The following is a 110,525-nucleotide window of genomic DNA, read 5'->3' as shown; positions in this document are numbered from 1 at the left end:
TCCGAAGAAAGCCATAGCAACGAGCTACTGCACGCCCATGCGTCATTCATCAACAACACCGACCTCATCTTCAACAGCGATCGATCAGGCAACGGCGACGTCTACCTGCTTCGAAAGAAATAGCGCTCACTGCGGACCGACTACATCAGCCAGCCACCGACGGCTCGGTCGGGGTTGGACGACTGTGAGCCCGTAGGGGCGGAACCGGCTGATCGGCGTACTGGCTGGCGCGGTAGGTTCGATGGAGTCATACTGCGGGGGCCTCAAGGTCCTCAACCTCACCCGCACCTCCGCAAAAAGGTGTGTGTGCCCGAACGGCAGTATCCATCCGGGCACACCCTGGCCCGGCCGGCCGAAATGCATAAGAGATGCCTCCGCATCATCAGGCCCGCCACCGCAGCAACACTCCGCCGATCGGCTAGTCGGGGAGCTGGCCGTGGGCGATGACGTGCTGGGCGATGTCGTGCAGGCGCTGGTTGCGGTCTTGGGAGTAGCGCTGCAGCGTCGCGAACGCCTGGATGGCATCCAGTTTGTAGCGCTCCATCAGCCGCCCGACGGCCTGGCCGACGTTTTTGCGGGAGTCGATGGCCAGATTCAGGGAGGCCTCGGAGCGAGCCGAAGCGACCGCGATCGAGGCGTGCAGCGCGAGGAGTTGGGCGGCCTCGAGGTCTCCCTCGCCGAACACGTAGGGCTTGGTCGAGACGAGATTGAGAACTCCGCTGGTGGAATGCGCGGTAAACAGCCGGATCGCGAGCGCGCTGCGGATCCCGCTCGCGGCCGCGGTCGGTGCCCATTTGGGCCACCGGTCGTCAATGACGGTGTCTTTGACGAGCACGTCGTCGTGGTCGGCGATGGCCAGCAGGCTGGGGCCTTCGCCAAGGTCGATCTGGAGCTGGTCCGCGGTGGTGACGAGCGGATCGGTCGCGGCGATGGTCTCGGCGCGGCGGCGGTTCATCAGCATCACCGACGCGGAGTCGTAGTGGAGCGCTTCGACCGCGAACTCCAGCACCGCTTCAACAGTGGCCAGTACTCCGACCTGGTCGTGCAGGTTCATCGCCATGTCACCGAACTCGCCGGCTTGGTCAGTCATCGATCTCCTACGCACCGGGCGCGCCAAAGAGACCCCCGGCGCGGTCTGCTTGGCGTTAACGAGTGCCTCGAGCATAGATCGTGCCTAAGTTTGCGGCGAGTAACCAGGCACCTTCGGGCCGATTCGTAGGTCAGTTCTGAGGGGTGCGGATTCTGGGGATGTTCGCGGTATCGAGGGCGTCGGTGATGGCGGGGTGGGAGGCGATCACCCGCAGTTCGCCGCGGGCCCGGGTCGGTCGGCGCCAGACTTCCTGCAGCGCGCGGACGGCGTCGTTGTTCAGGTAGGTGCAGGCCGACAGATCGACTGTCAGGGTCCCGGCGCACACCGGCCATACTTCGAACAGTTCCTCGCGAAACGTTGCCGCGATCAACCGGTCGACGTGACCGATCACGGTAAGCGTGACCACCCCGTCGGTCACTTCGGTCATGACCTGCCGCGCTCCTGCCTCCGGAATGGGCGGGTGGAGAGTCGTGGTCGGGTTTGGCGTGGTGCTCATGCGATCCCGATCGTGGTCAGGCAGCTGCGGAGCCGGCGCAGGCCGTCGCGGATCCGGGCTTTGACCGCGGGTAGTTTCGCGTCGAGCAGGCCGGCGACCTCGAGGTAGGTGTAGCCGTCGTAGAAGGCCAGTACCACCGCCTGGAGCTGAAGGTCGGTCAGCGATTTCAGGCAGCCGCGGACGGAGGTCATCTCGGACAGCCGGGTGCCTTCTTCGGCGGTCAGGTCGAAGCTGATCAGTGCCGCAGCTCTGGCGCTGTGGTCGAGATCGCGGTCCTTGGCGGCGCGTTCTCTACGGACCCGGTCGACAGCGCGGCGGTGCGCGATCGTGGTGACCCAGGTTTCCACCGACCCCCGGCCCGGGTGGTAGCGGGTAGCGGTGCGCCACACCTCGATCATGACGTCTTGGGCGACCTCTTCGGCCAGCGCCTCGTTGCGCAGGACACGACGCGCGATCCCGAAAGCCCGCGGCGCTGTCGCGTCGTACAGGATCGCGAACGCTTCGCGGTCACCTTCGGCGACCTGGCTCATCACCGCGGCCAGCGGCGGGGGCGGCCCGGTGGTGGTCTGAATGAAGATCGGTGTCAAAGACATACGCAAGCCAACTTCCCCAAGGGCAGGTACACACGAAGGTGTGCCGCCTAGGTCTGGGGCAGCGTCGCCTGGCCCGCTCGGACAAGAGGGCCTGTCAGTGACAGTACCTGCGTTCTGCGTAACGGACACCCCGTCGTGCCCGGCACCGGAAAAGAAGGGTGACCAGGCATCGACCACGCTCTGGTCAGGGCAGACCGAACAGCGACCTCAGAGGTGTTGGGGTTAGTGCTGGGTGGGTCCGATGGCGGGATCAGTGGGGCGGGGCGTGATGAGGTCGCCGGCGCTGGTGTCGTGGCCGGCGGTGAGCAGGTTGTTGACGCGGTCGGCGGCGGTGGCGAGATGGTCGGCGGCTTGGCGAAGGTTGCTGGTGGAGCCTGCGGTATGGGGGTCGTCGGGGCTGCGGGTGGTACAGGCTTCGAGGAGCAGGGCCAGGCCGGCGGCGGCCTCGGTGGCCGCCGCGATGACGCCGGGGTCGGTGAAAAGTTCGGCGTCGAGCTGGCGCAGGTCGGTCGACAGCCGGGACGCGGTGTAAACCACGAGCTCGAGAGCGACGCCGCCGTCAGGATCCGGGCTGGTGGCGTTCCTGGTTGTGCTGCGAGGTGCTGGTGCGCCGCTCCCGGCAGCCTCGACGGTCATCAGATGAACCAGAGCTGTCTTGTACAGGGCGTTGGCCAAGCGCGCGGTGACGACTTCGACGCCGACCGGTGTCCTGTTCGGCGCGACGATCCGGTGACGGTACTGCTGAATAGACGTGGCGATAGGCAGGGATCCGGATGGTCGTCAGCCGTTGACGGACGGCAGGATCCACCTGCCTACCAATCGATAGTGGACCTGGCCGCCCGGCGACGTCAACTAACCGCCCAGCCTGTCCGGGAGTTCTTCGTTCGGCGCGTACGCACAACCTCAGGACGTGGCGAAAACCATGACCAGCACGACAGCAATGGCGACGGCCGGCCAATGCCGGCCCGGTCTCGTCAGCGTCGCCTTGGTGGTCGCGGCAGCAATCGCGATCCCGATGGTGTCGAGCAGCCAAAGCGCCCCGCTGCGGGCCGGCAGTGCCCAGGTCACTTCGTGGCCGGTCCACACCAGCACGACGGCGGTGATGCCCAGCAGCAACACCCGTAGCCCCGGGCGCTGCCTTTCGGGTTGAGCTGACCTGGCGGTTTTTCGCGCCGATGATGCCGACGAGCGTGATTGTCCCCTGTGACGTGCCATCAATGACCCCACATCAACGCCCTGTAAGGCGGGGTCTTGGCCTGCTTACTTCAACCATCCCACCCGTATCCAAAGACGACGTCCGCGGCTGAACGGTCAGGCCCCCTTTAAGGGCCGGCGGCTATCGGCTGCAGAGGTCTGTCGCGGCGCGCGGTGTGGATCGGTGCACGGCGGGGTACCGACGCCACTCGCGCCAGGCGAGCTGCGGATGACGAGGAACCCTGCAGCTGACGCCGGGGCGAATCGAAGAAGGCGGAGACGTCACCAGTTCGGGCGGGGACCGTGAACAGGTGACGTCTCCGTTGACGATCAGCCGCTCGCGCCGGGACTAGAGCAGGCCGGGGCAGTTTCGCACCGATCGGGCAGGTTATCGGGTCAGCTACAGCGTCAGTGCTGCCCCAGACCCCGGCCGCTTTCCACGCAATGCCTAGCTGGGGGTTTCATGTCTCGCACCGCCGTTTCCACGCCGCATTCCTCCATGCCCTACCTCTTCGCGCCGGTGACGCGCGGGGTCGAGTGGGCCGTCGATCGCCGCGAGCTGCTGGAAGCCGCCGGTGCCGGTGATCACTGGGCTGTCGATCAGTTGTGTGACCGTCACGGTGCCGCCGCTGTTCGGCCTGGCCCGCGCGATCCTCGGTGGCCCGGGCGAGGCCGAGACCGTCGTGGTCGAGGTCATCACCCGCGCCTGCACCGATCCCGGCGCCACCACGACCTCGAGTGGAAGTGGCAGTTTGCGCCGCGAGCTGCCCGGCTCACCTACCTGTACGCCACCCGCTGCCTGGACACCACCTCCTCACGTTCAGGCAGCGGGTCGGCCATGACCACCATCACCGCAGTAGCCGAGCTCGCACGCCAGCAGCGTTCGGCGGTCGCCCTGGTGCAATGCGGCGACCACACCATGAGTGGCGTCGCCGACCTGCTAGACCTGCCCATCCCGGTCGTGGCGATGCTGTTGTGCTCCGGCCTGGAGGACGCGCAGGCCAACGGCTAGCGCGCTGCCGGCAGAAGTCTCCACCGGGCAGCAGCCCAGCCGGTATGACCGCCGACTACGGCCGCGAGGCACCCCGATGCCCGCAATCGCGGCAGCTCGGGAGCCGGTTGAAGATCGAGGCAGCGGGCACCGTGAGCAGGCGACGTCCCAACCGTGCGATCACGGCCTCCCGATCACAGCGCGCGAGTACCGGCCCGGAACTGGTGTGACACGGTGGCGTCTCTTCGCGTACGGCAGATCCTGCTCGAGGTGCTGGTCCTCGACCAGCCAAACCCGCCCGGCCTCGACGGCGACACCGTCTGGCACCGACTGTGCGCATCTGCGACCAGATCAATACCAGTCAGCGGCGCCAGCGTCGCTGACTGATGACCACCGCCGGGCACAGCGGCACCCTCGCCGCAACCAACGGGCCAGCCCAGGTGATGGAGAACCTCCAGCAGTCTCTCGGGGAAGGCCCGTGGCTGACCGCGTTCCACGACCAGCGTCCGGTCCTCGAGCACGACCGGGCCGGTGCTGGTGCGCACTGGCCGGGGTTCGCGCCCGCAGCAACCGAATCCGGAATCGCGGCGGTTTTCGCGTTCCCGCTCCAGGCGGGCGCAGTTCGGCTCGGGGTGCTCGACCTCTACCGCAACACCCCCGGCCCGCTGGACAGCCTGCAGCTCGGCGAAGCGCTCGACTACGCCGCCGCCGCGACGACCATCCTGCTCGACCTGCAACACGACACCACCCCCGACAAGCTGCATTCCCAGTTCGTCCATGCCGTCGACAGCCACCGCGATATCCACCAGGCCACCGGCATCATCGCCGTCCAGGCCGGCGTCAGCATGAACGAAGCGCTGCTGATAACCCCACCACCCCGTGCAGCGGGGCCAGCCAGGCCTGGAAAGGCGGCAGCAAATGAGCCGGGAGAGATGTTTAACGAACTCGCCGACACCACGCTGAACAGCCGCGTCCTGCTCGAGCAAGCCAAAGGCGTCATCTCCGAACGCGCCGGCATCACCGTCGAACACGCCTTTACCCTGCTCCGGGCCTACGCTCGTCGCAATCGCCGACAGCTCACAGCCGTCGCCAGCGCCGTCATCGACGGCACCCTCGCGCCGTCGGAATTCACCTCCGGCAGTGACTGATCGCGCTCTGCGAGGAACCCGGCCAAGCAGCAGTTCAGCCGGAAAACTCCAGCACACTCGGGAACGAGCAACACCCCGCCCAGTAAACGCGAGCAGAATTCCACGCTGACCTCGGCACCGGCAACGCCGTAGTCACGCTCGCCAAAGCAGGCGATCGGCTCACCACCGGAGTACCAACTGATCAACCGGGCTGCCTCGCGACAAAACCATCCTCTACGTGAGTGCCGTACCCACGACACGAGAACTCTTCTGGGAGCACATCCGCGACGTCCCGCACTGACATGATCGAGTTCCAGCTCGGTACCACGCTGCCCTCGAAGTCCGACCTTGCTCGCGAGATCCGCGGCAGCTCAGCCGACTCCGCGACGCGACCGGTGCGGCGCCGCGACACGTCGTCCTCGTTTTCTGGATGGTGGCCGTTGCAGCGTTCGTGGTGAGACCTTGCTTAGTACTCCGACCTGATTGTGTAGGTTCATCGCCATGTCACCGAACCTGCCTGCTTGATCGGTCATCCGTCCTCTTCCACGCTGGCGTCCAGTGCTGCGGTGACGTCCGGAAGGCCGGCGATCACGCGCAGCTCGCCGCGGGCCCGGGTCGGCCAACGCCAGACCTCCTGCAGTGCACGGACGGCATCGACACTGAGGTACGTGCAGCCCGACAGGTCGACTGTCAGGATCCCCACGCACACCGGCCACACCTCCAACAGGTCCTCGCGCGACGTCGCCGAGGTCAGCCGGTCAACCTGACCGGTGGCGGTGAGCGTGACAAGACCGTCGCTGACCTCGATCGTGACCTGCCGCGACACCGCGGACGTGGACTGGGCGTACGAGTGGGTCGTGGTGATCGCCGGTGCTGTGATGCGCGCGGTCATGCGATGCCCGCCGTGGTGAGGCTGTCGCGGAGTCGGAGCAGGCCGTCGCGGATCCGGGCTTTGACGGTGGGCAGCTTGACGCTGAGCAGGTCGGCGACTTCGGGGTACGTGTAGCCCTCGTAGAAGGCCAGCACAATGGCCTGGCGCTGGAGGTCGGTGAGGGCATTCAGGCAGCCGCGGACGTGCTCGATATCGGAACTCCTGGCGCGGCTTCGGCGGTGAGGTCGAGGCTGGTCCCGGCCGCCTCACGAGCAACGTGGTTGCGATCGCGGTCCTCAGCCCAGGCTCAATTGCACGGTACCTGCAGCGCGATCCTGAAAGCCCGGGACGCGGTCGCGTCAGAGACGGCGACGAACGCGTCACGGTCACCGTGGGCGACTTGATCCATCACCGCATCCAGCGATCGTGGTGGCCCAAGGTCTGGGGGAGCGTCGTTAGGCGCATCCGTCTGTGGCCTGCGCGTGGTACCTGCGTTCTGCGTGATGGCATCCGGGCAGCCGGCTGCCGACAAGATGGTGTTCGTAGCAAATAGTCCGCTGGATCGGCCGGAACTGGCCCCGTCTTGCTTGTCCTAGTCGTACGTACGAACTCTGAGGCTGTTTCATCGCGACACGGACGGGTACGTTTTGCTCACAGCATCAGTGCTGCCCAAGACCTCGGCGGCTCTCCATCGGAGCGCCCATCTGGGGGTCTTGCATGTCACACACAGTTCTTTCCACGCGCCGCTCGCCACGGCTGGCGAGCCCCGGGGTCGAATGGGCAGCCGATCGGCGCGATCACCGTCATGGTCAGCTCGTTGGCTTGTCGCGACTGCTGGAGGCTGCAGGCTCTGGTGACGCCTGGGCGGTCGGTGAGCTGTGTGACCGTCACGGCGCCGCGCTGTTCGGTCTTGCCCGCGCGATCCTGGGCTACCCGGCCCGGGCCGAGACTGTCGTGGTCGAGGTCATCGCCCGCGCCTGCATCGACCCCGGCGCCACCGCGACCGCGAGCGGCGGTGGCAGTTTGCGCCGCGAGCTGGCCCGGCTGACCTACCTGTACGCGACCCGCTGCCTGGACACCACTTCCTCCTCACGTCCAGGCAGCGGGTCGGCCATGATGGCCGGTCTGGCCGAACTCGCCCGACAGCAGCGTTCGGCGGTGGCGCTGGTGCAGTGCGGCGACCACACGATCGGTGACGTCGCCGGCCTGCTCGACGTGACGGAACCGGTCGTGGCGATGTTGCTGTGTTCCGGCCTGAAAGACCTGCAGACAGCCGACCGGCCGGCCGCCGGCGACGGATCTCGCCGGGCGGGCCGGCCGGTATGACCATCACCGTGCCGCAGCCGGGTGCCGCCACGGCGCCCGTTCCGTCGGTGTCCGATCTGGCTCCTGGCCTTGACCAGGTACTGCGGACGGTGCTGGAGTTGGCGGTCGTCGGCGGACACTGCGAGTGGGCAACGATCAGGCTCCGGGCGACCAAGCGGTACGCCGCGATCACCGTCTCCTCCGATCCGCGACCCCAACCCGCGCCGCGGCCGGTCGGCGAGCTCGCGGCGCCGACGTCGCGCGAGTGCAGCGTCTTCGGCGTCGAACTGGCTGCGGGCCGGGACTCGTTCGGTGTGATCGGCTTCTACGCGGCGCATTCCAGAGGGTTCAGCGCCACCGAGCAAGCAGCCGCGCAGCTGATCGCGGTCCAGGCTGCGTTGACGATCGGCGCGGTCCGGGCCGCGGCTGAGCTGTCGGAGGCGATCGGCACCTGCACCGTGGTCGCGCAGGCCCAGGGCATCGTGATGGAGCGCTACCGTCTGGACGGCGCCCGCGCGTTCGAGGTGCTGCGCCGCTACTCCCAAGACCACAACATCAAGCTGCGCGACATCGCGCACGACGTCGTGGTCTCCGGGCTCCTCCCAGCCGGCCGGCCGCGACGGAGATCCCGCCCGTGACGTCATCGGCCTGGTCGCGAGCCACAACAGCGGCACCCGGATGGTCCGCCTCCCACGCGCTCGGCTGCTTGGCCCAGCGCCCGGCAGGCCTCGTTTCGACGACCGTGGCCGGGGGCACCATGGGCAGGCGACGTCACGGCCGTGTGATCACGGTCCATCGTTCACGGCGCGCGAGTACCGGCCCGGAACTGGTGTGACAGTGGCATCGCTACGCGTTCGGCAGATCCTGCTCGAGGTACTGGCCATGGACCAGCCCGATCCACCCGGCCTCGACGGCGACACCGTCTGGGCCCGCCTGTGCGCCTCGGCGACCAGGTCGGTGCCGGTCAGCGGCGCCGGAGTGGCGCTGATGACGCAGGCCGGCCACGGCCGTACCCTGGCCGCCACCGACGGCCCGGCAGCGGCGATGGAGAACCTTCAGCAGACCCTCGGCGAAGGCCCGTGCCTGACCGCGTTCCACGACCGGCGACCAGTCCTGGAACACGATCTCGCCGAGGCCGGTGCGCGCTGGCCCGGGTTCGTGCCGGCCGCGACCGAGTCCGGGATCGCGGCGGTCTTCGCGTTCCCGCTCCAGGTCGGCGCGATCCGGCTCGGTGTCCTCGATCTCTACCGCGACACCCCCGGGCCACTGGACGGCCTGCAGCTGGGCGAAGCGCTCGACTACGCGGCCGCCGCGGCAACCATCTTGCTCGACCTTCAGTACGACGAAGCACCCGGCGGGCTGCACCCCCAGTTGGCCGACGCCGCCGACAGCCACCGCGCCATCCACCAGGCCACCGGCATCATCACCGTCCAAGCCTCGGTCGGCATGAACGAGGCGCTGCTGCTGCTACGGGTCCGCGCCTATGCCGAAGAACGGCCGCTGCTCGAGCTCGCCGAAAACGTGGTCGCCCGGACAGTGACCTTTCACCCCGAGGAAGACCATCATGAATAACAACCCCACGCCGAGCACGCAGGCGGTACCGGCCTGGAAAGGCGGCAAGCAAATGAGCAGGGAGCAGCGTCTCGCCGAGGTGTTCATCGAACTCGCCGACACCCTCGTCGACGACTACGACGTCCTCGACCTCCTCCACGTCCTGTGTGATCGCGGTGTCGAGCTGCTGCAGGCTGACGCGGCCGGCCTGATCCTGGCCGACCAGCGCGGACTGCTGCACGTGATGGCCTCAACCACCGAGGAAGCCAGACTGCTGGAACTGTTCGTACTACAGAATGACGAAGGCCCCTGTCTGGACTGCTACTCGACCGGCGAAAAAATCGTCAACATCGACCTGGACGAAGTCGAGGAACGCTGGCCGAGATTCCGCGCAGCGACCATTGCCGCCGGCTACCGCTCCACCCACGCCATCCCGCTACGCCTGAGGGGGCAGGTGATCGGGGTGCTGAACCTGTTCTGCACCGACCGCACGACCCTCAGCGACGCCGATATCGCGCTCGGCCAGGCACTGTGCGACATCGCCACCGTGGGGCTGCTGCAGGAACGCACGGTTCGGCGAGGCGAAGTGCTGGCCGAACAGCTGCAGGCCGCGCTGAACAGCCGCGTCCTGCTCGAACAGGCCAAAGGCGTCATCTCTGAACGTGTCGGCGTCACTGTTGACGAAGCCTTCGTTCTGATCCGGGCTCACGCCCGCCGCAACCACCTACAGCTCGGCGCGGTGGCCAGCGCAGTCATTGATGGCACCATCGCCGCATCCGAGCTGACGCCCAGGTAGCCAGCCGTAAGGGCCATGGCAGCGGCAGTTGAGGATCCAGCCCGTCGCCGCCACCTGACGCCGCCGGTTGAAGTCTCGCGCCCACTGAGCCATCAGGTGTTGGCCCGAGACCGCGCGAGCGAGTCCGCACCGGGGACGGCTGGCGCGGACCGGGGCTACCGCCCACGGCACCGGCCGTCCCGGGCAACTGATACGGGCCGGCCGAAGCATGCGGAACACTCCGAGCAACAACTATTCGGAACCAACGCCCCAACGGCTACCTTCATCACACCGATTGCAGACCACTTCGGACATCGTGCAGCCGACTTCGAACATTGACACAGCCGGCCGGGGCGAGCCGCGCCGACCCGTTCGGGAGATCCGCGTCGCGGCGTGGTAGGTGAACTACCTCGACTCGGCAACGATCGCGCAGTACCCGGCCGATCAGTTCGACATAGCCTCTGGTGCTTCGACTACTTTCAGCAGTGCCCGAATGCAGTTCCTGATCGGCACCTCACCGATGCTGTGTCCAGGGGTCCCTGCTCAGCCCGAGTTGGCGATGGCGAACAGGCCGGCCACGCCGACGGTATACAGGATCAGGACGATCAGTGAGTCGATGCCCATGCGGGCGATGCGGCGGCGCGGGCGGAACAGAAGCCCGGTGGCGTAGACGAGGGTGAGCAGGATGGCGAGGGCGGTGAGGTATATGTCGGTGGACTGTGCTTGCGGCAGCACGGCTTTGCCGGAGAGCAGGGTGGCCATCAAGAACAGTACGGGCAGGAACGCGTTGCCGCCGAAGATGTCGCTGATGGCGAGCTGGTAGTCGCCTTGCTTGATCGATGTGAGGCCGGAGGACAGCTCAGGCAGGGAGGTTGCGGCGGCCAGGACGGTGGCGCCGAACAGCACCCCGGACAGGCCGATCTGGTCGGCGATCGCGTCGCCGCTGCGTTCCAGCACAACGCCGGCTATCAAGGTGACCAGAGCGGCGGCGCCGAAGATGGTGGCGGACTTGGTGGTGCTGGTGCCTTTGCCGGTGGCCTGCTGCTCGTTGTGTTGCTGGCTGTGCCCGCGGGGCTTGTCCTGGTTGTCGGGAGCTTGGCCGGACTCGTGCCAGGGCAGCGCCTTGCCGGCGCGTTGCAGCAGTAGCAGCCCGGCTACCCACAAGATGACGATCAGCACCGGAGCAGGGGTCAGGCGCCATGCGATGAGGTTGTCCGGGAGTTGGCTGCCGGCGATCACGACCGCAAGCACCGCGACCACGAGCGCGGCTTCCAGGACCAACACCAGCGAGGCGGCGCGGTAGGTCAGCGGGCGATTGCCGCGGACGCCGAACGCGTCGAGCGCCACCAGGACGACGGTCTGGATCGCGATGCCGCCCAGGATGTTGCCGACCGCGACATCGATGTTGCCCGATACCGCGGCGCTGGCCACGATGGCGATCTCGGGCAGGTTCGTGGCGATGGCCAGCAAGATGAGCCCACCCAGCGCGGAGCCCAGGTGCAGGCGCACCGACAGTACGTCGGTCTGTTTGGACAGCTGGGTGCCAGCCACCCAGATCGCCGCCGCAGCGCCCACGAAGACCAGCAACAGCAGCGGCAACGACAGACCCGACATGGCCGACCTCAATTCTTCCAGCCGGCTGGAAGAACTTGCCGGTCGCGGGGTGCTGCCGCTGCAACTATTGCCGGTGACGCTGTCAGCGAGAAAGCGCACTAGTGGTTCGACATGCTCCCGGTACGTCGGTGAGCGACACGGTGCGCGCAGTGCAGCGCATCCAGTACACGCCACCGCCCGACCACGCTCGTCTGATGAAGGGCAACCAGAGTCACGGCGCCACGATAAGTGCTTGCGGCGCTGCGGCTTTCATGCGGGTGTTGAGCCAGGACAGCTGACGGGAGGTCTCAGCACTTGCCCCCTGCGCGATGTACAGGAGCTCCTCGTCGCGCAGGCCCTGGGCGGCTTGGATGATCACGGTCCAGCTGGTGAGTACCAGGGTGCCGAGGACGTGCAGGTCTTGCAGGTCGCGCAGAAGGCCTACCGGGCCGGAGCGGACCTCCGCCAGGCCGGCAGGGTGTAGCCGCTCTGGCTCTTGCACGTCGCTGTGGCCTTGTTTGCCATAACGGGCCATCACGGGCTCAAGCTGGGCTACGTGGTTATCGCTGAACTGTGCCAGCGCCTGGCAGACGAACAGCACGTCCGGGTGTTTCGCGTGGCCGTCGCCGATGATCCGGAAAGCCCCGGCCAGGGTCTGCTCACTGTGATGAGCCAGCGCGAGATAAGTGGTGAGGTGCATCACCGGTCCCCCGCCGCTGGTGCCAGCTCGGCAGTGCCATGATCGTCGGCCGGGTCATTGGGATAGCGAGGCGTCTTAACCTGCCGGGTGATCGTGGGTGAGCCGCCCATGGTCGGTGGAACTCCGTCGCCGGCGGGTGCGGAAGCTGCGGTGGTCGGAGCAGGTGACGGGTTGTCGCTGTCGCGTACTTTGGTGACTCGGCATGCGGCGGTCTTGAAGTAGGGCTGCTTTGAGACCGGGTCCCACACCGTCATGGTCAGTTCGTTGGCTTGTCGCGACTGATGGCCGGGCTTGGGATCGTCGAGGTCCCAGGAGCCGTAGTGGAACGGCGCGAACACCGCTCCCTTCATCACCTGCCCGACCCGGGCCTGCACCTCGATCGCGCCACGAGGCGACTCGACCTGTACGACGTCACCTTCGGTAATTCCCAGACGGGCTGCGTCCGCTACCGACAACTCGACCCAGGCCTCAGGTGCGGCATCATGCAGCGAACGGGAGCGGCCGGTCTTGGTGCGGGTGTGGAACTGGTACACGGTACGGCCGGTGGTGAACAGCAGCGGATAGTCATCGCTGGGCACTTCGTGGGCCGGAGTGTACGCGGCGCCTTTGAGAAACGCGCGGCCGTCGGGACGCAGGGCGCGGTGTTCTTGTTCGGTGACTGCCGCTCCGGTGAGCAGGTCGTGACCATAGGTCTCGCAGTAGTCGGTGTCAGTAGGGAAGATCGCGTCGGTGTAGAGCCGGTCGGTTCCTTCGGGGGCCTGGTCGTTGACCGGCCACGGGATTCCGGTGGGCCCGCGGAGCTTGTCGTAGGAAAGACCGGTGTAGTCGACCGGTCGGCCGCGGGTGGCCTGACGCCAGGCGTCGAAGACTTCCTCGGGTGTCTGCCAGGTCATCAGTGGTGCGCCGTCCTTGTCGCGGAAGTCCATCGCGGCGGCGTACATGAGGAAGATGTCCAGATCACTTTTTGCGTCGCCGGGAGGCTCGACGGCCTTGTCGGACAGGTGCACGGTGCGGTTGACGTTGGTGAATGTGCCTGTCTTTTCGCCCCAGCCTGCGGCAGGCAGGACGACGTCGGCCAGTTGTGCGGTTTCGGTGAGGAACAGGTCTTGGACGATCACGAAGCACTGGTCGCCGTCGAGGATGCGGCGGATGCGGGCCGATTCGGGCATCGAGACGGCCGGGTTGGTCGCGGCGATCCACAGCAGTTCGATGGTGCCTTCTTCGGCGTAGCTGAAGATCTGCATCGCGTGCGTCGGTGGGGACCAGTGCGGGATTTTCAGCGCGTCGACGTTCCAGAGATCGGCCAGTTCCTGCACATGAGCGGAGTTGTCCCAGTTGCGAAACGCCGGGAGGTCTCCGTCCGCGCCGCACTCACGGTTGTTCTGTGCGGTCGGCTGACCGTTCATCTGCAAGACGCCGGATCCGTCCTTGCCGATCAGGCCGCGCAGCAAGTGCAAGTTGTGGACGGCTACTGACGAGGCGGTCGCCTGATGTGATTGATAGAAACCCTGCAGCACCGTGGACAACACGCTGCGGCTCTCACCGAAAATCCGGGCTGCCCGCCGCAGGTCTCCGGCATCGATCCCGCAGATGCGAGCCACTTCTTCTGGGGTGTACGGGTCGACCATCTCCCGCAAGTCGTCAACGCCCACAGTGTGTTCGAAGATCCATTGCTCGTCGATCCAGCCGTTGACGAAAAGCTCACGGGTCAGTCCGTTCATCAAGGCCAGGTTGGTACCGACCCGCGGCGCGAGATGAACCCCTCCCGTCCGCTCGGCTTCTGCTGCCACCGGCGTCCGCCGCGGATCCACGCACACAATCACCGGCGGATCATCCGAACGGGTCCGGTCCAGGATCCGCATCCACAGCACGGTCTGGGTCTCGGCCATGTTGTGGCCGTAGAGGAAGATCGCGTCGCAATGTTCGATGTCGGTATAGGAACCTGGTTGACCGTCGGCACCGAACGACTCCTTGAACGCCGCCGCACTGGTCGCCGTACACAGACGGGTGTTGCCATCCATATGAGGCGTGCCCAGCCCCGCTTTGCCGATCACCCCCAGCGCGTAGTACTCCTCTATGAACAGCTGGCCGCTGGAGTAGAACCCGTGCGTCAACGGCCCTTTGTCGGCCAGCAGTCGTTGCGAGACCTCGACGATCCGGCCCATCGCGGTTTCCCAGTCCGAGTCCACCAACCGGCCCGCCTCACGCACCAGAGGCCGCGTCAGCCGGTCCGGCGACGAAGCCCACGGTGTACTGCCGTACAGGCCTTTGGGTCCCATCCGGCCATGGTTGACCACGTCACTCGCCCGGCCCCGAACACCGACCATGCGCCCGTCCTTCACGGCGATATCGCATCCGCAGCCGTTACTGCACAACAGACAAGCACTTTGCACCCAGCGGTCGACGTCGTCCTCGGCCACGCCATCGGCGAGATGAAGATCAACCCTGGCCGGCCACACCGTGCCCTTGGCGTGCGGGGTACGAGGCCCCCAGATATCAGCTATCCGGTCCGTCATCAGCCGCGCTCCTCTTCCACCGACATGAGCCGGCTGTACCCCTCGCATGCGTCTCACCGAATGGCCGACAACTTGCGGTGCCCAGGAACTGTTCGGCCTACACATTCCGTCAAGATGCCGGCGCGCCCTTCAAGTGCCGTGATCGATCAAGCAGTCGCGTTCGCTGGTTTCATACCGGTGCGCCGGGAAGCGTCCTGCACCAGGTCGACTCCCGCCGACACAGCCCACCTGGCCCGCCTCTTCAAGGACAGCAGTAAATCCGCCGAGTTGATCCGTCATCGAGCGGTAACCCGGCTGTCCACCCATCTCCGCGTCGTGGCCACGACGGCGGGTACCGGACAGCTTTAACACTGATCGCAACACTTCATGGGGAGTGCTATGACGAACATCAAGGTCAACTCGCGGCTGCTCGGTCTGAAAGACGTGAAGGTTCATGTCGACGACTACGGCGGCGACGGCCGGCCAGTCGTACTGATTCACGGCTGGCCGTTGTCGGGTGAGTCGTGGAGTGAGCAGATCGCGGCGTTCAGCGGTGCCGGGTTCCGGGTGATCACCTACGACCGTCGCGGATTCGGGCGCAGCGACAAACCCAAGACCGGCTACAGCTACGACACCCTCGCCGACGACCTGGCCGGTCTGCTGGAAGAACTCGACCTGCAAGACGTTTCCCTGGTGGGTTTTTCGATGGGCGGCGGCGAAGTGGCCCGCTACATCGCCAAGCACGGCCAGAAGCGGCTCCACAGCGTCGTGTTCGCCGCAGCGGTGACTCCGATGATGATGAACGAACCAGGCAACCCAGAAGGCCCGCTGGAGAAGTCGAAGGCCGCCGAGATGACGGCACAACTGACCGCCGACCAGGACAAGTTCTACGACGGGTTCACAACCGACTTCTTCTCGGCCAATGCCGACGGCAACCTTCTGGTCACCGAACAGCAGCACCAAGACGCCATCCGGTTGTGCCGGCAAGCTGACAAGGCCGCGGCATTGGAGGCGATGCAGTCCTTCGGGATCAGCGACTTCCGCGAAGACCTGACCAAAGTCACCGTCCCGACCCTGGTCATCCATGGCGACGCGGATGGCGTCGTACCGTTCGAAGGCTCGGGCCGGCGTACACACAAAGCAATTTCGCACAGCGAACTCGTCGTCATCGAAGGGGCCCCGCACGGGTTCAACGTGTCGCATGCCGACGAGTTCAACGGCGCCGTCACCGGCTTCTTGGCCCGGTCCGCCTGATGACCGACCTGGCCGCGAGAGCCGGCGAGCTGCTGCGGCTGCACCACACCGGAGAAACCCTCGTACTGCCGACCGTCTGGGACGCCTGGTCGGCCGTCGCCGTCGCCAACGTCGGCTTCCCGGCGCTGAGCATCGGGAGTCACCCATTGGCCGAGTCCCGGGGTCAGGAGGACAACGAGGGTATGACGCTGGACGACGCTCTCGACGGGATCCGCCGGATCACCGCGGCTGTCGACGTACCGGTGACCGCCGATGTGGAGTCGGGCTACGACACCCCAGCAGCCGAACTGGTGGAACGGGTGCTCGAGGCGGGTGCGGTGGGCATCAATGTCGAGGACACCGTGCACAGCGAAGGCCGGTTGCGTGACGTGCGGGAACACGCCGACTACATCGGAGCCCTACGAGCGGCGGCGGACCAGGCAGGCGTCGAGCTGGTGATCAATGCTCGCACCGACGCGTTCATGGGCAAGGTGCAGAAGTTCGACGATCCGCTGGCCGAGGCAGTACGCAGGTCACAGGCCTGCGAGGCCGCGGGCGCACGGTGCGTCTACCCAGTGAAGATCCCTGATGCCAAAAGCCTCGACGTTCTGCTGGCAGAGCTGTCCGGCCCGGTGAACGTCACCGCACATCCCATCGACGGCGCACCGTCGGGCTCCTTCGAGGATCTGCGCGAGGCAGGGGTCCAGCGGGTCACCTTTGGGCCCCTTCTGCAGATGGCGCTGACCAAGAAGATCACCGAGCTGGTCAAACCCTGGCGCTGACCTTCGGCCTTGTCGGCTCGGTGGCCGGGATGCACACAAGAAGGGAGCCGACCGGCACTTGCCGAGCGGCTCCCTTCCTGTTGTCGCGGGTCAGGTACCGGGGTGGAGAAGCACTTTGGTGTAACCGTCGATGCGCTTGTCGAACTTGTCATAGGCATCGACCGCGTCGTCCAGCGGGACTTCGTGGGAAACGATCACCGACGGTGTCGCGCGGCCGTGGATGATGAGGTCGCGAAGTTCCCGGTTGTACTTCTTGACCGGACATTGCCCGGATCCGATGCTGATGCCTTTCTCGAACGCGGCGCCGTAGTTGAACGCGATCCGGCCTTCCTTGGCCCGATCATTGGCGGCCTTGGGGTCTTCGGGGACGTAGACGCCGACGACACCGATGTGCCCGGTGGCCCGGACCGCCTTCACGAGGTTGTCCAAGACCATCTCGGGGTGCTCGTCACCGGCCGGGTCGTGTGCCTGATAGCCGACCGCTTCGACGCCACAGTCGGCTCCGAACCCGTCAGTCGCGTCCAGGACAGCCTCGGCCGGATCGGTCTTCGAAAAATCGATCGCAGTAGCGCCCATCTGCTCGGCCAACATCAACCGATCCGGCTCTTTGTCCACGACGAAGACCTGCGCTGCTCCGCGCAGCAGCGAACTGTGCGCCGCCATCAGACCAACCGGGCCGGCACCGAAGACCACGACCGACTTACCAGGACCGACCATCGCCAACTCGGTGCCGTGGTATCCGGTCGGGAAGATGTCGGACAGCATGGTGAAATCATTCTCGAAATCGCTGCCGGGAGGGAGTTCGAGCAGGTTGAAGTCGGCCCAGGGCACCCGCAGGTACTCCGCCTGCCCACCCCAGTACGGTCCCATCTGCGGATAGCCGTACCCGGCACCCGGGTTGCCCGACGGGTTCGCGCGCAGACAGGCCGAGGTGTAACCGTTGTTGCAATTACGACAGGTCCCGCAGGCCAGATTGAACGGCACCGAGACTCGGTCGCCGACCTTGATCCGCTCGACCCCGGCACCGACGGCTTCGACGATGCCCATGTTCTCGTGACCCAGGACCATCCCGGCGTCCAGCTCGGCGCGACCCTCGTACGGGTGCAGGTCGGATCCGCAGATGTTCGCGGTCGTGACCCGAATGACCGCGTCCAACGGCGTCTCGACCTTGGGGTCCTCGACCTCTTCAACGGCAAGTTCGTACGGCGCTTTGAAAACGACAGCCTTCACGGCTCTCCCTTCGAGCAAACCCCAAAGAGTTCGCTGCAGTGGATGGCAGCCGATGGCCGCCAACCAGCGACCAGCTCTCACGGCTGGTGCCCGAGCAGGCCGCTCTGTTCCGAACAACCCGGCACGCGCAACTGCCCTGTACCCCACCAGCAGACTTCCGAGTCCTCGCCTTCCTCGCCTCGCTCGAGCATGTCTGGTCCGGATGACAGCGCGAAAAGTGCTGACGCTCAGTTGATGGCAAGCCTTCCCAGCTGCTGCGGGAACGGATCGACAACGACGACGACCCAACGCTGGCGGCCGGGTCGTCGAAGCGACAGGCCCGCCACTCCCAGGAACACAACCAACGACCCCACGGCGTCGCCGATGCCGTCGAATAGCGGACCATGAAGGGGCCGCGCGGTCGGCGCCGTGGTGGCCCGGTGGGGCCGCGCATAGGTCTCTGGGAAACTTTTGCATCGAATCAGCGGATCAGGGCACTACAGCAAAGTGTGTATTGACCGTCGTCCAGCCTCGTGGCCGTGCCGTGACGAACGTCGCGAGGTCACCTCATGGATTGGTTCTGAACATCCTCGACACAGTCCCGGCTCAATGTTCCACCCCTGAGCAACGAGCCCAGCGCGAAGCTGCGACGCAGGTCCTGCTGCGGCAACGAGCAGCCTCTGCTGAACCCGGTGAACGTCAACGGCTGCTGGAGGCGATCGTACTGAGATGGACGATCTGGCACAGGTCGCGTGCTTGGCGCTGGTCAAGGTGACGAACAACTACAGTCCGGAGTCCGGTACGCCGTTCATCGGCTATGCCACTCCCTCGATCCGGGGCGAGATCAAACGCTACTTCCGTGACTCGGCCTGGGTGGTACGGATCCCGTGCCCGCTGCAAGAACTCCAAGGGGCCATCACCGCAAAGGTGCCGATGCTCGAACACGAGCTGAATCGTCCGGCGACCACCGCCGAGATCGCCGATTACCTTGATGTGAGCACGAGCGAGGTCGATGAGGCGCGAGCCGCGCGAGGTTGCTTCAGGGTGCTGTCGCTGGACGATCCCAGCAGCAGCGACGGGAACGGCTCTGCTCTGGATCTGGCAAGTTCACTGGCCGCCGAGACCGATCGCGACGTGGCCCAGTTCGAGACCCTCGATCAAATGGCTCCGTTCCTGGACGGCCTCGACGCCCGAACGCGGCGCATCCTGCAAGCGACCTTCGATCGTTTCCAGATCCAACTGAAAGCTGCCGCAGTCCACTGCCTGACCTCGTTGCCCGCTTTCTCACTTCTCTTGAGCAGAGGGTCGTTCCGTGGTCTGAAAGGCTGCGGGGCCGGGTACCAGCTGTCCATGCCAACGCGACCTCTTGCCCTCGTCACCGGCGCATCGAGTGGGATCGGCCCGGAGCTGGCGCGCAGGTTCGCCTTGCACGGCTACGACCTTGTGATCGCCGCAGAGGACTCAAAGATCGAAGCCGCCGCGACCGAGCTCCGTGTCGCCGGACCCGAGACCGTCCAGGTCGAGGCTCTGAAGCTCGACTTGTCGCAAACCAAAGGCGTCCAGCTCCTGTACAGCGCGCTGAACGGCCGGGTCCCCGACGCGATCGCACTGAACGCCGGATTCGGGCTCGGCGGCTCTTTCGCCGAGAACGACCTGTCGGTCGAACTCACGATGATCGACCTCAACGTACGCTCCACTCTCTCGCCACCTCGACATGCCGCTCGACATCGGGGCCGCACGCGAGCTGCTCCGCCATGTGGTCGGCCGTGACGAGCTTGGTAGCCGCGTCGGAGTTCACCGGGTTCGGCAGTTCCGACTGGACCTTCGATCCGGTGACACCGAACCGGAAGAGCCGTCTGGCTGACTCCGCGGCCTCCCCGACCGACGGTGCCCACGCGAGCGGGACTTCGGCGTACCGGGGTCCTTGCCCGCCGGCCTTCTCGTACTCCGCGATGAGGTCGGCGCGTGGTTCGGTGACGAACAAGGCATCGCCCAACTCGCCGGCGATACGCGCCGCGGCAGGTCCTCCGGCAGCGACCGCGATGCGGGGCAGCGGGTCGGGCAGGTCGAAGACCCGCGCATCCTCCAGCCGAAGATGCTTACCCTCGTACGACTGGTAGCCGCCGCTCCACAGCAGCCGGATGATCTCCAGCGACTCGCGGAGCATCTCGTGGCGCTGGGCAACGGCCGGCCAGCCCTTACCGACGATGTGTTCGTTGAGCCGCTCCCCGGAACCGATCTCGAGCGTGAACCGGCCGTCCGAGAGCAGCGCCGTGGTGGCAGCCGCCTGCGCGACAATCGTTGGTGGTACCGGATGAAAGGGCAGGTCACCCCGGTCGCCAGCTTGATTCGCGACGTCCGCGCCGCTGCGACCGCGAGCATCGAGAAGGCGAATCCGGAATGCTCGTGCTCCGACACCCAGGGATGGAAGTGATCGCTCAACTCGACGAAGTCGAACCCGGCCTCTTCCGCCCGGACGGCCTGGTCGACGATGTCGGTTGGCGAGTACGCCAACGCGATCAGTTTGTACCCGAGTCGCATCGAGCCTCCTTCAGTCTCGCGGGAGTTGCTCGTTGGGATCATCGTCCGGATCCGGCTCCAGAGCCGGATCGACCAAATCCGGGTTCTCGTCCGGGTCGCTGCCCGGGCCACTCGGCACGATCGGGGGAATCGGGGTGGTGGTCATCGCAGTACCTTCTGGTGGAAGATCTTCCAGTACCCCTGGGGTGCCGAAGGCAATCAGCCTGGGTACCAGGGGCGGAACCGACCGCAGGAGGAGCATGCCCAAGGTGCCGGCACTCGCGGAGTTGCAGCGGCGGCGGAGTGAGAAGTGGTACGGCCATGGCGACGGCGTGATCGCCGCGACAGTCGCGGAGATGGATTTCGAGCTGGCCGAGCCGATCGCGGCCGTGCTGCACGATGCCGTCTCCCGCAGCGACCTCGGCTACACCTCCGGCGTTCCGTCGTCCCTCGGTACGGCCTTCGCCGGTTTCGCCCGGCGCCGACTGGACTGGACGGTCGACCCCGATCGGCTGACGCTCGTCCCCGACGTGATGATCGGACTGATCGAGCTGTGCAGGCTGATCGCACCGGGCGGCTCGATCGGCTTCGCCAGTGCCGCCTATCCGCCGTTCCTCACCCAACTCCCGGCGGCCGGCTTCTCGCTGGTTCCGATGCCGCTGGTCGCCGACGGCGCCTTCGACCTCGACCGGCTGACCACCCAGTTGCAGGACGGGCTGGACGTCCTGATTCTCGCCAACCCGCACAACCCCACCGGTCGCGCCGTGCCGCGAGACGAACTCGTCCGCATCGCGGAGCTCTGCGCGCAGCACGACGCCTGGGTGCTCGCCGACGAGATCCACGCACCGCTCGTCCTGCCCGGCGCCAGGCACGTGCCGTGGCTCGAAGTCTCCGAGGCCGCCCGGTACTGCGGCATTTCGTTGACCTCGGCATCCAAAGCGTTCAATCTCGCCGGACTCAAAGCCGCGCTGCTGGTGACCGCCTCGGACCGCGCGCAGGACATCGTCAGCCGCCTCCCGCTCACCAACGACCAAGTCGGTCTCCTCGGCCTGCTGGCAGCTGAAGCAGCCTTCACCTCGGGCGACGACTGGCTGGACGACGTACTGCGTCAACTCGACCGCAACCGCACGGTCCTCGGCGACCAACTCCCAGGCGGCATCGTCTGGACTCCCCCGCAGGCCACCTACGTCGCCTGGCTCGACTGCACCGGCGCCAACGTCGGTGAAGACCCGGCCGCCTATTTCCTGGAGCACTCACGCGTCGCACTCAGCCCTGGGCGAACCTACGACCCCGCCGCAACCAACTTCGTCCGCCTGAACTTCGGCACAAGCGAAGAGCTCCTCACAGAGATGCTGACCCGGCTGTCTGACCGCGGTCAGTAGCGGGCCAGTTGCTCGAGCGGCTCGAGGTCCGCACGCCCGGTCTTCGACCCGACCGCGTCGTCCGTGATCCGGGCGATATCGGCCAGCGGCAGGTACCGGACCTCGTCCAGCCTGCTGTGGACAAGCGCGCGGAGCAAAGCGGGCCCAAACGTGTCACTCGTAGCCGAAGAGCTGGGTGGCGTGACGCTCGACGACGATCAGACCGTTCACCCGGTACACCGCCTGACCGCCACCCGAAGGCAACGGACCGTCCTGGACCAGCCGGACGTCGGCGACCCCCATCGACCCGCTGATGATGACGATCGACCAGCTGGCGTCCGAGGGGCTCATTCAGGCGCATGGCCGGCTCCAGGGATCTTGTCGATGACGTGCCGTGCGACCCAGTCGCCACCCTCGGTGAGGTTCAGGGTTGCCGGGCACGATCTTGACGGCGTTGTCGATCTCCATCACCTGGACGGCCGGGATCCGCTCGCGCCCGGAGATCAGCGCGGTCACCACCGGCGGATCGGCGTCAAGATCCACCTCGACATTGTCGACCTTGCCCAGCAACTGGTCGATCAGCTGCCGATCCAGCAGATGCAGCTGGGCATGCAGAACCGTCCCGCCATCGTCATCGCCCCGCTTTCGTCAGGATCATCAGCGGAATCGCCACAATCGATGCCACCAGCAACAAGTCGAGATAGATCAGCCCGAAGAAGTTCAGCATCCTGCCGTTCACGTGCTTGCCCATGTAGTCGGGATCGTTGGCGACGATCAGGATCGGCAGATAGGTCAACGGCAACGCCACCGCGGCGAACACCACCGAGTACTCCGTCACCTTCACCGGGTCGACCACCGTCATCAGAGTCAGGATCGCCAGCAGCAGGCAGATGATCATCACCAGCTGGATGCGCGCGGCCTGCCCCGGCCGGACGAACTTGCCCCACTGCCACCCGAAGTGCTGCGCGATCGTGTAGCCGCTCGACAGCGCCGTCTCGAGTGCCGCACCGAAGGTCGCCGCGAACACCGATCAGCACGATCGCCAGCCCGAGTTTGCCGAAGGCAACAGCCGCCGGGAGAGTCACCTGCCCGAGCGTCTCCACCTGGGCCCGTCCGGCAAATAGAGCACAGCGGCGAACCCAGCGGGAAGCCGATCAGCATATTCGACCGCTCGGTCGACAGATCCCGCCTGCTCCACCTCACCTCGACCCCACCACAGGAGAAGAAGAACACTTCGCACGGCGTCATCGCGGCGCCGAACAGCGCGATCGCATAGTACGCGTACGTCGCCCAGATCTCGTGACCGATGGGCTGCGGGTTGGTTGCCCGGTGCAGCAGCTCACCCCAGTCCGGCCCCAGCTTCCACAACGCGACGGCGAAGATGATCAGCAGCAGGCCCATCAGACCGAACATCGTCTCCAGCTGGGAGAACTTGACCCGCCAGGTCACAAGCCACACCGCTAGCGCGGCCAACGGCACCCAGAGCAGGTAGTTGACCCCGGTCGCCAACTCGAAGGCCAGCGCGACACCACCGGTCTCGGCGATCAGGGTCAGCAGGGTGACCGGGAAGGAGGCGACCAGCGCCACCAGTCCAGTACGACGCCCGAGGCGCTCGCGGATCGGGTCGAGCACAGGTCGACCCGACACAGCGACGACGCGACCGGACATCTCGGCGTACCGGCAGATGCCGATCACGCCAACGACCACCACCCAGCTCAGTCTCATCCCGAAGCGGGCACCGACCAGGGCGTTGGTGACCAGATCCCCGATGTCGACGAAGCCGCCGATCGCGGTCAGGATGCCTGAGCGCGACGGCAAAAACCTTCTTCACTTCTCCGTCTCCCCAGCTTCCGCAACTAGGACGTGACGTGCTCACGTGAAAACTCATCTGATTCAGCGGCAGACAACAAGCGGTATCACCAGGCGATGGCATGCCTGCCACGGCATATGCGCAGGTCACGAGAGTTATCGCATGCTGACGAGTGGTATTGACAAGCCTGGCTCCAGAAAGCGGTGGTTAGGGGTTCGAGTCCCCTCGTCGGCCCTGTGACCAGGGCATATGCCTGCGAGCGAATGCTCCTAGCACGGCCAACTGACCGCTTACTGACCGCATTGGGGTTTCTTCTATCCACGGGTGCTCCGCAGCCGCTCCTTCGTCGCGTCAGCTACGCCCGCTCCCGCCCACCCGACCTCCTGCGGGCTACGTCCGCTCTTGCGCGCTCCGCGCGCCGTCAACCGCCGCCAACCGGGACGAGGACCGTCGAGCGAGGTCGACTACACGCGACCACTCCTCCTCGGCTACATCCTCAAACATCTCCTCATGACCGATGGCGAGCTGGCCGACATCAAAGACCAGCTGGAGCAGTACGCCAAGGTCGAAGGCTTCGCGATGGGCACCATCTACACCGAGGAAACCGACACGACACCAGCCGCGTTCGAAGCCCTGATCGCAGCAGTCAACCGCTACGAGGTGACGACGGTGGTAATCCCGAGTCGGCTGCACTTCGCTGCCCTGGCAATCACGCACAACGTAAAGGACACCTTCGAGCGTGCGACCGGCGCCCGGGTCGTCATTGCGAACTCCATCCCATGATCTGGCGGAACCGGTGGGGCGTCGTCCTCATCTCCTCGGCGCAGTTGTGATCGCTGCGCACTCACCGGTTCCGTCATCACAACGTCCCTGTCTGAGTTCCCCGACCCTGTATCCCCTGATGACTCAGGCAGGGACTTCAGACCGGCTGGCGCGGATCAGGGAACGAGGCTGCTCTGCGCCAGCCGCTCCAACCTCCCGGCGTCGGACCCGTTGGGAGTGGCCGCGCCAACAACCCGAGTGCCCGGATGGCGGCAACGCAGCTGGGGGGAGGCCTCGAGGCGCTTTGAAGAAGCCGCCCACTATCTGTCCCTAGCCCCACCCAAAGCGCGCAGCTGGGTCCAGGAGATGGTCAGCGGTCAGAGAACAGCTCCTGCCCGGGAAGACCGCACTCACCCGAGCCCGGTCACCTGGCGCGATCCCGACAGACGAGCATCGGAGCCCGAGCCGGAAGATCCGTTTGATCCGACCGCCAGCCGGGTCATGCGCGATCTCCCTGTCCGCAAGCCTAAGGACAAGACACGCGGTGTCTCGGTCGACGAGGCAGGGGCGGCGGCAGGAGTGGGTCAGCGGATTCGACGAATATCGCAAGCAGGCCGACGATCTCGCGGACGAACTCGGGCTCGGCCGTCTGTGGACGACCTCGCACGTGGAGATAAAGTTCGCGATGTTCATGCGAGAGCGTGGACTAACTAACGCACGACTGATCCTGAACAACATCCCCTGCGACGACGAAGAGTTCTCCTGCGAGAACCTGCTTATAAGGTTCCTCCCACCCGGCGCGAAGCTGACGATCTACGCACCCGAAAACTTCAAACGCACCTACTCCACATCAGATGACGGGAGCAGTCGATGAGCTACACAGCACGCGCCAACCACAAGCGAGGCCAGTCCAGCGGCCCAGTCCAGATCACCGGCCCACAAGACATCGACGCACTGATCCTGGATCTGTCCATCGACGACGGCGACAACACGATCGCCGGCATCTACATCAGCGAACGCCCTGTCACAGCCCAGGGCCTCCCGGACCACGAACTCCGGATCGCCATCGACGGCGAACGCAAAGTCGGAGCCATCCGCTACATGTCCGGCAACAACGCCTGGTACGCCGTCGGCCAAACTCCAACCTCGCCGAAGTCCTCTACTTCTACATGGGCCATGACGAGCAGTACCCCCAAAGCTCCGAGATCACCATCGACGAGATCCGCACAGCCACCAACGAGTTCCTCGCCTCAGGAAGCAACCGACCTACCTTCCCAACCTGGTCCGAGTGGCCAGCAAACCTCTGACCTTACTTCGGTCGGTCCAATCCGAGCTGGCGTGTCTGCTCTGCAGCCCCAACACCTGCAATAGCAGCTAATAGTTCTCGCGTACATATTCGTAGGTCTTGTCGAAGAGTTGCCCTTTGATCGGGAGACCGTACTCCTTCAACACGGACCGCAGTTCCCTGCGAACATGTTTGTCGCCCGAGTCACTCTCGGTCCAACCGGTGTAAATGACCTCGATGACAATGGAGTCGATTCGAAAGACGAGGTCTGGCACGATCTTGTGCAGCCCGGAAGGCGTATTCTCCTCAACGATCTGAGTGAGTGCGCCGCTCCTGGGATCCAGTAGCTTCTCCAGGGCGTCCTCGTCTCCCGCCGCAGCAGCTCGGTCAGCGGCCACCACGTCCTGAGCGATCCGCAGAGCCTCTTCGAGAAACGCAAGCGAGTCTTCGACGTTCTCGATCGCCTTCGCCCGCAGCTTCTCGATACGCTCTGCCAACGACTTGTACACGGGGCTGTCATTGTCGTTGATTCGCCGCTTGAGGCGGGCTTCGATAGAGTCCAGCACCTCTTGATAGACGCTGCCCTCCTTCGTCTCCGGCGAGTCGGGTTCCGGGAGTCTCAGCTGCTCTGCGATCCTCTTCACCAACGCCAGGCCGGCGGCATCGAGCGTGACCGTCTTCGATCGCATCGACTTCACTTTGACATCGGACATATGGCCGTAGATCAGCTCGGTGGTCTTCGCGCCGAGACGGATCCACAGGAAAGCCTTGGAGATGTCCTTGGGCCGGATCGACTCGTACACCTTCGCGAGCCAGAAGTACTGCTGCTTGAACGGCTGAAGCATCGGGTTGGGGTCGAGGAACTCCCACACCGTCTGCAGCGCGACATAGGACTCGACGAACTCGGTGCGCTCGGTGCTGCCCTCCGGGATCCGCTCGTGGGCCTCAGCGAGCGACTCGAACGACGAATCAGTCGTGTCGATGCCGTTGAACAGATACAGGACACGCGTGAGGTCAGTGACGAATTTGCCTGCCAGCTTGGAAGCGTCCGTGACGTTCAGCTCGTCCTCTTCGTCTGCCTTCGCCCTAGGACCCGCGATCGCATTGCCGATGGCCTTCGCGAGCCCGATGTAGTCGACAACGCGACCGTAGTCCTTGCGCTGGCCGGTGACAGGGTTCTTCCACGGCCGGTTCGGTCGCGTGATCGTCTGGAAGAGGTTCGCATCCTTAGCGGGCTTGTCGAGGTACAACACGCCTTCGATAGGTGCGTTGAAGCCTGTCATCCACTTCGCGGTAACGACGATGAACGACAGCGGATCGTCGACCTTCTTGAAGCGACGCTTGAGCGATTCCTCCTGCGTCGGCGTCAGCAGGAACTTCTTGTACTCCTTCGGTGTGTCCTTGGAGTCGGCCACGTGCATCACGGCCCCGACCTCACGCATCCGGCCATCGAGCATCATCGCGGATCGGCGCTCCAGCTCAACCTCGATGGCGCCGACGTAGGCGACCACAAGACTCTGGTTGTAAGCCACGACTTGGGCCTTCTGCCCCAGGGGCGCGACGAAAGTCAGGAAGTGGTCGACGATGTCGGCGCACACAGCCGCGACGCGCTCCGGGTTGGAGAGGATCGTCTCAATGTGCGAGGCCTTGCCGGACAGATAGACCTTCTCCTCCTCGTCCAGCTCCTCCTCGGCCGCCAATTCGTCGAACGCCTCGTCCAAAGCCTCCTTATCGAGGCTGAACCCCACCGATCGGCCCTCGACGATGATGGGCTTCGTGAACCCGTCGGCGATGGACTGCTCCGGCGTGTAGCGAGACATGACGAAATCAGGGTCGTCCGGGTCGCCGAACAGCTTGAACGTCGAGCGATCCTTATCTTCGATCGCGGTTCCCGTCGCACCGAAGAACTTGGCGTTCGGCACCGCCGCGCGCCACGCGTCGCCGAACTTGCCCTGCTGCGAGCGATGGGCCTCGTCGACAAGGACGACGATGTTCGACCGGTCGTTAAGGTGGCCGGCTTCGGCGAACTTGTGCACCGTCGTGATGACCACACCCGGCTCGCCACTGCGGAGCAAAGCGTGCAGCTCACGCCTGTTGCCAGGCACAATCATGCGCGGCATACCGGCCGTCTCGAACATTTCCGCTGTCTGCCGGACCAGATCCTTCCGGTCGGCGATCACGATCACCGTCGGCGCGCCACCGAACTTCGCCGTCACCGCGTCGTCGCGCAGCAGACGAGCCGCCGCGAACGCCATCAGTTCGGTTTTCCCCGACCCCTGGTGGTGCCAGATCAACCCACCTGGCCGGCCCGCGAGCACCTTGGCATGGATCGCGAGAGCCGCCTCGAACTGCGGGTAGCGCGGCAGAAACTTGACGTCGACCTCGGACGCGTCCCGCGCATGGCGGAACATCACCAGATCCTTGAGGATCGGCAGCACCGTCTCCGGCCGAAGCAGCAGACGCGCCGCGCGCTCGACACGAGCCGGGCCGGTGACCTTCTTCGGATCGTCCTCGGTTGACCCCCACGGTGCCCAGATCTCGGAGTCAGGATCCGGGACGGCGCGGATGGGAGCCATCCGGAACTCAAGGCCCTCGGTGGCAAGGTTGAAGACGTTCGTCGCGAAGAAGTTCGGGTACTCCTCCTCGTAGACGTCGTAGATGTCCTTGGCGGCGTTCACCCACGACACCGTGTGCTTCACTGGCGTCTTCGTCTCGGCAACGACGAGCGGGAACCCGTTGACGTAGTAGACGACGTCGAATCGGCGCAGTTTGACGGCCCCTCCAACGGTGACCTCGTCCGCGACGGTGAACCGGTTGTTATCGAGGTCGTCGAAGTCGATGAGCCTACGGGGCACGTGTTTGCCATCGATGGTCGGGAACGAGTGGTCACCGCGCAACATCACGGTCAGCCGCTCATTGGCCGCAACGAGCCCGTTTTGTGCGTCCAAGATCACCTGGTTGACCTCGTGCACAACCAGGTCGGCAGACTCGGGATCGTCGACCAGCTCCGGGTTCAGCGCGAGCAGTGCCTCTCGTGCCCACTCCTCGATGATGACGTCATGCTCGTCACGGGGGAGCTCGTCGCCCATGACTCGATCCCAGCCAGCCTCCTCAGCCCACTCGAGGAGGGACCGCTGGATAGTGCTGGCTTCCGTCCAACCCACCTCAGAACACCCCTTCTAATTGTGCATCGTACGACTCTGAGATCTCGACCTCTCGATTGAGGAGCGCAGCGATGAGCGATGAGCGAAAGGTTCGAACGCGGATAAGTTCATCAGTAAGTGCATCCACACTCGACTCAATGGAATCCAAAATCTTAACAATTTCAAACTGCTCTCTGATCGGAGGTAGCGGAAAATCGAATCTCTCAACATCCCGCTTACTGATGTTTGGGTCCTTGCGGGAACTTGCAGCAACAAGACGCCATTTGGGGCAACCCGCCTTCAATACATGATGCAGGTACGCAGGATCCACATCACCTCTGAGACTTGTTACAGCACTGATCGCCTGGTTAGTAGTGGACTCAATACCTAGACGCGCAGTTCTACCGATCTGAGCAAATCCTCCATACATTGCGATCAAGATAGTACCGGCCGGAAAGAGTCGCACTGAGGACTCTGCATACCCCGCTTCTGTGATGCACTCGTCCGTCGCGGCCAGAACACGCTCATTTAGGTCACCTGTCTTGACCCACGGAATATTACCGCCATCAAAGTAGCGCTCCTGCTCCGAACGGCGTGGAGTGGCTCCAGACCGAACAGTTGCAACCGTTCCGATTCGATCCTTACTCCAACCCGAAGGCAAATTTTCAGTCCAGGTATCAGGAGTAGTCAGATCGGTCATTTCACTTTGCCAGTCACCCTCAAGACCTACTGAGAGCAGCGCCACTCTCAGCTTCGTTAACATATGAACAGCGCAATCTTTTTCGAGAACCGCAGCCGATATCTGTGTATCTATCGCAGCCATGGCATCAACGATGCGGTGCTGCTCGGCCAGAGATGGGATGTCCAGGTGCGCGCCAAAGAACTCGGGGAGCCGGACATTCAGCAGCCCATGTGCGCGTGCACCTTCCCTCAACGTCCCTTTAAGGGAGTCGAAGAAGAAGCCGCCGTTGCAGGCATGAAGCAGGTAGTCCGGCTCGATACCGGGGCGGGCTCGAAAGACGATGTAGAGCGTGGTGACAACGGCGGGTTCATCACCATTCCATCGAGCTACGACGCCCCAAGGTGCCTTCTTGGAAGTGCTCTTGTTGTATACGAAATCACCTGGTTCAACGACCCAGTAGCCACTGAGATCGGCACTCGCGACGCGCTTGTTGAAGTAGGTTTCCTGATCAACAAGGCCGCGCCCAGCGGACACAGTCAGAACCCGCTGATGCCCGGCAGAGTTCCTGACTGCAACTCGATCGGCCACATCGTCTAGCCGTTTCACCTCCCAATCACTCATCAGACGCCTCGAACATGCTCAAGTCGATACCCGCCGCCGTGAGGCGCTCGAACATGGCCACCTCCGTGGCGATGCGATGTTGTCGAGCATCCGCGTAAGCAACCATTGCCGTGCCGAGATCAGCGGTCGCCTCGGCGGCGACCTTGATGTAGCGGCCGATGTTGAGGTCGAAGCCGTTTTCCTCGATCTCCTCGAACGGCACGAGCCGAGCCACTGCGCCGCCCTGACCGTCGGGATTTGCCCCGGCTCTGTAGGCATCGACGAGCGTTTTGATGTCGCGCTCAGACATGACGTTCTGGTTCTTGCCTTTGTCGAACCGGGCCGAGCCGTCTATGAAGAGCACGTGGTCCTTGCGTTCGGCGCTCTTCTGGTCGCGGAAAATCAGCAGGCACGCCGGGATCGAAGTTGAGTAGAAGAGGTTGGGCGGCAGCCCGATCACGGCCTCAAGGAGGTCTTTCTCGAGGAGACACTGCCGGATCCGCCCCTCGGCGGCGCCACGGAACAGCACACCGCGGGGCATGACGACACCCACACGGCCGGTGCCAGGATTCATCGACGAAACCATGTGCTGAACGAAGGCGAAGTCGCCGTTCTTAGCCGGCGGCACCCCGCAGATCGCCCGCGGATCGGAAGCCCAGCGATCGGCTCCCCAGTTCGACAGGGAGAACGGCGGATTGGCGATGACCGTATCGAAGGTGCGGACCGCACCGGTCGTGTCTTTGAACGCCGGCGCACGAAGGGTGTCTCCGCGCTTGATGTCGAAGTCTTCGATCTCGTGCAGGAACAGGTTCATCCGGGCGATCGAGGCGGTGGTCAGGTTGATCTCCTGGCCGTACACCCTCAACGTGCGGTGGTCTTTGCCGGCCTCACGGAACTGGTTGATCGTCGCGACCAGCATGCCGCCCGAGCCACAGGTCGGGTCGTAGACCGACTCCCCCGGCTCGGGCTGGAGGATCCCGACCAGCAGGTTGACGACCTGACGGGGCGTGAAGAACTCCCCCGCCTTCTTTCCTGATTCGTCCGCGAAATTCTTCAGCAAGTACTCGTAGCCAGCGCCCAGCAGGTCGTGGGACACCGTCGATGGGTCCAGCCGAATCTGGTTGAACGCTGTGATGAGTCCCAGCAGCGCGGACTCGGGGATGCGCTCCTTGTTACCCCAGGAAGCGTCCCCGAACACGCCTGCCAGCGACCGTGGGTTCGCCTTCTCGATCCGCTGGAACGTCTTCGCGATCTCAGCACCGAGGTTGGTGATCTTCCCCGTGGCCTCGCTCCACAGCGTGCCCTCGGGCAGCTCGAATCGATGGAAGTCCGCCTCGATCTCGTCATCTAGGTCGTCTCCATACTGCGCGATCGCCTCATCGTGCTCGTACACCCATGTGTCGCTGATCCACTTCCAGAACAGCATCGGGAAGACGTACGTCTTGAAATCGGCTGGATCGACGGGGCCACGAAGAGCGTTCGCAGCAGCCCACAGGCGGGATTCAAGCTCTTGCTGAGTGATCGTCACAGAGAGATGGTCCTTCGTTGAAGTCGGTACCCCAATTATGGAGGAAGATACCGACATGATGCAGGAGATCGACACCGCAGCTGTCGGCCATCACGTCTCAACCGCACGGCGACGCTCTTCCAGCGATCGAGCAGGTCCTAGATTCCAATCGCCCCCGGGGCTGCTGCAAGGAATTCCGCACGCACATCGCGTAGTCGACGGCCGTCGGCAAGGGTCCAGAAATACCACCCATTGGTCACTCGCTTCCGAACATGCTTAGCTGCACCCGATGGCGATTCGAAGCGTCGACCATCCACCGTGATGTGCCCGTCTGCGCCGACTGTCGCCTCGACTCCGCTGAAGTCTCGATGGCTCGCGAGCAGCTTCTCACCGGACGTCAGCGGACCGGCCTCGATCAGGTGTTTCAGCTGAACCCAGTCTTGGGCCTTGGTTTGCGGATCGACCACCTGCCCACTGTGGCTGTGCGGGACGGCCCAAACCCGCAGAATCGCGTCAGCTAAATCGCTGGTGCGTCGATCGATGAGCTCTTCGCACCACTCGCTGTTTTCTGTCTGGGCGAGCAGACGGCCGGTCAGCTTGATTGTGTTGTGCTCGAGCAGCGCGCGCCGCTTGACCACCCACGGACTGTGGCACAGTTTGGAGTTCAGTCCGCTCGTCAGCAGGGTCAGATTTCCAAGGCGGTGCACCCGCTCCCTCCGGGCCTGTTCCGCTTCGAGCCCAACAACCGGCCAGTTGTCCATCCACTTTTGCGGAAGTATGTGCTCGATCGGGAACCCAGCCCGCTCCACCTGGGGCTGACCTGTCTCGGCGCGAAAGTTATTCTCGATCGCTTCGAGGAACGCGCGGAGACGGGCACGTGGATAGCGGCGGTAGGCTGACTCATTCATGAGCGCTGCCCGTACCTCGTCGTCCCCGGGCCAGTATGTACTCGTGACATTGAGGCGTGCGAGGTGAGCGATGACGCGATCAGCCACTGCATTGGCTGGGGCCGCAGAGTTCGCCTTGATGACATCTGCGACGATGCGGCCAAGATCGGAGCCGGCCAACCGCAAAAAGCTGACGACGTACGACCCAGCTCTCTGCAGCATCGATGATCGTGTTGATCACATCATGTGGGAGGTCACGCCCCGGCTCATGGAGCCATACAAACAGGGGTTTGAGGAGCTCGATACCGCTCGCATGCATGCGATAGACAGCCATCTCGACCCTATCGAGATCCCCACCGGGTCTACCCGCAGCCTCCGTCCAAGTCTCGTACTGGATGGCCTGTGCCTTGATAACGGGTAGCAGCTCGGCCATTTTGTGGACCGATTGATGCTCAACAAATGTCTTAAATCTCGTAAATGTTGACTGCGGATTTACCTCCTCGCCCGTCCGGGCAATTAGCCATTGATTGAGGAACAGCGAGCTTTTACTGACTAAATTGCGGCCAACACTGATTTCCCGGGTCCAAATTTGGTTTCAACGGCCAATCCTCCTTGTACGCCTTACTGGTATCACTCCCCTCGGCCTCAAGCCGCTGGAACACGAAGTTCCGGACTAGGTCGGCGGCGGTCAACGGCGTACCACGCGCATTGAGGGTTTCGAAGATCTCCTGTGAATTCTCTGCGGCGAGCAACTCAATAGTCACAAGTTGCAGGTCTGCCTGTAAAGCACTTGCAAGCTGATCAGCCTTACTTGCGAACTCATCGACTTCGAAATCACCCAGCCACCGAGTCACGACTGTCGTGAAATAGCGATGCGCACCAACGATCCGCGACTCAAAGTGCTTGATGCTCGCGTAGTCAACAGGCGCTTCGGCCGTCATCACCTCATCAAATGCGGCACGATCATTGTTAAGGTGGCGCAACTTCAGGCGACTCTCGCCTTCGGGCACGAAGTTGGCCGAGTTATGAGTCAATGATTCCAGCTGGCTGGCGAGTCGATTGAGTCCCGCTTGAGCAAGGACAGCACTCGTCGAGTCCGTGAGCAGCTGGAGTGTGGTCAGCCGCTGCTGTCCATCGATCACATTCCAGGTCGTGACCCTATTACTTCCAGCGTCATGAGCCTGAAGGACCACAGCTCCGAGGAAGTGTTGCTGATTCAGGTGCGGCTCCGCGATTCGCAGCTCAACAACCCGGCGGATATCCATCCATAGCGGCTCCCATTGCTCATCCTCTCTCCAAACGTACGGACGCTGGAAGAGCGGGATCACAAAATGCTGCGGAAGATTGAACACCTGCAGCGGGGTTCGCTTGAACGTTTCCACGAAGCGCATCCTCCCTCGACGTGTGAACATATTGACTCAGACTGATTCGACATGCCCACCTCGACAACCAAGCTTGACGCCGAATCCATGGTGGTGACCTGGGCAACAAGGAGATGCGTTTCAGGCGCTCGCCGCGCGCATGCGAAACAATGAGAGGTCGTAGCCGGTGCCCGTTACGCTGCTGGTCACTGGCTCCCCGTCAGGTGTCTTGAACTGAAGGTGACTGAGCGCAACGCCGGACAGGAAGGCACCTTCGACCGGATAGCCGCCTTCAGAACGCTTGATCTTCTCGGACAGTTGCTTGGCAAGGTACTGCGCGAGGCTTACTTGCTTGCCGGTGCCGACCCCGCCAACAGTCAGAGTCAGGCTAGTCACTAGCCCTGGATTCAGCTCGTCAACCTTGATAGCCAGCTGATATGTCGTGACCCATGCCATGCCGTAGTGATGGCCCAACTCATTCACGACCGGGACTGTCTCCAGCGCCTCAATGACCCTTGCCTCAATGTCGAAGTCGTCCCAAGTACTCATGCGTGGCAGGCTCTCCCCTGAAGAGTCTGCCGTCAATGGCTAGCGCTCCCTGCGCTCGTGGATCGATTGACGTTCGCTTTCGATCGCGTCTGCGAACCGCGCTCGGAGCTCGGCCAAGGAAGCGTGACCAGTGGCGGAGAGGCTTTGGAGCACTCGCGGCAGCGGGCTGCTGTACGACACATCCTTCATATGCGTGGTACACCCCGATACTCTCGATCGACAGCTCATCGCCGGCCTCTGCAAGCGCATAGGCGAGGACCTGGCGGAGCGTTCGAGGCAAGGAATCTTGAGGGCGCTGTTCGGATTTCACCTCGATCAACGTGTGACCAAGGAGCAGATCACCTCACCGAAGCGATCAGCGGAGGGCGGCTTAACGACGACAGTCCGCCCAGGTCGGACAGGATGGGCCGTGCCGACCTGCGGTACTGTCGTCAGAACTCGAGAAGCACCTCGATCGCCTCGCTGAACGGTTCAGGTCGCTGATATGTCCAGTACGCGCGCAGGTCTTCTGGCCTGGTGAGTTCGGTCTTCGAGAGCGGGTAGGCAATGGACTCCAGGCAAGCTAGCTGCCAGCAGAGACGTGCGGCCGCTACTTGCTGGTCGCCATCACTCACGTCGTCAGGATCCTCATGCGAGGGGACCTTTCGCCACATTGACAGGTCCGAATCATCTTCGCCTGACGGCTCGTAGCCAAGCGATCTAATCGCGTCTGTCCCCGCAGTTAGAGAGACAATTGCCGCCAGGGCGGCGTACGGCATCGTGCGGGCGAGATCAAGCCCAATGCGGATCTCGATCGCATCACCGATGAGAGTGTGCGCTCGCACTGCCAGCATGGGATTCCCGTGCACACCACCTTGTAGAGTTTTCGCCCACGACCGGGTGAACGGCTCGTGGTGCGGCAGGTGCTCTTCAAAGAACCGACTGATCGGGCTCCTCGGATCCTGGAGTGCGATGGCGATCGCCATGTCAGCAGGCACGACCAGAGAGCGGTGCTACGTTCGCAAGAACAGACGTCATAGGCCTCAGGCTTCCAGACCACTCCACGCGTCGCATCGTCCAATCGCATCGCGTCTACTGGCCGTTTAACTGACCGCATTGGATGGCAAATACTGCACGTCGACTGGCACTGATGACTACCTCGACACGATATTCTCGCAGGTCACGAGCATGTTCGAACAGCATCGACAAGTGTTGAGATGTCTGGCGGGCAAAGCGGTGGTTAGGGGTTCGAGTCCCCTCGTCGGCCCTGTGAAATTGGCATATGCCCATCGGGACATGCTCCCGAGGGCTGCAGCTCATCTTTTACTCATCCTTTGAGCCTTTCCTCGGCCGACTCCCGGGTTAACACGGTTAGCCGGAACAGGTGCTGAGCCCCGAGCGGGGCGCCGATCTGTGGCCAGTTCAGCCGATGGAACGGCGTACCACCGGGCAGGATCTCCACCAGGCGATCTGGGACCACGAACCGATCTGGAACTACACCGTTCTCAAAGGCCGATGGAATTGATCTGCCTGTACTGGGTGCTCAAGGCGCCTTTGCGTAAAGTGTCGGAGGTGTGGGCACCAGGGAAATAGCCGCGGGCGTACGGGAGGGCGACCCGGCCGGCGTCCCAGTAGGCCTGGCGGCGGCCGTCGATCACGACGATGCGGAGGTTGGGCTCTTCGCCGTTTGTGAGGCGTGCGATGTCCTGGGCGCAGGCAGGGATCTTGCGGGTGCCGCGGAAGGGCTGGTTCCAGATGACGTCCTTGATGGACGGTCCGTGGTGTGGGTTGAAGAAGCAGGGTGGTCTCAGTTCCGGGAGTGGTCGGCCGGTCGCTTGGGCGCGGAGGCAGGCCAGGGAGTATCTGCCGGTGGCCAAGGTGTCCGAGATGCGGGTGACTTCGGCGGCCTCCTGGAGGCCGGCCACCACGGCTTGGGAGTACTCATAGGCCTCCAGGGCGCGTTGATAGGCGATCCGTGTGGCGTCGTCCAGTTGTGCGCCGTCGAGTTCGCGGCCCAACAGGGACAGTTCTTCGCCGTACTGCGTGATGTCCTCGTTTGCCAGGTCGCGAATGGTGGCCAGCTCGTCACTGCGCTGCCTGCGGTCCGCGACACGCCCGCGGATCCAGGCGACGGCGGCAAGCAGTCCGCCGATCACGGCGAATCCCAGGACGATTTCTATCAAGAAGGGTAGTTCTGGCAACGATCACTCCTCATCGAAACTAGACCAGAAGGAGGCGAACAACTGGCCCAAGCGGTTGCATATGGCAACGAGTAGTTCAGCGGGGCTGGTCGAGGAGCGACAAAGCCTCTCGGGTTGCTGCCGCGATCAGCGCGTCGTGTCGTGGTGCGTTCTTGACGCCTTTGGTGGAGAGGATGGCCAGGACGATCGGGGCACGGCCGGGCGGCCAGAGGATCGCGATGTCGTTGCGTCCGCCGTAGCCCGCAGTACCGGTCTTGTCGCCGACCGTCCAGCCTTTCGGTACGCCGGCGCGGATCACTGTGTCGCCGGTGGTGTTCGTCTGTAGCCAGCCAACCAGGAGTGCGCGTTGTGGGGGCGCGAGGCTGGTGCCGAGGGTCAGTTTCTGGAGTGTGGTCGCGATGGCCGCGGGGGTTGTGGTGTCGCGTGGATCGCCGGGAACGCCGTCGCTCAGGGATGGTTCGTTGCGGTCGGAGCGGGTGACGGTGTCCCCGAGTTTCCGCAGACCGGCCTGGAAGCCGGCCGGGCCGCCGAGCTCTGTCAGCATCAGATTGGCTGCGGTGTTGTCGCTGTAGCGGACTGCTGCGGCACAGAGGTCCTGCAGCGTCATCCCGGTGCTGAGGTGCTGGCGGGTGATAGGTGAGTTGTCCAGGAGATCGGACCGTGAGTAGGTGATGACCTTGCCCAGTTGATTGCCTTGCGCAAGCAATAGTCCGGCGGCGAGTGCCTTGAAGGTCGAGGCGTAGGCGAAACGCTCGTCGGCGCGGTGAGCGACCGTTCGCTGGGAACCGGTATCCAGCGCGAACACCCCGAGCCGCGCGCCGTACCGGCCTTCGAGCTGGCGGAACGGCGCGGTTGACGAAGGCGATGACTGCGTGGGAGTCAGCGTGGGCATGCTCCTCCTACTCGGCGTCGGCGTCGGTCCCGAGGAGATCGGCGGATCTGGTGCCGCGGTGCAGCCGGCAACAGTCAGCAGCGCGACGGTCAATGAGGTCACGATGACTCTTTTCGGGAGTTCCCAGCGACATCTGTTCATGGTGGATCCAGTCTCGGCGCACCGGCGATGTAGTTCCATTTAATGATCTAGTCTCATTCCATGAAGCACGGCAACATTGATGATCTCTTCCCCTTCCGTGTCCTGGCGGCGGTGAACGAGTTCGGCACGGTTACCGAGGCTGCGCTGGAGTTGTCGCTGAGCCCGTCGGCGGTGAGTCAGCAGCTGCAGCGTCTCGGCCGGACCCTCGGGACGCCGATGACGATCAGGACCGGCCGCCGGGTGGCCCTCACGCCTGCCGCGCATGAGTTGCTCGCGCAGGTGAGTCCGCTACTCGACCAGTTCGACCAGGTGACCCGGCAGATGTCCACGCCGTCGACGCGCCTGACCGGGCGAGTCCGGGTCGCGGCGTTCACCTCCGCGATCCGCGGCGGCTTGCTCACCGCTGTTGCCGAGCTACGCGACCAGCACCCAGGACTGTCGATCAACATCGTGGAGCTGGAGGCGGACAAGTCCGAAGCGGCTTTGGCCAGTGGCCGGATCGACCTCGCCCTGGTCCCGCACTGGCGCGGTCAACCACGCCCACCCCACCCGAAGCTCACCAGCAGACGGCTGCTGGACGACCCGGCTGACATCATCTGCCTCCGCGAGGACACTGGCATCACCGCCTCGACCCCTCCAGAGATTCTGGTCGAGCGACCTTGGGTGTCCGCTCCGGGCGGAACGCTGGGCCATCTGCTCGCCGATGCCGGCAAGCCGCCACGGGTGGCCGCGGAGCTGAGCGATCTGGCGCTGCACATCGAGTTCGTCCGGGCGGGACTCGGGCTGGCGCTCGCTCCCAGACTCGGCCGCCCCGCGCTGCCGGAGGGAGTCATCGCCGTCTCGCTCGAAGACCCGCCGACGCGCGTGGTGTCGATCGTGACGCGCACAGCCCAGGACGAGGATGCGATCCTGCTCGCTGTCGCCCGGCAGATCCGGCAGCGATTGACCGGTACTACCGTCGACCTCCCCTGATCATCGGACCACGCCGCGATCTGCGAGGCCCGAATGTGCTGCCGTCCTTCGATGCGTGCTGGCAGACCTGCCAGCACGTGCCGCCTGGGGATCCAAGGATGTCATCGCCGCCGTGTTCGGTGATCCCAGCGGAGCACCTGCTCCCGCAGGAGGACCCGGCCGCCTTCGCGGAGGCCCTGCCTCTATTGATCAATTAGGTCTTTCGCATGCGCCGAAGCCCAGTCGTGGAGGGTGCGGGGAGCTTGACCGGTGAGGTCTTGCACCGTTGGGACGATCGTCGTCTCGTCTGCCTCGCCCTCGACGAACAAGCGGTAGAAAGCGTCGACGTACGCCGGCGGCGTTGACTCCGCGAGCTCCTCGCGCACCCGGTCGTTGGGGATGCCTTCGAAACGCAGTGGACGGCCGATCGCCGCAGCGACGATCGCCACCTGCTCCTCTGGTCGCAGCGCCACCGGCCCGGATACGGCGTACGCCTGATGCGCATGCCCGCTCTCGGTCAGGCACACGGCGGCGACAGCCGCCAGGTCGTCGGGGTGCAGCGTGGCCACTGCGACGTCGGGGAACGGGAGCCGCACGGTGTCCCCGGCGCGTAACTGGTCGAGCCAGCGCAAAGTGTTGCTCATCAGGCTGTACGGGCGCAGGAACGTCCACTCCGGTCCGTTGTCGCGAAGAGCCTGCTCGGAGCGGATGTGATAGGCGCCGACCGCATTGGTGAGGTCTCCGGACGGCGCGGCTGACGACGACAGCAGTACTACTCGCTGGACGCCTCGAACCCGCAGTTCCGCCATGGACTCGTCGATGCCCGGATAGCCGCTGTGGACGAACGCCGCGTCGACCCCGTCGAGCGCCGTACGGAAACTGCCGGCATCGTTGAGGTCCACGACGGCCACCTCGGCCCGTGGATCCACAGCTGCGGCACTCCGCGCCGAGGCCACCGCCCGTACTGCGTGCCCTCGATCCAGCAGACCGCGGACCACTGCACCACCAGCTTGTCCGGTCGCCCCGGTCACCAGAATCATGGATCGATTCTCCCCTCGCGGAAGGTCATTTCCGAACCCCAGAACAGCGCATCCCCTTCGCGCGGATCGGGTCCGTGATCGCCGACCCGATACAGTGTCGATGCCATGCGACGACTTCTTCTCAGTACTTTCGCCGCCGTCGTGATGGTGTCCGCCGGGTGCTCCTCCGGACCGGAGGCCGTCGCCCCCGCAACACCGCCACCGACACAGCCGAGCACGAGCAGTCCGGCACCGACGCCGTCGCCAACCCCAGCAACAGCGCCGTTCCGCAAGCTGGAGAAGCAGTACTCCGCACGGCTCGGAGTCTTCGCGCTGGACACCGGTTCCCAGCGCACCATCGCCTATCGCGCCGACGAGCGCTTCGCCTACGCCTCGACCTTCAAGGCGCTCGCCGCCGGCGTATTGCTTGCTCAGGGCAATGACATGAACAAGCTGATCCAGTACTCCGAGTCCGACCTGCTCGACAACTCGCCGATCACTCGCAAGCACGTCAAGACCGGGATGACCTTGCAGCAGCTCTGTGACGCCTCGATCCGCTACAGCGACAACGCCGCGGCCAATCTGATGCTCACCGAGCTCGGCGGCCCCGCAGGCTTCCAGGCCGGGCTGCGGAAGCTCGGCGACACCGTCATGCGCTCCGACCGCAACGAGCCGTCCCTGAGCGATGGCGTACCCGGCGACCCACGCGACACCACCACACCTAAGGCCATCGCGACCACCCTTCAGAAACTCACCCTGGGCAACGCCCTCCCGCCGGCCAAACGCGCTCTCCTGGTCGGCTGGCTGCAGAACAACACCACCGGCGACACCACGATCCGCGCCGGCGCGCCAAAGGACTGGAAGGTCGGCGACAAGACCGGTACTGCGGGCTACGGCGGCCGCAACGACATCGCCATCCTGTGGCCACCCAACCGGGCGCCCGTCGTACTCGCTGTCCTCTCCACCAAAGGCGTCAAGAACGCCGAACGACACGATGCGCTCATCGCCGCTGCCGCCGAGGAGACGTTGTCGCTGCTCAGCTAGGACGGCGGGACGCGAGGTGCTCGCCGAGCTGATCGAAGAAGGTGATGGTGCCGGCCTTCAGCGCTTCGAAGTGCTCGTCGGTGACCACGCCGGTCTGGTGGAACTCCTGCTCGGTGCCACCGTCGACCGCCCGAAGGTTCACGGTCAGCTCGGTTCGGGCGGGCTGGTCGGGGCTGTCGTTCTCGCTCAGCGTGAAGACCAGCCGCTCGCCGGGCACCGCCGCTCGGACGAAACCGTTGAACGGCAGGTCGATCGAGCCGTCGTCGGAGGTTTGCCGGGCTGCGAAGCGTCCGCCGGGCCGCAACTCCATCACCACTCCGCTGGTGGTGAAACCGCTCCCGACCCACCACTGGGCGAACTGGTCCGGATCGGTCCAGGCCGCCCACACGGCCTCCGGCACCACCGAGTAGACGTTGGTCAGAACCAGCTCATGGGGAGTCTCGGCGTCACCGCCGAAAACATAGGTCGAGGCGATCTTGCCGCCCTCGAGCTGGCGTACTTCGGTCAGCTCGGCCTTGCGACGCGGTGCCGTCGGGAACAACGCCTTGCTGTCCGCGCCCGCGATCAACGGATAGGTGATGAGCCGCAGCTCGTCGACCAGCCCGGCCTCGATCAGACTGGCAGTGATCCGCGCGCCGCCGACCAGGTAGATGTCTCCACCCTCCTCGGCCTTGAGCTCGGCCACCTCAGCTACTGACCGAAGGAAGGTCACGTTGGGCCAGTTCGCCGTCTCCAGCGTGGTCGACAACACGTAGTGCGGGGTCTCCTTGACGAAGTCGGCCCATTCCAGCTCGGCTGCCGTCGGCGGCTCGCCGGTGATCCACGCCGGCGTCTGCGGCTTCGTCTGCACCGACGTCCAGTAACCCTCGTAGCCGGGGTACATCCCGCCGCCCAGCAGGCAGGCATCGACCTGCGCCGTCAGCCCGAAGTCCTCCGACCACGACTCCGCCCAGTCCGCCGTCCCGTCGGGACCTTCGATCTTCGCGTCGAGCGACATCTTCATCGCCGCGATCAGCTTGCGCATTGCGTGCTCCGTCTCGTCGAGGTGGAGCCAGTCTCAGCAGCCGAACCATCCAAATCCATCAAATGATCCAGCCTGATTCCATGAAGCGGAGCAACATCGTGCGAAGTCCGCCGCGGTCAGTCCGCGAAAGTGAGCAGGACCTTGCTGGAGCGGGAAGGGTCGGCGGCCTCCGCGAAGGCGGCTTCGGCGGAGGCGAGTGGGTAGGTGGCGCTGATGATGGGCGCGAAGAGGTGGGGGTGCGCGGCGATGATCGCCAAGGCATCTGGGAGTTCGGAGTAGAAGCGGCTGGAGCCGGCGATGGTGAGTTCTCTGGTGACCGCTAGGTGCAGTGGGGCCAGGACGCCGTCGGCGGGGAGGTGGCCGACGTTGACCATGGCGCCGCCGGGGCGGAGGGCTCGGAGGGCTAGTGCTACGGCGGCTGGGGAGCCGGAGGACTCGATTACCAGGTCGGCGGGTGGGAGGGGTTCGTTGGCTTGGGCTGTGTGCGTTGCGCCGATCTGGAGGGCGAGCTTCAGCGGGTTGTCGTGCAGGTCGGTGGCTGTGATGGTGCGGGCGTTGCCGGCGTGAGCCAGGGCGACGGCGAGTAGGCCGATGGGGCCGGCGCCGGTGATCAGGACGTCGCGGCCTTCGACGGAGTGGCCGAGGTGTTCCAGGCGGCGCAGGCCGTGCAGTACTACGGATGCCGGTTCCGCCAACGCAGCGACCTGGAGATCCAGGCCGTCCGGCACGGGGACCAGTCGATGCGCCGGGATGACGAGGTGCTCGGAGAAGCCGCCGTCGGTGTGGGGGTCGCGGGCTGCGCTGCCTAAGTAGCGGAGGTTCTCGCACAGTTGTTGGTCGCCGCGCGCGCAAAAAACACAAGCGCCGCAGATCTGGGCGGGGTGCACCGCCACGCGGGTGCCGACCGCAGGACCTGATCCGTCAGCGGCGGGCCGTTCCACGACGCCGACCACCTCGTGGCCTAGCACCATCGGCCGCAGTAGTACTGATTCACCGACTCGGCCTGAGCGCCAGTAGTGGAGGTCGGAGCCGCAGATTCCGCCGAAGAGCACTCGCACGACCGCTTGATCCGGCGACGGCTCAGCCAAAGGCCGTTGCGAGATGGTCAGCACGCCAGGGCCCGAGACGACCAACGCGTCCACTCAGATCACCGCCGTCAGGCCGCCGTCGACGTAGATGATCTGGCCGTTGACGAAGTCCGACGCTGACGAGGCGAGCCAGATCGCCGGACCCACGATGTCGTCGACCTGGCCCCAGCGCCGGGCGGGCGTGCGCTGCGTGATCCAGCTGCTGAACTCCGGGTCGGCGACCAACGAGGCATTGAGGTCGGTGTCGAGGTAGCCGGGGGCGAGGCCGTTGATCTGCAACCCGTACGGCGCCCACTCGGCGCACATGCTTTGCGTCAGGCCGCCCAGGCCGTTCTTGGCGGCGGCGTACGGCGCTGTGGACGGGCGCACCAATGCGTTCTGCACCGAGCAGATGTTGACGATCTTGCCGCTGCCGCGTTCCAGCATGGGGCGGGCGAAGGTTCGGCCGACCACGAAAGCGCTGGTCAGGTTGACGTCGATGACCCGGCGCCAGTCCTCGGTGGGCAGCTCCGTCAGCGCACCCCGGAGCTGAATACCCGCGTTGTTCACCAGGATGTCGGGGCAACCATGCGCGGCGACAATCTCGTCGGCTGCTCGCTCGACCGCCACCTCGTCGACGACATCGAAGGCGGCCACGAACAGAGCATCGGCGGAGAGGTCCAACTCGGTACGCAGCTTCGAAGCGGCAGCCTCGACGCGATCAGGGTCGAGCCCGTTCAGGACGACGCGTGCCCCAGCGGCCAAGTAGCCGCGCGCGATCCCGAAGCCGATGCCGCGCGAGGAGCCGGTCACGACGGCCAGCCGGCCCGCCAGGCTGAACATCAGTGCGCCGCGTCCGGTCCGAGAACCTCGACCCGCGACGCCTTCACCAACGCGGTCGCGGCGGACTCGGCGGCCTTCGGATCCCGCGCCGCGATCGCCTCGACCACCCGCTCATGCCGTTGCAGCGAAGCGGGTGTGTCGGTGGTGAAGAGCTGATGCCGATCGGAGTACCGCGCATGCAGAGTCGCGAGCAGGGTCTGCACCAACTGGCTCAGTACTGCGTTCGCCGACCCCTCCAGCATCGTGCGATGGAAGCTCGTGTCGGCGATCACGAAAGCCGCCCGATTCCGTACGTCGTACGCCTCGCGCATCTGCTGCAGTTGCTGGTCCAGCGAGCCGGCCAGCCCATCGGCAGCCTCCCGCGCGGCCATGCTCGCGGCGACCGGCTCGACCGCCTCCCGCAAAGCCAGCAGCTCGGACAGTTGCCGATCGCCGTCCGGACCGTCGGCGCGCCAGCCGATCACCTGCGGATCGAGCAGCGCCCAGGACGCCTGCGGCTGGATCGTCGTACCGACCTTGTGCCGCGGCCGGACCATGCCCAGCACCTCGAGAGTGCGCAGCGCCTCCCGCACGACAGAGCGGGAAACCTGGTACTCCGCCTCCACCTGCTCAGGCGAAACGACACCACCGACCGGCAGGTCGCCGTGGGCGATCCGTTGCCCGATCGCGTCCACGATGCGGCCGTGCAGGCCGCGTGATCGCGGCCCGGGGTCAGCGGGAGGTGTCATTCGGGCTCCTCGGCACGAGCTCTTGTAAAAGTATGATTAAACAGACTATACATCCGGCGTGAGGATTTCCATCGATTGAGGAGCACCGACATGCCGAGGATCGCCGTGGTGAAAACGGGTGCCGTGCTGCTGGTCAGCACCGCACTGCTGCTGTCGGGCTGCAGCAAGGCCGGCGAGGGTGCGCCGGCGGCGACCCGGACCGTGGCCGAGCTGCCGGGATCGATCGACTTCAACGACGCCCAGCTCAAACAGGTCGAGGACGAGATCACCGCCGCCCTGCAGGGCAAGGACGTCAGCAAGGTCCGGGTAGCGATGGTGATCAACAACCCGTCGGCGTTCTGGACCGAAGGCCAGAAGGGGATGGAGGCGGCCGCCGCCAAGCTCGGTGTCAAGGCAACCTTCCAGGCGCCGGCCGGCGGTGACCTGAACCAGCAACTGTCGATTCTCGACACCCTGCGGTCGGACAAGATCGACGGCTACACCTTGTCCGCGGTCGATCCGTCGGCCGTCAAGGGCCCGGTCAACGCGGCACTCAAGGCCGGTATCGGGGTGGTCGCGATCGACTCGGCGCTGTCCGGGACCAGCTCCCCCGTCGTCTACCTCGGTACGCCGAACACCGAGGCCGGACGGCAAGCCGGTGAGGCGATGAAGAAGCTGCTCGGCGGCAAGGGCGAGGTCGCGATCCTGACCGGCTCGCTGACCGCGTCCAACGCCGTCCAGCGGGTTGCCGGTTTCAAGAAGGCGCTGGAAGGCACCGACATCAAGATCGTCGACACCCTCAACGACGACGCGGATCCGGCGAAGGCCTTGTCCAACGCTCAGACCGCGCTGCAGGCCAACCCCGGACTCTCCGGCATCTACACCGTCTGGTCGTACGACGGTCCCGCGGCGGGCCAGGCGATCAAGGCCGCGGGAAAATCGGGCTCGGTCGTCGTGGTCGCCGATGACGCCGAACCTAAGACCGTCGAGTTCGTTCGCGACGGCGTGATCCAGGCGATGATCCTGCAACGCCCGTACCAGCAGGGCTACATGGGCGTCTATCTGACCACCGCCCTGAAGGTGCTCGGCCAGGAGGCGACCGAGCAACTGCTCAAGCCGTTCGTGACCGAGCAGGACGGCGCCTCCACCCTCAGCTCGGGCATCGGCCTGGTGACGAAGTCCAACCTCGATCCGTACCTCGAGAACCTGCAGAAGCTTGGCGTGAGCAACAAGTGACCGCCACGGTCCACGTCACCGGGGTACGGAAGACCTACGGGCAGACCGAGGTCCTCAACGTCGACGAACTCGTACTGCGTGCCGGCGAGGTGGTCGCGCTGGTCGGGGAGAACGGCGCCGGCAAGTCGACGCTGGTCAGGATCATCACCGGGATGACCGCGCCGACCACTGGCCTCGTGCGTATCAACGGCACCGAGCTCTCCCCCGGCGATCCGGCCCATGCGCAGCAACTGGGTGTCGCCACGGTCTCCCAAGAGTTCCCGCTTGTCGGTCAACTGTCGGCTGCCGAAAACCTCATGCTGAACAGGCGATCGGGCAGTCGCCGGGTGATCTACGACCGGCGTGAGACCGAGCGGGCCGCGACCGCGCTTCTGGAGCGCCTCGAGCTGGCGGTGCCGGTACGTCGTCGGCTGTCGACGCTGTCGGTCGCGCAGCAGCAACTGGTCGAGATCGCGAAGGCGCTGGGACGCGAGCCTTCCGTCCTGGTGCTGGACGAGCCGACCTCCGCGCTCGGGTCGGTGGAGTCGCAGCGGGTGCTCGACCTGGCCCGCGAGTTGGCTGCGCAGGGCAAGGTTGTTGTTTTCATCGGGCATCGACTTGACGAGGTTCAGCAGGTGGCCGATCGGGTTGTTGTCCTGCGCAACGGTTCGGTGGTGGCGGATCTCGCGCCGCAGGAAGCCAGCCAGGACGCGATTGTGCGGGCGATGGTCGGCATCGAGCTGATGGATCTGGTGGGCGAGCTGCCGAGCCTGGCCGAACGACCTTCCCCGATGCTCGAAGTAGCCGGCCTGACCGCACCCGGCCTCGGCCCGATCGACCTGACTGCGCGACGAGGCGAGATCCTCGGAGTAGCCGGGCTGATGGGCTCCGGTCGGAGCCGGCTCATCCACACCTTGATGGGGTCGATCCCGGCGACCAGCGGCTCGATGCGGCTGGACGGTTCCAGCTATGCGCCACAGCACCCCGCCGACGCGGTCGCGGCCGGGGTCGGGCTGATTCCCGAGGATCGCAAGCGCCAGTCCTTGTTGCCCAGCGCATCGGTTCGCTGGAACATCTCACTCGCGGCCCTGCCGGCGCTCGCGAAGTACCGGGTCGGGTTGTCGCCGCGGGCGGAACGCCGGTTCACCGATGAGCTTCGCCGGTCGGTACGAGTCCGGTGCTCGTCGCTGGATCAGCCCGTCGACCAGTTGTCCGGCGGCAACCAGCAGCGCGCGATCTTCGCCCGCTGGTTTGCCACCAAGCCGAAGTTGTTGCTGCTGGACGAACCAACCCGCGGTGTCGACGTCGGGGCGAAGGCAGAGATCTACCGGCTGATCGAGCAGGCGGCGGCGCAGGGCGCGGCAGTCGTGGTCGCGTCGTCGGAGCTCGAGGAGTTGATGCAGCTCACGCACCGGATCGCAGTACTGGCACGCGGGCAGCTGGTCACGACGGTGGAGCGCGCGGAGTACAGCAAGCACGCGTTGATGACCGCGGCCAACCAATCCCCAGGAGACGCGCGATGACCGCAACCACAGCTGTGAATCGCTTCCTGCGTGGACAGGAGGTGGGCGTGGTCGTCGCGGTCGTCGTGCTGTTCGCGGTCTTCTCGACGGCCAGCGGCAACTTCGCGAGCGGCGCCAACCTGCAGACGATGGGCGTCGACCTCGCGCAGTACGGATTGCTTGCCTTGGGCGTCAGTTTCGTCATGCTGACCGGCGGGATCGATCTGTCCGTCGGCTCGGTGGTCGCCTTCTCCGCCGTCTGGTCGGCCTGGCTCAACGTCCACGCAGGACTCCCCGGCGCGATCGCGATCGCCGCGGCTCTGTTGACCGGAGCAACGATCGGTCTGGTGCACGGCTTCGCGGTGACCGCCATCGGCGTACCGCCGTTCGTGACGACGCTGGTCACCTTGGTGATGGCCCGCGGCGCCGCGCTGGCGATCACCGAAGGATTCCCGATCGATGGCGTCGGTACTGCGTTCACCGACCTCGCCCAGCTCCGCATCGCTGGTGTGCCGCTGCCGACACTGATCTTCGCGGGTGCTTGCCTGATCGCCTGGCTGTTCCTGGAACGCACCTACCAAGGACGCCAGGTGTACGCCGTCGGCAGCAACGCCGAGGCAGCTCGACTGGCCGGCATCCGCACCAACAGACGCATCATCCTGACGTACGTCGTCAGCAGCTCCTGCGCCGCGGCGGTCGGCGTACTGGTCGCTGGGCGGCTCGGCGTCGGTCAGCCGAGTATCGGCACCGGCTGGGAGCTGAACGCGATCGCCGCTGCGGTGATCGGTGGGATCAGCCTCACCGGCGGGATCGGCCGGGTGCTCGGGGTCGCATTCGGCGCGATCCTCCTGGTCTGCATCAACAGCGGACTGGTGATCCTGCACGTCTCCCCTTACTACCAGCAGATCGTGCTCGGCGCGGTGCTGGCGATCGCGATCGTCACCGATCGGCTGCGCGCCCGAACGACGGAGAGGAAGCAAAGATGAGTGCGGTCAGAGTGGCGCTGGCGGGGGCCGGCGCCATCGGCGAGATTGTTGCCCGTGACACCTATCCCGGCGCCGCAGTCGAGCTGGTCGCGGTGGTCGACCCCGATCAGAAGCGGGCGGAGGCAGTAGCGAAGTACAGCGGTGCTCGCGCGTTTGGTGAGTTGAAGGACGCGCTGGACGAGGTGGACGCGGTCGACGTCCGGGTGCCGCATCACCTGCATGCGCAGGTCGCGCTGACGGCGATCGAGCATGGCAAACACGTGCTGGTGGAGAAGCCGATCGCCACCACGCTCGACGATGCACGCCGGATCGTCGACGCGGCGCGGTCGGCGGGCGTCGTACTGGCTGTTGCTGAGAACTACCCGCATCTGCAGGCGGTTCAACAGGCTCGGGCGTTGCTGGCCGACGGTGTGATCGGCCGGACGCTCGCGGTGCGCTCCACCAGGGCGTACCAACTGGACGGAGTCTGGCGGCGTGACTGGCGAGAAGGCACCGGACCGGCGGGCGGCATCCTGCTCGACCAAGGCACTCACCAGGTCAGCCTGATCCGGCAGCTCGCCGGATCGGTCTCCGCGGTGTCAGCCGTCGGCTCGCACGAAACGCTGTCGCTGACCCTTCGGCTCGACAGCGGGATCGTCGCGCAATCCCTGCTCACCTGGCAGAGCCCCGGCACCTGGGACCAGTCAGAGGCAACCCTGTACGGCGACGCCGGGCGACTCGACGTCGTCGTGGACTACGAACAGCACCAGGGCGGTTACGCGCTCTGGACGCCGGATCGCACCGAGCGGCTCGGCAACGAGAACTACTACGACAGCCACGCCTCGATCGTGAACGACTGGGCGGCGGCGATCCAGGAGTCGCGCGATCCACTCGTGATCGGCGAGGAGGGTCTGGAGGACCTCGCCGTGGTGATCGCCGCCGCGGACTCATTGCAGGCAGACGGAGCTTTCATCGACGTGAGGAGACAGCAATGACCAGTGGGGTGAACCGACGCACGTTCATCGGTGGCAGTGCGGGCCTGGTGACCGGCGCTGTGGTGGCGACCGGAGTACAGCAGCCTGCCGTTGCCAGCACTGCTTCGAGGAGGGCTCTGATGTTTCGCGACGACTTCGGCGCAGTACCGGGCTGGGAACGCCAAGGCGTGGTGATGCGCCAGGACCTGCCCTGGGAGAGCTCGCTGCTGCAGGATCCGTGCCTGGTGTACGGCAGCGGCGGCGGTCCGCTCTTCAAGCTCTGGTACGGCTCGCTGCACGGTGTCGGCTACGCGACCAGCCAGGACGGACGCCAGTGGACCAAGCAGACCGAGCCCGTACTCCGCCCGACGCTGCCCACCGAGAGCAACGCGCTCAACCAGCCGAGCGTGGTCTACCAGGGCGGCCGCTGGCACATGACGTACTTCGGTGTCGCGGCCGACGGCAACGGGGCGATCCACTACGCGTCCGCCACGAACCCTGGTGGCCCGTGGACCAAGGGCGGCGTCGTCCTGACCTCGACGCTGCCGTGGGAGGACAGGTGGATCTACAACTCCTCACTCCTGTACGACGCCGGCGCCCGCCTGTGGAAGATGTGGTACACCGCCGGGATGATCGCCTCGGCCGGCGGCGAACCGGAGTACGTCTGCTACGCGACAGCCACCAACCCGGCCGGGCCGTGGACCAAGCACCCCGCCAACCCGCTGATCCGGCCGATGCAGGACGGCGGCTGGGCCTCACTCGGCATCGGCGGACCCAACGTGCGCAAGCTGCCTGACGGGACCTATGAGACGCGCATCGTCGGCTGGCAGGCCGACTATCCGTCCCGTGGCGGCCGCCTGACCTCGCCGGACGGCCTGACCTGGCAGCTCAACCGCTCGTCGATGGAGCTCGACCTAGGAGTCGTCGACGGGCCGGAGGACGGCATGATCTACCGGCAGTTCGTCGTCGAGCACCAGGGCCGCAAGTACATGTACTACAACGTGAAGAACAACCGGCCGGGCTGGAACGAGACCATCAACCTGGCGATCTGGAACGACAACCTGCAGACGATCGACCCTGCCAAGTGGTGCATGAACCAAGCCTGGCAGGTACCGACCGGAGCCTCCTTCACCGTCCGCGATCGGCAGGCCGTCTCCCTGGGCAATGCCCCCGCCGATCGCCCCCAGACGCTGCAGGGCAATGTCCGCATCGACGCGCGCGACTACACCCTGGCTGCGACCGTCACCCCACTCAGCCAGGCCGTCGGTGAACGAGACAACGTCCTGCTCGCCCGCTACACAGACCGCGACAGCTATTACTACGCCGGCATTGCGTCCTGGAACCAGAAGTACGCGATCGGCGTGATGGACAACGGCGTCAACACCAAGCTCGCCGGCACCGGAGCGGCCACCGACATCGCCGTCGGCCAGGCCCACCGCCTCGCCTTCAAACTGACCGGTTCACGCCTCGACCTCTACGACAACGACCAACTGGTCCTGTCCACCAACGACCCGACCCTGATCCCGTCCACCAGCTACGTCGGCCTGCAGACCACCGCCGGCCGCGCCCAAGCGAGATTCGCCGCAGTCTCCGTCGAACGCTGACCAACGAGAACCAAACGGTGGATCCGGCGTCAGGGAGCGAAGAGCGGCGCTAGGTCCACGAAGATTCGGTAGCTGGTGATCAGGCCGGCCTCATCGACCTCCCAGATCGATACGGCCGGCACTGTCACGGTGCGCCCGTCCAGGCGCGTATAGGTGACCGTCGTCTCGGCGACCGTGGTGCTGCCGTTGACCCATGCGTTCACGATTTCGTGACTGAGGCTCTGGATCATCGCGAAGAAGGCCCGGTTGCCAGCGGCGATCGCCTCCCGACCGGCCAGCGCCTCGTTGTTGCCGAACACGAACCGGCCCCCGTCGGCGAAGAGCGCGGCGAACTCGTCCGCCCGCTGGTCGTCGACCAACTCGAAAACCTTGTCTGCCGATGTCATCGGACCCCCTGGTGTCAGTCTCGGTCCCCGTGACTTCTCCTGGACTCATGCTCTCCGCCGGAACAGCTCGAGTCCACGGCTGGCAGGGGACGAATTAGGCTGCCTCCCGAGGCGTCGGCGGAGAGAGGCACGCATGAACCGTTCTGGCAGAAAGCGCACGGGGGCGGCAGGATTTCTGGCCGTCATGCTCTTCTTCGGGGCGGTGGTTGCGGCGCCTGCTCGAGCTGACGTCAGCGACAGCGCTCAGGTTGTCGAGTCTCCGGATAGGGAGCTCAAGGTTGCGGTCGAGACTGTCAACGGGCGGCTGAGTTACAGCGTGAACAGTCGCGGCCGGGTGCTGGTCGGTACGTCGGGCCTCGGGGTTGATCTTGCTGGGCGGCCGAGTCTCACGCAGGGGATGTCGATCGAGTCCGTCGAGCGGCGATCCATCGATGAGACGTGGAAGCCCGTGTGGGGGACGGCGAGCAGCGTCAGGAACCACGCGAGTGAGTTGACCGTGCACTCGGTGCAGGCCGGGACGGGGTTCAAGCTCGACCTGGTGTTCCGGGTGTTCGACGACGGGGTCGGGTTTCGGTACCACTTTCCCGAGCAGGCGGGGCTTACGTCGTACGCCGTGACGGCGGAGCAGACGGAGTTCGTGCTTGATCCGGTGGCGCGGAGTTGGTCGATTCCGGCGGGAAAGACGTGGTCGGCTGATGAGCAGCACTATCGCGATCTGCCGCTGAGTGGGGTGGCGACCGCGCAGACTCCCATCACTGTCTCGCCTGCCAGCGACGCCTACGTGGTGGTGCATGAGGCTGATCTGACTGATTACCCCAGCATGACGCTCAGAGCCACAGCGCCGGGGCGGTTTACCAGCGAGCTGATCGGGCTGCCGGATGGGACGAAGGCCAAGCTGAACGGCGAGTTCTCCACGCCGTGGCGGACCTTGACGATCGGTGAGCGGCCCGGCGAGCTGGGTGAGTCGCATCTGATCGAGAACCTCAACGACCCCTGTGCGATCTGCGACGACACGTCGTGGATCAAGCCGGCGACGTACGTCGGTGTCTGGTGGGAACTGCAGCGGCGGGACACCACCTGGACGGCCGGGCCCAAGCACGGCGCGACCACGCAAAGGGTCAAGCAGTACGTCGATCTGGCCAAGCAGGCCGGTGCCAAGTTCGTGCTGGCCGAGGGGTGGAACGCCAACTCGGGCGGCGCATGGGCCAACCAGGACTTCCTCACCCCGCAAGCCGACTTCGATCTCCCCGAGGTACTCCGGTACGCGGCGGCCAACGAGGTCGGCTACATCGCGCACAACGAGACCCGCGGCGACGTCGACTACTACGACCAGAACCTGGAGAAGATCTTCAGCCGGTACGAGGCGCTTGGTATCCACGCCATCAAGACCGGTTATGCCACGAAGTTCCTGCTGGGCGGGGTCAATCGCAGCCACTATGACCAGGAAGCCGTGAAGCACTACCAACGGGTGATCGACGCGGCCGCCAAGCATCACATCACGGTCGACGCGCATGAGGCGATCAAGCCGACCGGTCTGGCCCGCACCTACCCGAACATGATGACCGGCGAAGGCGTCGCGGGCATGGAGATGCAGAACTACATGGGCGCCAACGGCAACCCGCCCGCGCAGGCAACGATCCTGCCCTTCACCCGCTTCATGGGCGGCCCGGCCGACTACACCCCGGGCGTCCTCAACGTCACCTGGGATCCGGCCCGTCTCAACACCCGCGTCCAGACCACCTCGGCCGCGCAGCTCGCGCTGTACCCGACGTTCTTCAGCCCGCTGCAGATGCTCGCGGACACCCCCGAGAACTACGCCGCGCACCCCGGATTCGCTTTCCTCAAGGACCTCCCGGCCAGCTGGGACGAGACTCGTGTACTCGACAGCGTGATCGGCGACTACACCACAACCGCCCGACGCAAGGGCGACACCTGGTACGTCGGCGCGATCACCGACGAGAACGACCGGACCCTCGAACTCCCGCTCACGTTCCTCCCCCACGGCACCTTCGTGGCCGAGATCTACGCGGACGCCCAGGAGACCATCTGGAAGGGCAACCCCCTGCCGATCGAGATCCGCAAAGTCCTGGTCCGATCCTCCACCCGCCTGTCCATGTCCCTGGTCGCCGCCGGTGGCCAAGCAGTCAAGATCCGACCGGCGACAACCGCCGACACCCTCCCCTGGTACTCCGGTCCGCAGGCGACCTACCCAACCCCCGAAGCCACGCTGGACCCAGCCACCCAACAGCTCACGGTCAAGTCGTCTCTCACCAACGAAGGCAGTACCGTCGCCGACCTGGAGACCCAGGTGTTCCTCGACGGACGCCCAGCCAGCACCCCACAACATGTCCGTGTCGCAGGCGGTGGAACCCGAACTGTCACCATCAAACTCCCCGCCGCCGAGGTCCCCGACCGAGACTTCCGAGTCGCCATCGGCGCACCCACCGGCGAGCGCAGCGAGGCGACCCAGGTCCACCAACCGAATTCACTGCAGAACCTCGTCCGCGAGCTCAGACGATCAGGCGACCTCACCTCGTCCGCCGCAGCCGTCCTTCAACCCTCGATCACCACGGCAGAGACCAAGCTGCGCGACGGCGACCTGACCGGCCGACTCCTCGCCCTGCAAGACGTCCGGCTCAACCTCTACGGCCGATCCAACATCACCACAGCAGCCCGGACCGCGATCGACAACAACCTCACCACCCGCCTTGGCAGCCCGCAAGCGCTCTTCGCCCTCGCCCTCAAGGTGCGTCAGGCAACAATCGATCCCACCGTCTCGGCCCACCTGATGGCCGAGGTCAGAACCGCCATCACCGCAGCGATCGCGGCCGACCCAGCAGCGATGCGCCAAGCCGTCACCCGCTTCACCACCTTGGTCGAGGCGGGACCGATCCCACCGGAGACCGCGACGCAACTCCTTGCCGCGAGCAAGGTATTTGCCGCCGAGCCACGCCGGATCGAAGCGGAGACCGAGCAACTGGTCGCCGGCGCCTGCCGCCGTACGGACCACACCGGCTACACCGGCACCGGATTCGTTGCCTGCCTGAAGACCAAGGACAGCGGCGTCCGGTTCAACACCCCGGTGCTCGCCGACGGCCTGTACTCCGTCCGTCTGCGCTACGCCAACGCGATGGGCGCCACCCAGACCATGACGCTGGCCAGCGGCTCGCAGTCCCTCCAGCTCCAACTGCCCACATTGCCGAACTGGGATGTCTGGTCGGACCACCAGGTCAGCCTCAACCTCAGCCAGACCACCCCACTGAACCTCGTCTTCGGCCCAACAGACAGCGGCAACATCAACTTGGACTCGATCACCCTCGAAGCCGACCCAGGAGTCATCCGACGCTGAGTGTGTAGCCCAGGGGTACCGGCCGCACATGCCTCCGAAACCCAAAGCTCCCAGTACGCCGAAATCGCTGCTCACCACGGCGCAGGGACTCCGACTGTCGGACACCGATCACTCGCTGAAGGCCGGTTCGCGCGGGCCGACGCTGATGGAGGACTTCCATCTGCGCGAGAAGATCACCCACTTCGACCACGAGCGGATCCCCGAGCGGGTGGTGCACGCCCGCGGCGCGGCGGCGCACGGCACTTTCACCGCCTACGGCAACGCCGGGGCGGCCACCAAGGCCGGCTTCCTGGAGCGCGGCCGGGAGACGCCGGTCTTCGTCCGGTTCTCGACCGTGCTGGGCTCCCGCGGCTCGGCCGACACTGTCCGTGACGTCCGGGGTTTCGCGGTGAAGTTCTACACCGAGGAGGGCAACTTCGACTTGGTCGGCAACAACATGCCGGTCTTCTTCATCCAGGACGGGATCAAGTTCCCCGACATCATCCACGCGGGCAAACCGCACCCGGACCGGGAGATCCCGCAGGCGCAGTCCGCGCACGACACCTTCTGGGACTTCGTCTCGCTGCACACCGAGGCGACCCACCACGTGATGTGGGCGATGTCCGACCGCGGCATCCCCCGCTCGTACCGGACGATGGAGGGCTTCGGCGTCCACACCTTCCGGCTGGTGAACGCCAGTGACGAGACCTGCCTGGTCAAGTTCCACTGGAAGCCGGTGGCCGGCGTGCACTCGCTGGTCTGGGAGGAGGCGCAGATCGCGGCCGGCGCCGACCCGGACTTCCACCGGCGGGACATGGCCGACGGTATCGACAACGGCGCGCCGCTGGAGTTCGAGCTCGGCGTGCAGATCATGCCGGACTCGGTCGACCAGACCTTCGAGGGCATCGACCTGCTCGACCCGACCAAACTGGTGCCCGAGGAGCTCTGCGAGGTCCAGCTGATCGGCAAGCTCTCCTTGGACCGCAACCCGACCAACTACTTCGCCGAGACCGAGCAGGTTGCCTTCCACACCGGCAACCTGGTCCCCGGCATCGAGGTGACCGACGACCCGCTGATGCAGGCCCGGATGTTCTCGTACCTCGACACGCAACTGACCCGGCTCGGCGGCCCGAACTTCACCCAGTTGCCGATCAACTGCCCGCACGCGGCGGTCAACGACAACCTGCGCGACGGGATGCACCAGACGCTCGTCCACGACGGGATCGCGCCGTACCTGCCCAACAGCCTCGGCACCGATGCCGAGCCGGCGCCGGCCACGGCCAAGGAGGGCGGCTACGTGCACGTCCCTCGCGAGGTTACCGGCACCAAGGTGCGCGAGAACCCGGCGTCCTTCGCCGACCACTTCTCGCAGGCGAGCCTGTTCTGGGCCAGCATGACCGAGGTCGAGCGGGTGCACATCATCGAGGCCTTCACCTTCGAGCTCGGTAAGTGCTACGAGCAACCGATTCGCGAGCGGATGCTCACCGTGCTGGCGAACGTCGACGCCGACCTCTGCACGGCGGTTGCCGAGGGCCTCGGTCTCCCCGCGCCCCAGGGCAAGCCGGCGGACGCAGTACCGTCGCCTGCGCTGTCCCAGATCATCGTCACGCCCGGCCCGATCGCGGGTCGGGTCATCGGCGTGGTCGCGGCCGACGGCGCCGACCTGGCCGGGATCACCAAACTCCGCCGCGCAGTCGAGGCCCAAGGCGCCGTACTGCGCCTGCTGGCACCGTCCGGCGGCACGATCAAGAAGGCGCGGTCCACCCAGCCGGTCGAGCGCACCTTCCTGACTACCCGCTCGATCGAGTACGACGCCGTGCTGGTCGCCGCCGGCAACCCGGCACTCAAGGACATCAAGCTGACCGTCCTGCTCGGCGAACTGTTCCGGCACTGCAAGGTGATCGGCGCCTGGGGCGACGGCGCCGAGGTCCTCACCGCCGCCGGGATCGACACCTCGGCCCCCGGAATCCTGCTCGCCGACACCATCGGCAAGCCGTACACGACCGAACTGTTCGCGGCTCTCGGCCTGCACCGGGTCTGGGACCGCGCCGAGGTCATCATGAATTAGTTGCTTGCCTGGCGGCAGGGTGGGTACGGGCTAGAGATGAGTCACCACATCGAGATCAATGGTCACCGAGTGGTGGAGCTGGCCCAGGTGACGTCGCGAGTGTTCTTCGGTACCAGCACGATCTGCGTCGGGTGCGGAGCCCGGTTCGTTGATCGGCTCGAGATCGAAGAACGCTTCTGCCCTGCCGCCACCGTGGCCCACGGTCACCACCTGGTCGGCGACGACGGTCTGCTGTACTGCCGTCGGTGCCCGCTGGTGGCCTACGACCTGACGGACGTGGCCACCGAACCGAGTTGCCCGATGCCGCTCCAACCCTGAGTCAGCATACTTCGGCCGACGATATATAGTCGGCCCGGTGAGACACCTCCTCAAACCGGCGATCGCGTTCGTGGTGCTGTACCTGCTCGCGGTCTGTACGCCGTACGGCCAGTCCGTCGAGAACCGGTTCGGCGGCTACGCCTCGGACACGTGGGTCTCCCATATCCAGTACTCCGTGGGCCCGCCGCCGCTGCGGTTCGAGAACCTCACCTTCGTCGCCGGTGTCGCGCTGATCGTCCTCGTCGCCGTACTTCGCAAACAGTGGCGGCTCGCCGTCGCTGGCATCTTCGTCCCGGTCGCCACCGCTGCCAGCACTTACCTGCTGAACCGGCTGATCCTGCCCCGGCCGGACATCTCCAACGCACCGGCGGGTCTGACCGAGGTGAGCTTCCCCAGCGGCCACGTCGCCGTCACGGTAGGCGTCGCAGCCGGCGCGATCCTGGTCTCCACCCCACGAGCCCGCCCGTACGTCGCCGCGGCAGGACTGTTCTGGCTGGCGTTCGTCGCCGCCGCGGTCCAGAACCTGGGCTGGCATCGCCCCAGCGACGCGATCGGCGCGACCCTGCTGGCCTGCATCTCGTATCTGGTCGCCAGCCATTGGTTGCCCAAAGCAACACAATCGACACACAACCTTGGACTGCTCCCAGGTCTCGTGATCAGCACCGCCGGCGCGATCCTGGGCGCAGGCCGCACCGACTACTTCCCCGAAGCAGTCGGCACCGCCATCGTCGGCCTGCTGTGTGCTCTCATCCTCTGGTCCACCTTCGCGCAGGGCCTCCGCACCGGCCTGATCGCAGTACTGGTCCTGGCCATCGTCTCCACGATCGGCGTCGACTACTGGCGCAAGCACTCCGCAGTCACCGTCGACAGCAGCCAATCAGAGCCGGCAGTGATCACCGGCCCGGGCACCGCAGGCAAAGGGGTGACCGTCGGAAAGCCGGGCGCCACCACGAACATCGACTTCTATCTCGGCTTCAACTGCGGACGCTGCGCGGAGTTCGAGCAGGCGAGCGACAGCACACTGGATTCGATGCTCGAGAACGGCACCGCCACCATCACGTACTGGCCGGTCGTCGCTCCCGAAGCGGATCAGCGGCTGCCCAACCTGTTCGCGGTGGCCGCCGCCAACGGCAAGGCACATGGCTTCCTGCATGCGTTCTACAGCGATTTCGAGAAGGCGTGGACCGACAAGCAACTGATCGAACTCGGCGAGAAGCTCGGGCTGCCGAGGGGGAAAGTCACCGCGGCGCTGACGACGAACAGTTACCAGGACTGGTTCGGGACGCTGGATCAGACCACGATCGACCGCGAGATCACCGACCTGCCGGCTGTGCTCGTGAACGACCGGAAGTTGCTGGGCGACGAGGTCACCCTCGCCAACCTGAAGAGTGCGATCGGCTGACGCCGAGCGGGCTGCCGATCCTGCTGCTACAGGATCGGTAGCCGGTTCTCACCGGGAGCGGAGTTCTGTTGTCACCAAGGTGTTCAGTACCGGCTTGTCTTGTTGAGTGGCAGTGATCTGGACGGTTGTCCGGCCGCGTTCGTCCATCGGGCCCGGGTTGGCGGTGAGGTGGCAGGGTTGGTCGAATTCGACGTACCGGAAGAACTCGGTGTCGAAGCCGGTGGTGGTGACCCGGATCGGCAGGGCTGCCTGTGCTGCCTGGGCTGCGGCTTCGAGCAACACCATGCCGGGCACGTGATCGTGGGGATGGTCGAAGAGCACGCTGTGGCTGGTGTCCACCCGAAGTTGCCAGCGCAAGGCGCGGTCGGTCGGCGAGAGCACCACGTTGCGCGGATCCTGCCGACCCACCAGCGTCGGTGATACCGGGGACGTGAGTGGGATGGCCCGGCTGAAGGACTCCTTCGCCGAGGCGTAGGGGCCACGGAGCCGGTCGTAGATGGCGGGCGGATGGGCGCTGTAGTGCACCTCGGCGCCACCGACCGGCCGGCCGGAGGTCGACGCCTCGATGCGCGAGACCAGGAAGACCGATCCCATCCGGCGCCGGGTGATGGCCGGGTGGGTCACCTCCAAGGTGACCTCCTTTCCGTCGGCGGGAAGGTCGAGGGTGGCCGGGCAGATCCAGGACCGGATCCGTTCCCAGCCGAGGCGGTGGCCGAGCGGGATCTCGTGCACCCGATGGCTGAGCAGCGCCAGCGCCTGGCGCAGGCTTTCGGTGAAGAGCAGTGGCGTATAGCGGTCTTCCTCGCAGTAGAAGGTGTGTTTCGCCGGCCAGCGCACGGTGACTCGCTGGCCGAGCTCGGGCAGTTCCCCCCAGTCGACCACCAGTGCCTCGTCCAACTGGTCCTTGCGCACCAGGGTCCGGATCTCAGCGGTGCCGGGTGGTGGAGCAGCAGTGCTGTTGGTCATGACAAATTCCCCCCTGTGGGACGACAAGTCCGGGGACAGGGGCATGGATTGCCCCACCCCCGGATATAAAGTAAAGAATCTTCTTCTTTTCGTGAAGCAGTTCGGTGGAACCAGGGGGCGGTGCGGATGCCTGGACGGGTCGTGAAGCAGGCGAGGGCCGAGCGGACCCGGGCGGCGGTGCTGCTGGCGGCCGCCGAGATCTTCGCCGAGCAGGGCTTCTCCGGGGCCAGCGTGATGAAGATCGCCGACCGGGCGGGCGTGACGCTGGGCGGGGTCTACTTCCACTTCCGCTCGAAGGAGGAGCTGGCCCGGGAGATCGTCACCGGGCAGCCGGACTTCGTCGTACCGCCGGAGTCGTCGAAGGGTCTGCAGCGCGCCATCGACGTCACCCGGGTCTGGGCCCAGCAGGTGGCGCAGAGCCCGATGCTGCGGGCCGGCGCCCGGCTGGTCTGGGAGCAGGACCGCTTCATGCCGGGCGAGGAGAACTCCCACGAGCAGTGGACCGGTCTGGTGATGGCCGACCTGCAGACCGCGAAGGACGCCGGTGAGCTGCGGCCGGACGTCGACGTGAAGGCAGTGGCCCGGGTGGTGGTGAACGCCTGCACCGGCGCCCAGATGCACTCGTACGTCGAGACCAGGCACGAGGACCTGCCGGAGCGGGTCGAGGAGATCTGGCGCTGTCTGCTGCCCGCGATCGCGGTCGAGACACGAGACGGTCGGTAAAAGTACACCTTTCTGCGGCACAATCCTCAGAAACTGAGGGGGAAGCTATGCAGGGGAACCAGCTCGACGGCAGGACGATCATGATCACCGGCGCCTCGAGTGGCATCGGTGCCACAGCGGCCCGGTACTTCGCGGCGGAGGGCGCGGCCGTGCTGTTGACGGCTCGCCGCAAGGACAAGCTCGAGGAGGTCGCCGCCGAGATCACGGCAGCCGGCGGCCGGGCCGAGATCGCACCGGGCGATGTCACCGACCCGGAGGCGGTCGAGGCAGCCGTCGCCGCCGCGGTCCGCGCGTTCGGCCGGCTGGACGGCGCTTTCAACAACGCGGGCTGGGGAACCCTTGGCCCGCTGTTGCACGAGACCGACGACGAGGTCTTCGAGAGCGTGATGGCCGTGAACGTCCGCGGCGTCTGGAACTGTCTCAAGTACCAGCTGCCCGTGATGATGGCGCAGGGACCGGGCGGATCGGTGGTCAACACCTCCAGCACGGCCGGGTCGTTCGCGACCGGCGTTGGTTCGCCGTACGTCGCCGCCAAGCACGCGGTGCTGGGGCTGACCCGGGCTGCTGCCGCGGAGTACGGGGTGCATGGGATCCGGATCAACGCGTTGATGGTCGGGTCCACCCGGACCGAGTTGCTGGAGGCTGCCATCCGCGAGCTGCCTCAACTGGGGGTGGCCGCGACCGCGCGGTCGATCCAGCCCAGGCTGGCCGAGCCGATCGAGATCGCCCGCGCAGCGGCCTGGCTGCTGAGCGACCAGGCGTCGTTCGTCACCGGCGGGGCCGTCCCCGTCGACGGTGGCGCCAGCGCGATCTGAACATTTCGATCCAGGTTCAACTCATCAGGCGAGAAGATCCATTGACCATAAAATAAAGATCACTATGATTTTAGTGTCCTGGGGGGACGCTGCGTGACGTTCCATTTACCGGCGGACATATGTAAGGAGTAGTCATGACACAGGGAGTAGTGCGCGTCCTGGTTGTCGAAGGCGGCTCGGTCGAGGCAGAGACGAGGAGACGGGAGCTGCGACGGCAGGGGTACGCCGTGAGCAGTGTCGACACCGGAGCCAAAGCATTGCTGGCGCACCGAAGATCGGATTTCGTCCTGCTGGACCTGGATCTGCCGGACATCGACGGGCTGGAGGTCTGCCGCTCGATCCGGGCGGCCGGCGCCAAACCGATCATCTCGGTCTCCTCGGGTGACACCGAGACCGACCGGATCCTGGCCCTGAACGCCGGGGCCGACGACTGCCTGGACGCCCGCTGCGGTCCGCGGGAGATGCTGGCCCGGATCGAGGCGGTACTGCGGCGCTCGCTGCCCTGCCGGCAACCCGACCGGGTGATCAGCCGGGGCTCGCTGAGTGTCGACGTCCAGACCCACGAGGCCCGGTTGCGCGGCGAGCCGGTGAACCTGACCGGAAAGGAGTTCGAACTGCTGCACAAACTGGTCTCCCATCCGGACGAAGCACTTTCACGCAAACAATTGATGGCCAGCGTCTGGGAGACGAGCTGGGCCAATTCCAGTCGCACGATCGACACCCATGTCAGGAGTTTGCGGGCCAAACTCGGGGCCCGGTCCTGGATCATCACGGTGCGCGGTGTCGGCTATCGCATCGGCCGCGGCTGAGCGGACGGACACGGTCCTGCTGCGCTGGGAATCCCAGTGCGTCCCAGCAGGGCCGTGTCCGTCCACCCGGTCGGCCGACTCAGTGCAGGCTCGGGCGCTTCACCGGGAAGCCGTGCTTCCGGGAGATGACGACCACCAGCAGCACCGGCACCATCAGGGCCAGCACCGCCCAGGGGAACGAGGACGGTCCGGCCGAGGCGAGCAGAATTCCACCGACCGCGCCACCACCGGCCATGAAGGAGTTCCAGGTGGTCACCAGCAGAGCCTGCGCACTGGTACCGCCGGCGTCCGTGACGGCGGTCTGCAGCAGGGTGGTCACGCCACCCCAGCCCAGGCCCCACAGCACGATCGCCGCGTACACGACCAGGTCGCTGCTCGCGAGCAGCCCGAGGCCGATCGCGGCGATGATGACGAAGGCCGCCGAGCCGATGGTGAGCTGCCGCAGCTTGCGGTCGACCATCGCGCCGGTGATCACGATGCTGACGACGGACGCGATACCGAAGGTCAGCAGGACGGTGTCGCGTTGACCACCCATGCCGTACTCGTCGAGGAACGTCGAGATGTAGGTGTAGAGCACGTTGTGGGCCAGCACCCAGGCCGCGACGGTGAACAGCACGGCCACCACACCCGGAAGCTTCAGCGCCTTCAGGATCGGTTCGCGCTGGCCGAGCTTCTGGCCCGGCGCGGCCGGGACCGACACCGAGATCCAGACCAGCAGCAGCACCGACAGCGCGGCGACCAGCCCGAAGGTCAGGCGCCAGCCGAACAGGTTGCCGAGGAAGGTGCCGACCGGGATGCCCAGCGCCAGGGCCAGTGGGACACCGGCCATCGTGATGGAGATCGCCCGGCCCTGCAGGTGCGGCGGCGCCAGCCGGAGCGCGTAGCCGACCAGCTCGGCCCAGACCGCGGCGGCCGCGATACCGGCCAGCAGCCGGAACGTCATGGTCAGCGCGTAGCTCGAGGAGATCGCGGTGACGACGTTGGCGACGGCGATGACCGAGACGGCGAGCAGCAGCAGTTGCTTGCGTCCCCACGCCGCGGTCGCCACCATCAACGGGATCGCCGAGACGCCTGTCGCGATAGCATAAATCGTCAGCATCTGACCCGCCGCAGACTCACTGACGGACAGGTCGCGGGCCATCTCCGGCAGTACTCCGGCCGGCAGCGCCTCGGTGAGGATGCCGATGAAGGCCGCGGTGCTCAGCGCGAGAAGGGCGGACCAGGGCAGTTTGTTGCTCGCCCCTGTAGGCGGTGTGTGGTTCGAAGTCTCAGTCTGTGAAGTCGCCATGGTTTTATACTCAAACCTTTTCATTGATGTGAAGGTCAAGGTCATCTGAAGTGAGGTGCATCACATGAGGATCGGGTCTTTGGCCGAGCGCACCGGAACGTCCCGGCGATTGCTGCGGTACTACGAGGAGCAGGGCCTGATCGGCTCCACCCGCTCCGCCAACGGGTACCGCGACTACGCCGAGTCCTGTGTGGACAAGGTGATCCAGATCCGGGGGCTGCTCGACGCCGGGCTGCCGACCCGGGTGATCCGGGAGGTCCTGCCCTGCATGGACACTCCCCGGGCCATCCGCATCTCAGCCGCCACCAACGACACCATCGCGCTGCTCGAAGGCGAACGGGACCGGATGGCCGAGCGCATCCGCTGTCTCGAGCGCAACCGGGACGCCATCACCGCCTATCTCGAAGCAGTTCGCTTCGAGGCGGTCCGGGCGGCTCAGTCCGACGAGCTCCAGTTGGCGAACCCGGCCGAGGCAGTCGTCTCCGCCAAGGGCGCGTAGCGGACCTGGTTGGACAGCACCACGCCGTGGCTGGCCAGGTCGAAGATGATCTGGTCGCCGTCAAGGATGGTGAAACCCGCGTGGTAGCTGGCCTTGTCCGAGCCCAGCAGCAGGTAGTTCACCAGCCCCGGTCGGCGCAGCCCGGGGTACGAGAACAGGTGGTCGACCATGTCCGGGACGCGCTGGAAGATCGCGTCCGCGCCGCAGGTGAAGTCACCCTTCCAGGCCGGCACCCCGTCGCGCTCAATGATGATCTGCCCGGTGACCGTCTGCGGCGGCTCGCCCAGGAACAGCCACGGGGTCATCGAGGTGTCGCACAGCTTCGCGTACGGCGTCCAGCCCCACGGGTTCTGCAGGTGCAGCCCGATGTCGTTCAGGTCGTTGGCGAAGGTGTACCCCGCGTAGTGCGGGTTGCCGTCCTCGTCGTTGACGAAGACCAGCCCGACCTCCGGCTCCTCCAGCAGCGCGACCGCCGAGGCCGGCACGGTCAGCGGCAGACCGTTGGTCTCCAGCCAGGAGCCGGTGCCCTTGATCAGCCAGTTCGGCGCCTTGAACGGCTCGTCCGGCTTGGGCGGGTTGGGGAACTTGGACCGGTGCGTCCCCATGAACCCGGTGATCAGCGAGTTCCCGGCCGGGCCAGGGAGCAGCGGCGGTAGGAAGTGCAGCTCGGGATCATCGCCGGCGACGCTGATCGTGGCGGTGCCGGACGTCACCGAGTCCAGCAGCGCCTGGGTTCCGCCGCCGGCCAGGACGGCGTTGCGCAACTGGTCCTCGGCCACCGGGTACAGCGTGATCGGCTCGCCGGCGACCGGCAGGCCGAGTCCCGCGTAGCGCTGTCCGGAGTACTCAACTTCGAAAAGGATGGACATGCAGCGACTCTCCTCGAGCTCGTTGGGTTAGGTCGTTCATGACGTCGGTGATGCGATCGACGGAGGCTTTGATCCAGGGCAGGGCGACCGGGTCCGGCGAGGCCAGCGCGGCTGACCGCTCCGCGTCGGTTTCGCCGTACAGGCGGCTGGTCGCCACCCGGACCCGGAGCGAGTGGCTCGGTTCGCCGAAAGCCGTTCCAGGCAACAGCGCCACGCCGTACTGCGTACTGAGCAGCGCGGCGAGATCGTCTCCGCCTTCGATGCCGTGGACGCGCGACAGGCCTTCGCGGAGCGGCTCGAAATCGGGGTAGAGGTAACAGGTGGCCCGGATCGGCGCGAGTTCGGCGCCAACCGAGGTGAACGCTTCGGCCACCCGCCGGACGACACGTTCGTGCAGTCGGCAAGAGGCAGCCACCCGCTCGACCACCTCCGGCGGCTCCGCCAACGCGTACGCCGCGGCGGCCTGCACGGGAGCCGCCGTACTCGACCAGATCTGGCTGGCGATACTCACCAGCCGCTCGCGCAGCGCGCTACCCAGCGGCCCGGACGGCAGCCGGGCCACCCCGAGCCGCCAACCACCGACGGCCAGGTTCTTGGTGAGCCCGGTCGTCACCACCGTGCGTTCCGGCGCGAACAACGCCGGGGAGACGGCCCGGTCGCCGGGGGCGAAGACCAGGTCGCAGTAGATCTCGTCGGAGATCACCACGAGGTCCAACTCCTTGGCCACCAGGGCCAATTCGCGGATCGTCTCCGGCTCGGCGATCGTTCCCGTCGGGTTGTCCGGCAGGGTCACCACTACTGCGCGGGGGTCGCGTCCACTGGCCCGAGCAGCAAGCACCTGCGTACGAAGCTCCACAGGATCCGGTACGCCGCCCTCCCCCGGCCGGGTGTTCACCGGGATGGAGCGGAAGCCGGCCAACCGAGCATGCGCGGCATAGCTCACCCAGCTGGGCACTGGCACGACCACGTCTCCACCTACTGCCAGCAGCAGGGCGAAGAGCAGCGGCTTGCTCCCCGGTCCGCAGACCACGTCCGCCGGATCGGTAGGCAGACCCCGCCGACCCCAGTAGCCGGCAGCCGCCTCCCGTACCTCGACCGAACCAGTCACCGGTCCGTACGCGTTACGGCCCACAGCAGAGGCCAACCGCTCCCCCAGTTCCGGCAGCACCGGAAGGCCGATCTCACCGGTCGCCAGGAACAGCACGCGTTCCCCGGCCAGCCGACGGCGTTCGAACTCCTCGTCGGCGGCCAGCGTCGCCGACATGGTCACCGGTACGGGTGCGGTCACGGCGTCCCCGCGTACAGTCTCCGGAGCTCGACCTTCCGGACCTTGCCGGTCAGCGTCTTCGGCAGGACGTCCACGACCTCCAGCCGCTCCGGGTAGAACCGCGGGTCCTGGCCGGCGCCGCGCAGGTGCGCCTGGATCTCTTCCAGGGTTGGCCGTACGCCGCCACGCGACACCGCGACCGCGAGGATCGGGTCGTCCGCCTGTCCGGTCGCACCGAGCAGGGCGGCCTCGGTGATCTTCGGATGCTGGGACAGCACCGCCTCGAGCTCCGCCATCGGGACCACGTCGCCGTCGCGGACGATCGTGTCCTTGGCCCGGCCCAGGATCCGGATGCCACCCCGCCCGTCCTCGCGCGCCACGTCGCCGGTGTCGAACCAGCCGTCCTCCGACAGCTCCGCGTCGAACTTCTCCTGCTGCTTGAAGTAGCCCAGCGCCTGGGAGGCGCCGCGGACTCGCAGCCTGCCGACCGGCGCCCGCTTCGACGGGTCGTGACACAGGTCGACGCGGATCTCCATCGCGTCGATCGGCCGGCCGTGGCTCTGCGCCGCCCAGTCCTGGTCGTAGTCCAGCCGGCTGATGGTGATCGGCCCGAACTCCGACATCCCCCACACGGAGTACGTGCGAGAGCCGAAGGTGGCCCGCATCTCGTCCACCAGTCCTTGCAGGACAGGCGCTGCGCCGGTGACCGTGTGCTGCAGGCTCGAGACGTCGTGCGGATCCGCCTGCTGAGCTCGCGCCACTCCGGTGAGAGTGGGCGGCGGCCCGTACAGCAGAGTCGCGCGGTACCGCTCGACGAGGTCCAGCAGGCCCGCACGATCCGGGCCGTCCTGGAAGGCGACCGTTCCGCCCAGCATCACCGAGGCGAGCACTCCCTGACCGAAGCCCGAGTAGTGCACGAGCGGCGTGGTGACCGCTGCCACCAGGTCGTCGCGGAGCATGAACGCGTCCACATAGCCACGGACCCCGGAGTGCACCGTGTTCTGGCTGTGCACGACGCCCTTGGAGAAACCGGTCGTGCCAGAGGTGAAGAGCACGACGAACGGCTCGTCGGGCTGCAGCTGCAACCCGTCCAGCTCGTGCTCCCAGTGGGTCCGGACGAAGTGCTCATGGAAGTCGATGGAGCCCGCCGGGGCGGGACCGCCGACCACCACCAGATGTTCCAGCGGCAACTCGTGCTGGATCGCGCTGACGCTCTTGGCCAGTGGGTAACCGTCGAACTCGGGCACCGTCACGAACACCTTCGCCCCAGTCAGTTCGAGGCGATGACGCAGCTCGTCGTCCTGGCACTCCGGAGCGATCGGGCAGATCACCGCGCCGACCGCCATACAGGCGAACATCAGCGGCACGATCTCCCACCGGTTGGGCAGCTGGACGGCGACCAGCGCACCGCGCTGGACGCCGAGCTCCAGCAGCCCGCCGGCGAACCGGTCGGTCAGCCGGGCCAGCTCCGCGTAGTCCAGGGTGTCGGTGTGCGCCTCGTCGAGCCGGCGGCCGGCGATCGCCAGCTTCCGGGGCCGGACCGAGGCCTGCCTGCGCAGATCATCGAGAAAGGTCTCGTCCCGCCACCAACCCCGCCGCCGGTACTCCGCTGCGCCGCTCATCGCCGGCGCTTTTGGCGACGTTCCTGCCGCCGGGTCGCGAGCAGCTCGGGCAGCGGATCACCCGCACCGGCCGCCGCGATCTCTAGCAGGGCACGGGTGTTGAGCTCGACCCGGGTGCCTACCCAGTCGAACACCCACGCCTTGCGGGCCTCGGCGGGCAGGTCGAACGGCACGACCCGGGTGACGGCCAGCGCAGCCGACGCAGCCCCGCCGATGTTGGCGATCACGCCCGGCACCAACACGGTCCCGGCCGCTCGCGCCTTCTCCTGTGCCTCAGCCGTCGAGGCGATGTTGGCGCCCTCGACCACGAGCTCGGCCCGCAGCCGGTGCACGTTCTCCGCGTTGAGCGCGTTCTTCTGCGCCGCGAGGATCAGCAGGTCGGCGTCGACGTCCAGCCAGGCATCCGGCCCGTTCGACACCGTCACGCTGTCCGGCAACCTGGACCGGTCGATCCGGCCGAACTCGTCGGTGATCGCGACCAGCTCGTCGACCGGCAAGCGGTCCGCGCTGATCGTGCCCTCGATGTCGGCAACCCCGACGACCACGTGTCCGCGCTGCTCGAGGAACCGCGCGACCGCCCGGCCCACCGCGCCGAAGCCCTGCACCACGATCCGCGCCTCCGCGCGGCCACTGGCCTCCAGGGCGGTCACCGCGGCCACGCCGATCCCGTGACCGGTGCAGTCGATCAGCGGTTCGTAGTACGTGCGCCAGTCGATCGGCATGTCCGGGACACCGAGCCGGAAGCGCGGGTCGTACTTCGCCTCCTCGAAGAAGATCGCCCGGTCGGCCGGGGTCACTCCCATGTCGATGCCGAGGTGGATACCGCCGTGCAGCAACGGCTTGACCGTCCGGCCGAAGGTCCGGAAGGTGGTTTCGCGATCGGCGCCGTCGGCAACGATCCCGGCCTTGGCGCCGCCGATCGGCAGGCCGGCCAGGGTGAACTTCTCGGTCATGTCGCGGGCCAGTCCCGCGACCTCCGCTTCGGTCACACCCGGCGTCATCCGGGTGCCGCCCATGCCCAGGCCGTCGTAGAGGGAGTCGACGACCACCCAGCCCTTGAGCTGGCCGCCGCTGCCGTTCAGGTGGACGGTGAAGGCCGGGTTGGTCGCCTGGTCGAGGTCGCTCATTGGCAAGTCCTTCGAAGTCGTGAGGGAGGTGGAAGGTGGTAGTGGGAGTTCACTGGTAGAGCTGGGCGAAGCCGCGCAGGATCTCGCGCCCGTCGTCGCGGAACTCCAGATGCGCCTGGGAGCCGAAGATCCGGCCGTCGTCGGAGCGCAGGAACTCCACCGGCGCATGGTCGGAGCGGCCGATCGACCGGAATCCGGCCGGTGCCGCCTGCAGGTAGAGGGTGTGCCGGTGGAACACCGTCACGGTCGGCTTGACGAAGTTGAACAACGCCTCGTCCTTGTCCACCTCGGCGTCGTGGCCGCCGACCCGCTGCGGACCCTCGGCCAGTTCGCCGCCCTGCGAGACCGCGATGATCTGCATCCCGCCGCAGATCCCGAACACCGGGACGTCCGACGTCATCACCAGATCGACCAACGGCTTGTAGTACTCCGTGTCGTAGGCCCGCACCTTGGTCCCGCTCAGCACGATCGCCTGGTAGCGGCCACCCAGCTTCGCCGGTACCTCGGTACTGCTGACCACGTCGGTCGCCGAGCCGAAGTCCTCGAACCGGCGGCGCAGCTGGGGCAGGGAAAGTGTGCGGTTGTTGACGACCAGCACCCGCGATTGCGTCACGATCGTGCTCCTTGGTCTCGAGTGATGACGGTGCCGGTCCGGCCGGCCAGCAGCTCGGAGACCGGGGCACTGCCGATGACGACCTCGCGCACGCCCTGGTCGAGGGCCTCGCCGGCGGCACGCAACTTCTTGCGCATCCCGCCGGTGGCGCCCTTGTCGCGGAAAGCCGCAGCGCCTTCGGCGTCGATCCGGTCGACCGGTTCGCCGTCGATCAGCAGATGCGCCACGTCGGTGACGAGCACCAGGTTCGTGGCACCTGTGGCTCCGGCGATGGCTGCGGCGGCGCGGTCGGCGTCGGTGTTGACCTCCTGGCCCGCTTCGTTCCTGGCCAGCGGAGTCACCAGGTAGGCGTGACCCGGCCGCAGGTTCTTCAGCACCGTCGGCTCCACCTTGGTGATCGGCCCGACCAGGTTGTCCAGCTCCACCAACTGCTTGTTCTGCCACCACCAGCTCTCGCCCTGGCCGGCATGCACCAGACCATCACTGCCCAGCTGGCGCTCGACCGTGATGCCGCGGTACTCCAACCGAGAGATCACGTCCTGAGCCATCACCGCGCTGACGGTCTTGATGTCGGCGATCACCTCGGGCGTGGTCCACCGGCTCTGGTTGCCGTACCGGTCCCGCAGGATCGCGGACGGATCGCGGTACCGCGCGCTGAACTCCTTGAGCGGCTTTGACCAGCCGTGCACCAGGACCAGCGGGTGGTCCGCGCCGTGTTCGGCCAGGTCGTCCCACCAGGTTCCGGCCAGATCGTCCAGGCAACTGCCGCCGAGCTTGACGACGGTCGGTACTGCGGCGCTCATGCCGGCATCACCGGCTGCATCGTCAGGCCCGAGTCCTCGGGCAGCGAGAACCGCAGGTTGGCAGCCTGAACCGCTTGCCCGGCAGCGCCCTTGACCAGGTTGTCCAGGGCGGCGAGGGCCACGATCCGGCTGTTCTCCTCGTCGTACAGGACGGTCACGTCGCAGTAGTTGGAGCCGAGCACCGCCTGCGGGTCCGGCACCGGGATCAGGGTCTCGTCGTGCCGGCGGACCCGGACGAACGGCTTGCCCTTGTAGAAGCGGGTGTACGCCCGGTGCAGGTCGCGCTGGGTGAGCTCCGCGTCGGTGAACACGTAGCTGCTCGTCATCAGGCCGCGGACGTGCGATACGCCGTACGCGGACATCGAGAACGAGCCGATCGTGCCGGGCTTGCTGCGGTCGAAGAAGTCCCGCACCTCACCCGCGTGCCGGTGGCCGGTCGGCGAGTACGGCGCGATCGCCCCGTTGCGGAGCGGGTGCAGGTCCGTCGTCCGCAAGGACAGGCCGCCGCCGCTGGAACCACTCTTGCCGTCGACAACAACTGTCTTCAGCTCCAGTCCGAGCCCCAATGTCAACGGGGCAAGGGCAAGCGTCATCGAGGTGGCATAGCAGCCCGGCAGCGAGATCAGCGCGGCTCCCGGCAACTGGTCGGCGACCAGCTCCGGTACGCCGTACACGAAACGGTCGGCCAGCTCGGTCTGCCGGTTGACCTTCGGGTACCAGCGCTTGTGCAGTTCCGGCGTACGGATCCGGAAGGCGCCGCTCAGGTCGATGATGGCCGCGACCTTGTCGGCCAGCTGTTCGGCCAACTGTGCCGAGACCGGCGCAGGGGTGGCGAGGAACAGCACGTCGACCTTGTCCGCAATGTCCTCGGTCACCGGCTGCACCGTCAACCCGAGGTCGAACCGCAGGCCGGGATGCAGCTCGGCCAGGCGACGGCCGATGTTGGACGAGCCGCCCAGGAAGGTGAGCTCCATCTCCGGATGCTGGGCGATCAGCCTGATCAGGTCGCCGCCGGCCAGCCCGGAGGCGCCGACGATGCCGGCCCGGATCACGACAGCACCTCCTGCAGGTAGCCGCCGATGGCGTCAGCGACGTTCACACCGGTGGCCTGGGCGACCGCCCGGAAACCAGGGGCGTGGTTGACCTCGTTGACGACGTAGCCCTCGGAGGTCTGGAACAGGTCGATGCCGTAGATCCCGGGACCGAGCACGTCCAGTACGCCGTTGACGATCTTCGTCACCTCAGGGTCGTCTGCAGCGGCCCGGCTGAGGTTGCCCAGCGCCGCGTTGTTGCGCCAGTCCTCTCCGCCGGTGGTGAACTCGGCCACGCCGACCAGCACGTCGCCGACCACCAGGCAGCGGGTGGAGGCCCCACCGGCGAGGAAGGGTTCCACCAGACACGCCTGCTCGAAGGCGTGGCCGAGGTCCTCGACGTAGTCGTACAGGGAGTGGGCGGCGTCGGCGTCGCGGATCAGCGCGACCCGCTTGCCCATTCCGCCGTACACCGGCTTCAGGACCACCGGTGGCGCGAACTCCTTGAGCGCCCGGGCGAAGTCGGAGCGGGACAGCACCAGCCGGAACTCAGGGACCGGCACGTTCGCGGCGCGCAGGGCGGTTCGCAGTACGGCCTTGTTCTCGCACAGGTTGATCGCGCGGGCCGAGTTGATCACCCGGCTGCCCGACTCCTCGGCGAGGGTGGCGATCAGGCCACCACGGGTATAGCTACGACTTCGGAGCAGGATCGCGTCGAACCTGCTCAACGCGGTCACGTCCGACTGGCCCAGGCACAACGACTCGTCGTTGATCCACTCGACGGTCAGGCCGAGGTCGGGACCGGCCTCGATCAGCTGCCGCTCCTCCCAGGCGATCCGGTCCGCGACGATCGCGATGGACTTGGTCATCTCACTGGCCCCAGTCGCGCAGCTGTACCTCGACCATGGACAGCCGCAGCTGGCCGGCCTCGACGCCTTCGACCCGCAGCGTCAGCATGCACTCGGGGCAGGACAGCGTCTCGCCTTCGACCAGCGGCGGCACGGTCAGGTCGGTCTCGCACTCGGGGCAAATACCGGAAAGGGTGGCGGTGGACATCAGATAACTCCAGCGAGAAAGTAGGAATGAGGTGTCTGGCAGGTGAATTCAGCGGGACTGGAAATCAACGGCGGCTTTACGGATTCCGTCCCGGTCGAGCAAATGCCGGCCGTTTTCCAGCTGGTGGTCGATCAGCCAGGTGGTGAAGGAATCGACGTCGACGGTGAGGCCGGAATCCAGCAGTGCCCAGCGGACCAGCGCCGGGGTGAGCCGGGTCCGGACCAGCAGCTCACGGGTGTTGCCGACGGTCTCGGCCGGCAGCGTCTCGTACGCCTCCGGGTTGGTGAGCTGACCGGGCAGCTCGTAGGCGAAGGCGTGCGGCGAGGTCGGCCCGGACTGGAACGCGGTGCCCAGCCCGGCGCCGTGCAGCGCCACCCGGGACAGCTCGGTCAGGTGACTCAGGTCGAAGCGGGTGTCGCCGTGGACGATCCGCAGCGCCATCAACAGCTCGGCCAGCGGGGCGTTGCCACCGCGCTCACCGATGCCACCGACCGTTGCCGAGATCCACTGCGCGCCGGCCCGGACGGCGGCCAGCGAGTTCGCCACTGCCATCCCGAGCATGTTGTGGGAGTGGATCTCGATCTCGGAACCGTCGATCGCGGTCAGGTCGCCGATCACCGACTCCATCTGCCACGGCGACAGGTAGGCAACGGTCTCGGCCAGCCGGAACCGGTCGGCGCCGGCCTCGAAACCCGAAGCCACGTAGGGAACCAGCCGCTCCCGCGGCGTCCGGGCGCCGTCCTCGCCGCTGAACGTGACGTGGAAGCCGCGCTCCTTGGCCTGGGTGATCGCCGACCGGGCCAGCACCTCGACGAACTTGGCGCTAGGCGATCCGAGCTTGAGCTGGGCGTGCTCCGCGGAGGTGGGGATCGAGTACATGATGTGCCGTACGCCGAGCCGCTCCGCCTCGTCCAGCGCGGTGGCGACCTGCTGCCGGTCGCGGACCACCACGAGCGACATGCTGCGCTCCGGGCCGATCGCCTCGTGGGTGGCCAGGATCAGGTCCGCGTCCTTGCTCTTCGGACCGGAGATCATGCCGACCTCGACCAGCTCGATACCGGTCTTCACCAGCAGTTCTGCAATCGTTGCCGCGTCCTGCGGACCGAACTCGACGCCGGCCATATGGGCCGAGTCCCGCAGCGTCGCATCTGATAATCGGGGCTCGATCACTGCATCAGTCATTGCCGTTGTGCTCCCTTTGTGTGGGCGGTCATTGGGTGCCGAGATCAACCTTGAGGTCGGCAGCCGGTAACCAGCAAGCTGTTCACTGTGAAGAAATGTGAAGCCTTGTGGAGACGCGCCAAGGTGGGTGCCGAATTTTGGCTCGCCGCCGGTTTCGTGTGATGTTTCCGAAATCGCCCGGCCGGCGGAGCTACCGTTCTTGAATTCGTCTTCGGCCGATTCACGAACGAAGGGAAGGAAATGATGGCGTTTCCGAAATCCCCGGGTGCTGGCAATGACTCGATCACGTCATTGACCGAGCGGGTCCGTTATCTCGCCAGTCACCTCGCACGTCCCACCGCCCCGGACCGTGATCGTCAGCGGCACTGGGACGAACACCTCTTCAAGGCCCTGATCGCCGCCTACGGCGAGGGGCAGACCGGCGTACAGACTGCTGCTTTCCTGACCGCGCTCGGCGAGGGATCCCAGGATCCGGGTCTCGCCCTGGCGGTCACCACACATACCGTCCTGGCCACCGCGCCGCTGCGCTCCTTCGGGACCAGCGCGCAGCAGGAGCGCTACCTACCCCAGATCGCTGCTGGTGAATGGGTCGGCGGGCTCTCGCTGCGACAGACCCAGGGTGCGGCGTTCGCCTCCACCGTCTCGGCCTCGGCTGCCGACGACGGCTGGGTGCTCTCCGGCGAGCTCGAACAAGTTGTCCTCGGCAACCAAGCGCACCACTACCTGGTGATCGCCGAGCACAGCGACGGATCGCGGACGGCGTACCTGATCGACCGTGACACGGCTGGCCTGCGGGTCGAGGAGACCAGCACTTCGGCCATGCACAGCTGCCCGTGGGGGCGGCTCTCCTTCGACGAGTGCAGGGTGTCGTGGGAGGCCGTGGTCGGCACCGTCGGTGCGGCTGTCACCGAGACCGAGCCGCTGCTCGCCACGCTGGACTGGGTCTTCACCAGCGCTTCGTGGCTCGGCATCATGCGGGCGCTGATCGACGAGTCGCTGGACACCGCCCGTACCCGCGATCTGTTCGGCGCTCCGCTCGCGCACTCACAGTCCGTGCGGTTCCTGCTGGCCGACCTCGCCATCCAGGACGAGCTCGCCGCCGGACTGCTGAACCGCGCTGCCGCCCAGTTCGTCGGCGACGCGGCTCCGTCCCATCAGGAGGCAGCCACCGCCCGGCTGTTCATCGCCTCCGCTGTTCGCGCCGTCGCCGAGGGAGCCGCCCAGCTCGCCGGACCGGCCGCGTCGACAGCCGATGGGTTCGTCGAGCGGGCGCACCGCGACGCCCTCTTCTTCGCCTCGACCGGCGGCGGCGCCGACGTACTGCGCCCCGTGATCGCGGCATCTCTGCTCGGACTCGGCTGACCGTGAGGACCTCAACCGCCATGTACTTCGACGTCGACACCTTCTCCGCCATCGCCGGTCGCGCCACCCAGACAGACGCCACCGGCTCCATCCCGACCGAGAGCTGGCAGGAGCTGGTCGAGACCGGCTACCTGGGTCTCTTCCATCCCGAACACCTCGGTGGCAGCGGCGCCGACGCCGCGACTCAGGTCCAGGCGATGGAGTCGCTCGCCCGCGCCTGCTCCGGCACCTACTGGGCCGCCACCGTCTCGTCCCTGCTGTGCGGCAATCTCATGGCCACCTACGGAAACGAGCGCCACCACGAGCTGATCCGGTCGGTCGCGACCGGCGAGAAGCTCGCGGCCTTCGCCATCGTCGAGACCGCCGCCGGCAGCGACGCGGGCACCTACCGGACCTTGGTACGGCGTACGGGCGAGGGCTACACGATCAGCGGCGAGAAGTCGCGGATCACCAACGCCCCTCGTGCCGACATCGCCGTCACGTTGGCCCGCCGCGAAATGCTCCCCGGCGACGACGGCCCGGAGTGGTGCCTCGCCTTCGTCGAACTCGACCAGCCCGGCGTACGCCGGTACGACATCCCCCACATGGGTCTACGAGGCATGCCGTGGGGCGGCATCGTCTACACCGACGCCCACGTCGACGAGGCGAACGTCATCCCGGTCCCCTTCACCGAACTGGCCGAAGGCATGACCTGGGGCTGGCTCCTGGTCTCCGTCGCCGCGGTCGCCACCGCCGAGTCCGCCCTCGCCGCCTCGGTCCGCTACGCCCGCAAACGAGTCTCCTTCGGCCGCCCCCTCGCCCACATGGAAGGAATCCAAGCCCAACTCGCCGACTCCCGCACCCAGATCGACGCAGCCCGCCTCCTGGCCCAACGCTGCGCCGCCGAACGAGTCGGCGGCAACTCCGCCCGCCAACTCATCGGCATGCTCAAGGTCTACGCCACCGAGATGGCCGTCGAGGTCACCCAACGCGCCGTCCAGATCCACGGCGCCGCCGGCGTCACCCAGGGCCACGAAGTAGAGCGGCACTACCGCGACGCCCAGATGAACGTAGTCGGAGCCTTCGCCACCAACCGCCTCCGCGAACAGATCGCCGAAGGCCTAGGCCTAGGCCCAGCCGTCTACCGCCCCTTCGACTGGCTGACCCCCACCGGCCTTGCCGGCTGACATCAGCAGCGGGGCACCACCCCGGTGCCCCGCTGCTGCCGTACAACTTGAAGGTGGACTGGATAGAGCAAGTTCGTCGGCGGCCTGGGATGTACGTCGGCAGCACCGACTCTCGAGGAATCGACGAGATGGTCCGGGAGGTGGTGAGCAACAGCGTCGACCTGGCGCTGGTCGGCGCAGTGACCGAACTGCGGGTCCGGGTGGAGCAGGACGGCGGGTTCACGGTCACCGACGACGGACCTGGCATCGACGTGACACCGGGAGTTGACGGCGTACCGTTCCTGACCCGCGTGGCGACAACCCCACAGGACACCCCCGACCGCGGACGGGCATCAGCCGCACGTGCATCTTGCCTTCGGCGTCGGCCTGCAGGTGGTGTGTGCCTTGAGTGATCGGCTGGAGATCACCACGACCCGCGACGGCCAGACCTGGCGGCAGCGGTTTGCGGCCGGTCGAGCCGTTGACGGCCTGACCCGAGTGGACGGCAAGAGCATGACCGGTACGTCGGTGGCGTTCCGGCCGGATCCGGAGATCTTCGAGTCGCCGCGGCGCATCGAGCTCGGCGCGCTCGATCAGCTGATGGAAGACCTGGCGGCGCTGGTCCCGGGGCTGACTACGCGATTAGAGGTGGAGGAACGCGTGCGGCCGCCGGTTGACCACGCGGCGCTGCTTCGTGCCAGCCGGTCGTGGCAACTCCGGGCCGAGGATGGCCAAGACGCGGTGGTGATCGCGTTCGCCGCCGACAGCCACAGTCACGCGGCGAGCGGGCGATGGTTGCTGAATCTGCGGGAGCTCGTCGAGGTCGAGGAGCTCGGCGAGATCCTCGACAGGGCGTTGGATCAGATCGTTGGTCAGGTGGATCGCCGGGGTGTAACCGTGGTTGTGAGCGCGATGATGCTGTCGCCGGAGTACTCCGGGCCGACCAGGAGACGCTGTGACGATTCGCGACTGGAGCAGCTGATTCGGCGGGCGGTTACGGACAACCTGCCGGGGTTGCTTGCAGGTGATCCGTTGCTGCGGGCTGCTTTGCTGGGCTGACCGGCACGGACGCGGCGACGGCGTTGGCGGTGATGATCGCGGCGATGGCCAGCCATTCGATCAAGCCGAGCGTCTGACTGAGGACCGCCCAGCCCACGAGTACGGCGAGGAGTGGGTTGATGCTCATGAAGAGGCCGTAGAGGCCGGTGGGGACTTGGCGGAGGACTATCAGGTCGACCAGGAACGGGACGGCTGAGGAGAGTACGCCGGCGGCGATTGCGTAGGCGACGTACTGGAGGGTCGGCTTGTGGGTAAGGAGGATCCAGAGGCCGATGGGGAGGTAGACGAGCGCCGAGACGGTTGAGGCGGCGGCGGCGCCTTGGGCTGAGGGGAGGCGGGTGCCGAGGGTGCGGTTGAGGAGGATGTACGCCGCCCAGCAGGCTGCTGCGACCAGGCCTAAGGCGATGCCGAGGTAGTCGGTGGTGGGCTGGGGGCGCATCAGTACTGCGACTGCGGCGCCTGCGGCTAGGGCGCAGTACAGGTCTAGGCGGCGGCGTGAGGCTGCCAGGGCGACGGCTAGGGGGCCCAGGAACTCCAGGGTGACGGCGAGGCCTAGGCCGATGCGGTCGATGGCGGTGTAGAGGGTCAGGTTCATCACCGCGTAGACGGCGGCGAGGGCGAGGACCGGTAGCCACTCGCGGCGGGTGAAGGACCGGAAGCGTGGGCGGGTGATCCCGACCAGCAAGATCGCGGCGACCCATTGGCGGACAGCGACTACTCCGGCGGGGCCAAGAGCGGGGAAGGCCAGAGCGCCGGTCGCGGCGCCGACCTGGTTGGACAGAGCGCTTCCCAGCATCATCAGCACGCCCTTGGCTTTCATAGCTGCAGGATGTGCCTGCCGTAGCAATACGCAAAATGCATCAAACAGTCATCTATACGATGGGCGTATGGATGTGGAGCTGCGGCAACTCAAGGTCCTGGTGGCGATCGTCGACGCGGGCAGCTTCACCGACGCCGCGCTCGATCTCGGGGTATCCCAGGCAGCGGTCTCGCGGACGCTCGCGGCGCTCGAGCAGACCCTCAAGGTCAGGCTGCTGCACCGGACCAGTCGCACAATCGCACTCACCCCGACCGGCGCCCAACTGGTACCGCGAGCCCGTCGGCTGCTCGCCGAGATGGACGAACTGGTCCGCGAGGCGACCTCAGGTCATGCCACGCTCCGCGTCGGCCATGCCTGGTCGGCACTCGGGCAGCACACTGCGACTTTCCAACGCCGCTGGGCCGAGCGGCATCCCGACATCGACCTGCTGATGGTCCGCACCAACACCCCGAGCGGCGGCCTGGCCGAAGGCGGCTGCGATCTCGCCATCGTCCGTACTCCGCCCGACGAGAAGCACTTCGCCGTCACCGAGGTCGGACTCGAACGCCGCTTCATCGTGCTGGCCGCCGACGACCCGTGGGCACGCCGCCGCTCGATCAAGCTCGACGAGGTCCGCGACCGCACGGTGATGTCCGACCGTCGCACCGGTACGACGACCGCCGACCTGTGGCCGTCCGGCGATCAGCCGCAGCTCGAGGACACCGCCGACGTGGACGACTGGCTGGCCCGGATCGCGGCCGGCGGCGTCGTCGGGATCACCCCGGAGAGCACCGCCACGCAGTACGGGCGGGCGGGAGTTGTCTTCCGCCCGCTGCGTGATGCCCCGCCGGTCGCAGTACGGGTGATCTGGCCGCGGCACGATCCACACCCGGCGACTCAGGACGCGGTCGCCCTGATCACCGAGGTCTACCAGGGTTAGCCGACCTGCTCGACCGAGTCCGCGTGGCGTCGGGCAAGTTCGCGGTAGATAGCGGCGTTGTGGTCGACGAAGAGCTTGGCGTTGCCGTCGAGCGGAATGATCTTCTTCGCCGGACTGCCCATCGCGACCGACTCCTCGGGAATGACCACCCCCGGCGTGACCGTTGCGCCCGCGGCGACCAGCGTGCGGGCGCCGATCACAGCACCGTCGAGCACGATCGCGCCGTTGCCGATCAGCGCCTGTTCGCCGACCGTGCAGTCGTGCACGAGACACTGGTGCCCGACGGTCGCGTTCCTGCCGACCTCGCAGACCCCGGTGTTGACGTGGATGACCGAGTTGTCCTGGATGTTCGCGCCCTCGCGGATGATCACCTGGCCGAGGTCGGCGCGGATCACCACGCCGTACCAGACCGACGCGTCCTTCTCGACGACCACGTTCCCGACCAGAGTGGCGGTCGGCGCGATCCAGGCTTCCGGGTGCACGGTGGGGCTGACGCCCTCGAACGAAAACAGCGGCATGGTCAGCAGACTAGGCGACGGACCTGACCTTGTTCACCAGTACTGCGCCCGCCAGCGTGACCACCGCGGCCAACGCGTACAGAACCGGATAGCCACCGAGCACCTTCACCACCGGCGCCGCGATGGCCGGAGCGATCACCTGCGGCAGCGAGTTGGCGATGTTGATGACGCCGAGATCCTTCGCCCGATCGCGCGCACTCGGCAGTACTTCGGTCAGCAGCGCGAAGTCGACGGACAGGTAGACGCCGAAGCCGATCCCGAGGATCACCGCGCCGACCAGCGCCGCGGTCCAGGTCGGCCACACCGCGAGCACCACCGCGCCGACCGCCATCACCACGCCCGCCCAGGTGACGAAGACCTTCCGCCGGCCGAGACGGTCGGACCAACTGCCGGACGAGACCGCGGTGAGGATCACGCAGAGGCTGTAGATCGCCGTGAGAATCAGTACGCCGGTATCGGGGTCGCCGTACTCGACCGCGTCCTGCAGGAAGAAGAACAGGTAGAGCGTGCCCAGCCCGTTGCCCAGGTTGAGCAGGAACCGAGTCAGCCAGGCCCACCCGAAATCGGGGTACCGCCGAGGACTCAACCAGAAGCTCTTCAGGAACTCACGCCACACCAGCGGTGACTTCTCCGGCAGCCGCTCGTCGCCACTTCCCACCAGATAAGGCACGACCGACAGCAGCAAGAACACAGCACACGCGACATACCCAACGCCGATCCCACCGACCACCGTGGCAAGCCCCACGCCGACCAGCGCGCCGAGCGTCTGGGCCAGCGCGACCCACCCGCCGACGACACCGCGCTGCACCTTCGGCACCCGATCCGGTACTGCGGCAGTCACCGCCGCCAGCAGCGCGTTGCAGAACAGTTGCACCAGGCACCAGCCGACCACCATCACCGCGACGGCCGACGCACCCGACAGCACCAGCAACCCGCCCGCGCCACCCACAGCGCCGCCGAACACCCAGGGCACTCGCCGCCCGAACCGCGAACCGGTCCGATCGGAGACAGCACCCGCCACCGGGTTTGCCACGACCGAGACCGCCGCCCCGATCCCGGTCACCAGCCCGAAGACGAACTCCTTGTTGTCCCCCGCCACCGCCTCCGACTGCTTGGCCAGCAACACCTGGATCGGCCCGAGAAACGCGGCGAACACCCCGACATTCGCCAGCACGACGGCCGCCGTCCATCGCCCCCGAACCGCGACCGTCGGCTCGGCGAGCGCCGGTGTCATGGGCGTTGACGAGCAATCAGATCGCGGTACCAGTGGTACGACGCCTTGGGGGTGCGTTCGAGCGTCTCGTAGTCGACGTGGATCAGCCCGAAGCGCTGGGTATAGCCGGCCGCCCACTCGAAGTTGTCGAGCAGGGACCACTGGAAGTAGCCGCGAACGTCCACCCCGTCGTCGATCGCCGACTTCAGCGACCGCAGGTAGCCGTCCAGGTAGTCGATCCGGCGTTGGTCGGCGACCACCCCATCGACCGGTTCGTCGTTGATCGCGCAGCCGTTCTCGGTGATGTAGATCGGCGGCAGCTTGTCGCCGTACCGGGTCTTGAAGGTCCGCAGGATCTCACCGAACGCATCCGGTACGACGGGCCAGCCGAAGTCCGTCTTGTCGTAGCCCTCGAGAGCCCGCGGCTCGAACGGCAGCCCGGCCGGAATCGGGATGCCATCGGTCGCCGCCGAGTCCGGGTTACCGGTCGGCGCGCCGACCAGCGCCGGGGCGTAGTGGTTGAGCCCGAACCAGTCGATCGGCGTCGAGATGATCTCCAGATCCTCCGCGACCGGCCCCGGCATCCCGTCGCCGATGCCCGACGGGTACTCGCCGAGCAGGATCGGATCGGAGAACATCCAGTTGATCAGGTTGTCGTAGAGCCCCGCCGCCTCGACGTCCTCGGCGCTGTCGCTGGCCGGCCAGGTCGGCGAGTGGTTCGACGCGATCCCGATGTTCGACGCACCGCCGGCCCGCAACGCCTGGACCGCGCGACCGTGCGCCAGCAGTTGGTGATGCGCCACCGGCAACGCCTCGAAGCTGAGCTGCTTGCCCGGCGCGTGCCCGCCCACGGCGTACCCGATCAGGGTGAGCACCATCGGCTCGTTGATCGTCATCCACAACGGCACCCGGTCGGCGAACCGCTCGGCCAGGATGGTCGCGTAGTCGGCGAACCGGTAGGTGATGTCCCGGTTCAGCCAGCCGCCCGCGTCCTCCAGCTCCTGCGGGGTGTCCCAGTGGAACAGGGTCGGCGCAGGTTTGATGCCAGCGGCAAGCAACTCGTCGATCAGCCGGTCGTAGAAGTCCAGCCCGGCGCCGTTGGCCAGTCCTTTGCCGCCCGGCTGCACCCGCGGCCAGGAGAACGAGAACCGGTAGACGTCGACGCCGAGCCGCTGCATCAGCGCGACGTCCTCGGGGTACCGGTGGAAGTGGTCGCAGGCGACCGCCCCGGTGTCGCCGTTCGCGATCCGCCCGGGCTCGGCGCAGAAGGTGTCCCAGGTCGAGGGCCCGCGACCGGCCTCGGTCACCGCGCCCTCGATCTGGTACGCCGACGTCGACACGCCCCACAGGAAGTCGGGGCCGAAGGCAAGCTCAGCTGTCATTCGCATCCTCGGCGGCCGGGGCAGGGGTGTCCTTCGGCCGCGGCTTCTCCACCGGCCGGACGATGACGGCCGTCCCGTACGCCGCCACCTCGCTCATCGTCTGGGCGATCTCGTTGCAGTCGAAGCGCATCGCCAGGATCGCGTTCGCGCCCATCTGCTGGGCCATCTGGCACATCCGCATCACCGCGACGTGCCGCGACTCGGCCAGCATCTGGGTGTACTCCGGCACCTCGCCGCCGCCCAGCGAGCGGAAGCTGGCGGTGAAGTTCGACCCGAAGTCGCGGCTCCGCACGGTCAGCCCGAACACCTCGCCGAACACCTGCTCGGCCGTGTAGCCGGGCAGGTCGTTCATCGTCGAGACCAGCACCGGGTACGGCGAGCCCTGCGGCGCCACCCTCGGCGCGTTGTGCTGCTGCGGCGGGGGCGGCGGCTGCTGGTAGCCGTACTGCTGCTGCGGCGGGGGTCCCTGCTGGTAACCGGGAGGCGGTCCCTGCTGGTACCCCGGCTGCTGCGGCGGGTAGGGCTGGTTCGGGTGCGGTGGGTAATTCTGGTTCATGGCGTAATCATTGCCTGAAGACCTGCATCTCATAAAGCGAGTAGCCGTACGACGTGGCGCGTTTCGTTCCGGTCACCCGCACATAGCGCGCCTGGGCCGGCGCGAACCGCACCACATCTTCGCCACCATTTCCATTGGAGGTCGCGTAGACCTGCTGCCAGTTCACGTTGTCCCGCGACACCTCGACCTTGTACGCCGAGGCATACGCGGCCTCCCAGTTCAGCACCACCCGCCGCAGCGGCTGCTCGGCGCCCAGGTCGACCTTCAGCCACTGCGGGTCCGACCAGTTGCTGGCCCACCGCGTCTTGAGGTCCCCGTCAACGGCTTTGGCCGGCGGCGAGTTGAACACGCCACCCTCGTAGCTGCTCGCGGTCGCCGTCTTGCCGGCCGCCAGGTTGCTGACGTCGTCCCCACGTCGTGCCGGGAACTCGACCACCTGCTGGTACGTCGGCCGGTTGACCCACGCCATCTTGTCCTGGGTGATGCCACCCATCGGCTGGTGCACGATCTGGTCGGCGCAGAACTGGTCCCCCGCCGCGCAGTCACCGGTCGCCGGGTACGTCGTCGTCGCGGGCACCTTGGTTGCTGCCAGCAATGAATCCGAGAGCACCGTCCGGCAGGCCGCCAGCGCGCCGGCGCCGCAGTACGTCACCGGCTGGGCGGTCTTGACCGGGTCGCCGAGCACCTTGCGGAGGTCGCGCTGAACGAAACCCCACCAGCCGTTCTGGAAGGCCGAACCCTGCGCACTCGGTCGCTCGTCGATCTTCTGCGCGCTCACCAGGGAGTTGTAGAGATCAGGTCCGAGCCCCTGGAACTGAGCCGGCACCAGCAACGGCCACCAAGCGTCGAGAATCCGGATCGCCTCGGCGTGGTCATAGGTCTTGGAGGCTTCCGACGGCGACTTCCGATGACTCCCCGCCGCCTGCCAGGCCTGCAGCTTGGCCACCGCATCCGCGACCGCCGGATCGGTGATCGGCGCGCTCTTCAGCACTCGCAGCAGATACGGCAGCACCTGGTCGGCGCGCAGGTCGACGGTCGCCGCCGACTCCATCGCCTCGACCAGCTTGCCCCGGGTGAACTTCTGCCCGGATCCGATCACGGACTTGATCCGGTCGTCCAGCGGCTGGCTGCGATAGACCGAGTTGTAGCCGAAGTTGCCGTCCGCGGCCGAGAAGCCTGGTGCCTGCTTGTTGTTCCAGCTGGTCAGGTAGTCCTGGTTGACCACCTGCGGGTGCTGGGCAGCCGGCGTGTACGTCGCCCGGTTGGTGACCGGGTTCCAGCCTTGCCACTCGTACGTGCTCCAGGTCGGCAGGTTCGGATCGGCGCCGGCGGCGCGCACCGGGTTGTCGCCGGAGTTGTAGTACGCGATCGAGTTCTTGTCCGTGTAGAACCAGTTGAACGTGTAGCCGATGTTGCCCGCAGCCTTCTGGAAGTCGGCCGCCGAGTGGATCGCGTCCGGATCGTTGAACAACATGAACCCGAGCGCCGAGCCCGCCTCGTTCCCGTACGTCGACCGGTTCTTCGTGAACAGCACCGGCTTCCCGGCGACCGTCCCGCGATGAGTGACGATCCCGTACTTCGTCCGCTGGGCGACCAGCGTGTACGAACCGGCCGGCTCCGACGAGCCGAGGCTGGAGTACCAGGCGTTGTGCCGCTCCAGCTTCTCGATCGGGGTGCATTGGCCGCGGAACACGTAGGACGTCGAGTTCTTGCTCGGCGTACCGCCATTGGCTTCACACAGCGGTACGGCGTACGTGTCGGTGATGTCCTGTCCGGCCGACGTCGCGCTCCAGGAGTAGTCGGCGCCGCGACCGATCAGGGTGTAGAAGTTGAGTCCGGCGAAGGCGACACCGCGCGAGCTGACGCCCGGTCCCTGGAGTTCCTGGCGGAGCAGGAGTTGCGGAGCGAAGTACCCGGTCTGCGGGCCGTAGACGGCGATCGGGTTGCCGCTCTCGGTGTGCTGGCCGGAGACCATCAGCGCGTTGGACATGCCCTTCGGACCGAAGCCCTCCGGGAAGACGCCGGCGTCGAAGATGCCCTTCAACGCTTCCTTGGTCTGCGCCTTCTGAGGCGGCTTGACCCCAGAGCTGCTCTTCGGCTTCAGCGTCTTGGACGCGGCCGATCCGGTCTGGTCGACGACCTCCGGCTCCGGCGTGACCGAACCCCGATCCGGCATCGCGCGCCCGGTGGTGTTGCTGACCGTCCCATAGGGGAAGGACGTCCCGTTGTGCACGGTCGTGTTCGCCTCGGGATCGTTCTGCGAGCGGAACGACTCCCAGACCTTGGTGCCCTGAGCCACCCCGTACTTCGCCTGCGCCTCCAGCAACGCGAGCGCGGAGGCCATCTCGCCGCCACCGCCGGTGCCGAAGATGCCGGCCACCACGGCCGCGGTGGCGACCACGTCGGTCACCTTCCAGGGCTGCGGCGTCGGCAGCCCTAGCGCGACGTACTCGCCGGGGTAGGCGATGCCGACCGTGTTGATGTAGTGGTTGACGCCGTCCACCCAGGCCTGGATGTCCTTCTGCATCTTCAGCCCGTTGGCGCCGTAGAGATCGTCGGCGTCGTCGTACTGCTTCTGCAGGTCTGCCTCGTTGTACGGCGCGGTCCGCCAGAACTCCTGCTCGAACGCGCGGTTGCCCGCCGCGCCACCCGCGAACGGGGTCAGCTGGCCGCGGCCGAGGTGGCGGAAGACGTCCATCACGAACAGCCGGTCCTGCGCACCGGCGTACCCGGCGCCGAACATGGTGCCCTCGCGAGTGGTGCCGGTGATGTGCGGGATGCCGCGGGACTTGTCGCGCACGATCGTCACGTCGGCGCGCGGCTTGGTGGTGCTGGCCACGTCGGTCGGCAGCACGCCGAACGAGGCGTCGTCGAAGTACGGGTCGAGGCCGTCGTCGGTGATGCCCTGGGAGTTCCAGACCAGCTTCTCGTACGGCTTGACGGTATCGCTGAAGTGCGCGGGCCTGGTCCCGAATCCCTTGAACAGCAGCAGATCCGTGAAGGTCGCGTTGCCGTTCTGGCCGGGCGGCACGATGTCGGCGCACTGCCCGACGCAGTAGTCGACCGGCGCGGCGGCAGCAGCCGCCACCGGTTTGGCCTGGCTGGTGTTGGCCAGTCCGGCGGCCATCACTGCGCTCACCGAGAGCGCGGCCACCGTCGTACGGACAACACGAGTGAGCTGAGCGGGGGCGCGCGTCACTGGTCCTCCCAAAGTCGTCGTCAAAAACTGACGATGACTCACTAGTAGCATCAGGTCAAGAGTCTTGGACGCTTGACCTACTCGACGTACTGTGAGAGCGATCGAGAGGAGTCCGATGGCTCGCGTACCCGCGCAGGAGCGCCGCGCCGACCTGGTCCAGGCGGCGATCAAGGTCGCCACCAGGGAGGGTCTGGCCGCGACCACCACCCGCCGGATCGCGCAGGAGCTCGGAATCTCGGTCGGCATCGTGCACTACTGCTTCCGGTCGAAGGAGGAGTTGCTGCACGAGGTGATCCGGGTGATCGCGGAGGCGCAGGTGGTGGCAGCGCGGTCGGCGATCACGCCCGGCGGCGACCTGGCGGACAGTGTGCGGAACGCGTTCCTCGGCTTCTGGCGGTTGGTCGAGACGACGCCTGAGGCCCAACTGCTGACGTACGAGCTGACGAGTTGGGCGTTGCGCAACGCGGAGACCGAGCCGCTGGCCCGCGAGCAACGGGCGAGTCAACTGGCTGGGATCCAGGCGATTCTGGCCGAGATCTCAGCGGCGACCGGAGTCGAGTGGAAGGTGCCGGCCGAGCAGCTCGCGCGGATGACGCTGGCTGTCACCGACGGGGTGACGCTGGGCTGGCTGGTCGATCGGGACACGGCGGCCGCAGTACAGATCCTGGAGGCGTTCGCCGGTCAACTGGTGGAGCTGGTCAGCTGACCGTCGCCGGTTTGGCGGCGAAGGTGTTGCAGGCGGCGGGGTCAGCGGCATCGAAGCCGGCGCGTGACCAGCGGCTGTGGTTGGTCTTGTTGCCGTGGGTGCGCTGCGGGTTCCACTCGTCGCCGCGGTTGCGGACGGTCCACTTCCACTTCAGCAGCCAGGAGCCTCGGGCGGGGAAGAACTGCTTGTCGGCGCCCAGGTAGACGCCGCTCAGACAGGACGCCTGCAGCTCGCGCCGGCGACTCTCGAGCAGGGCCAGGGTGGAGTTGCTGAGGTACGACTCGCGAGTGTGCGAAGCCTGCAGGATGCCGGCCATCGACTGGACGTGATGCCCGTACTCATGGGCGATCAGGAACGCCATCGTGGTCCGGGTCCACAGCGGGTCGTAGGTCGCCTGGTTCTTCAGGTCGTAGTCGGCGCTCATGTAGATGGTGCCGTCGCAGTACACGGCGGTGCTGGTCAGATCGCAAGCGGTGTTGGCGGAACGGCCGGCGTACACGACGAGTTTGGGGGCCGTGAACGGGAAGCCGGCTTCGCGCATCACCGGGGCCCACGCCTTGTTGAGGCATTCGAGGAACTGGCCGTAGTACAGCTTCACCTTGGCCAGCGAGGTCGCCCTGGCCGCCGGCTCCTTGCAGCGCGAGGCCGGGATCTTGCCGACCTTGTACAGCTTGCTCTGCAGGACGATGCGATTGTTGGTCGCCATCGGATCGGCAGTGGGAGTCGGTGTCTCCGGTACGCCGGCAGGCGCGCTCGGGGCGATCGACGGCTCCGAGGTGACCGCGGTCGGCGACGCGGTGGGTACGACGGCGCTGATTCCCCGGCCCGGATCGGCCAGCCGCGCGGCGACCACCCCGGACCCCGCGGCGAGCGCGAGCGCCGTACAGATCAGTGCTGCCCGCCCCCACCTGACGTTCCCCATCGCTTGACCATACCCGTAGCAAATGGATGCTGACAGCCACTATGGTGATCCGCACCATGGGCATACACGAGCGGCATCGGTTGACCGAGGTGATCAACGCCAGAGGGACCTACACGCCGCTCGGAGTGTCCCGCAGCTCGCCCGGCGTCGCCGCCGCGGTCGCGGAGGCGCTGCCCGAGTTCTTCGTGATGGACCAGCTCGCCGACCGGGCCGGCGAGGCGCTCGCCTTGGCGACCGGCGCCCAGGCCGGCGCGATCACGCACTGCACCTCCGCCGGGATCACGTTGGCGATCGCGGCCGTGATGGCCGGTACCGATCCAGACCGGATCGCGGCGCTGCCGAACACCACCGACCTGCACAACCGGGTGGTGCTGCCGGCCGTGCACACGGTGGATTACGGCCAGTCGAACCTGCAGGCAATTCGGTTGTCAGGGGCAACAGTAGTGCTGGCGGGGAACGAAAACCGTTGCAGCATTGAGGATCTGGACGATGCGTTGGCGGGCTCTGAGGTCGCTTGTCTGTTGCTGGTGTCGTCTCGACTCGTCTCCGGGGAGCCGGTGGATCTGGCGGCCGCAGTACGGGCTGCTCATCGTCGGGGTGTGCCCGCGATCATCGACGGCGCGGGTCAGTTCCCCCGGACCGCGGATCTGCTGGCGACGGGGGCTGACGTCGTACTGATCAGTGCGCAGAAGTATCTGGCTGGGCCGACCGCCGGACTCGTCGTGGGTACGCATCGGCTGGTGCGGGCCGTTCGCGCGCAGGAGAAGGGCATCGGGCGCGCGATGAAGCCGACGAAGGAGTCGATCGTCGGTGTCCTCGCGGCGCTGGAGGAATGGCACGCGATGGATCGGGCCAAGTGGGAGGCGGATCAGGCGGCCAAGGTCGCTGCCTTCATCACTGCGGCCGGCAAGCTGCCTGGCCTGGTGGCCGAGGAGCTTCCGGACCCGACCGGTCTGCCGTTGTCGCGCGTTCTGTTGACCGTGTCCGGCGGAATCGATGCCACCACGCTGGCGGCCGCACTGGAACACGGCATGCCGGCCATCTACGTCAGCACGAACCGCAGTCAGGAAGGGCAGCTGATCCTCGAGCTGGTTCCGCTCGACGATGACGAGCTCGAGATCATCCTGACCCGGCTCGCGATGGAGCTGCAGGCCACCTGACATGACAAGACCCCGGCAACCACCTGGTTGCCGGGGTCTCGATTGTCAGATCACCGCTGGTAGGTCTTGTTCCCACCCTCGTAACGGCTGCTGCTCGAGCGCTCCGGACGACGGCTGCCGCCACCGCTGGAGCCACGGCCCTGGTAGCCACCGCCACCGCCGCCGAACCGCTTGCCGCCCTTGTTGAAGCCGCCGCTGCCACGGACCGGCTTCGGCGCCGGCAGCTTGACCGGGAGGCCCGACGGCTTGGTGCCACCGGTCAGCTCGGTCACCAGACCGTCGCCCGGACGGGCGCGGACCGGCTCGGCCTCGACACCGGCGGACTCGGCCATCCGGATCATGCCCCGACGCTGGTGCGGCAGGAGCAGGGTCACGACGGCGCCCTTGCCACCGGCGCGCGCAGTACGGCCGGCGCGGTGCAGGTAGTCCTTGTGCTCGGCCGGCGGGTCAGCCTGAACGACCAGGCCGACGTCGTCGACGTGGATGCCGCGAGCCGCGACGTCCGTGGCGACCAGCACCGGAACCGAACCGTCCTTGAACTGGTCCAGGGTGCGGTTGCGCGCGCCCTGGGTCAGGCCGCCGTGCAGCGCCGCGGCCATCACGCCACGGTCGCGCAGCTGGGTGGCGACGCGGTCGGCGCCCAGCTTGGTACGGACGAAGACGATGGTGCGGCCGTCGCGGCTGGCCAGCTCGGCCGTCAGCGACTGCTTGTGACCCGGCTCGATCACGAGCAGGTGGTGCTCCATCGTGGAGACGGTGGCCTGGCCGGACTCGGTCGAGTGCGTGACCGGGTCCTTCAGGTAGGTCTTCACGATCTTGTCGACGTCGTTGTCCAGCGTGGCCGAGAAGAGCAGCCGCTGGCCTTCCTTCGGGGTCATGTCCAGCAGCGTGGTGACGGCCGGCATGAAGCCCATGTCGCACATGTGGTCGGCCTCGTCGAGGACGGCCACCTCGACCGCGCCCAGGTCGGCAGCGCCCTGCTCACACAGGTCGATCAGCCGGCCGGGGGTGGCGATCAGCAAGTCGACGCCGCGACGCAGCGACTCGATCTGCTTCGGGTAGGGCAGCCCGCCGGCGATCAGCTTGATCGTCACGCCCATCACGTGGGCGAGCGGCTCGAGCGCGTCGTGCACCTGCATGGCGAGCTCGCGGGTCGGCACCAGCACCATGCCGCGCGGACGGCGCGACTCGGTGTGGCCACCGGCCAAGCGCATCAGCGTCGGCAGACCGAAGCCGAGCGTCTTGCCCGAACCGGTCTGGCCACGGCCGAGCACGTCCTTGCCGGCCAGCGCGTCCGGGATGGTGGCAGCCTGGATCGGGAAGGGCTGGCTGATGCCGTCCTTCGCCATCCGCTGCACCAGCCGCGGCGCCAGTCCGAGGGCGGCGAAGCCATTGCCCTCGGCAACCTCGCCGAGGTCCTCGATCGGCTCGAACGTGCGCTCGGGGCGGTCGTAGGCGCGGTCGCTGCGGTCGTAGCTGCGGGCCGGACGGTCGCGGTCGAAGCCACGGCTGTCACGTCCCTCGTTGGTGCGCTGGGCCGGCCGGTCGTCCCGGTTGAAGCTGCGGGCCGGACGCTCGGTCCGGTCGTAGCTGCGCGCGGGGCGGTCGTCACGGGCGGGACGCTCGGTCCGGTCGAAGCTCCGCGCGGGGCGGTCGTCGCTACGGGCCGGGCGGTCGTCGCGGGCCGGCCGGTCGAAACCGCGGCTGTCCCGGTCGTTGCTGCGGAAGGCCGGCTTGTCCGAGGAGCCCTGGTAGCTGCTCTTCGGGTAGGAAGAGCGCTCCGGGCGGCTGGTGCTCCGCTCGGCGGCGCGGTACCCCTTCACCGGGGCGTCCCGGCGCTCGCCGCGGCTGCCGCGGTCGGAGTACTGCGAGGGGCCGCCGCGACGCTCGGGAGCGGGGGCAACCTTCTCGACCCGGGCCGAGCTGCGCTCGGTGCCGGGGGTGTTCGGGGCGTCCAGCTCAGCGGCCATCCGCTCGCCGTACGACTGGGTCTGGAACTTCTTGTGCCGGGGCTTCTTCTGGCCATCGGCCTCGGAGCCTTCGGCGGGGACGAACTGGTCCTGGTGGTGCTGGGACACGCAATCTCTCTCTCAACGTCACGGACTGATGCCGGATCGGAGCCGCACGCGAGCGCCGGCCAAAATTCTTTGGCCGGACTGAACCGTGCTGGGCAGGAGATAGGCATCGACCTGCGGGTGCTATCGCGGATTGCACCCATGTCGCCGGTGGTCCATCAGCGGGATGCTGAAACCGACGGGTCGGAGCGCCTGGGAAATGCTCTGGTGACGCGACTCGCGCACCGACCCGAAAAGTATACCCCGTCCCGGCGCGGGCTCTGACCACGGCCAGTGACCACTTGAGTTAACGCGCGTAAACCACCGTCCCGGGCGCCCTCGCAGTACCGGGCGGATCTCGATTGCTCAAGTTCGCTTCAGCTCTTGTGTGGGCGATCTAGGGTGAAGGTATGGCGGAGGACACCATTCCCAGCAAGGACCACTGGCTCTCGATCGGGGAGATCGCCCACCGCTCCGGTGTCGCCGCGTCGGCCCTGCGGTTCTACGAGGACCAGGGCCTGATCACCTCCCGGCGGACGGCCGGCAACCAGCGGCAGTACCAGCGCGGCACCCTGCGCCGGATCGCGTTCGTGCAGGCCGCTCAACGGGTCGGACTCGCACTGGCCGAGATCAAGGCCGCGCTGGATTCGTTGCCGGGTGACCGTACTCCGAACCGGGCCGACTGGAGCCGGTTGTCGAGGTCCTGGCGCGGCCGGCTGGACCAGCGGATCGCCGAGCTCGAGCGGCTGCGCGACGATCTCGACGGTTGTATCGGCTGCGGCTGCCTGAGCCTGCAGCGCTGCAACCTCTACAACAAGGACGACCAGCTGGCCGAGCGCGGACCCGGTGCCCGCATTCTGAACGTGGGCATACCTGGCGAGTTATGACAGGTCATAGGCGCGCTGTCGGTGAACGAGGGTTAACCCCTACCTTTTTCCCGATCTGGTGTGAAAATCGCCGACTGTTGGCAGGCTCCGATCTGTAGCGATCAGTAATCCGCCGGTCGCTTTCCGCCACAGATCACGGAGTGAGGCCCTCCCATGTCGCATCGCCGTATCCTGACGTCCCTGGCCGGACTGGCAGCCGCAGCGCTCGCCGTTCCCGCCTTCGCCGCCGCCGCCCCCACGGCCGAGGCGCCCAGCACCACCACCGCCCCGACCACCGTCTCGGCGTACACCGGCTCACCGCAGGACGAGGCCGCCACCAAGGCGTTCTACGCCGCGGTGATGAAGTCCGTGAAGGCCAAGCAGGCCAAGTCCGGCAACAAGGCCGCCGCCGTCACCGTCACCTACGCGGTCGACGCCCCGACCTTCGCCGCCGAGATCGCTTCCAGCACGTCGATCTGGAACTCCTCGGTCAGCAACGTGACCCTGGTCGAAGGCAGCAACTACGACTTCTACTACACCGAGGGCAACGACTCGCGCGGCTCCTACGCGTCGACCGACGGCCACGGCTCCGGCTACATCTTCCTGGACTATGCCCAGGCCCAGCAGTACGACTCCACCCGGATCACCGCCCACGAGACCGGCCACGTCCTCGGCCTCCCGGACCACTACTCCGGCCCCTGCTCCGAACTGATGTCCGGCGGCGGCCCCGGCCCCTCCTGCACCAACCCGAACCCGGACGCCAACGAGCGCGCCCAGGTCAACAGCCTGTGGGCCAACGGACTCAGCAGCCTTGGCGAGAAGGCCGCGTTCCACACCTCCAAGTGAGGTAGCCCGCAAGAGCCTCCGGCTCGGACCGCCCGGCAGGGGACGGCTCCGGGCCGGAGTTCTTTGTGCTGGACCTATTCGGCCGGGTTGTCGTCGGGGGGCTCGTTGCCGGCTCGGCGGACGTAGCGCAGTACGCCGGCTGCTGTCATCACTACGCCGGTGCCGGCTGTGCCGAGCATGAGGGTGATGCTCGCGTGGCCCAGGTAGGCGCCGACGGCGTAGGCGACGGCTCCGATGCCGAGGGCTGGGAGCAGGAAGATGCCGATGCAGGCCAGGACGGCGTGCACGGTCATCCGGCGTGAGCTCGCGATGATCAGCAGCGGGTTGCCGTCCATGCCGGTCAGCGGTTGGCACTCGCTCTGGCGTTGTAGCTGGATCTTGGCTGCTTTGTCTTTGGCACGCTGAAGTTCGGCTTCGCGAGCGAGCTTCGCGCGATCGGCGCGGGCCTTCGCCTTAAGCTGCCGGATCTCCTCGCCGCCCTCGATCCTGGACCTGCGGCGCTGTGTCCTCAGTGAGCGGAGCTCTGACTCCGCCTCGTACTTCGCCTTCAGGCGAGCGACTCGGCGCTGCCGGAGGCTGGTCGGGCTCAGGCTCTGGAAGAAGACGCTCAAGCGTGTTCTCGGAGTGGGGGTGCTGCCGCCCGGTACGGGCTGAGTGGTGTTCGACATTTCCCCTCCCCTCCGGGCTGGGTGCCTCGCTATCCGCTGTCGACCGGGTGCCGAGTTGCAGAATCACTAGTATCAAGAAGTAACATCGCTCCATGCTAACTCCTACCGTGCTATGTAGCACAGAGCCTGATCGCGAAAAACTGCATCGCAGCCAGAGGATGCTCACGTGGCAAAGTGGCACTATGCTGTACGTACTGGGCGGTGCTGGTGGGGGTGGCGCTCGGACAGGGCGCTCTACGCAGAGGGCGAGGTGACCGGCGTGACCGAGGTGGTATCCGGTGGCGGCGCGGAGTTCGCGCGCGTCAAACTGCGGACGACGATTCGCAGGTACCGAGCCGGCGTCGGGCTGACGCAGAAGGACGCGGCGGAGGAGCTCGGCTGGTCGGTCAGCAAGTTGCTGCGGCTAGAGCAGGGGACGTCCCCGATCACGCCGTCGGACATGCGCGCGCTGATGTCCCTGTACCGCGAGACCGACCCAGAGGTGGTCGCGGAGCAGGTGGAGATCGCGAAGCAGGCCCGCGAGCAGACGACCTACGAAGCCTTCAGCGACATCGCGACCCGCGAGTACCAGGAGCTGATGGGGCTCGAGATGCGCGCGAAGGTCATCTACAAGTACGAGCCGTCCGTGATCCCCGGCCTCTTCCAGACCGAGGACTACGCCCGCAACCTGTCGCGGGCCCTGGAGCTCGGGCCGGAGCGGATCGAACGCCAGGTGGAGATGCGGATGATGCGTCAGGCCAACGTGCTCGAGTCGCCCTCCCGGCCGGAGCTGAACTTCATCCTCGGCGAGCCGGCGCTCAGCCGGAAGGTCGGCACCAACGAGGTGATGCTCGAACAGCTCAACCACCTGCTCGAGCTGGCAAAGGAAGGCGACATCACGCTGTCGATGCTCCCGCTGGCATCCGGCCCCCATCCCCGGATGGGTACCGCTTTCACGATCTTCCAGTTCGACGACGATTTGCCCGACACGTTGTACCTCGAAGGCGCCGACATCGAGACCGTCAGCATCGACAAGCCCGAAGAGGTCCAGATCCATCGCAAGCTGTTCGCCGAACTGCACGAGAAGGCCGACGACTTCCCGTCGTTCGAGGACGAGGTCGAGGAGATCCGCCGCTACCGGTTCTCACGACCCGAGCGGCCGACGGACTGAGTCACCTCCGCGACACCACGCTCGGAGCTCCGGCTTCACCACCGGACTCCGCAGCGTCGGCTCACCGCTGCTCGAAGCCGACCAAACCCTTCTGCACCAGCAGCCGCGTACCGGCCAAGCCGCCTACCAGGACGGCTGTGACACCGATGCCGATCTGCAGTGGAACGCGAACTGCGTCGACCGCAACCGCGGCGACCCCGGCGGTGAGCAGCAGGACTATCGCGCCGACGGCGAGGGTGTACATCGCCACGATCGCCGCGAGCACAAGGTAATTCTGGACAGTGCCCATCACCGCGTCCCCCTGGATGAGGCAGCTAAGTGCACCATGGTGAGTTCTCACCGGCCCTCGGCGCAAGACCTCGGACCGGCCCATCGTCGCTGTCCGTAGCCCTGTGGCTTAGTGAGCTGTTCTCGTTTACGCTCGTTGTCGGGGAGGCCACGATGTCGCTTGCACCGCTGGTGTTTCGCAAGAGCAGCTTCAGCCAGACCAATGACTGTGTCCAGTGGGCCCACGCGACCGACGGCGTCCACCTCGGCGACACCAAGGACCCCGGTGGTGTCACCTTTCGCGTCTCTCATCGCGAGTGGGACGACTTCACCTCCGCCGTACTGGCTGGAGCAGTGTCACCCGGACGCCTCATCTACAGGGCCGAACCAACTGGCGTGTCAGTCTTCCTGACTGCTGATCCCGCGCTCTCGTTGAAGTTCAACGAGTCCGAGTGGACAGCCTTCACCTCGGCCATCGCCGCAGGAGAAGTCCACCTGCGCTCCGCCGGTTGAAACCGGCCTATTCACTGCCCCTGACCCCACCGCACTTGCTACCAGCCGCAGACGTAACCGGGTGCCTTCGGTATCGAATTGACAGATCGCTAACTTACGGTGCTTCCGGCCGACCGTGATCGTCCGCTGATCTCACCCTTTGCTAGCTCACAGCGCGGCACTGCCCCAGCCACCCGCAGCCTCGCGCACCATCTCTTCTGTTCTTGTCTTCTTGTTCTTGCTCTTGTTGCTTGTCCTGTGGCTCACCCCGATGCCGACCGGTGGCGCGGCACTCTCCCAGCCACAGGCCGAGGTGCGCACTAAATTATCCTTGTTCTTTGCTCTTGTTCTTTGCTCTTGTTCTTTGCTCTTGTTCTTTGCTCTTCAGTTCTGGGTGGGGCGGTGGGGGCCCGTGGTGTTGCGGACTACGAGTTCTGGGCGGAAGAGGAACTCGGTGTGGGGAGTCGCGTGGCCTCGGACCTCTTCGAGCAAAGACTGGACGGCGGCTAGACCCATTGCCTGTACTGGTTGGCGGACCGTCGTCATCGGCGGGTCGGTGAATTCCATCATCGGGGCGTCGTCGTAGCCGACGACCGAGAAATCGCCGGGGACCGTGAGGCCGCGTTGGCGGGCGGCTCGGATTACGCCTAGGGCCATCATGTCGGAGCCGCAGACAACTGCGCTGACGCCGACGTCTAGCAGGCGTTGGGCCGCGGCATGGCCGCCTTCGACGCCGAACATGCTTAGTTGGACGAGGTCACCCAGGTCGGCATCGGTCAGGCCGAGTTGGGCTTTCATCGCGGTGCGGTAGCCGGCGAGTTTGCGCTGGACGACGATGAAGCGTTCCGGACCCGACGCGAAGCCGATCCGACGGTGGCCTAGGGCAACCAAGTGGGAGACCGCCAGCTCCATCGCGGCGTGTTCGTCGGAGGAGACGAACGGGGCCTCGACGCCGGGGAGCCAGCCGTTGACGAAGACGACCGGGAGGTTGCGGTCGACCAGGGACTGGTAGCGGCCGTGGTCGGCGCCGGTGTCGGCGTGCAGGCCGGAGACGAAGATGATGCCGGAGACGCCGCGTTCGAGCAGCATCTCGACGTACTCCTCCTCGGTCGCGCCGGACGGCGACTGGGTGCACAGCACGGGAGTGAAGCCGCGTTGGGACAGCGCCGACTCGATCACCTGGGCGAAGGCGGGGAAGATCGGGTTGATCAGCTCCGGCATCACCAGCCCGATCAGGCCGGCCGAGCGGCGGCGGAGCCGGGTCGGGCGTTCGAAGCCGAGGACGTCGAGGGCGGTCAGCACCGCCTGCCTGGTCTCGTCGGCGACCCCTGGTTTCCCGTTCAGCACCCGGGACACCGTCGCCTCGCTGACGCCGGCCTTGACGGCGATGTCGGCCAGCCTCGCTCTACTGCTCACGGCGGCACCTTACCCACCGGTCACTGAACTTGCAGCAAGAACCTGCAAGAAGTTGCAGCCTGACCTGCGCGGAAGTGTCCAGGGAGTGAACAGAACGGACAAGTCACACGCCGTACGCCTTGTCAGGAGCTGCCGGTCAGGTGAGGATGGCTGCACCCCCGCTTGGGGGCCTTTACTCGGATCGTCCGGCACGTTCCTGCCGGTGAAGGAAGGTACACAGTCATGGCTACTGTCTCGTTCAAGGCGGCATCCCGGGTCTACCCCGGTTCTGAGAAGCCCGCCGTCGACAAGCTGAACCTCGAGATCGAGGACGGCGAGTTCATGGTGCTCGTCGGCCCGTCGGGTTGCGGCAAGTCCACCTCGCTGCGGATGCTCGCGGGCCTCGAAGAGGTCAACGAGGGCTCCATCTACATCGGCGACCGCGATGTCACCCACCGCCCGCCGAAAGAGCGGGACATCGCGATGGTGTTCCAGAACTACGCCCTCTACCCGCACATGTCGGTCGCGGACAACATGGGCTTCGCGCTGAAGATGCAGGGTGTCTCCAAGGAGGACCGCGCCAAGCGCGTCCTGGAGGCCGCCAAGCTGCTCGGCCTGGAGGAGTACCTCGACCGCAAGCCGAAGGCCCTGTCCGGTGGACAGCGTCAGCGGGTCGCGATGGGTCGCGCGATCGTGCGTAACCCGCAGGTCTTCCTGATGGACGAGCCGCTGTCGAACCTCGACGCCAAGCTCCGGGTCCAGACCCGCACCCAGATCGCCGAGCTGCAGCAGCGCCTCGGCGTCACCACCGTCTACGTCACCCACGACCAGGTCGAGGCCATGACGATGGGCGACCGGGTCGCGGTGCTGAAGGACGGTCTGCTGCAGCAGGTCGACACCCCGCTGAACCTGTACGACAACCCGAAGAACCTGTTCGTGGCCGGCTTCATCGGCTCCCCCGCGATGAACCTGCTGACCGGCGACCTGGTCGACGGCGGCGTCAAGCTCGGCGACTACACCATCCCGGTCGGCCGCGACATCCTGGCCAAGGCCGGCAGCGACAAGACCGTCTCGATCGGCGTCCGCCCGGAGGCCTTCAAGGTCTCCGACACCGGCCTGCCGGTGAAGGTGGCCGTGATCGAGGAGCTCGGCGCTGACGCGTTCCTCTACGGCACCGCCGAGCACGACGGCAACCACCAGCAGATCGTGGCCAAGATCGGCGCCCGGATGAACGTCGAGAAGGGCTCGCTGATCCACCTCGAGGCGCAGACCGACAAGCTGCACCTCTTCTCGACCTCCACCGAGGAGCGCCTCACCGCCTGATCTCAGGTACTGCGTACAAAAGCTGGCCCCCGGAGTTTCCGACTCCGGGGGCCAGCTTTTTCAGTTCCGATCCAGCCGTACTTCGTCCGGATGCACCTGCAGCCGATACACCGACGTCACCGCCGGCCCGAGCACAACGCCCGGCGGCGTCAGATTGCTCTCCTTGACCAGATAATGCGGCCGCTGCTTGGTCTCGTAGTAGATCCGCCCGATGTACTCGCCGATCACCCCGAGCATCACCATCTGCAGCCCGCCGAGCCCGGTGATCGCGGCGATCAGCGTCACGTACCCCGGCATCTCCACGCCCTGCGTCGCCGCCACCGCGATCACCCAGATCGCGTACAGCACGGCCACCGTGGTGAGCAGCATGCCGACGTAGATCGCGGCCCGCAACGGCTTGTTGTTGAACGAGATCAGCCCGTCCAGCCCGTACTCGAACAGCTTGCGGAACGACCACCTGCTCCGGCCGCCACCGTCGCGCTGGACGTTCTCGTACTCGAAGACGACCGACTCGTAGCCGATCCAGGCGAACAGCCCCTTGGAGAACCGGTTGTTCTCCTCCAGCTTCAGCAGCCCGTCGACCGCCCGCCGCGAGATCAGCCGGAAGTCACCGACCCCGTCGACCAGTTCGACGTCGGCCCAGCGGTTGATCAGCCAGTAGTAAGTCCTGGCCAGAAAGGTCCGGGTGGCCGGATCACCGGCGCGGGTCCGGCGCGCGATCACCTGGTCGAAGCCGCGGCCGTGCAGTTCGAGCATCCGGCCGATCAACTCGGGCGGGTGCTGCAGGTCGGCGTCCATCAGCATCACGGCGTCGCCGCTCGCGTGCCGCAGCCCGGCGAGCATCGCCGCCTCCTTGCCGAAGTTCCGGCTGAAGGACAGGTAGCGCACGGTCGGGTCGGCGCCGGCGATCTCCAGCAGCGCGTCCAGCGTCCCGTCGGTGCTGCCGTCGTCGACGTAGATGATCTCGTACGGCTCGTCGGTACCAGCAAGCTCGCGGCTGACGGCCTGGTGGAACCGGGCGATCACGTCGGCCTCGTTGTAACAGGGAACCACGAGCGTCAGGCGCATTGCGCTCCAAGAGAGATGGACTAGACCGGCAGGAGTGTAACCTGGCGGGCGGCAGGCCGTCCGGCGCGCGGGGGCGCGGGCTCGAATCACATCCCGGAGGATCCTTGCACGCGGACGATACCCGTCGGAAGGGGCTGCCTGCGCCCGAGGCGTTGGTGGCGGCAGCAGTGGCCGCGTTGGGGTTCGTCGCGGCAGGCATTGCCCGGGGCACCTTTCCCTTCGGGGACAAGTCGCGGAGCACGAACGACCTTGGTACGCAGTACGTTCCGTTCTTCGCGCATCTGTGGGACGTGCTGACCGGGAACGCGCAGGGCGACTTCCTGTTCAACTGGCAGAGCGGTTTCGGCGTCGGCTTCCTGGCCGACTACGGCGTCGATCTCGGTAGCCCGCTGTCGTTCCTGGTGGTGCTGTTCCCCCGCGACGACATCGACCTGGCCGTGTTCGTGATCAGCACGCTGAAGCTGGCCCTGGCGGCCGCTGCGATGGCCTTCCTGCTGCGCCGGATGCGGCCCGGCCCCTGGTGGCTGGCCGCGGCGCTCGGCGCCTCGTACGGGCTGTGTGGCTGGGCGATCGACGACGGCGCCTACGTCCCGATGTGGCTCGACGGGCTGATCGCGCTGCCGATGTTCTGCCTGGTCGGCGTGTGGGCGCTGAAGGGCAGGCACCGCACCCTCAGCGTGCTGGTGATCGCCGTCTTCTGGGTCTCCAACTTCTACACCGCTTATATGGCGACGATCGCCGCCGCCCTCATCTTCGTGGTCGGCGTGCTCACCAGCGAAGCCGCCTGGGCGGACCGGCTACGCGGCGTACTCCGGTACGCCGTGGTCTCGGTCCTCGGCCTCGCGCTGTCGACCCCGATCCTGATCCCCCTCGTCAAAGCCAACGGCCTCGCAGCCCCCTCCCCTTCCGGCATCTTCGTCCCGGTACCGCTGGAGAACTTCTTCTCGCGACTCCTCCCCCTGTCCGAAGGCGTCGGCCGCGGCGCCGGCCTGTACGTCGGAACCGCGGCCCTGCTGCTCGCGGCGACGCTGCCGTTCAACGGTTCGGTCAGGGCGGTCACGCGGATCGCCTGGACCGCCTTGGCCGTGCTGGTCGGCGCTTCGTTCCTCTGGGCCCCGACGCACGAGATCTGGCACGGCTTCGACACCCCGAACGGAAGCCAGTACCGGCAGGGATTCGTGCTCTGCGCGATTCTGGTGATCGCCGCGTGGCTGTCCGTCGCCGATCGCGCCCCGAGCTGGATCGCCCTGGCCGGCGGCACCGCTTTGGTCGTCACACTGGCGATCTGCACGCAGCACAGTCCCTTGCTGACGAAAGGCAGCATCATCGTCCTGAGCTGCACGGGCGTCCTGATGCTGCTGGTCCTCCTGGCTCTCCGGTACGTCGGCCGCCCGCGCCTGGTCGCCCTGGTCGCAGCCGTCCTGGTCCTCGGCGCGGTCGGGGTGGAGCTCGCCTGGACCGCGATCGTCGTCGACGAGCAGCGCGGCAAGCTCCTGACCGTCTCGGCGCCACCCTGGGGAGCCAGGCAGACCGAGCTGGCCGGCAAGGTGCGCGAGGCATCCGGCTGGCCGCAGTACCGGACTGATCCGGGGACGGTCGAGACCACCAACGACCCGATGCTGCTCGGCGGCCAAGGCGGCGGCTTCTACAGCAGTCTGTTGCCGAAGACCCTCAACCAGACGCTGACCGAGCTCGGCTTCGGCTGGGCGGGCTACGGCCGTGCTTCCTACGCGCTCGACAACCCGGTCACCGACGCCATCTTCTCGATCGGCGCCAAGCTGGACGGCAGCGACATCAAGCGGGCCGAGGTGCCGCCGCTGGTCACCGTGCACCCCAAGCCGGCCGACGACGCGCCGCAGCCGGCCAGCGCTTTCGCCTTCCAGGAAAGGATCCTGGGCACGAAGGTGTACGACGTACCGGAGTACAAGGGGCGGAGCACCACCACACCAGGGGTGGTCTCACTGACCGCCCGGTGTGCGGTCGGGTCGCCTGTCTATCTGTCCTTGCCACGCGTCTCCGGCGAGGCACGGCTTGGGCCGGACGGCGACTGGAAGCAGCTCGCGGCGCCGCGGCGGCCAGGGATCAACACCAGCAGCGAGATGCTGAACCTCGGGCCGACGCCGGCCAGTGGGGTGGCGGTCGTGGAGTTGAAGGTCATCGACTCCGGCGGACCGATTCCGCTGACCGGCGCGATGGGGTGTCTCGATCCCGCCAAGCTGAAGGCAGCTGTCGCCGGGCTGCGCGCGTCGGGACCGACCGAGGTGAAGGCCGGTGGACACTCGATCGAGGCGACGTTGAAGCCCGGCAGTACTGGGCTTGCGGTGGTCTCGGTACCGCGGATCGACGGCTGGCGTTGCGCTGTTGACGGCGGCGACGCCAAGGAGCCGACCAACCTGGGTGGGCTGCTGGCGGTGGAACTGCCGGGGCCGAGTCAGAAGGTCAGCTGCAGCTTCCGGCCGCCAGGCCTGGATCTGGGCCTGGCAGCCGGCGGAGCCGCAGTACTCGTCACTCTTGGTCTTGCGCTGTTCAGCAGGAGAAGAAGAACCGCTAGTTGACGTCGCGGCGCCGGAAGACCAGCGCCCCGAGCAGGATCAACGCGACACTGGCGATGCTGAGGTACCAGGCGCCGTGCTCGAAGGACAGGTGCTTGGCGACCGAGTTGCAGTTGTAGCTGCCGCCCTCTCCGGTAGTGCACTGCTCGACGTAGTACGTCGTACCGTGCCCGACGAAGGCGTCGAAGTTGAGCCGGATCAACCAGGGCTGCGTCTTCTGCAGGAAGCCACCGAAGACGCCCTCGACGATCACGATGTACCCCATCACCAGGCCGATCGCCGCCGCGGTGTGCCGCAGCAACAACCCGACGACGCTACCCAGCGCCGCCCCCACCGCGGTCAGCAGGACGACCCGTCCGGCCGTCTCGAACAGATTGCCCCAGACCTTGCTCGTCGTACTGGCGGTGCTGCCGAGCTGGTCGACGATCAGGAACGTGCCCAGTATCAGGATGCCGGTGATCACCACCGCCACCGGGACCAGCCCGATCGCGGCGCCGAGCAGTTTGCTGCCGTAGACCCGCAGCCGGCGTGGTTCGAAGGTGAGCCAGTTGCCGATCGATCCGCTGCTGAACTCGGCCCCGAGGAAGCTGGCGCCGATCAGGAACGCGATGAACACCAGCAGGTACGACGATCCCTGCAGCAGACCGGGCATGATCTCGGCGAACACCGTCTGCGGCTTGCCGAACTGGTCGATCGTCGGCGGACCGGGGCAGAACTCCTGCAGCGACGGCCTCGGGTCGGGCGTCTGCGCGTACGACGCCTCGCAGTCCTTCTGGTACTGCGCTCCGTTCTGCTGCCAGTCCTTCTGCGCCTGCTCGAAGTAGGCCTGGTTCTGCTGCTGCTCGGCCGCCGACAACGGCCGGGCCTCGCGCCAGGTGGCGAACAGCAGGAACGCAGTGATGATCAGGACGGCCGCGACGCCGATGATCGTCAGCCGGCGCGAGGTCAGCCGGCGCAGCTCGACTCGGGTCAGCCGGATCACTGGACGCCTCCCAGACCCTCGTCGGCGGTGAGCTCGAGGAAGACGGACTCCAGGTCGGCACGGACCGGGATCAGCTCGGACACGTACAACTCCTGCTGGGCAAGACGTTTGGTCACCTCGGCGGAGTGCTCGGCGCCGTCGACGAAGAGATAGTTGCCTTCAGCCCGCACTGTCATGCCGGCCGCGGTGAGGATGGCAGCTGCCTGCTCCTGGTGCGCCGCGTGCTCACCGAGCGCGACCTTGACGCTCGACTTGCCGCTGCCGCCGATCACCTCGGCGACGGTGCCGGAGGCCAGCAACCGGCCGTGGCCGATGATCGAGACGGTGTCGGCGACCTGCTCGACCTCGGCCAGGATGTGGCTGCTGACCAGCACCGTCCGGCCCTGCTCGCCCAGCCCGCGCATGGTCTCGCGGATCTCCCGGATGCCGGCCGGGTCGAGCCCGTTGGTCGGCTCGTCGAAGATCAGCAGCTCGGGCTCCTTGAGCAGCGTCGCGGCGATCGCCAGCCGCTGCTTCATACCCAGCGAGTAGGTCTTGAACTTGTCTTTGCCGCGCTCGTTCAGCGAGGTCTCGGCCAGCACCTCGCCGACCCGGCGGCGGGGCGCGCCGATCGCGTCGGCGAGCAGTTCGAGGTTCTTCCGGCCGCTGAAGGCGGGGAAGAACTTCGGCGACTCGACGATCGCGCCGATCCGGCCGACCACGTCGGGGAGCCGGTCGGGCACCACCTGGCCGAACACCGTCATGGTGCCGGCGTCGGCCCGGACCAGCCCGAGCAGCATCCGGATCGAGGTGGTCTTGCCGGACCCGTTCGGCCCGAGGAACCCGTGCACGCCGCCGATCGGCACTTCCAGGTCAAGACCCTGGACCGCGACCACGCGCTTGCCGCGCCGGGTCCGGTAGGTCTTCCGCAGCGCCTGCGTGCGGATCGCCAGGTCAGGCATACCGTCCCTCTCGTTCTTCGCCACCTCGGCGAGGTGGACGCTCATCTTCGCAGAGACAGACGTCCACCTCGCCGGGTTTGTTGCTCGGTTGCCACTACTTGCCGAGCTGATCGGCGATGCTGCTGGAGACCGAGCTGAAGCCGGTCACCAGGCCGCGGTTCCTGCCGCTGGTGATGACCGTCCGCTCGCCGATGAAATCGCCGGTACGCGGATCGATGATGATCTCCTGCCGCCGCTCGCCGTCATCGCTGCCGTAGGCGATGCCGACCTTGCCGGCCAGGTTGGCCGCGCGATCCGACACCTCCAGGTGGTCGAGGTTGCCCAGCGCCCGGTACAAAGCGGACCGTACGTCGGCCGGCAGCTCGCCGGTCCGCAACGCGTCCGCGGCGTACACCAGCAGCTCGGTCTCGCCCCGGCCGTTGCGAGGGGCATCCTTCTTCAGCCGCTGGTACAGCGCTTCGGGATCGCGCGGCAGGCCAGCCACCCAAGCCGGTGTGGGGTCACCCCAGTTGCCCGTCTCGGCGCACGGCTGCTGGCCGGCGTCGAGGTAGAAGTCACCGCACTTGGCCCGCAGCACCTGCGGCTTCTTGCTTCCGTCCATCAGCTTGTTCACGAAGTCGAGGTCCTGCTGGGTGCCGGTGAGCAGCTTTCGGTTGCCGGTGATCACGCTGCTCTGCAACCACTCCTGGGTCCGGTCGGCCGGGATCCAGGTCTCGCTCAGTGACTCCTCGAGGTAGGTGACGCCCTTGTTCGGAGCTGTTTCGGTGAATCCTTCGGCCCAGGAGTGGGTGACCCGATGGCGGTACTTGCCGGGTGGGATGACCGGATCCTCGGCGACCACGTGATCCGCGGCGGAGTTGAGTTCCGCCTTCGCCTCGGCGCTGCCGCCGGGCGAGTTCGTGGCGATCAGGAAGCCGGTGACGACGAGGGTGACCACCGCGGCGGCCGCGGTCAACGCGTAGGCCCAGGGGCGCTTACGGCGTACCGGGCGGTCGAGGGTCTCCAGAAACGTGGCGCGGGACGACTCCAGCCGGCTCAGGTCGGTCGGTACGTCGTCGTGCAGCGCGCCGAGCGCGCGGTCCAGGTCGTCCTCGGACCACAGGTGGATCAGCTTGTCCTCAGTCATGGGTCGCCTCCTGGAGACGGAGTTGGCGGCGGATGCGGTGCAGGCGGGAGCGGACCGTGCCGACCGGGATGCCGAGCGCGTCGGCGACCTCGACGGTCGACAGCTCGGCCCACGAGGTCAGCAGCAGAACGTCGCGGTCACCGGGTGACAGGTCCGCGATCGCCGGCGCGATCCGGCGGGCCATCGCTTGCGCGTCCACCCGCTCCGCGACTGCTCCTTCGTGCGACGGCTGGTACGGCGTACTGCCGCTGTCCGCCCGCGCGGTGGCCCTGAGCCCCCGGACCTCCTGCCGGACGTGCCGGCGAGCGAGGTTCGTCGCGATTCCGTAGAGCCAGCCGCGGACCGCGGCGGTGGCGGGGTCATAGGTCTGGCGTTGCTTGAAGGCCGCCAGGAAGGTCTCGCTGACCAGGTCATGGGCATGCTCGGCGCCGACCCGGCGGGCGAGGTACCGGTGGAGTTGGGCGGCATAGGCGTCGAACAGGCGGCCGAACTCCGCACCGGCGTCCAGGCCGCCCAGCGCGGGCCTGTCCTCACCTGTGCCGATGTCAGCCTCCGGGCTGTCGTAGCGGATCGCTCTCATGCCTGTTGTTGCCCGCTGGGCGGGGTGGCGTTCACGCTAGTTGCATTTGATACCCATAGGGGGTATTTTTTGGGCTGTCGACATACCCCACAGGGGTAGCAGTGGAGAAGAGGAACCGCCATGACCACCGAAGACAGCGCCGAGCACGTGCACGGTTACACCTCGGAGAAGACCAGCCACCTGAAGCGGCTGCGCCGGATCGAGGGGCAGGTGCGCGGCCTGCAGCGGATGGTCGAGGAGGACAAGTACTGCATCGACATCCTCACCCAGGTCTCGGCGGCCACCAAGGCGCTGCAGTCCTTCTCCCTGGAGCTGCTGGACGAGCACCTGTCGCACTGCGTGGTCGAGGCCGCGCAGAAGGGCGGCGCGGAGGCTGAGGAGAAGGTCCGCGAGGCCTCCGACGCCATCGCCCGTCTCGTCCGCAGCTGATCACCGAACACCTTCGAGCTAGGAGCACTGCTATGCCCACCACCACGTACTCCGTCAACGGCATGACCTGCGGTCACTGCACCGCCGCCGTCACCGAGGAGCTCGGCAAGCTGCCGGGCGTCCAGGAGGTCGCCATCGACCTCGTCAAGGGCGGCACCTCCGCTGTGCACGTGACGAGCGAGGGCGCGCTGGACGAGACCGTGGTCCGCGAAGCGGTTGACGAAGCGGGCTACGAGCTGGCCGCACCGGGCGCGAGCGCATGACCAGGGCTGTCGCGATCCGGCTCGGCGCGTTCGCTGGTGCGGTGGCGCTGGCCTTCGCCGGCGCCTTCGCGATCGGCTCCGCGGTGGACCCGATCGCGGCAGCCAACCCGGCGCCTTCCGGCGAGCACGCCGACGGCGACGCCGGCGGGATGAGCGGCATGCCCGAGGGCAAGACCGGCGAGACGGGCGAGACGGGCGAAGGTCACGAGGCGGGCGGAGCCCATGAGTCCGGGCACAGCGCGTCCGATACCCAGCCACCCGGACTCGCGGTGTCCCAGTCGGGCTACACCTTGGCGCCCAAGAGCACCTTCTTCCAGCCAGGCAAGCCCCAGCAGCTCGCCTTCACCATCCAGGGCCCGGACGGCAAGCCCGTCACGCAGTACACGGCGACCCATGAGAAGGACCTCCACCTGATCGTCGTCAGGCGAGACCTCTCCGGCTTCCACCACGTGCACCCGACCCGGGCAGCCGACGGCACCTGGAGCATCCCGTTCACGTTCACCGCCGGTGGCCAGTGGCGGATCTTCACCGACTTCCAGCCCACCGCGCTCGGCAAGACCATCACCCTGGGCGCCGATGTCAACGTCAGCGGTCTCTACATCCCGGTCCCGCTGAACGAACCGGCGAGCGTGTACTCCGTCGACGGCTACGCCATCACCCTCGCCGGTACGCCGGTCGCCGGCAAGGAATCAGAACTGACCTTCAGCGTCAGCAAGGCCGGCAAGCCGGTCACCGACCTGCAGCCGTACCTCGGCGCCTTCGGCCACCTGGTGTCGCTGCGCGGCGGCGACCTCGCCTACCTGCACACGCATCCGTCCAAGGAGGCGAAGGCGGGCATGACCGGCGGACCGGGAATCATCTTCGGGACCACTTTCCCGACCGCCGGCACCTACAGCCTGTTCCTGGACTTCCAGCACGCCGGGAAGGTGCGCACCGCCGAGTTCACCGTGAACGTCGGCACCGACGGCACGGCGATCGTGCCGCCCAGCGAGCTGCCCGGCGCCGCTGAAGAATCTCCGCACGGACACGGATAGGAGGCCCAGCAATGACCACACCGGACAACTCCGTCGAGCTCCTGATCGGTGGCATGACGTGTGCCTCCTGCGCCAACCGGGTCGAGAAGAAGCTCAACCGGATGGACGGCGTCACCGCCACCGTCAACTACGCCACCGAGAAGGCGAAGGTGACGTTCACCGAGGGGATCAGCACCGACGACCTGGTCGCCACCGTCGAGGCGACCGGCTACACCGCTTCGTTGCCCACTCCCCCTGTTGCCGACAGCCCGGAACCCGTCGACGAGCTGCGGCCGCTGCGCGAGCGGTTGTTCGCGAGCATCGCGCTCGCCGTACCGGTGATTGCCCTGGGCATGATTCCGGCGTTGCAGTTCGACTTCTGGCAGTGGGCGTCGCTGACACTCGCGGCGCCTGTGGTGACGTGGGCTGCCTGGCCGTTCCACAAGGCTGCTTGGACGAACCTGCGGCACGGCGCCGCGACGATGGACACGTTGATCTCGGTCGGTGTGATCAGCTCGTTCATCTGGTCGCTCTACGCGCTCTTCCTCGGTGAAGCGGGTGCGCCGGGGATGAAGATGCCGTTCACGCTGATCCCCTCGCGGGGCAGCGGGGCGGAGGAGATCTATCTCGAGGTCGCGGCCGGGGTGACCACGTTCATCCTGGCCGGCCGGTACATCGAAGCGCGCGCCAAGCGGCGTTCGGGGGCCGCGTTGAAGGCGCTGCTGGAGCTGGGCGCCAAGGAGGTCGCCGTCCTGCGGGACGGTGACGAGATCCGGATCCCCGCCGATCAGCTTGCTGTGGGCAACGAGTTTGTGGTGCGGCCGGGCGAGAAGATCGCCACCGACGGGGTGGTCGTCACCGGTTCGAGTGCGGTGGACGCCTCGATGCTGACCGGTGAGTCGGTGCCGGTCGAGGTCGGCGCGGGCGATGCCGTCGTCGGCGCGACCGTGAACGCCGGTGGGCGGCTCGTCGTACGGGCTACTCGGGTCGGGTCGGACACCCAACTGGCGCAGATGGCACGGCTGGTGGAGGACGCGCAGAACGGGAAGGCGGCCGTGCAGCGGCTGGCGGACCGGATCTCCGGCGTGTTCGTGCCGATCGTGATCGGGCTTTCGCTGGCCACGCTGGGGTTCTGGCTCGGGAACGGGTCACCGACCGAGGTCGCGTTCACGGCGGCGGTCGCAGTACTGATCATTGCTTGCCCTTGTGCGCTGGGGCTGGCGACGCCGACCGCGTTGATGGTCGGGACGGGACGCGGGGCGCAGCTCGGCATCCTGATCAAGGGTCCGGAGGTGCTGGAGGCGACGCAGCGGGTCGACACCGTCGTACTGGACAAGACGGGGACCGTGACGACCGGGCGGATGGCGTTGGTCGACGTGCTGCTCGCCGAGGGCGAGGAGCGGTCCGAGGTACTGCGGCTGGCGGGGGCGCTGGAGCACTCGAGTGAGCACCCGATCGCGCAGGCGATTGCTCGCGGGGCTGCTGATGAGGTGGGCAAGCTCGCTGCGGTCGAGGACTTCGGGAACGTCGAAGGGCTTGGCGTTCAAGGGATCGTCGACGGGCATGCCGTGCTGGTCGGCCGGACGAAGTTGCTGGAGGAGTGGAGTCAGCAGCTGCCGGCGGCGCTGGCGCATGCGAAGGAGCATGCCGAGGCCGAGGGCAGTACTGCGGTCGCGGTCGGGTGGGACGGCAAGGCGCGGGCGGTGCTCGTGGTTGCCGACACCGTGAAGCCGAGCTCGGCCGAGGCGATTCGCCAGCTGAAGGCGCTGGGGTTGCGGCCGGTGTTGCTGACCGGTGACAACGAGGCGGTGGCGCAGAAGGTTGCCGCCGAAGTTGGTATCGACGAGGTGATCGCCGAGGTGCTGCCGGTGGGCAAGGTCGACGCCGTGAAGAAGCTGCAGGCAGAGGGCCGTACTGTCGCGATGATCGGCGACGGGGTGAACGACGCTGCTGCTCTGGCCCAGGCCGATCTGGGGTTGTCGATGGGCACGGGCACGGATGTCGCGATCGAGGCGAGTGACCTGACGCTGGTGCGCGGCGATCTCCGCTCGGCGGCTGATGCGATCCGGTTGTCGCGGACCACGCTGCGCACGATCAAGGGCAATCTGTTCTGGGCTTTCGCCTACAACGTCGCAGGTCTCCCGCTGGCCGCTGCCGGTCTGCTCAACCCGATGCTGGCCGGCGCCGCGATGGCGTTCAGCTCGGTCTTCGTCGTCAGCAACAGCCTGCGGCTGCGCCGCTTTCAACCACTTGACAAGAACTGACCCCATGGAGCCCTGGTCTGTGGCCCAGGGCTCCAGGGGCGGGTCAGCGGAGCCAGGCGGTGGTGTCGCTTGGCAGTTTGCCTTCCTCCAGCGGATTGCTGGTGAGCAGCAGCTCCGTGTGGGCCGGCAGGCTGATCGGGTCCGGCGTCAGGTTGACCACGCAGATCAACGTCTCCCGGGTGAAGGCCAGGACACCGGGCGGGGTGTCGAGCCAGGTGAGAGTGCCGTCGCCGAGCGCGGTACGGCGGATCTTCAAGCCGTTGCGGTAGAGGGCGAGCATCGAGTTCTGGTCGACCTGCTGGGACTCGACGGTGAGGTTCTTCCAGTCGGCGGGTTGCGGGAGCCACGGAGTACCGGCGCCGAAGCCGAAGGGTGGCTCCTTGCCGGACCACGGGATGGGGACCCGGCAGCCGTCGCGGCCTCGGTCGGAGCCGCCTGAGCGTTCCCAGATCGGGTCCTGCAGGAAGTGGTCCGGGAGGTCCTCGACCTCGGGCAGCCCCAACTCCTCGCCCTGGTAGACGTAGAGGCTGCCGGGCAGCGCCATCGCCAGCAGGGCGGCGGCGCGGGCCCGACGCTCGCCCAGCACCGGGTCGGTGACCATGCCGTGCTTGCGGTCCTGGTGCGAGAACGACGTGTCCGGACGCCCGTACTTCGTCACCGGGCGGGTGACGTCGTGGTTCGAGAGCACCCAGGTGGGCGGTGCTCCGATCGGCACGTGCGTGGTCAGCGTCAGGTCGATCGACGCGCGCAACTCTTCGGCCTCCCAGGGGCGGGACAGGAAGTCGAAGTTGAACGCGGTCTGCATCTCGTCCGGCCGCAGGTAGAGCGCGAACCGCTCCTGGTCCGGCATCCACATCTCGCCGACCAGGAACCGGCCCTCGTACTCGTCGCTGATCTGCCGCCAGCCGCGGTACACCTCGTGCACCTCGTCGTGGTCGGTGTACGACTCCTCGACACTGTCCAGGTCCTTGAACAGCACCGCGGCGCTGTCGATCCGGATGCCGTCGACGCCGCGATCCAGCCAGAACCGCAGGATGTCGTGGTACTCCGCGACCACCTCCGGGTTGCGCCAGTTGAAGTCCGGCTGCTCCGGGGCGAACAGGTGCAGGTACCACTGGCCGTCCGCGACCTGCGTCCAGGCCGGCCCGTTGAAGATCGACTGCCAGTCGTTCGGAGGCAGGCCACCCGCACGCCCGTCGCGGAACAGGAACCGCTCCCGCTCGACCGACCCCGGTCCCGCCGCCAGCGCCTGGACGAACCAGTCCTGCTGGTCGGAGCCGTGGTTCGGGACGATGTCGATGATGGTGCGGATCCCCAGCGCGTGCGCCTCCTCGATATAGGCCTCCGCCTCGGCGAGGGTGCCGAAGCTCGGATCGATCGCGCGGTAGTCGGCCACGTCGTAGCCGCCGTCGGCCATCGGCGACGGGTACCACGGGTTCAGCCAGATCGCGTCGATACCGAGCTCGGCCAGGTAGGGCAGCTTGGCTCGCAGTCCGGCCAGATCGCCGATCCCGTCACCGTTGCCGTCGGCAAAGCTGCGCAGGTAGACCTGGTAGATCGCTGCTCCGCGCCACCATGTATCCGACATTGCTTCTCCTTTGGGGGGTTGGGAGGGGGATCAGCCTTTGAGGCTTCCGGCGGTGAGGCCCGCCATGATGCTGCGCTGGAACACGAAGAAGACCAGGATCGTCGGCAGCGACGCGATCACCAGCGAGGCGATCAGCACGTTCTGCGGCATCTGCGCGGACAGCGACGCGATCCCGACGCTGATCGACATCTTGTCGGTCTCCGGCAGCACCAGCAGCGGCCAGACGAAGTCCTTCCAGACCGTGACGACCGACAGGATCGACACCACGCCGAGGATCGGCCGGGAGACCGGCAGCACGATCGACCAGAGGATCCGCATCGGCGAGGCGCCGTCGATCTCGGCCGCCTCCAGCAGCTCGCGCGGGATCGAGTCGAAGAACCGCTTGAGCAGGAAGATGAAGAACCCGTTCGCTGCCGCCGGCAACCAGATCGCCCACGGGGTGTTGAGCAGGCTGAAGTGGAACAGCGGCACGTCCTTGGCCACCAGGTAGGTCGGCAGCAGCAGCACCATCGGCGGGATCATCAAGGTGGCCAGCATCAGGGCCAGGATCACCTTGCCGAAGAACGGCCGCAGCTTGGACAGCGCGTACGCCGCGGTGACGTCGACCGCGAGGGTGAACAGCCACGCGCCACCGGCGTACAGGGCGGTGTTCTTCAGGAAGACACCCAGCTGGAGCTGGTTCCAGGCATCGGCGTAGACGCCGAAGTCGAAGGTCTTCGGGAAGAAGCTCGGCGGGATCTGGGCGATCTCCTCCGGTGACTTCAGCGCGCCGGTCACCATCCAGTACAGCGGGAAGACGAAGGCCAGCGTGAAGCCGATCACCACCACGACCAGCACGGTCCAGTAGATCACCTTGCCGTGCACGGACTGCAGGGCCAGCGGCGAGACCAGGCTCCTGGTCTCGTAACCGCGGTCCTTGCCCTTG

General features: G+C 66.6%; 109 protein-coding genes and 3 pseudogenes (1 of these 112 running past the window's edge). 48 read left to right on the top strand and 64 right to left on the bottom strand.

All coding sequences use genetic code 11. The features are described from left to right. Positions 1-418: 418 nt before the first annotated feature. The 5 genes from AB0P21_RS39060 to AB0P21_RS39040 all read right to left on the bottom strand — a co-directional run bounded on the left by AB0P21_RS39060 (position 419) and on the right by AB0P21_RS39040 (position 3,298). The gene (locus AB0P21_RS39060) at positions 419-1,090 is read right to left on the bottom strand and encodes a GAF and ANTAR domain-containing protein (protein ID WP_363704143.1); all 672 of its coding nucleotides are present in this window, start codon (positions 1,088-1,090) and stop codon (positions 419-421) included. Between the two features lie 130 nt (positions 1,091-1,220). Further along, complete coding sequence (locus AB0P21_RS39055) at positions 1,221-1,517, bottom strand: STAS domain-containing protein (RefSeq protein WP_363704141.1); 297 nt, start codon at positions 1,515-1,517, stop codon at positions 1,221-1,223. 65 nt (positions 1,518-1,582) lie between these two features. Beyond that, on the bottom strand, positions 1,583-2,179 hold the full coding sequence (sigK, locus tag AB0P21_RS39050; protein WP_363704139.1) for an ECF RNA polymerase sigma factor SigK: 597 nt from the start codon (positions 2,177-2,179) through the stop codon (positions 1,583-1,585). Positions 2,180-2,401: 222 nt separating this feature from the next. Beyond that, a complete protein-coding gene (locus tag AB0P21_RS39045; protein ID WP_363704163.1) occupies positions 2,402-2,905 on the bottom strand; it encodes a DUF6245 family protein in 504 nt (167 codons plus the stop codon). 177 nt (positions 2,906-3,082) lie between these two features. After that, positions 3,083-3,298 carry a hypothetical protein gene (locus AB0P21_RS39040; RefSeq protein ID WP_363704137.1) on the bottom strand — a complete coding sequence of 72 codons (216 nt, stop codon included), beginning with the start codon at positions 3,296-3,298 and terminating at the stop codon, positions 3,083-3,085. Between the two features lie 650 nt (positions 3,299-3,948). On the opposite strand from AB0P21_RS39040, the gene AB0P21_RS39035 reads away from it, so the two are divergent. The 3 genes from AB0P21_RS39035 to AB0P21_RS39025 all read left to right on the top strand — a co-directional run bounded on the left by AB0P21_RS39035 (position 3,949) and on the right by AB0P21_RS39025 (position 5,512). Then, positions 3,949-4,215 carry a hypothetical protein gene (locus AB0P21_RS39035; RefSeq protein WP_363704135.1) on the top strand — a complete coding sequence of 89 codons (267 nt, stop codon included), beginning with the start codon at positions 3,949-3,951 and terminating at the stop codon, positions 4,213-4,215. After that, entirely contained in the window at positions 4,212-4,385 is a 174-nt protein-coding gene (locus AB0P21_RS39030) for a hypothetical protein (RefSeq protein WP_363704133.1), read from the top strand. Before AB0P21_RS39035 ends, AB0P21_RS39030 begins: the two co-directional genes overlap by 4 nt. Before the next feature lie 365 nt (positions 4,386-4,750). Further along, a complete protein-coding gene (locus AB0P21_RS39025) occupies positions 4,751-5,512 on the top strand; it encodes a GAF and ANTAR domain-containing protein (RefSeq protein ID WP_363704131.1) in 762 nt (253 codons plus the stop codon). Positions 5,513-6,020: 508 nt separating this feature from the next. Here AB0P21_RS39025 and AB0P21_RS39020 read toward each other — a convergent pair. Then, the gene (locus AB0P21_RS39020; protein WP_363704129.1) at positions 6,021-6,383 is read right to left on the bottom strand and encodes an STAS domain-containing protein; all 363 of its coding nucleotides are present in this window, start codon (positions 6,381-6,383) and stop codon (positions 6,021-6,023) included. Then, positions 6,380-6,553, bottom strand: coding sequence for a sigma factor-like helix-turn-helix DNA-binding protein (locus AB0P21_RS39015; RefSeq protein ID WP_363704161.1), 174 nt, complete (start codon positions 6,551-6,553; stop codon positions 6,380-6,382). The genes AB0P21_RS39020 and AB0P21_RS39015 overlap by 4 nt, the downstream gene beginning before the upstream one ends. Positions 6,554-7,184: 631 nt before the next feature. Between AB0P21_RS39015 and AB0P21_RS39010 the strand changes: the two genes are divergently transcribed. The 4 genes from AB0P21_RS39010 (at position 7,185) to AB0P21_RS38995 (ending at position 10,014) form a co-directional block, all read left to right on the top strand. Then, complete coding sequence (locus tag AB0P21_RS39010; protein ID WP_363704127.1) at positions 7,185-7,688, top strand: hypothetical protein; 504 nt, start codon at positions 7,185-7,187, stop codon at positions 7,686-7,688. Beyond that, positions 7,685-8,305 carry an ANTAR domain-containing protein gene (locus AB0P21_RS39005; RefSeq protein WP_363704125.1) on the top strand — a complete coding sequence of 207 codons (621 nt, stop codon included), beginning with the start codon at positions 7,685-7,687 and terminating at the stop codon, positions 8,303-8,305. Before AB0P21_RS39010 ends, AB0P21_RS39005 begins: the two co-directional genes overlap by 4 nt. Before the next feature lie 199 nt (positions 8,306-8,504). Further along, a complete protein-coding gene (locus AB0P21_RS39000) occupies positions 8,505-9,239 on the top strand; it encodes a GAF and ANTAR domain-containing protein (protein WP_363704123.1) in 735 nt (244 codons plus the stop codon). A gap of 79 nt (positions 9,240-9,318) precedes the next feature. Further along, entirely contained in the window at positions 9,319-10,014 is a 696-nt protein-coding gene (locus AB0P21_RS38995; protein WP_363704121.1) for a GAF and ANTAR domain-containing protein, read from the top strand. Positions 10,015-10,536: 522 nt separating this feature from the next. On the opposite strand, the gene AB0P21_RS38990 is transcribed toward AB0P21_RS38995, so the two are convergent. The 3 genes from AB0P21_RS38990 to AB0P21_RS38980 form a co-directional block, all read right to left on the bottom strand. Continuing rightward, entirely contained in the window at positions 10,537-11,607 is a 1,071-nt protein-coding gene (locus AB0P21_RS38990) for a hypothetical protein (RefSeq protein ID WP_363704119.1), read from the bottom strand. A gap of 211 nt (positions 11,608-11,818) precedes the next feature. After that, the gene (locus tag AB0P21_RS38985; protein WP_363704117.1) at positions 11,819-12,286 is read right to left on the bottom strand and encodes a hypothetical protein; all 468 of its coding nucleotides are present in this window, start codon (positions 12,284-12,286) and stop codon (positions 11,819-11,821) included. After that, the gene (locus AB0P21_RS38980) at positions 12,286-14,802 is read right to left on the bottom strand and encodes a molybdopterin oxidoreductase family protein (protein ID WP_363704115.1); all 2,517 of its coding nucleotides are present in this window, start codon (positions 14,800-14,802) and stop codon (positions 12,286-12,288) included. Before AB0P21_RS38980 ends, AB0P21_RS38985 begins: the two co-directional genes overlap by 1 nt. Before the next feature lie 378 nt (positions 14,803-15,180). Between AB0P21_RS38980 and AB0P21_RS38975 the strand changes: the two genes are divergently transcribed. Then, positions 15,181-16,035, top strand: coding sequence for an alpha/beta hydrolase (locus AB0P21_RS38975; RefSeq protein ID WP_363704113.1), 855 nt, complete (start codon positions 15,181-15,183; stop codon positions 16,033-16,035). Beyond that, on the top strand, positions 16,035-16,796 hold the full coding sequence (locus AB0P21_RS38970; RefSeq protein WP_363704111.1) for an isocitrate lyase/phosphoenolpyruvate mutase family protein: 762 nt from the start codon (positions 16,035-16,037) through the stop codon (positions 16,794-16,796). The genes AB0P21_RS38975 and AB0P21_RS38970 overlap by 1 nt, the downstream gene beginning before the upstream one ends. 90 nt (positions 16,797-16,886) lie before the next feature. Here AB0P21_RS38970 and AB0P21_RS38965 read toward each other — a convergent pair whose 3' ends face one another. Then, positions 16,887-18,026 (bottom strand): glutathione-independent formaldehyde dehydrogenase, encoded by a 1,140-nt coding sequence (locus AB0P21_RS38965; RefSeq protein WP_363704109.1) that lies wholly within the window; start codon positions 18,024-18,026, stop codon positions 16,887-16,889. 705 nt (positions 18,027-18,731) lie between these two features. Here AB0P21_RS38965 and AB0P21_RS38960 point away from each other — a divergent pair. Then, positions 18,732-18,866: pseudogene (locus AB0P21_RS38960) on the top strand (sigma factor); the annotation flags it as partial. Between the two features lie 72 nt (positions 18,867-18,938). Beyond that, the gene (locus tag AB0P21_RS38955) at positions 18,939-19,775 is read left to right on the top strand and encodes an SDR family NAD(P)-dependent oxidoreductase (protein WP_363704159.1); all 837 of its coding nucleotides are present in this window, start codon (positions 18,939-18,941) and stop codon (positions 19,773-19,775) included. Here the strand turns inward: AB0P21_RS38955 and AB0P21_RS38950 are convergent. Continuing rightward, a complete protein-coding gene (locus tag AB0P21_RS38950; protein WP_363704157.1) occupies positions 19,687-20,274 on the bottom strand; it encodes a TIGR03557 family F420-dependent LLM class oxidoreductase in 588 nt (195 codons plus the stop codon). The genes AB0P21_RS38955 and AB0P21_RS38950 overlap by 89 nt on opposite strands. Here AB0P21_RS38950 and AB0P21_RS38945 point away from each other — a divergent pair. After that, entirely contained in the window at positions 20,176-20,439 is a 264-nt protein-coding gene (locus AB0P21_RS38945) for a hypothetical protein (protein WP_363704165.1), read from the top strand. The genes AB0P21_RS38950 and AB0P21_RS38945 overlap by 99 nt on opposite strands. Here AB0P21_RS38945 and AB0P21_RS38940 read toward each other — a convergent pair. Both AB0P21_RS38940 and AB0P21_RS38935 read right to left on the bottom strand, forming a co-directional pair. After that, positions 20,379-20,546, bottom strand: a pseudogene (locus AB0P21_RS38940) (LLM class F420-dependent oxidoreductase); the annotation flags it as partial. The gene AB0P21_RS38945 and the pseudogene AB0P21_RS38940 sit on opposite strands and share 61 nt — an antisense overlap. A 10-nt stretch (positions 20,547-20,556) precedes the next feature. Beyond that, positions 20,557-20,691 carry a hypothetical protein gene (locus tag AB0P21_RS38935; RefSeq protein WP_363704107.1) on the bottom strand — a complete coding sequence of 45 codons (135 nt, stop codon included), beginning with the start codon at positions 20,689-20,691 and terminating at the stop codon, positions 20,557-20,559. 94 nt (positions 20,692-20,785) lie between these two features. Between AB0P21_RS38935 and AB0P21_RS38930 the strand changes: the two genes are divergently transcribed. Next, a complete protein-coding gene (locus tag AB0P21_RS38930) occupies positions 20,786-21,907 on the top strand; it encodes an aminotransferase class I/II-fold pyridoxal phosphate-dependent enzyme (RefSeq protein ID WP_363704105.1) in 1,122 nt (373 codons plus the stop codon). Here AB0P21_RS38930 and AB0P21_RS38925 read toward each other — a convergent pair. The 5 genes from AB0P21_RS38925 to AB0P21_RS38905 form a co-directional block, all read right to left on the bottom strand. Then, positions 21,901-22,044, bottom strand: coding sequence for a hypothetical protein (locus tag AB0P21_RS38925; protein WP_363704104.1), 144 nt, complete (start codon positions 22,042-22,044; stop codon positions 21,901-21,903). The genes AB0P21_RS38930 and AB0P21_RS38925 overlap by 7 nt on opposite strands. A gap of 16 nt (positions 22,045-22,060) precedes the next feature. Next, complete coding sequence (locus AB0P21_RS38920; protein ID WP_363704102.1) at positions 22,061-22,237, bottom strand: hypothetical protein; 177 nt, start codon at positions 22,235-22,237, stop codon at positions 22,061-22,063. Then, positions 22,238-22,429, bottom strand: coding sequence for a hypothetical protein (locus AB0P21_RS38915; RefSeq protein ID WP_363704100.1), 192 nt, complete (start codon positions 22,427-22,429; stop codon positions 22,238-22,240). A gap of 88 nt (positions 22,430-22,517) precedes the next feature. After that, the gene (locus AB0P21_RS38910) at positions 22,518-22,856 is read right to left on the bottom strand and encodes a divalent metal cation transporter (protein WP_363704155.1); all 339 of its coding nucleotides are present in this window, start codon (positions 22,854-22,856) and stop codon (positions 22,518-22,520) included. Continuing rightward, the gene (locus AB0P21_RS38905) at positions 22,784-23,704 is read right to left on the bottom strand and encodes a divalent metal cation transporter (protein WP_363704098.1); all 921 of its coding nucleotides are present in this window, start codon (positions 23,702-23,704) and stop codon (positions 22,784-22,786) included. Before AB0P21_RS38905 ends, AB0P21_RS38910 begins: the two co-directional genes overlap by 73 nt. A 502-nt stretch (positions 23,705-24,206) precedes the next feature. Here AB0P21_RS38905 and AB0P21_RS38900 point away from each other — a divergent pair. From AB0P21_RS38900 to AB0P21_RS38890, 3 genes and pseudogenes are all read left to right on the top strand, one after another. Continuing rightward, positions 24,207-24,479 carry a hypothetical protein gene (locus tag AB0P21_RS38900; protein WP_363704096.1) on the top strand — a complete coding sequence of 91 codons (273 nt, stop codon included), beginning with the start codon at positions 24,207-24,209 and terminating at the stop codon, positions 24,477-24,479. Positions 24,480-25,002: 523 nt separating this feature from the next. Continuing rightward, a complete protein-coding gene (locus AB0P21_RS38895; protein WP_363704094.1) occupies positions 25,003-25,332 on the top strand; it encodes a DddA-like double-stranded DNA deaminase toxin in 330 nt (109 codons plus the stop codon). Next, positions 25,329-25,765: pseudogene (locus tag AB0P21_RS38890) on the top strand (Imm1 family immunity protein). Before AB0P21_RS38895 ends, AB0P21_RS38890 begins: the two are co-directional and overlap by 4 nt. Before the next feature lie 67 nt (positions 25,766-25,832). Here AB0P21_RS38890 and AB0P21_RS38885 read toward each other — a convergent pair. The 9 genes from AB0P21_RS38885 to bla (AB0P21_RS38845) all read right to left on the bottom strand — a co-directional run bounded on the left by AB0P21_RS38885 (position 25,833) and on the right by bla (AB0P21_RS38845) (position 37,646). Further along, positions 25,833-28,907 carry an HsdR family type I site-specific deoxyribonuclease gene (locus AB0P21_RS38885; RefSeq protein WP_363704092.1) on the bottom strand — a complete coding sequence of 1,025 codons (3,075 nt, stop codon included), beginning with the start codon at positions 28,905-28,907 and terminating at the stop codon, positions 25,833-25,835. A gap of 1 nt (position 28,908) precedes the next feature. Next, positions 28,909-30,189, bottom strand: a complete 1,281-nt coding sequence (locus tag AB0P21_RS38880) for a restriction endonuclease subunit S (RefSeq protein ID WP_363704090.1) — start codon at positions 30,187-30,189, stop codon at positions 28,909-28,911. Continuing rightward, positions 30,182-31,696: a class I SAM-dependent DNA methyltransferase gene (locus AB0P21_RS38875; protein ID WP_363704088.1), complete on the bottom strand. Its 1,515-nt coding sequence runs from the start codon at positions 31,694-31,696 to the stop codon at positions 30,182-30,184. Before AB0P21_RS38875 ends, AB0P21_RS38880 begins: the two co-directional genes overlap by 8 nt. Positions 31,697-31,833: 137 nt before the next feature. After that, positions 31,834-32,784, bottom strand: a complete 951-nt coding sequence (locus AB0P21_RS38870; RefSeq protein ID WP_363704086.1) for a DUF1524 domain-containing protein — start codon at positions 32,782-32,784, stop codon at positions 31,834-31,836. Positions 32,785-33,107: 323 nt separating this feature from the next. Continuing rightward, the gene (locus tag AB0P21_RS38865) at positions 33,108-33,944 is read right to left on the bottom strand and encodes a DUF262 domain-containing protein (RefSeq protein ID WP_363704084.1); all 837 of its coding nucleotides are present in this window, start codon (positions 33,942-33,944) and stop codon (positions 33,108-33,110) included. A gap of 120 nt (positions 33,945-34,064) precedes the next feature. Beyond that, positions 34,065-34,472, bottom strand: coding sequence for a hypothetical protein (locus tag AB0P21_RS38860; RefSeq protein WP_363704082.1), 408 nt, complete (start codon positions 34,470-34,472; stop codon positions 34,065-34,067). A gap of 431 nt (positions 34,473-34,903) precedes the next feature. Then, entirely contained in the window at positions 34,904-35,437 is a 534-nt protein-coding gene (locus AB0P21_RS38855) for a hypothetical protein (RefSeq protein ID WP_363704080.1), read from the bottom strand. A 519-nt stretch (positions 35,438-35,956) separates the two neighbouring features. Further along, a complete protein-coding gene (locus AB0P21_RS38850) occupies positions 35,957-36,652 on the bottom strand; it encodes a hypothetical protein (protein WP_363704078.1) in 696 nt (231 codons plus the stop codon). A 76-nt stretch (positions 36,653-36,728) separates the two neighbouring features. Further along, complete coding sequence (bla, locus tag AB0P21_RS38845; RefSeq protein ID WP_363704077.1) at positions 36,729-37,646, bottom strand: class A beta-lactamase; 918 nt, start codon at positions 37,644-37,646, stop codon at positions 36,729-36,731. A gap of 99 nt (positions 37,647-37,745) precedes the next feature. Between bla (AB0P21_RS38845) and AB0P21_RS38840 the strand changes: the two genes are divergently transcribed. Next, entirely contained in the window at positions 37,746-38,657 is a 912-nt protein-coding gene (locus AB0P21_RS38840; protein ID WP_363704075.1) for a LysR family transcriptional regulator, read from the top strand. Positions 38,658-38,839: 182 nt separating this feature from the next. On the opposite strand, the gene AB0P21_RS38835 is transcribed toward AB0P21_RS38840, so the two are convergent. Beyond that, positions 38,840-39,676, bottom strand: coding sequence for an NAD(P)H-binding protein (locus AB0P21_RS38835; RefSeq protein WP_363704073.1), 837 nt, complete (start codon positions 39,674-39,676; stop codon positions 38,840-38,842). A 105-nt stretch (positions 39,677-39,781) separates the two neighbouring features. On the opposite strand from AB0P21_RS38835, the gene bla (AB0P21_RS38830) reads away from it, so the two are divergent. Further along, positions 39,782-40,699 carry a class A beta-lactamase gene (bla, locus tag AB0P21_RS38830; RefSeq protein WP_363704071.1) on the top strand — a complete coding sequence of 306 codons (918 nt, stop codon included), beginning with the start codon at positions 39,782-39,784 and terminating at the stop codon, positions 40,697-40,699. On the opposite strand, the gene AB0P21_RS38825 is transcribed toward bla (AB0P21_RS38830), so the two are convergent. The 4 genes from AB0P21_RS38825 to AB0P21_RS38810 all read right to left on the bottom strand — a co-directional run bounded on the left by AB0P21_RS38825 (position 40,692) and on the right by AB0P21_RS38810 (position 44,361). After that, a complete protein-coding gene (locus tag AB0P21_RS38825; RefSeq protein WP_363704069.1) occupies positions 40,692-41,723 on the bottom strand; it encodes an SRPBCC domain-containing protein in 1,032 nt (343 codons plus the stop codon). The two genes, bla (AB0P21_RS38830) and AB0P21_RS38825, sit on opposite strands and share 8 nt — an antisense overlap. Before the next feature lie 116 nt (positions 41,724-41,839). Further along, positions 41,840-42,865, bottom strand: a complete 1,026-nt coding sequence (locus AB0P21_RS38820; protein WP_363704067.1) for an alcohol dehydrogenase catalytic domain-containing protein — start codon at positions 42,863-42,865, stop codon at positions 41,840-41,842. Then, the gene (locus AB0P21_RS38815; protein ID WP_363704065.1) at positions 42,866-43,633 is read right to left on the bottom strand and encodes an SDR family oxidoreductase; all 768 of its coding nucleotides are present in this window, start codon (positions 43,631-43,633) and stop codon (positions 42,866-42,868) included. Continuing rightward, the gene (locus AB0P21_RS38810) at positions 43,633-44,361 is read right to left on the bottom strand and encodes an FCD domain-containing protein (protein WP_363704063.1); all 729 of its coding nucleotides are present in this window, start codon (positions 44,359-44,361) and stop codon (positions 43,633-43,635) included. The genes AB0P21_RS38815 and AB0P21_RS38810 overlap by 1 nt, the downstream gene beginning before the upstream one ends. 90 nt (positions 44,362-44,451) lie before the next feature. On the opposite strand from AB0P21_RS38810, the gene AB0P21_RS38805 reads away from it, so the two are divergent. Genes AB0P21_RS38805 through AB0P21_RS38785 form a run of 5 tightly spaced genes read left to right on the top strand, consistent with a single transcriptional unit; the run spans position 44,452 to position 50,600 of the window. After that, a complete protein-coding gene (locus tag AB0P21_RS38805; RefSeq protein ID WP_363704061.1) occupies positions 44,452-45,576 on the top strand; it encodes a substrate-binding domain-containing protein in 1,125 nt (374 codons plus the stop codon). Continuing rightward, positions 45,573-47,078, top strand: coding sequence for a sugar ABC transporter ATP-binding protein (locus tag AB0P21_RS38800; RefSeq protein WP_363704059.1), 1,506 nt, complete (start codon positions 45,573-45,575; stop codon positions 47,076-47,078). The genes AB0P21_RS38805 and AB0P21_RS38800 overlap by 4 nt, the downstream gene beginning before the upstream one ends. After that, entirely contained in the window at positions 47,075-48,043 is a 969-nt protein-coding gene (locus AB0P21_RS38795) for an ABC transporter permease (protein WP_363704057.1), read from the top strand. Before AB0P21_RS38800 ends, AB0P21_RS38795 begins: the two co-directional genes overlap by 4 nt. Further along, positions 48,040-49,017: a Gfo/Idh/MocA family oxidoreductase gene (locus AB0P21_RS38790; protein WP_363704055.1), complete on the top strand. Its 978-nt coding sequence runs from the start codon at positions 48,040-48,042 to the stop codon at positions 49,015-49,017. Before AB0P21_RS38795 ends, AB0P21_RS38790 begins: the two co-directional genes overlap by 4 nt. Next, a complete protein-coding gene (locus AB0P21_RS38785) occupies positions 49,014-50,600 on the top strand; it encodes a hypothetical protein (RefSeq protein WP_363704053.1) in 1,587 nt (528 codons plus the stop codon). The genes AB0P21_RS38790 and AB0P21_RS38785 overlap by 4 nt, the downstream gene beginning before the upstream one ends. Positions 50,601-50,629: 29 nt before the next feature. On the opposite strand, the gene AB0P21_RS38780 is transcribed toward AB0P21_RS38785, so the two are convergent. Beyond that, positions 50,630-50,986 carry a nuclear transport factor 2 family protein gene (locus AB0P21_RS38780; RefSeq protein ID WP_363704051.1) on the bottom strand — a complete coding sequence of 119 codons (357 nt, stop codon included), beginning with the start codon at positions 50,984-50,986 and terminating at the stop codon, positions 50,630-50,632. Positions 50,987-51,170: 184 nt separating this feature from the next. Between AB0P21_RS38780 and AB0P21_RS38775 the strand changes: the two genes are divergently transcribed. The 4 genes from AB0P21_RS38775 to AB0P21_RS38760 are packed head-to-tail and all read left to right on the top strand — an operon-like array spanning position 51,171 to position 58,102. Further along, complete coding sequence (locus AB0P21_RS38775; protein ID WP_363704049.1) at positions 51,171-54,335, top strand: glycoside hydrolase family 97 catalytic domain-containing protein; 3,165 nt, start codon at positions 51,171-51,173, stop codon at positions 54,333-54,335. A 28-nt stretch (positions 54,336-54,363) separates the two neighbouring features. After that, positions 54,364-56,382, top strand: a complete 2,019-nt coding sequence (locus AB0P21_RS38770; RefSeq protein WP_363704047.1) for a catalase — start codon at positions 54,364-54,366, stop codon at positions 56,380-56,382. A gap of 36 nt (positions 56,383-56,418) precedes the next feature. After that, on the top strand, positions 56,419-56,700 hold the full coding sequence (locus AB0P21_RS38765) for a hypothetical protein (RefSeq protein ID WP_363704045.1): 282 nt from the start codon (positions 56,419-56,421) through the stop codon (positions 56,698-56,700). Between the two features lie 37 nt (positions 56,701-56,737). Beyond that, complete coding sequence (locus AB0P21_RS38760) at positions 56,738-58,102, top strand: thioredoxin domain-containing protein (RefSeq protein WP_363704043.1); 1,365 nt, start codon at positions 56,738-56,740, stop codon at positions 58,100-58,102. Positions 58,103-58,150: 48 nt separating this feature from the next. Here the strand turns inward: AB0P21_RS38760 and AB0P21_RS38755 are convergent, their stop codons facing one another. Then, positions 58,151-59,068, bottom strand: a complete 918-nt coding sequence (locus tag AB0P21_RS38755; protein ID WP_363704041.1) for a ScbA/BarX family gamma-butyrolactone biosynthesis protein — start codon at positions 59,066-59,068, stop codon at positions 58,151-58,153. A gap of 126 nt (positions 59,069-59,194) precedes the next feature. Between AB0P21_RS38755 and AB0P21_RS38750 the strand changes: the two genes are divergently transcribed. From AB0P21_RS38750 to AB0P21_RS38740, 3 genes are all read left to right on the top strand, one after another. Further along, the gene (locus AB0P21_RS38750) at positions 59,195-59,791 is read left to right on the top strand and encodes a ScbR family autoregulator-binding transcription factor (RefSeq protein ID WP_363704039.1); all 597 of its coding nucleotides are present in this window, start codon (positions 59,195-59,197) and stop codon (positions 59,789-59,791) included. A gap of 47 nt (positions 59,792-59,838) precedes the next feature. Beyond that, positions 59,839-60,606, top strand: a complete 768-nt coding sequence (locus AB0P21_RS38745; protein WP_363704037.1) for an SDR family oxidoreductase — start codon at positions 59,839-59,841, stop codon at positions 60,604-60,606. Between the two features lie 134 nt (positions 60,607-60,740). Beyond that, the gene (locus AB0P21_RS38740; protein ID WP_363704035.1) at positions 60,741-61,415 is read left to right on the top strand and encodes a response regulator transcription factor; all 675 of its coding nucleotides are present in this window, start codon (positions 60,741-60,743) and stop codon (positions 61,413-61,415) included. A 79-nt stretch (positions 61,416-61,494) separates the two neighbouring features. Here AB0P21_RS38740 and AB0P21_RS38735 read toward each other — a convergent pair whose 3' ends face one another. Then, entirely contained in the window at positions 61,495-62,703 is a 1,209-nt protein-coding gene (locus AB0P21_RS38735) for an MFS transporter (RefSeq protein ID WP_363704033.1), read from the bottom strand. A gap of 64 nt (positions 62,704-62,767) precedes the next feature. On the opposite strand from AB0P21_RS38735, the gene AB0P21_RS38730 reads away from it, so the two are divergent. Beyond that, positions 62,768-63,202 carry a MerR family transcriptional regulator gene (locus AB0P21_RS38730; RefSeq protein ID WP_363704031.1) on the top strand — a complete coding sequence of 145 codons (435 nt, stop codon included), beginning with the start codon at positions 62,768-62,770 and terminating at the stop codon, positions 63,200-63,202. On the opposite strand, the gene AB0P21_RS38725 is transcribed toward AB0P21_RS38730, so the two are convergent. The 10 genes from AB0P21_RS38725 to AB0P21_RS38680 are packed head-to-tail and all read right to left on the bottom strand — an operon-like array spanning position 63,139 to position 72,772. Beyond that, on the bottom strand, positions 63,139-64,071 hold the full coding sequence (locus AB0P21_RS38725) for a hypothetical protein (protein WP_363704029.1): 933 nt from the start codon (positions 64,069-64,071) through the stop codon (positions 63,139-63,141). The genes AB0P21_RS38730 and AB0P21_RS38725 overlap by 64 nt on opposite strands. Beyond that, positions 64,049-65,359, bottom strand: a complete 1,311-nt coding sequence (locus tag AB0P21_RS38720; RefSeq protein ID WP_363704027.1) for a pyridoxal phosphate-dependent aminotransferase — start codon at positions 65,357-65,359, stop codon at positions 64,049-64,051. The genes AB0P21_RS38725 and AB0P21_RS38720 overlap by 23 nt, the downstream gene beginning before the upstream one ends. Further along, on the bottom strand, positions 65,356-66,960 hold the full coding sequence (locus AB0P21_RS38715) for an AMP-binding protein (protein WP_363704025.1): 1,605 nt from the start codon (positions 66,958-66,960) through the stop codon (positions 65,356-65,358). Before AB0P21_RS38715 ends, AB0P21_RS38720 begins: the two co-directional genes overlap by 4 nt. Then, positions 66,957-68,087, bottom strand: coding sequence for a Glu/Leu/Phe/Val dehydrogenase dimerization domain-containing protein (locus AB0P21_RS38710; RefSeq protein ID WP_363704023.1), 1,131 nt, complete (start codon positions 68,085-68,087; stop codon positions 66,957-66,959). The genes AB0P21_RS38715 and AB0P21_RS38710 overlap by 4 nt, the downstream gene beginning before the upstream one ends. 49 nt (positions 68,088-68,136) lie before the next feature. Beyond that, positions 68,137-68,700, bottom strand: a complete 564-nt coding sequence (locus AB0P21_RS38705) for a gamma-glutamyl-gamma-aminobutyrate hydrolase family protein (protein ID WP_363704021.1) — start codon at positions 68,698-68,700, stop codon at positions 68,137-68,139. Further along, positions 68,697-69,503, bottom strand: a complete 807-nt coding sequence (locus tag AB0P21_RS38700) for a hypothetical protein (protein WP_363704019.1) — start codon at positions 69,501-69,503, stop codon at positions 68,697-68,699. The genes AB0P21_RS38705 and AB0P21_RS38700 overlap by 4 nt, the downstream gene beginning before the upstream one ends. Further along, positions 69,500-70,555 carry an N-acetyl-gamma-glutamyl-phosphate reductase gene (gene argC, locus AB0P21_RS38695; protein WP_363704017.1) on the bottom strand — a complete coding sequence of 352 codons (1,056 nt, stop codon included), beginning with the start codon at positions 70,553-70,555 and terminating at the stop codon, positions 69,500-69,502. The genes AB0P21_RS38700 and argC overlap by 4 nt, the downstream gene beginning before the upstream one ends. Then, entirely contained in the window at positions 70,552-71,403 is an 852-nt protein-coding gene (locus tag AB0P21_RS38690) for a RimK family alpha-L-glutamate ligase (protein ID WP_363704015.1), read from the bottom strand. The genes argC and AB0P21_RS38690 overlap by 4 nt, the downstream gene beginning before the upstream one ends. Position 71,404: 1 nt before the next feature. Next, positions 71,405-71,590, bottom strand: coding sequence for a hypothetical protein (locus AB0P21_RS38685; protein ID WP_363704013.1), 186 nt, complete (start codon positions 71,588-71,590; stop codon positions 71,405-71,407). Between the two features lie 48 nt (positions 71,591-71,638). Next, a complete protein-coding gene (locus tag AB0P21_RS38680; protein ID WP_363704011.1) occupies positions 71,639-72,772 on the bottom strand; it encodes a hypothetical protein in 1,134 nt (377 codons plus the stop codon). Between the two features lie 240 nt (positions 72,773-73,012). On the opposite strand from AB0P21_RS38680, the gene AB0P21_RS38675 reads away from it, so the two are divergent. The 4 genes from AB0P21_RS38675 to AB0P21_RS38660 are packed head-to-tail and all read left to right on the top strand — an operon-like array spanning position 73,013 to position 76,338. Further along, complete coding sequence (locus AB0P21_RS38675) at positions 73,013-74,134, top strand: acyl-CoA dehydrogenase family protein (RefSeq protein ID WP_363704009.1); 1,122 nt, start codon at positions 73,013-73,015, stop codon at positions 74,132-74,134. Positions 74,135-74,154: 20 nt separating this feature from the next. Beyond that, positions 74,155-75,300: an acyl-CoA dehydrogenase family protein gene (locus tag AB0P21_RS38670; RefSeq protein WP_363704007.1), complete on the top strand. Its 1,146-nt coding sequence runs from the start codon at positions 74,155-74,157 to the stop codon at positions 75,298-75,300. A 53-nt stretch (positions 75,301-75,353) separates the two neighbouring features. Beyond that, positions 75,354-75,692: an ATP-binding protein gene (locus tag AB0P21_RS38665; protein WP_363704005.1), complete on the top strand. Its 339-nt coding sequence runs from the start codon at positions 75,354-75,356 to the stop codon at positions 75,690-75,692. After that, entirely contained in the window at positions 75,685-76,338 is a 654-nt protein-coding gene (locus AB0P21_RS38660; protein ID WP_363704003.1) for a hypothetical protein, read from the top strand. Before AB0P21_RS38665 ends, AB0P21_RS38660 begins: the two co-directional genes overlap by 8 nt. On the opposite strand, the gene AB0P21_RS38655 is transcribed toward AB0P21_RS38660, so the two are convergent. Next, a complete protein-coding gene (locus AB0P21_RS38655) occupies positions 76,274-77,158 on the bottom strand; it encodes an EamA family transporter (RefSeq protein WP_363704001.1) in 885 nt (294 codons plus the stop codon). The genes AB0P21_RS38660 and AB0P21_RS38655 overlap by 65 nt on opposite strands. Positions 77,159-77,225: 67 nt before the next feature. Between AB0P21_RS38655 and AB0P21_RS38650 the strand changes: the two genes are divergently transcribed. Further along, positions 77,226-78,077, top strand: a complete 852-nt coding sequence (locus AB0P21_RS38650) for a LysR family transcriptional regulator (RefSeq protein ID WP_363703999.1) — start codon at positions 77,226-77,228, stop codon at positions 78,075-78,077. Here the strand turns inward: AB0P21_RS38650 and AB0P21_RS38645 are convergent. From AB0P21_RS38645 to AB0P21_RS38625, 5 genes are read right to left on the bottom strand one after another with little or no spacing between them, the layout of a single operon-like run. After that, positions 78,074-78,595 carry a gamma carbonic anhydrase family protein gene (locus AB0P21_RS38645; RefSeq protein WP_363703997.1) on the bottom strand — a complete coding sequence of 174 codons (522 nt, stop codon included), beginning with the start codon at positions 78,593-78,595 and terminating at the stop codon, positions 78,074-78,076. The two genes, AB0P21_RS38650 and AB0P21_RS38645, sit on opposite strands and share 4 nt — an antisense overlap. A 10-nt stretch (positions 78,596-78,605) precedes the next feature. After that, positions 78,606-79,829: an MFS transporter gene (locus AB0P21_RS38640; RefSeq protein WP_363703995.1), complete on the bottom strand. Its 1,224-nt coding sequence runs from the start codon at positions 79,827-79,829 to the stop codon at positions 78,606-78,608. Further along, a complete protein-coding gene (locus AB0P21_RS38635; RefSeq protein WP_363703993.1) occupies positions 79,826-81,190 on the bottom strand; it encodes a GH1 family beta-glucosidase in 1,365 nt (454 codons plus the stop codon). The genes AB0P21_RS38640 and AB0P21_RS38635 overlap by 4 nt, the downstream gene beginning before the upstream one ends. Next, on the bottom strand, positions 81,180-81,746 hold the full coding sequence (locus AB0P21_RS38630) for a heavy metal-binding domain-containing protein (RefSeq protein WP_363703991.1): 567 nt from the start codon (positions 81,744-81,746) through the stop codon (positions 81,180-81,182). The genes AB0P21_RS38635 and AB0P21_RS38630 overlap by 11 nt, the downstream gene beginning before the upstream one ends. Before the next feature lie 7 nt (positions 81,747-81,753). Further along, on the bottom strand, positions 81,754-84,945 hold the full coding sequence (locus AB0P21_RS38625; protein WP_363703989.1) for a penicillin acylase family protein: 3,192 nt from the start codon (positions 84,943-84,945) through the stop codon (positions 81,754-81,756). Positions 84,946-85,060: 115 nt separating this feature from the next. Here AB0P21_RS38625 and AB0P21_RS38620 point away from each other — a divergent pair, with 115 nt between their 5' ends. Next, positions 85,061-85,651: a TetR family transcriptional regulator gene (locus AB0P21_RS38620; RefSeq protein WP_363703987.1), complete on the top strand. Its 591-nt coding sequence runs from the start codon at positions 85,061-85,063 to the stop codon at positions 85,649-85,651. On the opposite strand, the gene AB0P21_RS38615 is transcribed toward AB0P21_RS38620, so the two are convergent. Next, complete coding sequence (locus tag AB0P21_RS38615; protein WP_363703985.1) at positions 85,644-86,573, bottom strand: neutral zinc metallopeptidase; 930 nt, start codon at positions 86,571-86,573, stop codon at positions 85,644-85,646. The two genes, AB0P21_RS38620 and AB0P21_RS38615, sit on opposite strands and share 8 nt — an antisense overlap. 56 nt (positions 86,574-86,629) lie before the next feature. Here AB0P21_RS38615 and AB0P21_RS38610 point away from each other — a divergent pair, with 56 nt between their 5' ends. Next, positions 86,630-87,733, top strand: a complete 1,104-nt coding sequence (locus tag AB0P21_RS38610; RefSeq protein ID WP_363703983.1) for an aminotransferase class V-fold PLP-dependent enzyme — start codon at positions 86,630-86,632, stop codon at positions 87,731-87,733. Between the two features lie 50 nt (positions 87,734-87,783). Here the strand turns inward: AB0P21_RS38610 and AB0P21_RS38605 are convergent, their stop codons facing one another. Next, entirely contained in the window at positions 87,784-89,811 is a 2,028-nt protein-coding gene (locus AB0P21_RS38605; RefSeq protein WP_363703981.1) for a DEAD/DEAH box helicase, read from the bottom strand. Between the two features lie 386 nt (positions 89,812-90,197). On the opposite strand from AB0P21_RS38605, the gene soxR reads away from it, so the two are divergent. Together soxR and snpA are read left to right on the top strand one after the other, a co-directional pair. Then, positions 90,198-90,674 carry a redox-sensitive transcriptional activator SoxR gene (soxR, locus tag AB0P21_RS38600; protein ID WP_363703979.1) on the top strand — a complete coding sequence of 159 codons (477 nt, stop codon included), beginning with the start codon at positions 90,198-90,200 and terminating at the stop codon, positions 90,672-90,674. 153 nt (positions 90,675-90,827) lie between these two features. After that, entirely contained in the window at positions 90,828-91,499 is a 672-nt protein-coding gene (gene snpA, locus AB0P21_RS38595) for a snapalysin (protein WP_363703977.1), read from the top strand. 74 nt (positions 91,500-91,573) lie between these two features. Here snpA and AB0P21_RS38590 read toward each other — a convergent pair whose 3' ends face one another. Further along, complete coding sequence (locus tag AB0P21_RS38590; RefSeq protein ID WP_363703975.1) at positions 91,574-92,167, bottom strand: hypothetical protein; 594 nt, start codon at positions 92,165-92,167, stop codon at positions 91,574-91,576. 259 nt (positions 92,168-92,426) lie between these two features. On the opposite strand from AB0P21_RS38590, the gene AB0P21_RS38585 reads away from it, so the two are divergent. Beyond that, entirely contained in the window at positions 92,427-93,317 is an 891-nt protein-coding gene (locus AB0P21_RS38585; RefSeq protein WP_363703973.1) for a helix-turn-helix transcriptional regulator, read from the top strand. A gap of 61 nt (positions 93,318-93,378) precedes the next feature. Here AB0P21_RS38585 and AB0P21_RS38580 read toward each other — a convergent pair whose 3' ends face one another. Continuing rightward, a complete protein-coding gene (locus tag AB0P21_RS38580) occupies positions 93,379-93,606 on the bottom strand; it encodes a hypothetical protein (RefSeq protein ID WP_363703971.1) in 228 nt (75 codons plus the stop codon). Positions 93,607-93,758: 152 nt separating this feature from the next. Here AB0P21_RS38580 and AB0P21_RS38575 point away from each other — a divergent pair, with 152 nt between their 5' ends. Next, entirely contained in the window at positions 93,759-94,097 is a 339-nt protein-coding gene (locus AB0P21_RS38575; protein WP_363703969.1) for a DUF397 domain-containing protein, read from the top strand. Between the two features lie 363 nt (positions 94,098-94,460). Here the strand turns inward: AB0P21_RS38575 and AB0P21_RS38570 are convergent, their stop codons facing one another. Continuing rightward, complete coding sequence (locus tag AB0P21_RS38570) at positions 94,461-95,492, bottom strand: LacI family DNA-binding transcriptional regulator (RefSeq protein ID WP_363703967.1); 1,032 nt, start codon at positions 95,490-95,492, stop codon at positions 94,461-94,463. A 222-nt stretch (positions 95,493-95,714) separates the two neighbouring features. Between AB0P21_RS38570 and ugpC the strand changes: the two genes are divergently transcribed. Then, positions 95,715-96,794: a sn-glycerol-3-phosphate ABC transporter ATP-binding protein UgpC gene (gene ugpC, locus AB0P21_RS38565; protein WP_363703965.1), complete on the top strand. Its 1,080-nt coding sequence runs from the start codon at positions 95,715-95,717 to the stop codon at positions 96,792-96,794. A gap of 60 nt (positions 96,795-96,854) precedes the next feature. Here ugpC and AB0P21_RS38560 read toward each other — a convergent pair whose 3' ends face one another. After that, entirely contained in the window at positions 96,855-97,862 is a 1,008-nt protein-coding gene (locus AB0P21_RS38560) for a glycosyltransferase family 2 protein (protein WP_363703963.1), read from the bottom strand. A gap of 104 nt (positions 97,863-97,966) precedes the next feature. Here AB0P21_RS38560 and AB0P21_RS38555 point away from each other — a divergent pair, with 104 nt between their 5' ends. Then, the gene (locus tag AB0P21_RS38555) at positions 97,967-100,417 is read left to right on the top strand and encodes a YfhO family protein (protein WP_363703961.1); all 2,451 of its coding nucleotides are present in this window, start codon (positions 97,967-97,969) and stop codon (positions 100,415-100,417) included. Here AB0P21_RS38555 and AB0P21_RS38550 read toward each other — a convergent pair. From AB0P21_RS38550 to AB0P21_RS38535, 4 genes are read right to left on the bottom strand one after another with little or no spacing between them, the layout of a single operon-like run. Continuing rightward, entirely contained in the window at positions 100,410-101,396 is a 987-nt protein-coding gene (locus AB0P21_RS38550; RefSeq protein WP_363703959.1) for an ABC transporter permease subunit, read from the bottom strand. The genes AB0P21_RS38555 and AB0P21_RS38550 overlap by 8 nt on opposite strands. After that, a complete protein-coding gene (locus AB0P21_RS38545) occupies positions 101,393-102,382 on the bottom strand; it encodes an ATP-binding cassette domain-containing protein (protein WP_363703957.1) in 990 nt (329 codons plus the stop codon). Before AB0P21_RS38545 ends, AB0P21_RS38550 begins: the two co-directional genes overlap by 4 nt. Before the next feature lie 49 nt (positions 102,383-102,431). After that, positions 102,432-103,463 (bottom strand): CU044_5270 family protein, encoded by a 1,032-nt coding sequence (locus tag AB0P21_RS38540; protein ID WP_363703955.1) that lies wholly within the window; start codon positions 103,461-103,463, stop codon positions 102,432-102,434. Beyond that, positions 103,456-104,043, bottom strand: a complete 588-nt coding sequence (locus AB0P21_RS38535) for an RNA polymerase sigma factor (RefSeq protein WP_363703953.1) — start codon at positions 104,041-104,043, stop codon at positions 103,456-103,458. Before AB0P21_RS38535 ends, AB0P21_RS38540 begins: the two co-directional genes overlap by 8 nt. Positions 104,044-104,190: 147 nt before the next feature. Here AB0P21_RS38535 and AB0P21_RS38530 point away from each other — a divergent pair, with 147 nt between their 5' ends. Genes AB0P21_RS38530 through AB0P21_RS38515 form a run of 4 tightly spaced genes read left to right on the top strand, consistent with a single transcriptional unit; the run spans position 104,191 to position 108,012 of the window. Beyond that, a complete protein-coding gene (locus AB0P21_RS38530; RefSeq protein ID WP_363704153.1) occupies positions 104,191-104,472 on the top strand; it encodes a metal-sensitive transcriptional regulator in 282 nt (93 codons plus the stop codon). A 32-nt stretch (positions 104,473-104,504) separates the two neighbouring features. Further along, positions 104,505-104,735 carry a heavy-metal-associated domain-containing protein gene (locus AB0P21_RS38525; RefSeq protein WP_363703951.1) on the top strand — a complete coding sequence of 77 codons (231 nt, stop codon included), beginning with the start codon at positions 104,505-104,507 and terminating at the stop codon, positions 104,733-104,735. After that, positions 104,732-105,769: a hypothetical protein gene (locus tag AB0P21_RS38520; protein ID WP_363703949.1), complete on the top strand. Its 1,038-nt coding sequence runs from the start codon at positions 104,732-104,734 to the stop codon at positions 105,767-105,769. The genes AB0P21_RS38525 and AB0P21_RS38520 overlap by 4 nt, the downstream gene beginning before the upstream one ends. Positions 105,770-105,780: 11 nt before the next feature. Beyond that, positions 105,781-108,012, top strand: a complete 2,232-nt coding sequence (locus tag AB0P21_RS38515; protein ID WP_363703947.1) for a heavy metal translocating P-type ATPase — start codon at positions 105,781-105,783, stop codon at positions 108,010-108,012. Between the two features lie 43 nt (positions 108,013-108,055). On the opposite strand, the gene AB0P21_RS38510 is transcribed toward AB0P21_RS38515, so the two are convergent. Together AB0P21_RS38510 and AB0P21_RS38505 are read right to left on the bottom strand one after the other, a co-directional pair. Then, positions 108,056-109,600: an alpha-amylase family glycosyl hydrolase gene (locus AB0P21_RS38510; RefSeq protein ID WP_363703945.1), complete on the bottom strand. Its 1,545-nt coding sequence runs from the start codon at positions 109,598-109,600 to the stop codon at positions 108,056-108,058. Positions 109,601-109,630: 30 nt separating this feature from the next. Next, positions 109,631-110,525 carry the 3' portion of a carbohydrate ABC transporter permease gene (locus AB0P21_RS38505; RefSeq protein WP_363703943.1) on the bottom strand. The gene runs 83 nt beyond the window's last position, so only the last 895 of its 978 coding nucleotides appear in the window; the start codon falls outside the window, past its right edge — the gene reads right to left on this strand; the stop codon is at positions 109,631-109,633.

It is taken from the genome of Kribbella sp. NPDC056861, assembly GCF_040687575.1.
In the GTDB taxonomy this organism is placed as follows: domain Bacteria; phylum Actinomycetota; class Actinomycetes; order Propionibacteriales; family Kribbellaceae; genus Kribbella.
Note: the sequence above shows the minus strand (reverse complement) of the source record. Positions and strands in the feature narration are given on the sequence as shown.

What these genes read in the sequence shown, in the direction of transcription:
- AB0P21_RS39060 (WP_363704143.1), bottom strand. Translation starts at nt 1,090, where the DNA reads ATGACTGACCAAGCCGGCGAGTTCGGTGACATGGCGATGAACCTGCAC.
- AB0P21_RS39055 (WP_363704141.1), bottom strand. Translation starts at nt 1,517, where the DNA reads ATGACCGAAGTGACCGACGGGGTGGTCACGCTTACCGTGATCGGTCAC.
- sigK (WP_363704139.1), bottom strand. Translation starts at nt 2,179, where the DNA reads ATGTCTTTGACACCGATCTTCATTCAGACCACCACCGGGCCGCCCCCG.
- AB0P21_RS39030 (WP_363704133.1), top strand. Translation starts at nt 4,212, where the DNA reads ATGACCACCATCACCGCAGTAGCCGAGCTCGCACGCCAGCAGCGTTCG.
- AB0P21_RS39025 (WP_363704131.1), top strand. Translation starts at nt 4,751, where the DNA reads ATGACCACCGCCGGGCACAGCGGCACCCTCGCCGCAACCAACGGGCCA.
- AB0P21_RS39020 (WP_363704129.1), bottom strand. Translation starts at nt 6,383, where the DNA reads ATGACCGCGCGCATCACAGCACCGGCGATCACCACGACCCACTCGTAC.
- AB0P21_RS39005 (WP_363704125.1), top strand. Translation starts at nt 7,685, where the DNA reads ATGACCATCACCGTGCCGCAGCCGGGTGCCGCCACGGCGCCCGTTCCG.
- AB0P21_RS38990 (WP_363704119.1), bottom strand. Translation starts at nt 11,607, where the DNA reads ATGTCGGGTCTGTCGTTGCCGCTGCTGTTGCTGGTCTTCGTGGGCGCT.
- AB0P21_RS38985 (WP_363704117.1), bottom strand. Translation starts at nt 12,286, where the DNA reads ATGCACCTCACCACTTATCTCGCGCTGGCTCATCACAGTGAGCAGACC.
- AB0P21_RS38980 (WP_363704115.1), bottom strand. Translation starts at nt 14,802, where the DNA reads ATGACGGACCGGATAGCTGATATCTGGGGGCCTCGTACCCCGCACGCC.
- AB0P21_RS38975 (WP_363704113.1), top strand. Translation starts at nt 15,181, where the DNA reads ATGACGAACATCAAGGTCAACTCGCGGCTGCTCGGTCTGAAAGACGTG.
- AB0P21_RS38970 (WP_363704111.1), top strand. Translation starts at nt 16,035, where the DNA reads ATGACCGACCTGGCCGCGAGAGCCGGCGAGCTGCTGCGGCTGCACCAC.
- AB0P21_RS38955 (WP_363704159.1), top strand. Translation starts at nt 18,939, where the DNA reads ATGCTCGAACACGAGCTGAATCGTCCGGCGACCACCGCCGAGATCGCC.
- AB0P21_RS38935 (WP_363704107.1), bottom strand. Translation starts at nt 20,691, where the DNA reads ATGACCACCACCCCGATTCCCCCGATCGTGCCGAGTGGCCCGGGCAGC.
- AB0P21_RS38930 (WP_363704105.1), top strand. Translation starts at nt 20,786, where the DNA reads ATGCCCAAGGTGCCGGCACTCGCGGAGTTGCAGCGGCGGCGGAGTGAG.
- AB0P21_RS38920 (WP_363704102.1), bottom strand. Translation starts at nt 22,237, where the DNA reads ATGAGCCCCTCGGACGCCAGCTGGTCGATCGTCATCATCAGCGGGTCG.
- AB0P21_RS38900 (WP_363704096.1), top strand. Translation starts at nt 24,207, where the DNA reads ATGACCGATGGCGAGCTGGCCGACATCAAAGACCAGCTGGAGCAGTAC.
- AB0P21_RS38880 (WP_363704090.1), bottom strand. Translation starts at nt 30,189, where the DNA reads ATGAGTGATTGGGAGGTGAAACGGCTAGACGATGTGGCCGATCGAGTT.
- AB0P21_RS38870 (WP_363704086.1), bottom strand. Translation starts at nt 32,784, where the DNA reads ATGCTGCAGAGAGCTGGGTCGTACGTCGTCAGCTTTTTGCGGTTGGCC.
- AB0P21_RS38860 (WP_363704082.1), bottom strand. Translation starts at nt 34,472, where the DNA reads ATGAGTACTTGGGACGACTTCGACATTGAGGCAAGGGTCATTGAGGCG.
- AB0P21_RS38855 (WP_363704080.1), bottom strand. Translation starts at nt 35,437, where the DNA reads ATGGCGATCGCCATCGCACTCCAGGATCCGAGGAGCCCGATCAGTCGG.
- AB0P21_RS38840 (WP_363704075.1), top strand. Translation starts at nt 37,746, where the DNA reads ATGAAGCACGGCAACATTGATGATCTCTTCCCCTTCCGTGTCCTGGCG.
- AB0P21_RS38835 (WP_363704073.1), bottom strand. Translation starts at nt 39,676, where the DNA reads ATGATTCTGGTGACCGGGGCGACCGGACAAGCTGGTGGTGCAGTGGTC.
- bla (WP_363704071.1), top strand. Translation starts at nt 39,782, where the DNA reads ATGCGACGACTTCTTCTCAGTACTTTCGCCGCCGTCGTGATGGTGTCC.
- AB0P21_RS38825 (WP_363704069.1), bottom strand. Translation starts at nt 41,723, where the DNA reads ATGCGCAAGCTGATCGCGGCGATGAAGATGTCGCTCGACGCGAAGATC.
- AB0P21_RS38815 (WP_363704065.1), bottom strand. Translation starts at nt 43,633, where the DNA reads ATGTTCAGCCTGGCGGGCCGGCTGGCCGTCGTGACCGGCTCCTCGCGC.
- AB0P21_RS38810 (WP_363704063.1), bottom strand. Translation starts at nt 44,361, where the DNA reads ATGACACCTCCCGCTGACCCCGGGCCGCGATCACGCGGCCTGCACGGC.
- AB0P21_RS38805 (WP_363704061.1), top strand. Translation starts at nt 44,452, where the DNA reads ATGCCGAGGATCGCCGTGGTGAAAACGGGTGCCGTGCTGCTGGTCAGC.
- AB0P21_RS38795 (WP_363704057.1), top strand. Translation starts at nt 47,075, where the DNA reads ATGACCGCAACCACAGCTGTGAATCGCTTCCTGCGTGGACAGGAGGTG.
- AB0P21_RS38790 (WP_363704055.1), top strand. Translation starts at nt 48,040, where the DNA reads ATGAGTGCGGTCAGAGTGGCGCTGGCGGGGGCCGGCGCCATCGGCGAG.
- AB0P21_RS38785 (WP_363704053.1), top strand. Translation starts at nt 49,014, where the DNA reads ATGACCAGTGGGGTGAACCGACGCACGTTCATCGGTGGCAGTGCGGGC.
- AB0P21_RS38780 (WP_363704051.1), bottom strand. Translation starts at nt 50,986, where the DNA reads ATGACATCGGCAGACAAGGTTTTCGAGTTGGTCGACGACCAGCGGGCG.
- AB0P21_RS38775 (WP_363704049.1), top strand. Translation starts at nt 51,171, where the DNA reads ATGCTCTTCTTCGGGGCGGTGGTTGCGGCGCCTGCTCGAGCTGACGTC.
- AB0P21_RS38770 (WP_363704047.1), top strand. Translation starts at nt 54,364, where the DNA reads ATGCCTCCGAAACCCAAAGCTCCCAGTACGCCGAAATCGCTGCTCACC.
- AB0P21_RS38765 (WP_363704045.1), top strand. Translation starts at nt 56,419, where the DNA reads ATGAGTCACCACATCGAGATCAATGGTCACCGAGTGGTGGAGCTGGCC.
- AB0P21_RS38755 (WP_363704041.1), bottom strand. Translation starts at nt 59,068, where the DNA reads ATGACCAACAGCACTGCTGCTCCACCACCCGGCACCGCTGAGATCCGG.
- AB0P21_RS38750 (WP_363704039.1), top strand. Translation starts at nt 59,195, where the DNA reads ATGCCTGGACGGGTCGTGAAGCAGGCGAGGGCCGAGCGGACCCGGGCG.
- AB0P21_RS38745 (WP_363704037.1), top strand. Translation starts at nt 59,839, where the DNA reads ATGCAGGGGAACCAGCTCGACGGCAGGACGATCATGATCACCGGCGCC.
- AB0P21_RS38740 (WP_363704035.1), top strand. Translation starts at nt 60,741, where the DNA reads ATGACACAGGGAGTAGTGCGCGTCCTGGTTGTCGAAGGCGGCTCGGTC.
- AB0P21_RS38735 (WP_363704033.1), bottom strand. Translation starts at nt 62,703, where the DNA reads ATGGCGACTTCACAGACTGAGACTTCGAACCACACACCGCCTACAGGG.
- AB0P21_RS38730 (WP_363704031.1), top strand. Translation starts at nt 62,768, where the DNA reads ATGAGGATCGGGTCTTTGGCCGAGCGCACCGGAACGTCCCGGCGATTG.
- AB0P21_RS38725 (WP_363704029.1), bottom strand. Translation starts at nt 64,071, where the DNA reads ATGTCCATCCTTTTCGAAGTTGAGTACTCCGGACAGCGCTACGCGGGA.
- AB0P21_RS38715 (WP_363704025.1), bottom strand. Translation starts at nt 66,960, where the DNA reads ATGAGCGGCGCAGCGGAGTACCGGCGGCGGGGTTGGTGGCGGGACGAG.
- AB0P21_RS38710 (WP_363704023.1), bottom strand. Translation starts at nt 68,087, where the DNA reads ATGAGCGACCTCGACCAGGCGACCAACCCGGCCTTCACCGTCCACCTG.
- AB0P21_RS38700 (WP_363704019.1), bottom strand. Translation starts at nt 69,503, where the DNA reads ATGAGCGCCGCAGTACCGACCGTCGTCAAGCTCGGCGGCAGTTGCCTG.
- AB0P21_RS38690 (WP_363704015.1), bottom strand. Translation starts at nt 71,403, where the DNA reads ATGACCAAGTCCATCGCGATCGTCGCGGACCGGATCGCCTGGGAGGAG.
- AB0P21_RS38685 (WP_363704013.1), bottom strand. Translation starts at nt 71,590, where the DNA reads ATGTCCACCGCCACCCTTTCCGGTATTTGCCCCGAGTGCGAGACCGAC.
- AB0P21_RS38680 (WP_363704011.1), bottom strand. Translation starts at nt 72,772, where the DNA reads ATGACTGATGCAGTGATCGAGCCCCGATTATCAGATGCGACGCTGCGG.
- AB0P21_RS38675 (WP_363704009.1), top strand. Translation starts at nt 73,013, where the DNA reads ATGATGGCGTTTCCGAAATCCCCGGGTGCTGGCAATGACTCGATCACG.
- AB0P21_RS38670 (WP_363704007.1), top strand. Translation starts at nt 74,155, where the DNA reads ATGTACTTCGACGTCGACACCTTCTCCGCCATCGCCGGTCGCGCCACC.
- AB0P21_RS38655 (WP_363704001.1), bottom strand. Translation starts at nt 77,158, where the DNA reads ATGAAAGCCAAGGGCGTGCTGATGATGCTGGGAAGCGCTCTGTCCAAC.
- AB0P21_RS38650 (WP_363703999.1), top strand. Translation starts at nt 77,226, where the DNA reads ATGGATGTGGAGCTGCGGCAACTCAAGGTCCTGGTGGCGATCGTCGAC.
- AB0P21_RS38645 (WP_363703997.1), bottom strand. Translation starts at nt 78,595, where the DNA reads ATGCCGCTGTTTTCGTTCGAGGGCGTCAGCCCCACCGTGCACCCGGAA.
- AB0P21_RS38640 (WP_363703995.1), bottom strand. Translation starts at nt 79,829, where the DNA reads ATGACACCGGCGCTCGCCGAGCCGACGGTCGCGGTTCGGGGGCGATGG.
- AB0P21_RS38635 (WP_363703993.1), bottom strand. Translation starts at nt 81,190, where the DNA reads ATGACAGCTGAGCTTGCCTTCGGCCCCGACTTCCTGTGGGGCGTGTCG.
- AB0P21_RS38630 (WP_363703991.1), bottom strand. Translation starts at nt 81,746, where the DNA reads ATGAACCAGAATTACCCACCGCACCCGAACCAGCCCTACCCGCCGCAG.
- AB0P21_RS38620 (WP_363703987.1), top strand. Translation starts at nt 85,061, where the DNA reads ATGGCTCGCGTACCCGCGCAGGAGCGCCGCGCCGACCTGGTCCAGGCG.
- AB0P21_RS38615 (WP_363703985.1), bottom strand. Translation starts at nt 86,573, where the DNA reads ATGGGGAACGTCAGGTGGGGGCGGGCAGCACTGATCTGTACGGCGCTC.
- AB0P21_RS38610 (WP_363703983.1), top strand. Translation starts at nt 86,630, where the DNA reads ATGGGCATACACGAGCGGCATCGGTTGACCGAGGTGATCAACGCCAGA.
- soxR (WP_363703979.1), top strand. Translation starts at nt 90,198, where the DNA reads ATGGCGGAGGACACCATTCCCAGCAAGGACCACTGGCTCTCGATCGGG.
- snpA (WP_363703977.1), top strand. Translation starts at nt 90,828, where the DNA reads ATGTCGCATCGCCGTATCCTGACGTCCCTGGCCGGACTGGCAGCCGCA.
- AB0P21_RS38590 (WP_363703975.1), bottom strand. Translation starts at nt 92,167, where the DNA reads ATGTCGAACACCACTCAGCCCGTACCGGGCGGCAGCACCCCCACTCCG.
- AB0P21_RS38580 (WP_363703971.1), bottom strand. Translation starts at nt 93,606, where the DNA reads ATGGGCACTGTCCAGAATTACCTTGTGCTCGCGGCGATCGTGGCGATG.
- AB0P21_RS38575 (WP_363703969.1), top strand. Translation starts at nt 93,759, where the DNA reads ATGTCGCTTGCACCGCTGGTGTTTCGCAAGAGCAGCTTCAGCCAGACC.
- ugpC (WP_363703965.1), top strand. Translation starts at nt 95,715, where the DNA reads ATGGCTACTGTCTCGTTCAAGGCGGCATCCCGGGTCTACCCCGGTTCT.
- AB0P21_RS38560 (WP_363703963.1), bottom strand. Translation starts at nt 97,862, where the DNA reads ATGCGCCTGACGCTCGTGGTTCCCTGTTACAACGAGGCCGACGTGATC.
- AB0P21_RS38545 (WP_363703957.1), bottom strand. Translation starts at nt 102,382, where the DNA reads ATGAGCGTCCACCTCGCCGAGGTGGCGAAGAACGAGAGGGACGGTATG.
- AB0P21_RS38540 (WP_363703955.1), bottom strand. Translation starts at nt 103,463, where the DNA reads ATGACTGAGGACAAGCTGATCCACCTGTGGTCCGAGGACGACCTGGAC.
- AB0P21_RS38535 (WP_363703953.1), bottom strand. Translation starts at nt 104,043, where the DNA reads ATGAGAGCGATCCGCTACGACAGCCCGGAGGCTGACATCGGCACAGGT.
- AB0P21_RS38525 (WP_363703951.1), top strand. Translation starts at nt 104,505, where the DNA reads ATGCCCACCACCACGTACTCCGTCAACGGCATGACCTGCGGTCACTGC.
- AB0P21_RS38520 (WP_363703949.1), top strand. Translation starts at nt 104,732, where the DNA reads ATGACCAGGGCTGTCGCGATCCGGCTCGGCGCGTTCGCTGGTGCGGTG.
- AB0P21_RS38515 (WP_363703947.1), top strand. Translation starts at nt 105,781, where the DNA reads ATGACCACACCGGACAACTCCGTCGAGCTCCTGATCGGTGGCATGACG.
- AB0P21_RS38510 (WP_363703945.1), bottom strand. Translation starts at nt 109,600, where the DNA reads ATGTCGGATACATGGTGGCGCGGAGCAGCGATCTACCAGGTCTACCTG.